We start from the raw sequence: 115,343 nt of genomic DNA on the forward strand, positions 1-115,343 counted from the left end.
GTCTCCTCGGCGGACACGCCCTGCCTCCCGCCCGGAGCAGCGGACTCCTCGGCGGACACGCCCTGCCTCCCGCCCGGAGCAGCGGACTCCTCGGCGGACACGCCCTGCCTCCCGCCCGGAGCAGCGGACTCCTCGGCGGGCACGCCCTGCCTCCCGCCCGAGGCAGCGGACTCCTCGGCGGGCACGCCCGGGGCCTGCGCCCCCTGCGGGGCGGAGGTACCCGCCTCGGCTTTCGTCTCTTCCGGCGCGCCGGACTCCGGGGCGGGTGTGGCCGGCGCATCGGCGGGGCGGTCCGTCACGGGCCTCGGCTTCCCGGCTTCCGCCGCTCCCGGTCCCAGGGGCTCTTCGGCCGGCTTTCCGGCAGGCGCGGCCGACGGGCCGACGGCCTCGCCGGCCGAGGGCCACGGCGTTTCGGGCGCGGCCGGCTCCGCCGGCTGCCCGACGGGCTCCTGCTTCCCGGCCCCCGCGGGCGTCGCCGCCTTCGGCGACACCGACTGCGCGGCGGGCCGGTCCGTCGGGGAGGCCGTCGCCCGGTCGGTGGCCTCAGGGGAGGCCGGTGTGCGCTCCGGGCGGTCGGACGATTCCGGGTTTTCGGGTGCGGCCGTCTCGGCGGGCTTCGCCGCCGACGGCTCGTCGAAGGCCGGGCGGGCGTGATGCCAGGGGGCGTCGGACGAGCGCGGAGCCGGACGGCGGGTGGGCGGGGTGGCCCGCGGGGTGCCCGCAGGCGTGCTCGCGGGGGCCGGGCCCGTACCCGAGTCCGTGCCCGCACCGGACTGGCTCACCGAGCCGTCGCCCGCCCCGCGCGTGCGCCGGGGCGCCGCGCCGGTGGTCTCCTGCCCACTCGCCGACCCGTCGGCCGCGTCTCGCGTACGGCGGGGAGCGGTGGGGCCGGCCTGGCTCGGGTCCTGGCTCGCCGAACCGTCCGCCGCGCTGCGGCTCCGCCGGGGAACGGCGGCATCCGCCTGGCTCTGGCTCTGGCTCGCGGAGCCCTCTGCCGCGCTGCGCGTACGACGCGGCGCCGGAGCAGCACCCTCCGAGTCCGCCGCCGGCTGGCTCACCGAACCGTCCGCCGCACTCCGCGACCGCCGGGGAGCGACGGCGTCGACCTCGCCCTGACTCGCCGAACCATCCGCCGCACTCCGCGTACGACGCGGCGCCGGAGCAGCACCCTCCGAGTCCGCCGCCGACTGGCTCGCCGACCCGTCCGCCGCACTCCGCGACCGCCGGGGAGCGGCGGCGTCGACCTCGCCCTGACTCGCCGAACCATCCGCCACGCTCCGCGTACGACGCGGCGCGGCAGGGCCGGTTGGGGTCTGGCTCGCGGAGCCCTCCGACGCGCTCCGCGCGCGGCGCGGCGGTGCCGGGTCCTGGCTTGCCGGGCCCTCGCCCGCGGTGCGCGCGCGCCGGACCGGGCGGTCGGCCGCGGCCGCCGCACCCGCCGCGCGGGCGCCGCGGGCCGGGCGGGCGGGGGCGGGCGGGAGCTGGCCCTTGAGGGGGCCCCACTCGTTGGGGTCGGGGACGCCGGGCGGGAGCATCTGCCGTCGCTTGGGGCCGCCGTGGTCGGATTCCCCCGGCTCCTTCGCGCCCGGCCACGCCTTGACGACCCGCGCCGCGAGGACGAAGTCCTTGCGCAGCGGGTGGCCTTCGAAGCCCTCGGGGAGCAGCAGGGGCGCCAGGTTCGGGTGGCCGGTGAAGTCGACGCCGAACATCTCGTGCGTCTCGCGCTCGTGCCAGCCCGCGCCGGCGTACACGCCGACCGCGGTCGGCAGCGCGGGCGCGTCGTGCGGCACGGTGGTGCGGACGACGAGGCGGCGGACGGACGGGTCGGCGGCGGTCGGCAGGGCGACGAGGTGTGCGCAGACGAGGAAGCCGGTGCCGGGCTCGTCGACGGCGCTCAGCCAGTCGAAGAAGGTGCAGTGGAGCGTGTCGCGGGCGGCGGTGAGGGCGGTGATCCAGGACGCGGCGGGCACGTCGACGGTGAGCAGGCCGTACGCCTCCTCGGCCGTGGCGTCCGCGCCGAAGACGTCGGTGACGGGTGCGGGCAGCCAGCCGGTCATCGGCCGTCCTCCCCCGGGCCGTTCACCGGGGCGGACCCGGAGCCGTTCACCGGGCCGGGCCCGGAGGCGCTCTCAGGGGCGGCCCCGGGACCGTCCCCCGAACCCTTCCCGGGACCGTCCCCCGGGCCCGCCGCCGGCGCCGGCGGCGCCACCGGCGCGCTGCGCAGCTCCGCGACGGACGCGGCCGGGACCGGAGCCGGGACCGAAGCCGGGGTCGGGACCGAGGCCGGCGCCGAGGCGCCGTACCGCTCCGCCGTCGACTCGGCCGCGATCTTCTCCTGAAGCTTGAGGATGCCCTGGAGCAGCGCCTCGGGCCGGGGCGGGCAGCCGGGGACGTAGACGTCCACGGGGATGATCTGGTCGACGCCCTTGGTGACGGAGTACGAGTCCCAGTAGGGGCCGCCGCAGTTGGAGCAGGCGCCGAACGAGATGACGTACTTCGGCTCGGGCATCTGCTCGTACAGCCGCTTCACGGCGGGCGCCATCTTGTCCGTCACCGTGCCGGAGACGATCATGAGGTCGGCCTGCCGGGGGCCGGGCGCGAACGGGATGACGCCGAGGCGGATGAAGTCGTGCCGGGCCATGGACGCGGCGATGAACTCGATCGCGCAGCAGGCGAGGCCGAAGTTGAACACCCAGAGGCTGTAGCGGCGCCCCCAGTTGAGGACCACCTTCATGGGCTCGGGGGCCAGCCGGGCCAGCGCGCCCAGGCGGCGGGGCTCGGGCAGGCCGACCGGCTCGGCGCGTGTCACGTCCACTCCAGGACGCCCTTCTTCCATGCGTACAACAGGCCAACGGCGAGGAAGCCGAGGAAGACGAACATCTCGACCAGGGTGGCGGCACCGTAGCCGGGCGCGGCGAAGACCGTCGCCCAGGGGAACAGGAAGACCGAGTCCACCGCGAAGATGACGTACAGGAAGGCGTAGACGTAGTAGCGCACCTGGGTGTGGGCCCAGCCCTCGCCGACGGGGTCGACGCCGCACTCGTACGTGAGCAGCTTCTCCGGCGTCGGCACGACGGGCCGCAGCAGCCGCCCGGCGCCGAACGCGACGGCGACGAAGAGCACGCCGAGGACGGCGAGCAGGGCCACCAGGCCGTAGCCGTCGAAGTAGGCGGCGGACTCCGCCGCGAGCCGGGCGTCGGCCGTCGCGATGCGCGCGGTTGCCTCCGGCACGTCCGGCCCCTCACTCCCTGTGTGCGGCTGTTCGTCCGCATTCGACGATCTGTACGCACAGGAGTCTAGGCGCTGCGGGCCCGGGACCGGGCAGCGCTGCCCGGCCGGTGGTGGGGTTCTCCCCACCGGGCCGGCTCCCGGGGCCCCCATGGCGGGGACCCGCCGGCTCCGGGCAGGCTTGGTCCGTGACCGCCCGTACCGTCTCCTCGCCGCCCGCCCGGCCCCGGACCGCCGCCCCCCACGGGGAGCCGTCCGGGGACGAGCCGCTGCCGCCCGCCCGGCTCGCCTTCGACTCGTGGACCTGGAAGGAGGTCCTGTACCTGCTGTGCAACCTGCTGACGGGACTCCTGGGGTTCACGTACGTCGCGCTGTGGCTGTTCGCGGGCGTGCTGCTGTCGTTCACCGTGGTGGGTCTGCCGCTGCTGGCGGCGGGCCTGGTGGGTGTGCGGTACGTGGGACGGATGGAGCGGGCCCGGGCGCGGGCGCTGCTCGGCGTCCGGATCGACGAACCGAGCCCGATGCCGCGCGGCGGGTCCCGCCGGGGAGCGGTCGGCTGGGTCTGGACGACCCTGAAGGACACGGTGGCCTGGCGCACCACGCTCTACGCGCTCGTCCGGCTGCCGTGGGGGGTGCTCACCTTCGCGGTGATCCTGTGCGCCCTCTTCGTCGCCTGGCCGGTGCTCGGTCATCTGGCGCGGGCCATGGCCGCGGTCGACCGGGCGATGGCGCGCGGACTGCTGTGCCCCTCCGACGAGCTGGAACGGCGCGTCGCGGAGCTGGAGCAGGACCGGGGGATCGTGGTGGACACGGCCGCCGCCGACCTGCGGCGCATCGAACGGGATCTGCACGACGGCGCGCAGGCCCGGCTCGTCGCCCTCGCCATGGGGCTGGGGCTGGCGAAGGAGAAGGTCCTGGAGGACCCGGAGGCCGCGGCGAAGATGGTGGGCGAGGCGCACGGCGAGGTGAAGCTCGCCCTCCAGGAGCTGCGCGACCTCGCCCGCGGCATCCATCCGGCGGTGCTGACGGACCGCGGCCTGGACGCCGCCCTGTCGTCGGTGGCCGGGCGCTGCACGGTGCCCGTCGCCGTCCATGTGGAGCTCGACGGCCGTCCGGCGCCCGCGATCGAGGGCATCGCCTACTTCACCGTCTCGGAGCTGCTGCAGAACGTCAGCAAGCACAGTCGGGCCCGGACCGCGGAGGTCGAGGTGTGGCGGACGGGCGACCGGCTGCTGCTCCAGGTGCGGGACGACGGGCGGGGCGGCGCGTCCACCGCGTCCGGCAGCGGGCTGGCCGGGCTCGCGGAACGGCTGGGGTCGGTGGACGGCCTGTTCGAGGTGGACTCGCCCGCCGGCGGGCCCACGGTGATCACGGCGGAACTGCCGTGGCGGTCCCGGAGCTGACGGAGCCGGAACGTTCCGCTTCCGTCCCCGCCCCCTTCCCCGTCCCCTGCCCGTACCCGCACCCCGCCCGTACCCCTGCCCCCCCCCGCGAAGCCCTGGGGGTAGGGAGAACCCCACCCCGAGGACACCCACCCGCCGCATGGTCCGGCCCTCCCCTGACGGGGGAACCTGGACTCATCCCGCACAGGGAAGCCCCGGAGGGGGCCCGCCCCCCAACGGATCCCATGGACCCCCCGGGTTCCGGCGGCTCCCGGCGGACGGACACAGAGGACAGAGGAACCCTGGAGATGGCCATCGACTACGGAGACCACGGATACCCGGCCGGCCCGGCGCACCGGCGCCACCGGCTGCCGGTCGCGCTGCGCGCGCCTCTGTCGGGACGCACCTGGCGCGCGTTCCTGTACCTCCAGCTCAGCCTGCCGATCTCGATCGCCGGTTTCACCTGGGCCGTCACCATGGTCTCGCTGGGCCTCGGCCTGATGATCACCTTCGTGGGCGTGCCCGTCCTCGCCCTCGGCCTCGCCGGGGCAAGGCTGCTGGGCGCGGTCGAACGGACCCGGGCCCGGGTGCTGCTGGACGCGGACGTCGAGGAGCCGCTGCCCGTCCAGGCGGAGAACCGCGACGGCGGGTTCATGGGCTGGGTGTGGGCCCTGCTGAAGAGCGGGGTGTCCTGGCGGCACATGGTCTACGCGGTGGTGCACATGCCGTGGGCGATCTGCGCGTTCACCGTGTCGTTGGTGCTCCAGCTCCTGGGCTGGTCCCTCTTCCTCTACCCGGCCTACCAGTGGATGTATCCGACGTGGTGGGGGCAGCCGGGCCTGCAGGTCTTCGGTGACGGCGACCGTCGCCTCTACCTCGACAACCCCTTCGAGGTCACCGCCACCTCGGCCGTCGGCCTGGCCGTCGTCCTGGTCACCCCGTGGCTGATCCACGGCATGGCCACCATGGACCGGATGCTGGTGAAGTCCCTGCTCGGCGCCTCCAGGCTGTCCGTCCGGGTCGCCGAGCTGGAGCAGGACCGGGGCGTCGTGGTGGACACGGCCGCCGCCGACCTGCGGCGCATCGAACGGGATCTGCACGACGGGGCACAGGCCCGGCTCGTCGCCCTCGCCATGGACCTCGGCCTGGCGAAGGAGAAGCTGACGGAGGACCCGGAGGCCGCGGCGAAGATGGTGGACGAGGCGCACGGCGAGGTGAAGCTCGCCCTCCAGGAGCTGCGCGACCTCGCCCGCGGCATCCACCCCGCCGTCCTCACCGACCGCGGCCTGGACGCCGCCCTGTCCTCCGTCGCCGGGCGCTGCACCGTCCCCGTCGAGGTGCACGTGGACCTCGACAGCCGCCCGGCGCCCGCGATCGAGGGCATCGCCTACTTCACCGTCTGCGAACTCCTCCAGAACGTCAGCAAGCACAGTCGGGCCCGGACCGCGCGGGTGGAGGTGTGGCGCTCCGGCAACCGCGTGATGCTCCAGGTGTGGGACGACGGGCGGGGCGGCGCGTCCACCACGTCCGGCAGCGGGCTCGCCGGGCTCGCGGAACGGCTGGGCTCGGTGGACGGTCTGCTGGTCGTCGACTCGCCCGCCGGCGGCCCCACCACCGTCACCGCGGAACTGCCCTGGCGCGACCGCTGACACCCCTCCGCCCCTCTCCGCGTGGTCTCCCCCGACCGTGTCACGGCCCCGGACCGCCCGTCCGGGGCCGTTCGTGCTGCCATGCTGTGGGGCGTCGTTGCTGCGATGCTGTGGGGCGTCGCAGTCATAGCGCGGACGTGAGCGTCCGCGGGGAAACCAGGGGGCCGGACGTCGTGGTCGAAAATGCCGCGGACAGGGTGCGGGTCGTCATCGCCGAGGATTCGGTGCTGCTCAGGGAGGGTCTGACCCGGCTGCTCACCGACCGCGGCCATGAGGTCGTGGCCGGGGTCGGGGACGCCGAGGCCCTGCTGAAGGCGGTACGGGAACTGGCCGACGAGGGGGCGCTGCCGGACGTGGTGGTGGCGGACGTCCGGATGCCGCCGACCCACACGGACGAGGGCGTCCGCGCCTCCGTCCAGCTCCGCCGGGACCACCCGGACCTGGGCGTCCTGGTCCTTTCGCAGTATGTCGAGGAGCAGTACGCGACCGAGCTGCTGGCCGGTAGCAGCCGCGGGGTCGGCTACCTGCTCAAGGACCGGGTGGCCGAGGTGCGGGAGTTCGTGGACGCCGTGGTCCGGGTCGCCCGGGGCGGCACCGCCCTGGACCCCGAGGTCGTCGCCCAGTTGCTGGGCCGCAGCCGCAAGCAGGACGTCCTGGCCGGGCTCACCCCGCGTGAGCGGGAAGTCCTGGGGCTGATGGCGGAGGGCCGGACGAACGGGGCGATCGCGCGGCAGCTCGTGGTGAGCGACGGGGCGGTGGAGAAGCACGTGAGCAACATCTTCATGAAGCTCGGTCTGTCGCCGAGCGACGGGGATCACCGGCGGGTGCTGGCGGTACTGACATACCTGCGGTCGTGAGGGTGCCCGGTCCCTCCCCCAGCGGGGGACCCCCACCTTCGCCGTCTCCTGGGGAAACGAGCCCCCGGACCCCCGGAAGCGGCTTCGCCGCCCGTCCTCACACGCCGGACGGGCCGGATGGTGCGCCTGATCTCTTGAACGTGTCCCGTCACCGCCCGGCGCCTCCGCTTCCGCCGCCTGACACCTCGCCGGCCTCATCAGGACAGTGAGCGGACGCCCGGCCTCCTCCTCCGGTCCTGGTCCCCGGGTCGCAGCCCCGCCCCCGGGGCCCCGGCGGAATCGAAGGCCACCCGAGGCGGACGTGCCAGGATGGGGGTGCTGCGGGGCCTCCCCATCCCCTGATCCGTCCCGGATGGCCGTGCCCCGCCCACGTACGATGGCGATGGGAACGCCGGTCGGCACCACCGTGTGCGGGGCCGCCGTCACGAGGGAGGTCCGAAGCAGTGACCAGCCAGGTCAGCAGCCCGGCCGAGCAGGCCGAACCAGCCGAACAGCAGCCAGGTTTCTCCCCGCCCGGGGACGGGGACGAGCCGTCGCGCCTCACCGGGCAGCGCGCCGTCGCACCGGACCCCGGCGGCAAGGAGGTCCGCCGCCTGGACCGGGTGATCATCCGGTTCGCCGGTGACTCCGGTGACGGCATGCAGCTCACGGGGGACCGTTTCACGTCCGAGACGGCCTCGTTCGGCAACGACCTGTCGACCCTGCCGAACTTCCCCGCCGAGATCCGGGCGCCCGCCGGCACCCTGCCGGGCGTCTCCTCGTTCCAGTTGCACTTCGCCGACCACGACATCCTCACCCCCGGCGACGCCCCGAACGTCCTGGTCGCGATGAACCCGGCCGCGCTCAAGGCCAACATCGCGGACGTGCCGCGCGGCGCCGAGATCATCGTCAACACCGACGAGTTCACCAAGCGCCCGATGGCCAAGGTCGGTTACGCGACCAACCCGCTGGAGGACGGCTCGCTGGACGCCTACCACGTCCACCCGGTGCCGCTCACCACGCTGACGCTGGAAGCGCTCAAGGAGTTCGGGCTCCCCCGCAAGGAGGCCGAGCGCAGCAAGAACATGTTCGCCCTCGGGCTGCTGTCGTGGATGTACCACCGGCCGACGGAGAACACCGAGCGGTTCCTGCGGAAGAAGTTCGCGAAGAAGCCGCAGATCGCCGAGGCGAACGTGGCCGCGTTCCGCGCCGGGTGGAACTTCGGGGAGACCACGGAGGACTTCGCGGTCTCCTACGAGGTCGCCCCGGCCGCCGCGGCCTTCCCGGCCGGCACCTACCGCAACATCTCCGGCAACCTCGCCCTCTCGTACGGGCTGATCGCCGCCTCCCGCCAGGCGGATCTGCCGCTCTACCTGGGCTCGTACCCGATCACCCCGGCCTCCGACATCCTGCACGAGCTGTCGAAGCACAAGAACTTCGGTGTGCGCACCTTCCAGGCCGAGGACGAGATCGCCGGCATCGGCGCCGCGCTGGGCGCCGCGTTCGGCGGGGCGCTGGCGGTGACGACGACGTCGGGGCCGGGGGTGGCGCTGAAGTCGGAGACGATCGGCCTGGCCGTCTCGCTCGAACTGCCGCTGCTGGTCGTGGACATCCAGCGCGGCGGGCCGTCGACAGGTCTGCCCACCAAGACCGAGCAGGCCGACCTGTTGCAGGCGATGTACGGGCGCAACGGCGAGGCGCCGGTGCCGATCGTCGCGCCGAAGACGCCGGCCGACTGCTTCGACGCGGCCCTGGACGCGGCGCGCATCGCGCTCACCTACCGCACGCCGGTCTTCCTGCTCTCCGACGGCTACCTGGCCAACGGCTCCGAGCCCTGGCGCATCCCGGAGCAGGACGAACTCCCCGACCTGCGCGTGCAGTTCACGACGACGCCCAACCACGAGCTGGCCGACGGCACCGAGGTCTTCTGGCCCTACAAGCGCGACCCGGAGACCCTGGCCCGCCCCTGGGCCGTACCCGGCACGCCGGGCCTGGAACACCGCATCGGCGGCATCGAGAAGCAGGACGGCACGGGCAACATCTCCTACGACCCGGCCAACCACGACTTCATGGTCCGCACCCGCCAGGCCAAGATCGACGGCATCACCGTCCCCGACATCGAGGTGGACGACCCCTCCGGGGAGGCCCGGACCCTGGTCCTGGGGTGGGGTTCCACCTACGGGCCGATCACGGCCGCGGTACGCCGCGTCCGGACCGGCGGCGCGCACGTCGCCCAGGCCCACCTGCGCCACCTCAACCCCTTCCCGCGCAACCTGGGCGAGGTGCTCAAGCGCTACGACACCGTCGTCGTGCCGGAGATGAACCTCGGCCAGCTCGCCACCCTGCTGCGCGCCCGGTACCTCGTGGACGTCCGCTCCCACACCCAGGTCAGCGGCATGCCGTTCAAGGCCGAGCAGCTCGCCACCGTGCTCAAGGAGGCCATCGATGTCTGAGGCGCTCAAGCTGGTGCCCAAGGCCGAAGCCAAGCAGTCCATGAAGGACTTCAAGTCCGACCAGGAAGTGCGCTGGTGTCCCGGCTGCGGCGACTACGCCATCCTCGCCGCCGTGCAGGGCTTCATGCCCGAACTCGGCGTCGCCCGCGAGAACATCGTCTTCGTCTCCGGCATCGGCTGCTCCTCCCGCTTCCCGTACTACATGAACACCTACGGGATGCACTCCATCCACGGCCGCGCCCCGGCCATCGCCACCGGCCTGGCCACCTCCCGCCGCGACCTGTCCGTGTGGGTCGTCACCGGTGACGGCGACGCCCTGTCCATCGGCGGCAACCACCTCATCCACGCGCTGCGGCGCAACGTCAACCTCAAGATCCTGCTGTTCAACAACCGGATCTACGGGCTGACCAAGGGCCAGTACAGCCCCACCTCCGAGGTCGGCAAGATCACCAAGTCGACGCCGATGGGCTCCCTGGACGCCCCCTTCAACCCCGTCTCCCTGGCGATCGGCGCCGAGGCGTCGTTCGTCGCCCGCACCATCGACTCCGACCGCAAGCACCTCACCGAGGTACTGCGCCAGGCCGCCGACCACCCGGGCACGGCGCTGGTGGAGATCTACCAGAACTGCAACATCTTCAACGACAACGCCTTCGAGGCGCTGAAGGACAAGGAGCAGGCGCAGGAGGCGGTCATCCGGCTGGAGCACGGGCAGCCGATCCGCTTCGGCGTGGACGGGGCCAAGGGTGTCGTGCGGAACCCGGCCACCGGTGACCTCGAAGTCGTCGAGGTGACACCCGAGAACGAGGCGCGGGTGCTCGTCCACGACGCCCACTCCGCGTCCCCGACGACGGCGTTCGCGCTGTCGCGGCTGGCCGACCCGGACACGCTGCACCACACGCCGATCGGCGTGCTGCGCAGTGTGGAACGGCCCGTGTACGACACGTTGATGGCCGATCAGCTCGAGACTGCTGTGGAGCAGCGGGGCAAGGGGGATCTCGCGGGGTTGCTCGCGGGGGGCGACACCTGGACGGTGGTCGGGTAAGGGGTCCCCGAGCCCGCCCTGTCACCGTTTTTCGCGGGGCACACCCCCGCACCCCCGAAACCGCGCTCCGCGCGGTTGTCCTCAAACGCCGGACGGGCTGATTCTTCAGCCCGTCCGGCGTTTGAGGATTTCGCGGCAAAGCCGCGATGCCGCAAGGGGGCCGGGGCACCACCAAACGAGTGCCCCCGCCGCGTCGGGCCCGCCCGCCCCCACGACGGCCCGCTCTCATAGGGACCATGGCCGACGCCGACGTCCCTCTCCCACCCGACCCCCTCCGCTACCGCGCGAAGCGCGCTCTCCTGGGCCCGCCCCTGGTCACGGAGCGTCTCGCACAGGAGAAGCTGTCGAACCCGACGGCACTGGGCGTCCTCGCCTCCGACTGCATCTCCTCCACCGCGTACGGCACGGAGGAGATACTCCGCATCCTCGTCCCGGTGGCCGGGATCGCCGCGTTCACGCTGCTCCTCCCGGTGACCGGGGCGATCCTCCTCGTCCTGCTGCTCGTGACGCTGGCCTACCGCGACGTCGTGTCCGTCTACACCCGGGCCGGCGGCTCGTACGTCGTCGCCCGCGAGAACCTCGGGCCGCGCGTCGCGCAGGTCGCGGCCGTGGCCCTGCTGGTCGACTACACGGTCACGGTCGCCGTGCAGACCGCCGCCGGCACGGACGCGCTGATCTCGCTCGCCCATCTGATCGGCCACGGTTACCACGGCATCGACCACCTCAAGCTGCCGCTCACCGTCGCGGTCGTGGTGCTGCTGATGTACGGGAATCTGCGCGGGATCCGTGAGGCGGGCCGGGCCTTCGCGCTGCCGGCGTACCTGTTCATCGCGGCGGTGGCACTGCTGCTGGCCACCGGGCTGGTCCGGGGCCTGGCCGGCGGCCTGCCGCACGCCGACACCACGGCGTCCGGCGCCGTCCCGCTGGGCGCCGGCGGGCACGGCGAGCTGTACGGCGCGTCGCTGTTCATCGTGTTGCGCGCGTTCGCGAACGGCGGTTCGTCGCTGACCGGCCTGGAGGCCATCTCCAACGGGGTGTCGGCCTTCCGGCCCCCGCAGGGCCGCAACGCGCGCCGCACGCTCACCGTGATGAGTGTGATCCTCGGGGTCATGGTGTTCGGCGTCTCGGCGCTGGCCCACTTCACCCACGCGATCCCCTACGAGGACGGCAATCCGACCGTCCTCGCCCAGGAGGCGCACCTGGTCTTCGGCGACGGCCGGGCGGGGACGGCGGGCCTGGTGTTCGTGCAGCTCGCCACCGCGCTGATCCTCTACACCGGTGCCAACACGCCCTTCACCGGCTTCCCCTTCCTCGCCAGCTTCGTCGCCGAGGATCGCTTCCTGCCCCGCCAGCTCACCCGGCGCGGCCACCGCCTCGCTTTCTCCAACGGCATCGTCTGCCTCACCGTCGTCTCACTCGCGCTGCTGCTCCTCACCAGCGGCAGTGTCGACAAACTGGTCGCGCTCTACGCGATCGGCGTCTTCACCGGCTTCACCATGGCCGCCGCCGGGATGACCGCCCACCACCTGCGCTCGCGCGGGCCCGGCCGCCGGGTGAAGGTCGCGGTGAACCTGGCCGCCGCCGTGGTCTCCGCACTGGTGGTGCTGATCTTCGCGATCACGAAGTTCACGGAGGGCGCGTGGCTGGTCGTGGTGGTGTTCCCGGTCGGGGTGTGGGCACTGATCCGCGTCAACCGCCACTACCGCGCGGAGGCGGCGGTGCTCGAGAACGTTCCCGCCTTCACCACCGGCCGCCCCCACTGGCGGCGGCACCTGGTGTACGTCCTGGTCGACACCCTCGACCTGGCCGCGGTCAAAGCCCTGCGGTACGCGCACGAGCTGCGGCCGGACGAGATCCGCGCCCTGCACTTCGTCATCGACGAGACCCGGGCGCGGCGGCTCGCCGCCCGCTGGGAGGCGACGCCCGGCACGAACGTCCCGCTGGAACTCGTCGACTGCCCGGACCGGCGGCTGCGGCACGCCGTCATCGCCCTCGCCGCCCGGACCACCGCCGACGGGTCGACCGCGCTCACCCTCCTCGTCCCCCGGCGGACGTACTCCACACCGCTGGGCCGGCTGGTGCACCGGGGCACGGGCGAGCAGATGGCACGGGCGCTGGAGCAGTTGCCTGACGTGGCCGTCACGATCCTGCCGTTCGACGTCTCACGGGTGGTGGAACGGCTGGCCTCTGCCCGGCCTCCGAACCCGTCATGACCGTCATGCGATACGGACATGACAGCCGCACCCGGGCGGCGTTACCTTCGCGAGGTCGTCGTCGCACCGCCGGGAGGGTTGATCCGTGAAGCCGGACACGCAGCAGAACGAGACGCGCACGGGGTTCCTGTGCGGGCTCGCCGCCTACGCGATCTGGGGGCTGTTCCCCCTGTACTGGCCACTCCTGGAGCCCTCCGGGGCGTTCGAGATCCTGGCGCACCGGATGGTGTGGTCCCTGGTGACCGTGGTGGCCGCGCTCGCCCTCACCCGGCGCTGGGCCTGGATACCCCCGCTGCTCCGGCAGCCGAAGCGGCTCGCGATGATCGCGCTGAGCGCCGCGACGATCTCGGTCAACTGGGGCATCTACATCTGGGCCGTCAACGCCGGCCACGTGGTCGAGACGTCGCTCGGCTACTTCATCAACCCGCTCGTCGTCATCGCCCTCGGCGTCCTCGTCCTGCGCGAACGGCTGCGGCCCGCGCAGTGGGCGGCCGTCGGCATCGGCGCGGCGGCCGTGATCGTCCTGGCGGTGGGCTACGGCAAACTGCCGTGGATCGCGCTGGGCATCTCGGCCTCGTTCGGCACCTACAGCCTCTTCAAGAAGCAGGTCGGACTGGGCGGCCTCGAGTCCATGGCCGCCGAGACGGCCATCCAGTTCCTGCCCGCGCTCGGCTTCCTGCTCTTCCTCGGCGCGGACGGCAAGAGCACGTTCGCGAGCGAGGGCACGGGCCATCTGCTGCTGCTCCTCGCCTCCGGCGCGATCACCGCGCTGCCGCTGGTGTCGTTCGGCATGGCGGCGGTCCGGCTGCCGCTGTCGGTGCTGGGCATGCTCCAGTACCTGGCCCCCGTCTTCCAGTTCGCCCTCGGCCTCGCCGTCTTCCACGAGTCGATGCCGCCCGAGCGGTGGGCGGGCTTCGCGCTGGTGTGGCTGGCGCTGGCGGTTCTGACGTGGGACGCGATGCGCTCGGCGCGGGCGACGCGGGTGAAACTGGCGGCGGCTCGCGAGCGGGCGGCGGCGGAGCCGCCGGGTTCCGACGGGCCGAGCGCCACGGCGGAGACGGCGCGGCCGGAGGCCGCCGTGGAGGCGGCGGCGGGTGTCGCGGGCGAGCCGGATGCGACGGCGGGGCGCGGCGGGGCGTGAACGGATGGGCGCGGGGCGGTGCCTGGCCCTACGATCTGGAGCCTGAGAACGCCGCCCATGCGCTCAACGCACAGCTCCGGAGGCCGGTTTGCTACCAAACAGCCCGAACGCCGGGATCTGCGAAAGTGAGTAAAAACCGGTCTTCCGCTCCTTAAACGCGCAGGTCACGCCCTGTGATCCCCGCGCACGCGGGGGTGGTCCCGCCTCGCACCCCGACGTCGTCGCCGCCCGGGCGTGATCCCCGCGCACGCGGGGGTGGTCCCGCGGCCACGCGCGATCGGACGACCGGGTCCTTGTGATCCCCGCGCACGCGGGGGTGGTCCCGGGGGAGAGGCGCGGGCCGGACCCCAGCGGGCGTGATCCCCGCGCACGCGGGGGTGGTCCTCAGGCGTCGGCTATGTACGAAGAGTGGGAGGAGTGATCCCCGCGCACGCGGGGGCCACGCCTTCCCGCCCGATATCCGGATACCGAACTCCCGTGTCCGAATTTCGCCCTTGACCGCGCTCCGAAAACCCCTTGAACATCATGGGCACGTCAAAAGGACGGGAGCCCCCCATGCTTGATGTCCAAGGTCCCACCCTGCCCACCAGCCCCCGAAGACGCCGCCGTTCCGCCACTCTGCTGGCGTGCACCGCGGTCGCGGCGGTGACGCTCATCGGCGCGTCTCCGTCCCTTGCGGGGGCGGCCTCGGCAGTGACAGTGACCACGCGGGCCGCCGACGCGCCCGAGATACCCGCCGCCAACGTCAAGGCGCACCTCAACCAGCTCCAGTCGATAGCCAACGCCAACGGTGGCAACCGGGCCCACGGTCGCGCGGGCTACAAAGCGTCGATCGACTACGTGAAGGGCAAGCTGGACGCGGCCGGTTACAAGACGACCGTGCAGCAGTTCAGCACCGGTGGCGCCACCGGCTACAACCTGGTCGCCGACTGGCCGGGCGGGGACGCGAACCACGTCGTGTTCGCCGGGTCGCACCTCGACTCTGTCAGCGCCGGTCCCGGCATCAACGACAACGGTTCCGGGTCCGCCGGCGTGCTGGAGGTCGCGCTCACCGTGGCCAGGTCCGGCTACAAGCCGGACAAGCACCTGCGGTTCGGCTGGTGGGGTGCGGAGGAGCTCGGAATGCGCGGCTCCTCGTACTACGTGAACCAGCTTCCCTCCACCGAGCGGTCGAAGATCGACGCGTACCTCAACTTCGACATGATCGGGTCGCCGAACCCCGGCTACTTCGTCTACGGGTACGACGCGTCGCTGAAGAGCCTCTTCGAGGACTGGTTCGCCGCCCGGCGGATCGCCACGGAGGTCGACACCGAGGGCGACGGGCGCTCGGACCACGCGCCGTTCCAGCAGGCCGGCATCCGCGTGGGCGGCCTGTTCAGCGGCGCGGACTACATCAAGACCGCCGCTCAGGCGCGTGACTGGGGCGGGACGGCGGGCAAGGCGTTCGACAGTTGCTACCACCGCTCCTGCGACACGATCTCGAACATCGACGACAAGGCGCTCGGCACCAACAGCACCGCCATCGCCGGCGCCGTCTGGAAGCTCAGCGGCGGCGGATCCACCCAGCCGCCCGGCGGCACCAGCTTCGAGAGCAAGGCGTCGGTCGCCATTCCCGACAACGGTCCCGCCGTCGAGTCCCCGATCACCGTCACGGGCCTCACCGGCAACGCCCCGGCCGCGCTCAAGGTGTCCGTGGACATCAAGCACAGCTACCGCGGCGACCTCACCGTCGACCTCGTCGGCCCGAGCGGCCGCTCCTACCGGCTGAAGGGGTCGAGCGCCGACGACTCGGCGTCCGACGTCGTCGCCACGTACACGGTCGACGCCTCGTCCGAGACGGCCGACGGCACCTGGAAGCTCCGCGTCCAGGACGTCGCCGCCCAGGACACCGGGACCGTCAACGGGTGGAAGATCACCTTCTGAGTCGAGTGACGAACGCGGGGCGGGTCGCGCGGCGGCCCGCCCCGCGCCGTCACGCCAGGACGTCCTTCGCCGTGAACCGCGCCCACGCCGCCGAGCCGAACACCGCCGCGTACAGCCCCTGGAGGCCCAGGTTCCGCCCGATCTGGTCCCAGTAGACGGGGTCCCGGAGCAGGTCGGAGAAGCTCAGCCAGTAGTGCGGGAACAGGTACGGCTGGATGGCGTGCAGTTGCGGGAACTGGTCCAGGATCTGCACCGTGATCAGCAGTCCCACCGTCGTCGCCATCGCCGCGATGCCGCTGCCGGTGAGCGTGGAGACGAAGAGGCCGAGGGCCGCGACGCCGATCAGGGACGCGGCCACCACCCCGGCGATGGCGACGCCGCGCAGCAGCCCCTCGCCGAAGGACACCGCCGTCCCACTGATCAGCGTGACGTCCCCCAGCGGGAAGAGGACCGCGCCCACCAGCAGCGCGGAACAGGCGACGACGAGGGTGGCCGCGACGCAGAACACGACCGTGCTGGTGAACTTGGCGAGCAGCAGCCGGGTGCGGCCGGCCGGGGCGACGAGCAGGTAGCGCAGGGTGCCGGCGCCCGCCTCGCCCGCGATCGAGTCCCCGGCGATCACGCCGATGGTCATGGGCAGGAAGAACGGCAGTGTCGCGGCGAGCGAGGCGAAGACGAGGAAGAGGCCGTTGTTGGTGACCTGGCTGACGAACGCCGGGCCCTCACCGCCGCTCCCGCCGCCGAACGAGCCGTCCCCGTCACTCGTCTCGATCTTGACCGCGATGCCGACCAGCACCGGCACGGCCGCGAGCACGCCGAGCAGCGCCAGCGTGCGCCAGCGCCGGAAGACGGTGGTGATCTCGTTGCGGAAGAGGGACAGCCGCCAGGCCGCGCGCGGCGGACGGGCGGCGACGGGCGCGGGGACCGCCCCGGGCTCAGCCCGCGACATCGAAGCCCTCCCCGGTGAGCGCGACGAACGCGTCCTCCAGCGAGACCCGTTCGGTGCCGAACGAGCGTACCCGGACGTCCGCCCGGACCAGGGCGGCGTTGAGGTCCGCGAGGTCGGGCGGCGGCGTGCCGGTGGGCAGTTCGCCGGTGACGCGGTCGTCGGCGACCGCCAGATCGTTCACGCCGTGCTCCTTGAGGATCCGGACCGCGTCCGCCGTGTCGGGGGTGGTGACGGCCAGCTTGCCGCGGGTGGACGAGGCCAGGTCGGCGACCGTGCCCTGGGTGAGCAGCCGGCCGCGCGCCATCACCGCGGCGTGCGAGCAGACCTGCTCGATCTCGTCGAGCAGGTGGGAGGAGAGGAAGACGGTGGTCCCCTCAGCGGCCAGCCCCCGCACCAGCGCCCGGATCTCGCGCATGCCCTGGGGGTCGAGCCCGTTGGTCGGCTCGTCCAGGACCAGCAGCTCGCGCGGCTGGAGCAGGGCGGCGGCCAGGCCGAGCCGCTGCTTCATGCCGAGCGAGTAGGCGCGGGCCTTCTTCCCGGCCGCGCCCGCGAGGCCGACGCGGTCCAGGGCGGACGCCACCCGGGCGGCCCGCGTCCGCGGGTCGGCCGTGGGGTCGGCGGCGTCGTACCGGACGAGGTTGTCGCGGCCGGAGAGGAACCCGTAGAGCGCCGGGCCCTCGATGAGCGCCCCCACCCGGGGCAGCACCCGGCCGCCGGCCCGGGGCATCGGCTCGCCGAGCACCCGGGCCTCCCCTGATGTGGGTTCGATCAGCCCCATGAGCATCCGGATCGTCGTCGTCTTGCCCGATCCGTTGGGGCCGAGGAAGCCGAACACGCTGCCGCGCGGCACGACGAGATCGAGGTCGGCCACCGCGAGCTGACCGCCGCGGTAGCGCTTGGTCAGTCCTCGCGTCTCGATGACCGGCTCCGGCCCGGGCACCGGCGTCGGCTCCCGCTCCCTACCCGCACTCGTACCCGTATCCGGCTCCGTCACAGGCCCCTTCCCTCTCCCCCGTACCGCTCGCCCCTCCCGTTCTACCGGGTGGCGGAGTCCGCGGCCTTCAGCAGCGCTTCCTTGGTGACCGCGCCCGCGTACACCTTGCCGTCGTCCGTCAGCAGCACGTTCACCAGACGGGTGCTGACGATCCGGCCCGAGCCGAACGAGCCCGTGACCTTGGAGCCGAAGCTGTCGAGCAGCTTCTCCATGCCCTTCGCGTCCCCCGCGCCCTTCGCGTGCGGGCCGCCCTTCGGGCCGACGCCCTTGCCGGCCCCCATGCCGCCCGCGCCCTTGCCGGCGTCGAGTTCGGCGACGGTCGCCCAGCCCGTGCCCGTCACCTTCGGTGCGGACGCGGTGTCCGTCCCGGGGGCGGCCGGGAGGCGGCCCTTGCCCATGCCGTGCCCGTCCTCACCCGGCCGCCCCTCGGTCACCTTCGCCCCCTTGGGCGGGGTGAACGCGAACGTGGAGGCGCTCGGCCGGTCGAAGGAGACCTTGGTGAAGGCCACGTCGACGGCCGCCTTCCCGCCGCCCTTCGGGGTGAGCGTGAACTTCAGCGGCACCCCGTTCTTCGCGTCCACGGCGATCCGGATCGAACCGACCGTCGACTCGCTCTGCTTGGGCGTGAGGGTCAGCCGGTAGGCGTCCCGGCCGGCCACCTTGGCCGTGCCGTCGACCGCCACGTCGGTGGTGCCCTCCGCCGCGGCGAGGACCTTCTTCGCCAACTCCTGCGGAGAGGCGTCGGCGAGCCCCTCGGGGACCTTGTGCTTCCGGTTCTCGCCCGCGGCGCCCTTGGGGGCGGTCGCGTGGTACGCCGCGTTGCTGCCGCTGTCGTACGCCCAGACCTGGTCGCCGTTGCGGACGAGGCTGTACTCAGCGGCGCGTTCGACGATGGAGACCCGCTGCTTGTCCGGACCGTCCGCCGCCACCCGCAGGGTGTGCGAGCCGGAGGCGAGCTCGGTCAGCTTGCCCGCGGGGTTCGCGTCGCCCCCCTTGCCCTTGCCTGCGCCGCCCATCGCACCGCCGAGCGAGACGCCCGACGGGAGGGAGGGCAGGCCCAGGTCCGTGGTGACGCGGACGGAGCCGGAAAGCCGCTGGACGTCCGAGGCGGCGACCTTGGCTATCAACTCCTGGGCGGTGATCTTCGGCAGATCGGGGTCGCCCGAGGTGGCGAGGGCCGAGCCGATGCCGATCGTGGCGGCGGCGACGCCGGCCACCGCGACGGGGACCGCGTAACGGACGGCCTTGCGGCGGCCGGCCCCCGAGGGCCCGGTGGCCCCGGACGGCTCCCCGCCGTCGGCGCCCGGTGTCGGTTGGATCCGTGCCATGTGCTCTACCTCCGTCGTCTGCGGCGGTCTCTCGCGTCGTGCACTCGCCCATCCCCAGGCTCATTGTGGCCCGACCGCTCGGTGGGGGCGTCGGAGTCGGGAGAATCGTCCTGAGTTCGCCTCAGGCCGCCCTCCCGCACGACTCCGTCCATTCCACCAAGGCGCGGCGCTGCGGTCATCAGCCGCCGGACTCAACTCACGGTACCTCTCGGGTATGACAACCCCTAGGGGACGAACCGCCGCGAGGATGAGTGGGGTTCCGCCCAGCCACGGGTGGGGTGATGCGGGTGGGAGTGCGGGGGCGGAACCGGACCGCCGGGGCCGTGGTCCCCAGCGGCGTTGCGGGACAGCCGAATTGGACGGACCGCACTCGTACCGGTCGGGCCCGGCCGGTACGCGCGCCCCGGGCCGGAGCCGCGCCTCGGCGCGGCCGGTTCGCGTGACCGGAAGGGACGTGGCCGGTTCGCGTGACCGGACGGATGTGGCCCGTTCGCGTGGCCGGACGGATGTGGCCGGTTCGTATAGCCGACAGGCGTGGCCGGTTCCCGCCGGTCGGGACCGCCGAATCAGCCTCGTTCACATCCGGACGCGTCACGCCCGGACTCGTTCATCCGGGCACTCGATTGCGGCAGGACTCGGTCACGGGCGCGCCGAGGGCCGCTCTCGCTCGCGGGGCCGCCCTTGATCACGGCCGGGGACGACGCTGCGGCGACCTGCGCGGCCCGGTCCGGTCCGGCGAGGTGCGAGTCCGACGCAGTCCGGTCCGACGCAGTCCCGGTCCGGCGCGAGTCCGACGCCTTCCGGGTCCCACGCGGCCGGCTCGCGGCCGTCCGCCCACCGCACGGAAACCACCGTTCCCGTCCTTGTTCCCGCCCTCATCCCGCCTTCACACCGCCCGTCCCGGCGGCGCGGAGACGGTCCGTGCCGGGACGGCCGCCTCCACCCCCGCCCCCGCGTGGGAGCGCCGGAGCCTCAGCCCGCGCGGTGCACGACCGCGTCGCAGAGCTCCTCCAGGGCGGCCCTGGCCGGGCCCACGGGCAGCGGCGCGAGCGTGGCGCGCGCCTCCTCCGCGTAACGGACGGTGTCGCGGCGGGCCTGCTCCAGGGCCGGGTGGGCGCGCAGCCGGCGCAGCACCTCGGCGAGCCGGTCGTCGTCGGCGAGGTCGCCGTCCAGCAGGGCGCACAGCTCCAAGTCGCCGGGGTCGCCGGTGGCCTCGGCGCGGGCCCGCAGGTGCAGGACGGGGAGGGTCGGGATGCCCTCGCGCAGGTCGGTGCCGGGGGTCTTGCCGGACTCGTGGGAGTCGCTGGCGATGTCGAGGACGTCGTCGGCGAGCTGGAAGGCGGTGCCGAGGCGCTCGCCGTAGTGGGTGAGGATCTCCACGACGCGCTCGTCCGCGCCGGACATCATGGCGCCGTACCGGCCGGCGACGGCGATCAGGGAGCCCGTCTTGCCGCCGATGACGTCGAGGTAGTGCTCGATCGGGTCGCGCCCGTCGCGCGGGCCCGCGGTCTCCAGGATCTGGCCGGTCACCAGGCGCTCGAACGCCTCGGCCTGGATCCGGACGGCCTCGGGGCCGAGGTCGGCGAGGACCCGGGAGGCGCGGGAGAAGAGGAAGTCGCCGGTGAGAACGGCCAGGGAGTTGCCCCAGCGGGCGTTGGCGCTGGGTGCGCCGCGGCGCATGTCCGCCTCGTCCATGACGTCGTCGTGGTAGAGGGTGGCGAGGTGGGTGAGCTCGACCACGACGGCCGAGGGCACGACGCCGGGCGCGTACGGGTCGCCGAACTGGGCGGCGAGCATCACCAGCAGCGGCCGGAAGCGCTTGCCGCCGGCGCGGACCAGGTGCTGCGCGGCTTCGGTGATGAAGGGCACACCGCTCTTGGTGGCCTCCAGGAGGCCCTCCTCGACAGCGGCCAACCCGGCCTGGACATCGGCTTCAAGAGCCTGGTCCCGCACGCTCAGCCCGAAGGGCCCGACGACGGTCACGAGGGGTACTCCTGTCTGCCTGCGATCACGGGGATTGTCGATGTGTCGCTGTCTTCACCAAAAGTCAGCGTATCCGGTCGGTTGTGGATCACCGTGGGCGGCTGCCCGAACAGCGGCCCGCCACCGACCCTCCCCGGGGCGTTTTGTCCCCTTCTTCGCGGCTTCCCCTCGACTGCTTCCCGGCCGTTTTCCCGCCCGCCTCCGCCCGGCCTCGGCGGCCCCCGCCCGTTGAATAGGGGCCGGACGGGCCGGAATCAGCCCGTCCGGCCACGGGACGGAGAGCGCGGGAGACGGCCGAACGCACACGGGGACCGACCAAAAACGGAAGAGTCGATTCCATCAATCCCGGCCCCGCAACCGGTCCCGGTCCCGATCCCCACCACCGTGGGAACGGTGTGCCGGGAAGCGCCCCCTGTGGGGGACACCGCCCGGCGGACACGGACCGTCAGAGCGCCGCCACCGCCCGTGCCAGCCGCGGCGACGCGTACGTCGTCCCGCAGACGAACCGCATCACCGGTCCGTAGCTCGCCGCCGCCGGCAGGCCGGTGAAGAACAGCCCGGGGACGGACGAGTGGTACCCCGCGCCGAGGCGGGGACCGCCGGCGCTCGCCACCAGGCGGGCGCGGACGCTGTCGCCGAGGAAGTCCAGGGCGGCCAGGTCCACGTGGTAGCCCGTGGCGGCGATCACGTGGTCGGCGGCGAGCTCGCTCTCCACCCCGTCGGCGGCCCCGGCGAGCGTGAGCACCGGGCGGCCCTCCACCAGCCGCGCCCGGACCACCCGCTTGCCCTCGGTGACCTGCACCCGGCCCACGAACCGCTCCCGCAGCCACCAGGCACCGAGCGGCCCGAGCACCCGGCGGACCAGGTACTCGCGGGAGCGCGGGGGCAGCCGGCGGAAGCCGTCCGCGTGGTACGAGAACGCGTACAGCGACCAGGCCCGCCCGAACGGCGTGTCCGGCTTGAGCGCCGACTGCCCGTCCGGCGCCGCCCCGAACCGGACCGCCCCGCGCCGCCGCGCCACGACCCGTACCGAGGCGGCACCGGCCTCCGCGAGCAGGACCGCCGTCTCCAGCGCCGACTGGCCGGCGCCGATCACGGCGACGTGCCGGCCGGCGAAGCCGCTCAGGTCGCGGTGGTGCGAGCTGTGCGAGAACGGGCCGCCCTCGGCCGGCCCGTCGGGCACCGCCGCGGTCAGCTCGGCGGGCACCCGCGCCAGCCCGCTCAGCCCGGTGGCCACCACGACCGCGCGGGCGGCGAACTGCTCGCCGGAGTCCAGCTTGAGCTCGAACCCGGGACCTCCCTGGCGCAGCTCCACGGACTTCACCCGCACCTGCTCCAGGCCCGGCACCAACCGCTGCTGGAACCACTGCCCGTACGCCGCGAAGGTCTCGACGGGGATGATGTCCCAGTCGGACTCGTAGCGCCGCTCCCCCGCCTCCAGGCAGTAGTCGAGCAGGGTGTGGCCGGGCTGCGGCGCGTCGATGTCCGAGGCCGAGGGCGTGGATTTCAACAGCATCCCGACGGGCATGTGCTCCCGCCAGCTCACCATCGGCGAGCCGAAGACGCGCGTCGGAACACCGCGCGCCTTCAGGTGGGCTGCGGTCGAGAGGCCGTAGGGCCCGGCCCCGATGACTGCTACCGGAAGTGTCACGTGTCCCCTCCCAGGGCGTTTCCCGGCCCGCGCCCGCGGGGCCGGTCTGCTGCGTCACCTCCGTGTACGCGGTGCGTACACGGGCCTTGCGGGGGTGGTGCGGAGCCGCGCCCGGGTGGGGCGGCGGCGGGCCCGGCGCGGCGGCGGAGCGTCCGGGCCGACGGGGAGCGGGCGGCGCGGGCCGGGCGGCCGGCGGCGGTCGGGTGAGGGCGGCCGGGCGAGCGGGGCGGTGGTGACGGACGTCCCGCCGGAAAACGGACGGGCCGCGCCTCCGCGCCGTCGGGCCGCTCGTGACACCCGCGGTGCGCCGGCTGCCCCGTACCGCCCGTGTACCGCCCGGGTCGGCGAGCCGCCGGCCCGGAGCACCGCCCGGTACGCCCGCTCCCCCTCCCCGCCCGCTCGTCCCACTCACCTGCCCGCCCCTGCCACCCGGGTTCCCCCTCGTCCCGGCGCCCCGCTCACTCCGTGCGCTCGGCCACCACGGCCGGAGCGGTCACGGCCCGGGCCGCGGCCGCGTGGGCGCGGCGCCGGGAGCGCCACATCTGCCACAGGTGTCTGGTGCCGGGCCGGACGAGCCGGGCGAGCATGGTCAGGAACGGCTTCATGTCGTCGCGCGCCGCCCACGCCAGCTCCGTGCCGTTGGCGCGGGCCGGTGCGTGCGGGGTGGTGTAGCCGCTGCGCCGGTAGGCGGCGAGGGCGGGCAGGTCGATGTTCTCGACGACGAACCGCCGTCCGGTCAGTTGCTCGCCCTCCGGCACCGGCCGCCCGGTGAGATCGAGGTGCTGCGCGCGGACGACGTCCACCCCGGCCTCGTTCTCGAAGAGCCGGAACTGGGCGCCCATCCGGGGGTTGAAGTCCAGCAGCTTGTACCGCCCGTCGCGGCGGTCGAACCGCCAGTCGAGGTCGACGATGCCGCAGAACCCGATCTGTTTGATGAACTGGGCGCTCATGGCGGCCAGTTCGGGGTTGTCGACGACGTAGGCGTTGGCGGTCATGCCGGCGTGCGGCGGCCAGGAGCGCACCTTGACCCCGGTGAACAGGGCGCGCGGTGCGCTGTCCGCGTCGAAGTAGGCGTGGACGATCCAGTCCTCGGCCTCCTCACGCGGCAGGTACTCCTGGAGGATCACGCCCGGGCTGGGCCCCCAGTCACGGGCCAGCTCCAGCAGCCGGCGGGCGTCGGCGATCCGCGTCGTCCCGGCCACGGCCGGCCGGCGGCGGCGCTCGAACGCCTCGCGGTTCTTGGCCACCAGCGGGAAGACGGCGGTCCCGGCGTACTTCTCGATCTCCTCGTAGGTGGCGGGGAACAGCGTCGCCGGGGCCGGGACCCCGTGCTCCACACACAGCTCGTACAGACCCTTCTTGCTCGCCAGCCGCCGCGGCAACTCCCGTTCCACGGGCGGGAAGAGGAAGGGCCCGGCCAGTCTGTCCGCGTGCTCGGCGATGAGCACGGCCGCCTCCTCGTCGGTGGGCAGCAGGACGGTCGGGCGGCCGATCCGCTCACCTATCCGGAGCAGGCCCGCCACCAGCTCCCCGGCCCGTTCGGTACCGGTCGTCGGCCAGACGAATCCGGCGCTCAGGTACCGCGAGACGGCCGCCGGAGTCCACCGGTCCTCGGTGATGGCGTACATCGGTACACCGAGTCTTCCGAGGCTGCGGATCGCACCGACACCGCCATGGTGCAGGGGATAGTCACCGAACTTCACGATCAACCCGGGCACTGACCGGTCCGCCGATACGGACGCGCTCCTGCTCGCCACCAGCTCCCCCCTCGGCCACCCCGCCTCAGCGGCCCCCCACTGTGTGTGACCCGACTTAGGACGCTACTTCGGAATCATCGGCTCCAGCAAGGAGTTACCGGACATTGCCCTACCTTTTCCCCGCTTTGGAACACCGTTTCATGGCACGGGAACACCCCTCGAACAGCTCTTGCCCGTCGGCCGTCAACCCGTAATGTGTGGCTCCCGTGCATCCGACGTGCATGGCGACGTGCATTCCGAGTGGAGAAGGCGAGGCCGCGAGACCCATGCCCCAGCACAGTGCCCACGAACTGCCCGAAGGAGACCCCTTCGGCGCGGAAGCACTCCCCTACGGCGTCTTCACCACCCCGGGCGCCCCCGACCACCCGCGGATCGGCGTGCGCTACGGCGCGTACGTACTCGACGCGGCCACCGCCGCCTCCGAGCGCGGGTCGGCGTACGCCGATCTGCTGGACCAGCCGGTGCTCAACCCCCTGATGGCCGCCGGCCGCCCGGTCTGGCAGGCGGTGCGCGCGGAGATCCGCGGCATGCTCGACGACGGCACCCTGCCCGGCGGCCACGCCCACCCGCTGGACGAGGTGACGCTGCACCTCCCGTTCGAGGTCGCGGACTACGTCGACTTCTACGCGAGCGAGCACCACGCCACCAACGCGGGCCGCATCTTCCGCCCCGACGGCCAGGCGCTGCCGGCCAACTGGAAGCACCTCCCGATCGGTTACCACGGGCGCGCGGGCACGGTCGTCGTCTCGGGCACGGACGTCGTACGGCCCCAGGGCCAGCGCAAAGCGCCCGACGAGGACCTGCCGTCGTTCGGCCCCTCCCGGCGGCTGGACATCGAGGCCGAGGTCGGCTTCGTGGTCGGCACCCCGGCGCCCGCCCGGACCCCCGTGCCGCTGGACGCCTTCCGCGACCACGTCTTCGGCGTCTGCCTCGTCAACGACTGGTCCGCGCGGGACATCCAGTCCTGGGAGTACGTGCCGCTCGGCCCGTTCCTCGGCAAGTCCTTCGCGACGTCGGTGTCCGCCTGGATCACCCCCCTGGAAGCCTTCGACGCGGCCCGCGTCTCGCCCCCGGCCCGGGACTTCCCGCTCCTGCCGTACCTCGACGACTCCTCGGCGCCCGAGCCCGGCGGCATCGACATCCGCCTGGAGGTCCGCGTCAACGGCGAGGTCGTCTCCCGGCCGCCCTTCTCCACCATGTACTGGACGGCGGCGCAGCAGCTCGCCCACATGACCGTGAACGGCGCGTCGCTGCGGACCGGCGACTTCTACGCGTCCGGGACGGTGAGCGGGCCGGAGCCGGATCAGCTCGGCTGTCTCTTGGAGATCACCAAGGGGAAGGGGCCGTTCCTCGCGGACGGGGACGAGGTCGTGATCACGGCTTGGGCGCCCGGGCGCGACGGGGCGCGCATCGGGCTGGGGGAGGTCGCGGGGCGCGTGCTTCCGGCCGGAGGCCGGTAGGAAGCCCCAGCCCCGCCCCTTCACCGTTTCTTGCGGGGCGGGCCCCCGCACCCCCGAAACCGCGCTCCGCGCGGTTGTCCTCAAACGCCGGACGGGCTGGCCTGCCCGCCCAGGCACTATCCAGCCCGTCCGGCGTTTGAGGACGAGCGGCGAAGCCGCGACAACGGGGTCCGGGGCGGAGCCCCGGGAAACGGCGAAGGGGCGGGACCGGGGCACCGCCCGCCGCAGGCGCCCCTACCGCACGAACACCCCCGCGTCCCCCGCCAGTTCCAGGAAGTACTGCGGCGCCACCCCCAGCACCAAGGTCACCGCGACCCCCACCCCGATCGTCACCGACGTCAGGGCACTCGGCACCGCCACCGTGGGCCCGTCCGCCCGCGGCTCGTTGAAGAACATCAACACGATCACCCGAATGTAGAAGAACGCGGCGATCGCCGACGACACCACACCCACGATCACCAGCGGAGCGCCCCCACTGGCGGCCGCCGCCTTGAAGACCGCGAACTTTCCGGCGAACCCACTGGTCAGCGGGATGCCCGCGAAGGCGAGCAGGAAGACCGCGAAGACGGCCGCGACGAGCGGTGAACGCCGCCCGAGTCCGGCCCACTTGGACAGTTGCGTCGCCTCGCCGCCGGCGTCCCGCACCAACGTCACGACGGCGAACGCCCCGAGCGTCACGAAGGAGTAGGCGGCGAGGTAGAAGAGGACGGAGGAGACGCCGTCGGGGCTGACGGCGATGACGCCGGCGAGGATGAAGCCGGCGTGGGCGATGGACGAGTAGGCGAGGAGCCGTTTCACGTCCGTCTGGGTGACGGCGACGATCGCGCCGACGAGCATGGTCAGGATGGCGACGCCCCACATGACCGGCCGCCAGTCCCAGCGCAGCCCGGGGAGGACGACGTAGAGCAGCCGCAGCAGGGCGCCGAAGGCGGCGACCTTGGTGGCGGCGGCCATGAAGCCGGTGACGGGCGTGGGGGCGCCCTGGTAGACGTCGGGCGTCCACATGTGGAACGGCGCCGCGCCGACCTTGAAGAGGAGGCCCATGAGGACCATCGCGCCGCCGATGAGGAGCAGCGCGTCGTTGCCCGTGGAGGAGGCGAGCGCCGGGGAGACGGTGCGGACGGTGCCGCTGATGACGTCGGCGATGCCGGAGTAGGTGACGGTACCGGCGTAGCCGTAGAGCAGGGCCACGCCGAACAGCAGGATCGCCGAGGAGAAGGCGCCGAGGAGGAAGTACTTGACGGCCGCCTCCTGGGAGAGCAGCCGCTTGCGGCGGGCCAGGGCGCACAGGATGTACAGCGGGAGGGAGAAGACCTCCAGCGCCACGAAGAGGGTCAGCAGGTCGTCGGCGGCGGGGAAGACGAGCATGCCGGCCACCGCGAACAGCAGCAGCGGGAAGACCTCGCTGGTGGTCCAGCCGGCCTTGACCGCTTCCTGTTCGGCGTCGCCGCCGGGGACGGCGGCGCCCTGGGCGGCGAAGGAGTCGACGGGGCGGCCGTGCGCGGCGGGGTCGAGCCGGCGCTCGGCGAAGCCGAGGGCGGCGACCAGGGCGACGAGGAGAATCGTCCCCTGGAGGAAGAGGGCCGGGCCGTCGACGGCGACCGCTCCCATCGCCGCCACGTGCGCCTTGCCGGTGGCGTAGCCCTTGGCGGCGAGCGCGACGACGGCGGCGAACGCGGCGGCGAGCCCGACGACGGTGATCGCGAGCTGGGCGAGGTGGCGGGACCGGCGCGGCAGGAACGCCTCGGCGAGGACGCCCGCCAGGGCGGCGCCGAGGACGATCAGCACCGGTGAGAGCTGGGCGTACTCGATGTGCGGGGCGGGGATCTTCCTGGGGGCGTCGGCGAGGACCGCCGACACGGACGATTCCGTCCACAGGCTGTGGACGGCGGCTGCTCGGCTCACTTCGCGCCCTCCGCGGTGCTCACCCGGACATCGGGCCGGGGGTCGGTCTCATGGACCTGGGACATGGTGTGTTCGACGGCGGGGTCGAGGATCCGCGTCACCGGCTTCGGGTAGACGCCCAGGACGAGGAGCAGGGCGATCAGCGGGGTGACGACGACCAGCTCCCGCGCCTTCAGGTCGGGCATGCCCCGGACCGGCTCCTTCACCGGGCCGGTCATGGTGCGCTGGTAGAGCACCAGGACGTAGAGGGCGGCGAGGACGATGCCGACGGTCGCGATGGCGCCCGCCACCGGGTAACGGGTGAACGTGCCGACCAGGACGAGGAATTCGGAGACGAACGGCGCCAGGCCGGGCAGCGACAGCGTGGCCAGACCGCCGACGAGGAAGGTGCCCGCGAGGACCGGGGCGACCTTCTGCACCCCGCCGTAGTCGGCGATGAGCCGGGAGCCGCGGCGGCTGATGAGGAAGCCGGCGACCAGCATCAGCGCGGCCGTGGAGATCCCGTGGTTGACCATGTAGAGCGTGGCGCCGCCCTGGCCCTGGGTGGTCATCGCGAAGACGCCCAGGATGATGAAGCCGAAGTGGGAGATCGACGCGTAGGCGATCAGCCGCTTGATGTCGCGCTGGGCGACGGCGAGCAGGGCGCCGTAGAGGATGCTGACCAGCGCCAGCCCGATGATCACGGGGGTGGCCCACTTCGACGCCCCAGGGAAGAGCTGGAGGCAGAAGCGCAGCATCGCGAAGGTGCCGACCTTGTCGACCACGGCGGTGATCAGGACGGCCACGGGCGCGGTGGCCTCGCTCATGGCGTTGGGCAGCCAGGTGTGCAGCGGCCAGAGCGGCGCCTTGACCGCGAAGGCGAAGAAGAAGCCCAGGAACAGGGCCCGTTCGGTGACGGTGGCGAACGTCAGGTCGCCGGCGGCGCGCGCCTGGACGATCTCCCGGAGCGAGAAGGTGCCGGTGCCGAGCTGGTCGGCGGTGACCGCGTACAGGCCGACCACCGCGGCCAGCATGACGAGCCCGCCGACGAGGTTGTAGAGGAGGAACTTCACGGCGGCCCGGGAGCGGCGGGCCGCCGCCTCGCCCGCGTCGGCGGACTCCCCGGTGCGGTCCCCGAAGCCGCCGATGAGGAAGTACATCGGGATGAGCATGGCTTCGAAGAAGACGTAGAAGAGGAAGACGTCGGTGGCCTCGAAGGAGATCACCACCATCGCCTCGACCATCAGCACCAGGGCGAACAGGCCCTGGGTGGGCCGCCAGCGCCGGTCGGCCGCCGCCGTCTCCAGCGGCGCGGCGTCATGCCAACCGGCCAGCAGGACGAACGGGACGAGCAGCGCCGTCAGGGCGACGAGGACCACGCCGATGCCGTCGACGCCCAGTTCGTAGCGGACCCCGAAGTCCGCGATCCAGGCGTGCGACTCGGTGAGCTGGAACGTCTTCCCGTCCGGGTCGAAGCGGACGAGCTGGATCGCGGCGAGGGCCAGGGTGGCCAGGGAGAAGAGGAGCGCGAGCCACTTGGCGGCCTCGCGCCGGGCGGCCGGGACGGCGGCGGTGAGGACCGCGCCCACGGCGGGGACCGCGGCCGTCGCGGTGAGCAGGGGAAATGACATGATCAAACCGCCCTCATCAGCAGGGTCGCGGCGATCAGCACCGCCGCGCCGCCGAACATCGAGACCGCGTACGACCGCGCGTAGCCGTTCTGCAGCCTGCGCATCCGGCCGGAGAGGCCGCCGACGGTGACGGCGGTCCCGTTGACGGCGCCGTCCACCACCGAGCGGTCGACGGCCGCCAGGCCACGGGTCAGTTGCTCGCCGCCGCGCACCAGGACGATGTGGTTGAAGTCGTCCTGGAGCAGGTCGCGGCGGGCCGCCCGGGTGAGCAGCGAGCCGCGCGGCGGGGTGACGGGGACGGGTTTGCGGCCGTACTGGAACCAGGCGAGCGCCACGCCGATCACCAGGACCACCATGGTCGCCCCGGTGACGGTCAGCGCGCCGACCGGGGAGTCGCCCTCCTCGTGCCCGGTGACGGGCTCCAGCCACTTCAGGAAGGAGTCGTTGAGGGTGAACAGACCGCCCGCGAAGACCGATCCGAAGGCCAGCAGGATCATGGGGATCGTCATCGACTTCGGCGACTCGTGCGGGTGCGGGAGGTCACCGGCGCCATGCGTCCCGTCGCCGTGCTTCTCGGCGGCGGGCTCCGCGCTGGGCGCGTCCGGCGAGGGGGCCGGGGCCCACCGCTTCTCCCCGAAGAAGGTCATGATCATCACGCGGGTCATGTAGTACGCGGTGATCGCCGCGCCGAGCAGGGCCGCGCCGCCGAGGATCCAGCCCTCGGTGCCGCCCTTGGCGAACGCCGCCTCGATGATCTTGTCCTTGGAGAAGAAGCCCGAGAGCCCGGGGAAGCCGATGATGGCGAGGTAGCCGAGGCCGAAGGTGACGAAGGTGACCGGCATGTACCGCCGGAGGCCGCCGTAACGGCGCATGTCCACCTCGTCGTTCATGCCGTGCATGACCGAGCCGGCGCCGAGGAAGAGCCCGGCCTTGAAGAAGCCGTGGGTCACCAGGTGCATGATCGCGAAGACGTAGCCGATCGGGCCGAGTCCGGCGGCGAGCACCATGTAGCCGATCTGCGACATCGTCGAACCGGCCAGCGCCTTCTTGATGTCGTCCTTCGCGCACCCGACGATCGCACCGAAGAGGAGGGTGACCGCCCCGACCGTGACCACGGCCAGTTGGGCGTCGGGCGCCCCCTCGAAGATCACGCCGGAGCGGGTGATCAGGTAGACGCCGGCGGTCACCATGGTGGCCGCGTGGATCAGCGCGGAGACCGGGGTCGGGCCCTCCATGGCGTCCCCGAGCCAGCTCTGCAGCGGCACCTGCGCCGACTTGCCGCACGCGGCGAGCAGCAGCATCAGGCCGATGGCGGTGAGCTTGCCCTCCCCCGCCCGGTCGGCCGCGGTGAACACCGGGTCGAAGGCGAAGGTGCCGAACGTGGTGAACATCAGCATGATCGCGATCGACAGGCCGACGTCGCCCACACGGTTGACGAGGAACGCCTTCTTGGCGGCGGTCGCCGCGCTCGGCTTGTGCTGCCAGAAGCCGATCAGCAGGTAGGACGCCAGGCCGACGCCCTCCCATCCGACGTACAGCAGCAGGTAGTTGTCGGCCACGACGAGCAGCAGCATCGCGGCGAGGAAGAGGTTCAGGTAGCCGAAGAAGCGACGGCGCCGCTCGTCGTGCTCCATGTACCCCACGGAGTAGAGGTGGATCAGCGTGCCCACGCCCGTGATCAGCAGGACGAAGGTCATGGACAACTGGTCGAGGTGGAAGCCGACGTCGGCGCGGAAACCGCCGACCGGCACCCACTGGAAGACGGTGACGTCGAGCGCGCGGTCCTCGGTGTCGCGGCCCAGCATGTCGGCGAAGAGCACCGCGCCCAGGCCGAAGGAGACGGCCGCGAACAGGGTGCCCAGCCAGTGTCCGGCCCGGTCCAGGGTCCGTCCGCCGCAGAGCAGGATCCCCGCCCCCAGCAGGGGCGCGAGGACGAGCAGTCCGATGAGGTTCTCCATTGGCGGCGTCCCCTTACAGCTTCAGCAGACTGGCGTCGTCGACCGAGGCCGAGTGGCGGGCGCGGTAGACCGACACGATGATCGCGAGACCGACGACGACCTCGGCCGCGGCCACGACCATCGTGAAGAAGGCGATGATCTGGCCGTCCAGGTTGCCGTGCATCCGGGAGAAGGTGACGAACGCCAGGTTGCAGGCGTTCAGCATCAGCTCGACGCACATGAAGACCACGATCGCGTTCCGCCGGATCAGGACCCCGACGCCCCCGATGGTGAGCAGCAGGGCGGAGAGGTAGAGATAGTTGACGGGGTTCATGTGACGGCTCCCTTCCGGTCCTCGCCGCCGTCGCGCTCCAGCCACTCGCGCGACCGCTGCTCCAGCGCCGCGAGGTCCGCGAGCGCCTCGCCGGAGACGTCCCGCACCTGGCCCCGGGCGCGCAGCGTGGGGCTGACGCTGAGGTCGGAGGGCGTGCCGTCCGGCAGCAGGGCGGGGATGTCGTTGGCGTTGTGGCGGGCGTAGGTGCCGGGGGCGGGCAGCGGCGCGAGGTGGGCGCCCTCGCGCACCCGCTGCCGCGACAGCTCCTTCTGGGTGGCGGCCCGGCGGATGCGCTCGCGGTGGGTGAGCACCATGGCGCCGACCGCGGCGGTGATCAGCAGGGCGCCGGTGATCTCGAAGGCGAAGACGTACTTGGTGAAGACCAGGGCGGCGAGCCCCTCGACGTTCCCGCCCGAGTTGGCCTGGCCGAGCCCGTCGAAGTGGTGCAGCGAGGCGTTGGCGATGCCGGCGACCAGCAGGACGCCGAAGCCCAGGCCGCACAGGGCGGCCAGCCACCGCTGGCCGCGGATGGTCTCGCGCAGCGAGTCGGCGGCGGTGACGCCGACGAGCATGACCACGAAGAGGAACAGCATCATGATCGCGCCGGTGTAGACGACGATCTGCACGATGCCGAGGAAGTAGGCGCCGTTGGCGAGGTAGAACACCGCCAGCACGATCATGGTCCCGGCGAGCGACAGTGCGCTGTGCACCGCCTTCCTCATCAGCACCGTGGCCAGCGCGCCGGCCGTGGCGACGACCGCGAGGATCCAGAACTGGACGGCCTCGCCGGTGGAGGTGACGGAGTCCGCGGCGAGATTCACGCCTCCACCCCCTCGGAGGCGGGCTTCTCGCCCTTGGTGAGGGCCACTTGGCGCTCGGTGCCGGGCGCCGCCTCGGTCACCAGCCCCCGGTAGTAGTCCTGTTCGGTCATACCGGGGAAGATCGCGTGCGGGGAGTCGACCATGCCGTCCTCCAGGCCGGCGAGCAGCTCCTCCTTGGTGTAGATGAGCGACTCCCGGCTCCTGTCGGCCAGTTCGTACTCGTTGGTCATGGTGAGTGCCCGGGTCGGGCACGCCTCGACGCAGAGCCCGCACAGGATGCAGCGCAGGTAGTTGATCTGGTAGACGCGCCCGTACCGCTCGCCCGGCGAGTAGCGCTCCTCGTCCGTGTTGTCCGCGCCCTCGACGTAGATGGCGTCGGCCGGGCAGGCCCAGGCGCACAGCTCGCAGCCGATGCACTTCTCCAGGCCGTCCGGGTGGCGGTTGAGCTGGTGGCGGCCGTGGAAGCGCGGCGCGGTGGGCTTCTTGTACTCGGGGTACTGCTCGGTCAGCCGCTTCTTGAAGACGTCCTTGAACGTCACCCCGAAGCCGGCCACGGGGTTCTTGCGGGGACGCGGGGCGTCCTCGCGGGGGGACTCAGGCACCGCCGCCCTCCTTTCCGTCACGAGATCCACCGGAGTCGTCACTCAGAGTATGCACCCCGCCACTGACAGAGACCTCGCTGAGCTCTCGTTGCTGCCGTGACCTGCGGCGCGGCACCGGCGGCAGCGTCTGGCCGGGCAGTGGCGGCACCGGGTAGCCGCCGGCCATGGGGTCGAACCCGCGGTCTCCGCCGGGGGCTTCCTCGTCCCGCTCGCCGCGTCCCCGGAAGAGGTCGGCGACGAAGGAGACCAGCAGGATCGCGACGACGGCGCCCGCGACGTAGAGGACGATCGACCGGAAGTCGTAGTCCTCGTTCCGCAGCGCCCGTACCGTCGCCACGAGCATCAGCCAGACCATCGACACCGGGATGAGGATCTTCCAGCCCAGCTTCATGAACTGGTCGTAGCGCAGCCGGGGCAGGGTCGCGCGGAGCCAGATGAAGAAGAACAGCAGGAGCTGGAGCTTGATGACGAACCACAGCATCGGCCACCAGCCGTGGTTCGCGCCCTCCCAGAACGCGGAGATCGGGTAGGGCGCCCGCCAGCCGCCCAGGAACAGCGTCACCGCGACCGACGAGACCGTCACCATGTTCACGTACTCGGCGAGCATGAACATCGCGAACTTGATGGACGAGTACTCGGTGTTGAAGCCGCCGACCAGGTCGCCCTCGGACTCCGGCAGGTCGAACGGCGCCCGGTTCGTCTCGCCGACCATGGCGACGATGTAGACGATGAACGAGACCGGCAGCAGCAGCACGTACCAGCGGTTCTGCTGCGCGTCCACGATCGCCGAGGTGGACATCGAGCCGGAGTAGAGGAAGACCGCGGCGAACGAGAGGCCCATCGCGATCTCGTAGGAGATCATCTGCGCGCAGGAGCGGAGGCCGCCGAGCAGCGGGTAGGTGGAGCCGGAGGACCAGCCGCCGAGCACGATCCCGTAGATGCCGACGGAGGCCGTGGCCAGGATGTAGAGGACGCCGATGGGCAGGTCGGTGAGCTGCATCGTGGTCCGGGTGCCGAAGACCGACACCTCGTCGCCGGCCGGGCCGAACGGGATCACCGCGATCGCCATGAAGGCCGGGATGGCCGCGACGATCGGCGCCAGGATGTACACCACCTTGTCGGCGCGCTTGACGACGATGTCTTCCTTGAGCATCAGCTTCACACCGTCGGCCAGGGATTGCAGCATTCCCCAGGGGCCATGCCGGTTGGGGCCGATGCGCCGCTGCATCCAGCCGATCAGCTTGCGTTCCATGACGATGGACAGCAGCACCGTCACCATCACGAACGCGAAGCAGAAGACCGCCTTGACGACCACCAGCCACCAGGGGTCGTGGCCGAACATCGACAGGTTGTCGACGGCCAGCGCGTGCGGGGAGCCGGGCTCCCCCGGCCGGGCCGCGTTCCAGTCGGGGATCACGACAGCACCTCCGGTCCCTCGGCGTCCGCGCCGGGCGCGATGCGCACGGCCTCCCCGGGGCGTGCCCCGATGTCGGAGGCGACGCCACCGCCCGCGGAGTTCAGCGGCAGCCAGACCACCCGGTCCGGCATGGGCGTGATCAGCAGCGGCAGCCGGACGGTGCCGGCCGGGCCGGTGACGGCCAGCGGCTCGCCGTCCACGACGCCCGTCTCGGCCGCCGTCGCCGGGGAGAGACGGGCGACGGCCGGGTGCCGGGTGGCGGCGAGGGCGTCGTCGCCGTCCTGGAGCCTGCCCTGGTCGAGCAGCAGCCGGTGGCCGGCCAGCACGGCCTCGCCCGGGCCTGCGGCGGGTGCCGGACGGGCGGGTTCGGCGGGATCGGCGGGGCGGGCGCCGGTCCAGCGGCCCAGGCGGGCCAGCTCGGTGCGGGCCGCCCGGACGTCGGGCAGCCGCAGCGGCAGCGGGCCGTGCGGTCCGACGGCCTCCGCGGCCATGGCGTCGGCGAGCATGTGCAGCACGCGCAGGTCCGGCAGGACGTGCCGGCGGACCATCTGGTCCGGCTTGAGCGCGGCCTCGAACGGACGCGCCCGGCCCTCCCAGTCGACGAAGGTGCCGGACCGCTCGACGACGGCCGAGACGGGGAAGACCACGTCCGCCCGGTCCGTCACCTCGCTCGGCCGCTGCTCCAGCGCGACCAGGAAGCCGACCGCGTCCAGCGCCTGCCGCGCCCGCGCCGGGTCCGGGAGGTCGGCGGGCTCCACCCCGGCGACGACCAGCGCGCCCAACGCGCCGTCGGCGGCGGCCTCGACGATCTGTCCGGTGTCCCGGCCCGCGCCGCGTGGCAGCTCGGGCAGGCCCCACACGGCGGCCGTCTCCTCGCGGGCGCGCGGGTCGGTGGCGGGCCGGCCGCCGGGCAGCAGCCCGGGCAGGGCGCCCGCCTCGACCGCGCCGCGCTCCCCGGCCCGGCGCGGGATCCACACCAGTTCCGCGCCGGTCGCGGCGGCCGTCGCCACGGCCGCGGTGAGCAGCCCCGGCACCCCGGCCGCCCGCTCACCGACGATGATCACGGCGCCCTCCGCGCGGAGCGCCTCGGCCGCCGCGCGCGCGTCCTGTGCGGTGCCGTCGGCGAGGGCGCGCAGCCACTCGGGCTCGGTGCCGGGGGCGGCGGGCAGCAGCGTCCCGCCCGCCTTCTCCAGCCCGCGGGTGGCGAACGGCGCGACGGAGAAGACCCGTTGGCCGTGCTTGCGCCACGCCTTGCGCAGCCGCAGGAAGACGCTCGGAGCCTCCTCCTCCGCCTCGAAGCCGACGAGCAGCACGGCCGGCGCCCGCTCCAGCGAGCGGTACGTCACCCCCTCGCCGTCGAGGTCCCGGCCGCGGCCGGCCACCCGGGCGGCCAGGAAGTCGGCCTCCTCGCCGCTGTGCACGCGGGCGCGGAAGTCGACGTCGTGCGTGCCGAGGGCGACGCGCGCGAACTTGGCGTACGCGTAGGCGTCCTCCAGCGTCAGCCGGCCGCCGGTCAGCACTCCGGCCCGGCCGTGCGCGGCGGTCAGCCCGCGGGCCGCCGCCTCCAGCGCCTCCGGCCAGCTCGCCGGCTCCAGGACGCCCTCGGCGGTACGGACCAGCGGCGTCTCCAGCCGCTCGGGGCGCTGCGCGTAGCGGAACGCGAAGCGTCCCTTGTCGCACAGCCACTCCTCGTTGACCTCGGGGTCCTCCTGCGCGAGCCGGCGCATCACCTTGCCGCGCCGGTGGTCGGTGCGGGTCGCGCAGCCGCCCGCGCAGTGCTCGCAGACGGTCGGCGACGACACCAGGTCGAACGGCCGGGCGCGGAACCGGTACGCCACCGAGGTCAGCGCGCCGACGGGACAGATCTGGATGGTGTTGCCCGAGTGGTACGAGAGGAACGGGTCGCCCTCGCCGGTGCCGACCTGCTCCAGCGCCCCGCGCTCCAGCAGCTCGATCATCGGGTCGCCGGCGATCTCGTCGGAGAACCGCGTGCAGCGGGCGCAGAGCACACACCGCTCACGGTCCAGCAGGATCTGCGGCGAGACCGGCACCGGCTTCTCGTAGGTGCGCTTGCGCCCCTCGAACCGGGTGTCGGCGCGGCCCGCGGTCATCGCCTGGTTCTGCAGCGGGCACTCGCCGCCCTTGTCGCACACCGGGCAGTCCAGCGGGTGGTTGATGAGCAGCAGCTCCATCACCCCGGTCTGCGCCTTCCCGGCGACCGGGGAGGTGAGCTGGGTCTTCACCACCATCCCGTCGGTGCACGTGATGGTGCAGGACGCCATGGGCTTGCGCTGGCCCTCGACCTCCACGATGCACTGCCGGCAGGCGCCCACCGGGTCGAGCAGCGGGTGGTCGCAGAACCGGGGGATCTCGATGCCCACCATTTCGGCGGCCCGGATGACGAGGGTGCCCTTGGGGACGGAGACCGGGATGCCGTCGATGGTGACGGACACCAGGTCGTCGGGGGGTACGGCCGCGTTCCCCCCGCCGGAGGGCGCGGACGTGGTGACGGTCATACGTGCACCTCCGGGTGCGACTGGTCGGCCCACACCGTGGACTTCGCCGGGTCGAAGGGGCAGCCACGGCCCTTGACGTGCTGCTCGTACTCGGCCCGGAAGTACTTCAGCGAGGAGAAGATCGGGCTCGCCGCGCCGTCGCCGAGGGCGCAGAACGACTTGCCGTTGATGTTGTCGGCGATGTCGTTGATCTTGTCGAGGTCGGTGAGCCGGCCGCGGCCCGCCTCGATGTCGCGCAGCAACTGCACGAGCCAGTACGTGCCTTCGCGGCAGGGTGTGCACTTGCCGCAGGACTCGTGGGCGTAGAACTCGGTCCACCGGGTGACCGCCCGGACGACGCAGGTGGTCTCGTCGAAGCACTGGAGCGCCTTGGTGCCCAGCATCGAACCGGCGGCGCCCACCGCCTCGTAGTCCAGCGGCACGTCCAGGTGCTCGTCGGTGAGCAGCGGCGTCGAGGAACCACCGGGCGTCCAGAACTTGAGCCGGTGGCCGGGGCGCATCCCGCCGCTCATGTCGAGCAGTTGGCGGAGGGTGATCCCGAGCGGCGCCTCGTACTGGCCCGGGCGGGCCACGTGGCCGCTCAGCGAGTACAGCGTGAAGCCCGGGGACTTCTCGCTGCCCATCGAACGGAACCATTCCTTGCCCCGGTTGAGGATCGCGGGAACCGAGGCGATGGACTCGACGTTGTTCACCACAGTGGGGCAGGCGTAGAGGCCCGCCACCGCGGGGAAGGGGGGCCGGAGCCGGGGCTGGCCGCGGCGTCCTTCGAGCGAGTCGAGGAGGGCCGTCTCCTCGCCGCAGATGTACGCGCCCGCGCCCGCGTGCACGGTGATGTCGAGGTGCACTCCGCTGCCGAGGATGTCCCGGCCGAGGTAGCCGGCCGCGTACGCCTCGCGCACCGCCTCGTGCAGCCGCCGCAGCACGGGGACGGTCTCCCCGCGCAGGTAGACGAAGGCGCGCTCGGAGCGGATCGCGTAGCAGGCGATGATCATTCCCTCGATGAGGGAGTGCGGGTTGGCGAAGAGGAGGGGGATGTCCTTGCAGGTGCCCGGCTCGGACTCGTCCGCGTTGACGACGAGGTAGTGCGGCTTGCCGTCGTTCTGCGGGATGAACTGCCACTTCATCCCGGTGGGGAAGCCCGCGCCGCCGCGGCCGCGCAGTCCGGAGTCCTTCACGTAGGCGATCACGTCGTCCGGTGGCATCGCCAGGGCCTTGCGCAGCCCCTGGTAGCCGTCGTGCCGGAGGTAGGTCTCCAGCGTCCAGGAGCGGGGCTCGTCCCAGAAGGCGCTGAGTACGGGCGCGAGCAGCTTCTCGGGGCCGTCGCCGCCCCCGGCGTCCGGCCGCGGGGTCGTTCCGCCGTAGTCGGTGGACACGGTCATTCCTCCCCCTCCTCGGTGGTCCCGGTGGCGGGTCCGTTCCCGGTGACCGGCCCGCTGGGGTGTGTGGGATCCGAGGCGGACGTGGGCTGGGGCGCGTCGTGAGAGCTCGGATGCTCCGGGGGGCGCTCGCCCAACGGCGGTGCGCCGCGCGGCGGACCGACGCGCGCCGGGCCGGTCTCGCCCTTCGCCAGCCGCAGCCCGGCCAGCGAGGCGTGCCCGGCGCCGCCACCTGCCTCCACCGCGCCCGGCCGCTCGTCCGGGAAGCCGGCCAGGATGCGAGCGGTCTCGCGGTACGTGCAGAGCGGCGCCCCGCGCGTGGGCTCCACCGTGCGCCCGGCGCGGAGGTCGTCCACCAGGCGCTTGGCGCTCTCGACGGTCTGGTTGTCGAAGAACTCCCAGTTGACCATCACCACGGGCGCGAAGTCACAGGCCGCGTTGCACTCGATGTGCTCCAGGGTGACCTTGCCGTCGCCGGTGGTCTCCCCGTTCTCCACGCCCAAGTGGGACTTGAGCGCGTCGAAGATGGCGTCGCCGCCGAGCACCGCGCACAGGGTGTTGGTGCACACCCCCACCTGGTAATCACCGCTCGGCTCGCGGCGGTACATGGTGTAGAACGTCGCGACCGCCGTCACCTCGGCGGTGGTCAGCCCCAGTTGCCCGGCACAGAAGCGGATGCCGGTGCGGGTGACGTACCCCTCCTCGGCCTGCACCAGGTGCAGCAGCGGCAGCAGCGCGCTGCGACTGTCGGGATACCGGCCGATCACCTCCCGCGCATCGGCCTCCAGCCGGGCGCGTACGTCGGCGGGGTAGTCGGGTGCGGGGAGCTGCGGCATCCCCAGATGCGTCTCCGTCGTCACCACGCCTCCTCGTTCGCTTCTCCGCCCGCGCGGCGCAGAGGCGCGGCCATCACGGTCGTCTGCGGCCCGGCGGCCGCGCGTGCGACGCTCACCGGTCGACGCCTCCCATCACGGGGTCGATGGACGCCACCGCGACGATGACGTCGGCGACCTGGCCGCCCTCGCACATCGCCGCCATGGACTGGAGGTTGTGGAAGGAGGGGTCGCGGAAGTGGACCCGGTACGGGCGGGTTCCGCCGTCGCTGACGACGTGGGCGCCGAGCTCGCCGCGCGGCGACTCCAGGGACGCGTACGCCTGCCCCGGCGGCACCCGGAACCCCTCCGTCACCAGCTTGAAGTGGTGGATCAGGGCCTCCATCGAAGTCCCCATGATCTTCTTGATGTGGTCGAGGGAGTTGCCGAGACCGTCCGGCCCCAGGGCGAGCTGCGCGGGCCAGGCGATCTTCCTGTCCGCGACCATGACCGGTCCCGGCTCCAGCCGGTCCAGACACTGCTCGATGATCCGCAGCGACTGCCGCATCTCCTCCAGCCGGACCAGGAAGCGGCCGTACGCGTCGCAGGTGTCCACCGTCGGTACGTCGAAGTCGTACGTCTCGTAGCCGCAGTACGGCTCGGACTTGCGCAGGTCGTGCGGGAGTCCGGCGGCGCGCAGCACCGGGCCCGTGACGCCCAGGGCCATGCAGCCGGTGAGGTCGAGGTACCCGACGTTCTGCAGGCGGGCCTTGTAGGCGGGGCTGCCGACCGCGAGCTTGTCGTACTCGGTCAGGTTCTTGCGCATCTTCTTCACGAACTCGCGCACCTGGTCCACCGCGCCGGGCGGCAGGTCCTGGGCGAGGCCGCCGGGGCGGACGTACGCGTGGTTCATCCGCAGGCCGGTGATGAGCTCGAAGATGTCGAGGATCATCTCCCGGTCCCGGAAGCCGAAGATGGCGACCGTGGTGGCACCGAGCTCCATGCCGCCGGTGGCCACGAACACCAGGTGCGAGGAGATGCGGTTGAGTTCCATGAGCAGCACGCGCAGCGTCGTCGCCCGCTCCGGGATCTGGTCCTCGATGCCGAGCAGCCGCTCCACGCCCAGGCAGTACACCGTCTCGTTGAACAGCGGCATGAGGTAGTCCATGCGCGTGACGAAGGTGGTGGCCTGGGTCCAGTTGCGGTACTCGAGGTTCTTCTCGATGCCGGTGTGGAGGTAGCCGATGCCCGCGCGGGCCTCGGTGACCGTCTCGCCGTCGATCTCCAGGATCAGGCGGAGCACGCCGTGGGTGGAGGGGTGCTGGGGGCCCATGTTGACGACGATGCGCTCGTCGTCGGTCTTCCGGGCCGCGGCGACGACTTCGTCCCAGTCCCCGCCGGTGACGGTGTAGACGGGCCCCTCGGTGGTCTCGCGGGGGCCTTCGGTGCTTCTGGGACCTCGGGCGCCCTGGGTGCCCTGGGGCTCCCCGGGATCCGCCGCCGTGCCGTTCGCGTTCGCGGAACCGTGCGGGCTCGTGGGGGATTCGCTGGTGGACATCAGGTGTACGACCTCCGCTGGTCCGGAGACGGGATCTGAGCGCCCTTGTACTCGACGGGGATGCCGCCGAGCGGGTAGTCCTTGCGCTGCGGGAAGCCCTGCCAGTCGTCCGGCATCATGATCCGGGTGAGCGCCGGATGGCCGTCGAAGACCAGGCCGAAGAAGTCGTAGACCTCGCGCTCGTGCCAGTTGTTGGCCGGGTAGACGTCGACGACGGACGGCACGTGCGGATCGGCGTCCGGGGCGGTGACCTCCAGCCGGATCAGCCGGGCGTGCGTCACCGAGCGCAGGTGGTAGACGGCGTGCAGCTCGCGGCCCTTGTCGCCGGGGTAGTGGACGCCGCTGACGCCGACGCAGAGTTCGAAGCGGAGCGCCGGGTCGTCGCGGAGCGTCCGGGCGACGCGCGGCAGGTGCTCGCGGGCGATGTGGAAGGTGATCTGCCCGCGGTCGACGACGGTCTTCTCGATGGCGTGCGACGGGACGACGCCCTGCTCCTCCAGCGCCCCCTCCAGCTCGTCGGCCACCTCGTCGAACCAGCCGCCGTAGGGCCGGGCGGTCTCGCCGGGCAGCCGGACGGTGCGCACCAGGCGGCCGTAGCCGGTGGTGTCACCGCCGTTGTTCGCGCCGAACATGCCCCTGCGGACGCCGATGACCTCGCCGGTGTCACCACGCTGGACGGGGACCCGCTCGTCCGGACGGTCCTGCTCGCTCACGGCAGCAGTCCCTTCATCTCGATGAGGGGCAGGGACTTCAGCGCCGCCCGCTCGGCCTCGCGGTCGGCCTCGGCCCGGTGCGGGCCGAGCTTCTCGCCCTGGATCTTCTTGTGCAGCTTGAGGATCGAGTCCATGAGCATCTCGGGGCGCGGCGGGCAGCCGGGCAGGTAGATGTCGACGGGGACGATGTGGTCGACGCCCTGGACGATCGCGTAGTTGTTGAACATGCCGCCGCTGGAGGCGCAGACGCCCATGGCGATGACCCACTTGGGGTTGGGCATCTGGTCGTAGACCTGGCGCAGCACCGGCGCCATCTTCTGGCTGACCCGGCCCGCCACGATCATCAGGTCGGCCTGGCGGGGGGAGCCGCGGAAGACTTCCATGCCGAAGCGGGCGAGGTCGTAGCGGCCGGCGCCGGTGGTCATCATCTCGATGGCGCAGCAGGCGAGGCCGAAGGTGGCGGGGAAGACCGACGCCTTGCGGACCCAGCCGGCGGCCTGTTCGACGGTGGTCAGCAGAAAGCCGCTGGGCAGCTTCTCCTCAAGACCCATGTGCGGTGGCCCCCTAGTCCCATTCCAGGCCGCCGCGCCGCCAGACGTAGGCGTAGGCGACGAAGACGGTGAGTACGAAGAGCAGCATTTCGACGAGGCCGAACAGCCCGAGGGAGTCGAAGGCGACGGCCCAGGGGTAGAGGAAGACGATCTCGATGTCGAAGACGATGAAGAGCATCGCCGTCAGGTAGTACTTGATCGGGAAGCGGCCGCCCCCGGAGGGCTGCGGCGTCGGCTCGATGCCGCATTCGTAGGCCTCGAGCTTGGCGCGGTTGTACCTCTTCGGCCCGATGAGCGATGCCATGACCACGGAGAAGATCGCGAAGCCGGCACCGAGGGCTCCCAGTACGAGGATGGGCGCGTAGGCGTTCACCGCTCCTCGCTCCTTCCAGTCGACGCTGACTGCTGGCTGACCGGACCTCCGCGCGGACCGCTCACCGGCGAACACCGCGGAAGGTTCTGCGAAGATCGCGGATATGTGAGGCAGTTCACAAGCCCGGGTCGAGGGCATCTTATGCCTGGTGGTCTGTGATCTGCGACACGGCGTACAGCACGGCGTTTGTGATCTCCACCACCTGACGAACGATCATCAAGTCGGATGAGCGGTGATCTTTTCACCTGAAGCATGCGAGTGATCACCAGTGGTCACATTCCGGCGGTTTTCCGCTGGTCGGAGCGGTCCACGGCGGATGAGGCACTATCAAGCCACGCGGCCATCACGCAAATTGGCATCTGCCAACGTCAACTGATATAGGAGCGCCACCCACTGGAGCCACCGTCCGACGGCCCACCGTCCGGTCCCCCCGGGGGTCCGCTGATCGTCGGTTCGTGCTTTCCTTCACCAGCCGCCGGCGATCGCGACCCGGCACCGCGACGGGAGCGGGCGCACGTGAAGTCCGCCACGTGAGCGCTCGCTTGGTGTCCGATTTGCCCGGCGATCTTCGACGGCCGATACCGGAACGTGATATGCCGGGCCGTCAAGCGCCCCTGGTGCCCAAATGCCATGCTTAACCGCATGATCACGATTGCGGGACCGGGCAGCGGAAAGCCCGCTTCCAGCGTGCCTGCCCCGAATTCGGGACCCTCGAACGCCGGTTGTGGTCCACGTCACTTATATTGAACTCCACCTACGGCGCCTGATAAGCCCTTGTCCCATGTCCCCCAACGCGCACATAACCAGCCACCGGAAGCCCCGTCGCCCCGCGACGCAGTCGTGGGCCATCCGCTCGGGTGTTGCCGGTGGCGTCCTCAGCACCCTGGCCGTCACGGGCGCCGCGCAGGCGACCGCCGCCGAGAAGCCCGCCGAGGCGACGATCGAGATGCCGGCCCTCAACGCCGCGCTCTCCGCCTCGGTCGCCGAGAGCGCCGCGGCCACGCAGCAGACCGCGAACGACTACCAGGTCCGTGCGCAGGTGGACAAGGCCGTCGACCACGCCCGCGTCGCCGCCAAGAAGGCCAAGCAGGAGGCCGACCGCAAGGCCGAGGCCGAGCGCAAGGCCGCCGAGGCCAAGGAGAAGCGCGAGGCCGAGCAGGCCCGCGCCTCCCGTGACGCCCAGCGCACCGCCCTCGGCACCAAGGCCACCGCCTCCTCCGACAGCGACGACGAGGGCACCGGCGCGCAGGGCTCCGGCTCCGGCACGAGCACCACGACGACCTCCACGAAGAGCACGGGTGCGACCGGCAACGCCGCCACCCTCATCGCCTTCCTCCGCGCGCAGGTCGGCAAGGCCTACGTGATGGGCTCCACCGGCCCGTCCTCCTACGACTGCTCCGGCCTCGTCATGGCCGCCTACCAGCAGATCGGCATCAGCCTCCCCCGCGTCTCCCAGGACCAGTCGACCGCCGGCACCCAGGTCTCCCTCTCCAACCTGCAGCCGGGCGACATCGTCTACTGGGGCGCCGCGGGCAGCGCCTACCACGTCGGCGTCTACATCGGCGGCGGCAAGTTCATCGGCGCCCAGAACCCCAGCACGGGCATCGTCGAGCGCGACATGAGCTACTCCCCGCCCACCGGCGCGGTCCGCGTCATGTGACGCGCTTTCGGACACGGCGAAGGGCCGCCACCTCGGACAGAGGTGGCGGCCCTTCGCCGTACCCCGACGACCGGAAACGCCTGCGCCGCCGGCACGCCGTCACTACGATCGGCTCATGGCCGAGTCGGAGACGACCTTCCGTTCGCTGGACGGAACCGCCCTCGCGGGCACCCTGACCGCACCGGAGGGACCGGCGAACGGCCTGGTGGTCCTGGTGCACGGGGCCGGAGTGACGCGCGAGGAGGGCGGCTTCTTCACCCGCCTCGCCGACTGCCTGGACGAGTAGTCCGTCCGGCCGGCCGGTGGCGTGGTGGAGGCGGAGCCCTCAGCCGTTGCTGACCTTGATGGACCCGCTGGAGGTCGTCAGGGTCAGGTGGTGGGGGGCCGAGGGGGCCTGGGGGATGGATATGTTCTTGGTGCCGCTGTCGGTGTCGGTGGTGACGCGGTAAGGGCCGTCGGGGGCGGTGACGGTGAGGGCGCCGCTGGTCGCCTTGGCCTCGACGTCCTGCGGGGACGCGAGGGCGAGGTCGAGGGTGCCGCTGGAGACATTCGCCTTGACGGGGCCGTTGAGGCCCCGGGCCTTCACGGCGCCGCTGGTCGCCCGGACGTCGACCGGGCCGGCGATGTCGGACAGGTGGACGGCGCCCGAGGTCGCCTTGACCTGGACCGCGCCGACGTCGGTGAGGTCGACGGAGCCGCTGGTGACCTTGCCGCTGACGGGGATTCCGGCGGGCACGGTGACCTCGTAACCGACGGAGCAGTCGTCCCCGCAGTCGCCGAGTACGAGGACGCCGTCCTCGACGCGGTGGGTGGGGCCGTCCGGGCGGTCGCCGCGGTACCGGACGGTCCGGTGGAGGTCCGTCCTGGTGATGCCGGACTTGCCGTGGAGGGTGACGGATCCGGAGTCGCCGTCGAAGCGGACCGCGGTGATCTTCTGCGAGACCGAGGCGTCGTCCTCGAACTTGTCCATCGGCCCCAGGTCGCACGCGCTGAGGGCGCCGATGGCGGCCGCGGCTGTCAGAAGGGCCGCGGTGATCGGACGAAGACGGGGGCGCATGGGAGATTCACGTTCCTCACGGATAAAAAAAAGTCGCCGGCCGACTGGCCGTGTGACGAGGTTATGCCCGCCCCGATCACGCTCGGTATGGGGAAAACCCCCGGTTCTCCCCGGGTGTCTCCGCCACCCGGTGTCAGGGTCGTCCCCGTCCCGGAGGCCCGGGGACTCGTTCGCGGACCTCCGGTCACCGGACCTCCGGTGGACGACATCAGGACGTTCTTCCGCGATCCGCGCGCCCCGGCCCCCCAAGGGCCACCCGGACGGACGGGCGGCCGGCCCGGCGGCGGCAGGCGCGAGGGGGCCGACCGGTTCCGGCCGCACTCCCGGGCGGCGGGCTTCCCCGTCCCGCTACGGTCTCCGGATGACCGAGACCGAGACCACCCTCCCCGCCACCCGCGAGGCCTACGACGCCGTCGCCGCCACCTACGCGCAGCTCTTCCGGGACCATCTGCGCGAACGCCCCCTGGAGCGCGCCCTGCTGAGTGCCTTCGCCGAGCTGGTGCGGGCCGAGGGCGACGGCGGGGTCGCGGACCTCGGCTGCGGGCCCGGGCACATCACGGCCCACCTCCGCGAACTCGGCCTGGACGCCTTCGGTGTCGACGCCTCCCCCGCGATGATCGAGCTCGCCTGCGAGGCCGGGCCCGGGCTGCGGTTCGAGGTCGGCTCGATGGCCGCGCTGGACATCGCGGACGGCACGCTCGGCGGAGTGCTCTCGCGGTGGTCCGTCATCCACACCCCGCCGCGGGAACTGCCCGCCATCCTGGCGGAGATCGCCCGGGTCCTGGCCCCCGGCGGACACCTGCTGATCGCCTTCCCCGCCACGGACGGCCCCCACGACGAGCCGCAGCCCTACGACCACACCGTGGCGACGGCCTACCGCTGGTCCCCCGACCGCCTCGCCGGGCTCCTCCGCGACCACGGGCTGACGGAGTCGGCCCGCCTGGTGATCGAGCCGGAGCCCACCGACCGGCGGCAGTTCCGGGAGGTTCAACTGCTCGCGCGGAAGGCGTAGGGACAACGCCGCCTCTCCCCTCGGCGGCGTTCCGGGGCGGCACCGTCATGGTGAGCCGGGAGGACGCCGGTGACCCGGTCCCTCTCCTGGCCCACAACACCCTGTTCGACAGGCCTGAGGTCACCGACTGGCACGCCTCGCCGCAGGGCGCCGTTCCCGGCGCCGGCGGCCGGTGGTCACCCCCTCGGAACCCTTAGGGGATCCGCCCCAGCGCCCGGTCCACCAGTTCCCCCGCGCTCCCCGTGTACCGCGCCGGATCGCACAGCTCCGCGCACTCCTCCGGCGTGAGGACGCCGCGGAGGCGGGGGTCGGTGGCCAGCATCTCGGCCAGGGGGCGGCCCGTACGGGTCGCCTCGCCGGTGAGTTCGGTCAGCAGCCGCTTGGCCGCCGCCTTCCCCAGGCGGGGGGCGAGGACGGCGGAGACGCGTTCCGACACCATCCGGCCGCCCGTCAACGCCAGGTTGAGCCCCATCCGTTCCGGCCGGACCTCCAGCCCCTCCGCGAGCTCGACGGCCGTATGGGCGGCGCCGCCCGTCAGCCGCAGGCACTCGCGCAACGGCAGCCACTCGGCGTGCCAGGCGCCTCCCGAGCGTTCGTCCTCGGCGAGGAGCTGCTGGGTGAGGACGGTCGCGAAGGCCGGCACCTGGAGGGCGGCGGTGCGGATCATCGTGGCGAGGACCGGATTCCGTTTGTGCGGCATCGCCGACGACGAACCGCGCCCGGCCGCCGCCGGTTCGGCCACCTCCCCGACCTCCGTGCGCGTCAGGTTCTGCACGTCCACGGCGAACGTGCCGAGCGCCCCCGCCGCCATCCCCAGGACCGCCCCCAGGTCGGCCATCGGGGTCCGCAGCGCGTGCCAGGGCAGCGCCGGCCGGCCCAGCCCGGTCTCCTCCGCGAACAGCGCCCCCAGCCGGCCGGCGTACGAGTCCGGGTCGGACTCCCCCGCCAGGCGCGCGTACTCGAGGTACCCCGCCGGCGTGCCCGCCGCGCCGCCCAGCGCGACGGGCAGGCCGCCGTCCAGCAGCCGGGCGATCCGCTCGGCGGCGTCCAGCACGAGTTGCCGCCACCCGGCCGCGCGCAGGCCGAAGGTGGTGGGGACGGCCTGGAGGGCGAGGGTCCGGGCGGCGGCCGGTGTGTCGCGGTGGGCGGCGGCCGGCCGGCCGAGCGCGTCGGCAGTCCGCAGCAGGTCCGCGTGGATCAGCCGCAGCGCCCGGGCCACGACCAGCAACGCGCCCGTGTCGAAGACGTCCTGGCTGGTGGACCCCCGGTGCACGTACTCGGCCGCCGCCGGGTCCCGTTCCGCGACCACCGCGGTGAACGCGGCGACCAGCCCCACCACCGGATTGGCCGTCTCGCGCGCCGCGAGGGCCAGCGCGCGGATGTCCATCCGCGCCGCGCCGGCGGCCTCGGTGATGGTCCGGGCCGCTTCCCGCGGCACGGTCCCCAGTTGGGCCTGCGCCCGGGCCGGCGCCGCCTCGGCGTCGAGCATGGCCCGCACCCAGGCCGCGTCGCCGGTGGCCTCCTCCACGGGGGTGCCGGCCCGTACGGGGGAGAGCAGGCCGGTGTCCTGGAGGGCGTCCCGGGCGTGGGCGGTTATCGGTACGCCTTGCGCGAGGGGTGGGGGCATGTGCCGGAACAAGCGAATCCGCCGACGGCCGGGGGACGTTCCGGCCGCTCCCCCACAGCCCGACGGCGGAGGTCACCGGCCCCCGTCGGAGCCGGGCCGGTGACCTCCGCCGCGCAACCCACCCGTCAGACGGGTACCCCGGCGAGCGCCGCCGACTCCTCCGGCACCGCGTGCACCGGTGTGAGGCCGAGCACTGCGCGGGCGACGGCGTCCGAGTCGGCGAGCGTCACCGAGTCGACGCCCGGCCGGATGCCGGCGGCCGTTACCCAGTGGACGGCCTCCGGCGGGACGCCGTAGGCGAAGCGGCGCGGGTGCGCGGTGCCGTCGGCGGCGACGACGCGGTACGGGCGGGCGGTGACGGCGAGTCCGCCCGTCTCGTACGCCGTTCCGTCCGCCGACGGGATGCGGTACGGCGCGCACTGGCCGGTGTCGAGCAGGTGCCGCGGCAGCGGGTCCCCGGTGCGCCGCAGGTCGGGTTCGGGCAGCCGGGCCTCGATCAGCGTCCGGGCCCGTACGGGCGGCCCCGGCACCCGCGGCGAGGAGCGGTGAAGGCACCGGCCGCCGGGTCGAGGCGTACGTCGGTGCCGGGTCCGGTCACCTCCAGCACCCCGGCCTCGACGAGCGCGGCCATCTCCTCGATGCGGGAGGCGGGCGGGCCGATGGACAGGAACGCGTTGAGCGGCGTGTACCAGCGCTCCAGTTCGTCGCGGTGGGAGGCGCCGTCGAGCCCGGCGTGGTCGACGGCGAGCCGGATCTCGTTGCGGAGGTCGCGCAGGACGTCCAGGGCGGCCTTGAGCGGGCCGTCCACGTTCCCCTCGCGGGCCGCGCGCACGTCGGCCCGCAGCCGGTCGAGCAGCCAGTGGCGGTACGCGGCGCGGTCGGTGAAGTCGCGGCCCTTGTGCGGCGTGGCGATCCGTTCCCGGTTCGCGCGCGCGTGCCGCCGGGCGCGGCGGCTCGCGTGGGCGCGCCCGGCGCGGTGGCCCGTCGGTCCGGTGGGGTTCCGCCGGTCGGGCGTCAGGCGGGGACCGCGAGAAGCTGGGCCCAGCTCTGGGTGTAATGCAGCCTGCCGTCGAGCGTGACGGCGCGCATCCCGGACACCGGGCCGCCGGCGAGCTCGTCGGTCAGTTCACGCTCGATGCGCGCCGCGGTCTCCGCCGGTGTGCGCGCCTGCTCCAGCCAGGGCGCCAACGGTCGCTGTACGTCGATGACCTCACTGGCGCGGACGTCCGCTCCGGCGGCGGTGAGCAGCTCGGTGATGCGGTCGGCCGTGAGCATCGTGCCGTGGGAGGGGTCGCGCAGCCGCTCGACCCGGTCGGGGTCGCCGCCCAGCTCGGGACGGCGGACCATGTCGGCGACGACGATGCGTCCGCCGGGCCGGCAGACCCGGACCAGCTCCCGGACGACGGCCTCCGGGGAGGCCACGTGGTGGAGCGAGAACCGGGTGACGACCAGGGAGAATGAGTCGTCCAGGAAGGGCAGCGCCGCGGCGTCGCCCCGCTGGTAGACGATCCGGTACAGCCCCTCGGCGTCGGCCTCCCGCTTGCCCGTGGCGAGCATCTCGGGCGTCGCGTCCAGGGCCGTGACGTGCCGGACGTGCCCGGCGAGCGCCCTCGACACGAGCCCCGTGCCGCAGGCGACCTCCAGACAGACGTCCTCGGGCCCGGGGCCGGCGAACTCGACGAGCTCCCGCAGCCTCATGGTGAACGCGGTGTTCAGCCGCGCGTCCTCGAACGTACTCGCCTGACGCGCGAACTCCTGCCGGTTCCGCGCCAACTGGTCCTCGCCACCGCTCCGGAGCGACATGAAGTCGAGCCTTTCCCTGTACGGAGAGCCACAACTGTTTCACCAAGCACGTATGAACCTACTGGTCCGTAGCGCGCAATTGCCAATACCTGTAGGGGAATAGCCGCATCCAGCGGGTTAACACCAAAGGAACGCGGCGTCCCGGACCCCGGCGCACAAAGCGCCCAAGGTCCGGAACGCCGCGCTCCGGAAGGGTGGTTCGCCGGGTCAGGCCTTGGGGGCGATCCGGCTCAGGCCGTTGATGACCCGGTCCATGGCGTCACCGTGCGTCGGATCCGTCAGGTTCGCCAGCAGCTTGAGTGTGAACTTCATCAACATCGGGTGCGTCAGGCCGCGTTCGGTCGCCAGCTTCATGATCTTCGGGTTGCCGATGAGCTTCACGAAGGCGCGTCCGAGCGTGTAGTAGCCGCCGTAGGTGTCCTTCAGCACCTTCGGGTAGCGGCGCAGGGCGAGTTCGCGCTGCTCGGGGGTGGCCCGGCCGAGTGCCTGGACGATGACCTCGGCGGCGATCTGGCCGGATTCCATCGCATAGGCGATGCCCTCGCCATTGAACGGGTTCACCAGCCCGCCCGCGTCGCCCACCAGCAGCAGGCCGCGCGTGTAGTGCGGCTGCCGGTTGAACGCCATGGGGAGCGCGGCGCCGCGGATCGGGCCGGTCATGTTCTCCGGCGTGTAGCCCCACTCCTCGGGCATGGAGGCGCACCACGCCTTGAGCACCTCACGCCAGTCCAGCTCCTTGAAGGACGAGGACGTGTTGAGGACGCCGAGGCCGACGTTGCTGGTGCCGTCGCCCATGCCGAAGATCCAGCCGTAGCCGGGCAGCAGCCGGTCCTCGGCGCCACGCCGGTCCCACAGCTCCAGCCACGACTCCAGGTAGTCGTCGTCGTGGCGCGGGGAGGTGAAGTACGTGCGGACGGCGACACCCATCGGACGGTCGTCGCGGCGGTGCAGGCCGAGCGCGACGGAGAGCCGCGTCGAGTTGCCGTCGGCGGCGACGACGAGCGGGGCGTGGAAGGTGACCGGCGCCTTCTCCTCGCCCAGCTTCGCCTCCACACCGATGACTCGGCCGGTGCGCTCGTCGAGGACCGGGGCGCCGACGTTGCACCGCTCGTACAGCCGGGCGCCCGCCTTGACCGCCTGCCGGGCCAACTGCTCGTCGAAGTCGTCGCGCTTGCGGACCAGCCCGTAGTCGGGGAACGAGGCGAGCTCCGGCCAGTCGAGCTGGAGCCGGTTGCCGCCCGCGATGATGCGCAGGCCCTTGTTGCGCAGCCAGCCGGCCTCTTCCGAGATGTCGATGCCCATGGCGATGAGCTGCTTGGTGGCGCGCGGGGTGAGGCCGTCGCCGCAGACCTTCTCGCGCGGGAAGGCCGTCTTCTCCAGGAGGAGGACGTCGAGGCCGGTCCTGGCCAGGTGGTACGCCGTGGCGGAGCCGGCGGGACCGGCCCCGACCACGATCACATCGGCGGTGTGTTCGGCAGGGGCGTCGGTCACGTCGGCTCTCCCGTTCGGGTGCGTGGAGGGGACTGCTCGGTCTGCGACGAGTCTATGAGCCGGACCCGGCCGGGTGGCCGGTGGGCCGGGCCCGGGGCGGGGGCGGACATCGGAGCGGGGCCGGGGGCGCGGCGGGCCCGAACGCGCGCCGGGGCGTGGGGACGGCCACCGTCCCCACGCCCCGGGATGCCCCTACGGGGGCCGCCTGCGCGGATCCGCCCAGGAGAACCGCTCAGTCCATACCGACCGTCCAGTGGTCGAGCGCGGTGTCGAACGTCCGGTGCCAGTCCTCTGGGCTGCCCATGCCCTCGCGGCCCTGGTAGAGGATGGCGTACTCGGTGCCGGTCGCGTCCACGTACGCCTGGTTGACGGCGTGCATGGTGCGGCCGTGGTCGTTCCAGGTCCACTCCCACAGGGCGCCGGGCCGGCCCTTGAAGGTGTTGCGGGTCAACTGGAGGCGCCGGTAGCCGTCCTCCTTGGCGACGGTCCGCTCCAGCTCGCCGAAGTGCTCGTACGCCGGCTGCTCCGCCTTCTTCACGATGCCGACGCGCAGGTGCTCCGGCCCGGTGGGACCGTGCCAGTCGATCTGCCCGCTGCCCTTGTCCTCGCGGCGCCAGCCCTCGGGGACGGCGAGCGCGAAGCCCTCGGGAGCGGCGGTCAGCTCATAGGACTTCGGCGCGTCACGGCTCGGGTCCGTCACGTGCTCGTGCGCGTCCGGGGCGGCGGTCCGGATCCCGGCGGGCCCGTCGGAGGCGTCGGGACCGGCCGACGGGGTGTTGCCCGTGGCCGGTCCGCCGGCCGACGGGGACGCCGGGCCGGCGGACGGGGAGTCCGCCGGCGCGGGCGACGCGGAGGCCGCGGCGCCGCCCGAGGCGACGGGCGCGGGCGCGGGGGCGTCCGGGCGGTGGTCGCGGCTCGTGGACGGCCGGGACGCCCGGTCGTCCTTCCCGCCGTCCTTGTTCACCAGCAGCACACCGGCCGCGGCCACCCCGCCGACCACGAACGCCGCGGCACCCACGGCGGCCCAGCGGAGGGCACGGCCGCGGGAGGACGCGGGGGCGGGCGCGGGGGCGAAACCGGGTGTCGCTCCGGGCGTGGCTCCGAGCACGGCTCCCGAGGCGTAGGGCGCTGCGCCGCCGGCGAGGGCCGGGGGCGGGGTGGCGTCGACGGCGGTGGGCGGCTCGGTCGCGGCGGGCGGGCCGGTCACGGTGGACGGGCCGGTCACGGTGGGGAGCTCGGGGGCGGTGGCCCCTTCCCCCGCCGGGGCCGCTTCCCCCGCCAGGGCCGGTTCCGCCGCCAGGGGCGACTTTCCGAGCGTGACCGACTCCGCGACCGCCTGCTGCGCCGGAGGCGCGGGCGGCCCGGCCGGAGGCGCGGGCGGCGCCGCCGGGGGCGCGCCGGGCGCCGGGGTCGGCGGCACGCCCGGCGTCGGGGGCGCGGGAGGCGTCACGGGGGCGCCCATCGGCGGAGCGTACGGCGCGTGGAACGGCGCCGGAGGCCCGGGCGGGGGCCCGTACGGACCCGCGAACGTCCCGCCGCCCTTCTGCCCGTGCGAGAGGAGCACCGCGAGCAGCACCGCCCCGGCCGTCCACAGCATCCCGAAGAGGAAGAGCTCGCCGCCGTTCACCCCGAGTTCGGTGTTGGCGAAGCCGCCGATGATGTCTCCGCCGGAATGCCCCTTCATCTCGGTCGAGATCCCCGCGGCAAGCCCCAGCGACCACAGGGCCAGCAGGAAGAAAGCGCCCGACAGCGCCTGCTCCTTGCGCCCCTCCCGTGCACGGCGCACCAGCATCAGCGTCAAGGAGAGGGCGCAGAGCACGCCCACGGCCACGATGCCGGCCTCGGCCCAGCCGCCCCAGACGTCACCGGCGTCGGAGAGGCCGAACTCGTGGCTACGGCCGAAGGAACCGGAGCGGGGTATGCGCTCGGAGCCCCCGAACCACACGTCGTCGTCGCCTCCGTAGCGGCCACCGGCCCCGAACCGGGCGGTCAGGTCGGCCCCCCAGGAGCCGCCGACGCACACGAGCGCCGCGTTGACCAGCAGGGCCAGAATGCCCACCAGCGCCCAACCGTTGAGCTCGTCGGCCTTGTCGAACTGATACAGGAGGACGACGAACAGGACGGCGGACCACAGGCCCACGGCCAGAGCGAGGGCGCGCAGGGCGGTGCCGAGGGCACGCAGGACCATCCGCGCGCCGGGGCCGAGCCGGGTGAGAACGGCGTCACGGGAGAGCACGGCACCGCTGAGCAGCGTGGTGAGCGCGAAGGTGAACAGCGCGGCGAGCACCGGCGTGGTCGAAACCTCGGTGTCGAGCGACTCCGGCTGCCCGTACAGGCCGAACACCAGCACCACCACACCGGCCACCAGCCCGACGCGCGGCGCGGCGTCGATGCCCGCACCGGCCGGCCGGGCCCGGCGCAGCCATCGGGCGCCGAGGATGACGGCGACCGCCCACAGGACCGTCATCGTCAGCAGCCAGAACGATATGGACCCGCTGACCCGCGACGACTCGTACGACGCCCCGTTCTTGAGGTCGGCGGTACCGCCGAGCCCCTGGATCAGGACGGCGATCACCACTTGGAACCGCTGGTTCCAGGGCACCCCGTCGTCACCCGAGTCGCCGGAACCGGAACCGGGCCAGCCGGACGAGTCCGAGGAGCCCGAGGAGTCGGAGCCCCAGGACGGCGCGGCGAAGCCGATCGCGAGGATCAGGAACAGGGCCACCGGCCACAGCGCCGCCAGCGACGAGCCCGCCCAGTCGCCGGTGAACACCCGGCGCAGGAACACGGCGGCGGGTCCCGGCGGGGCCGGCACACCCGGCGGGGCGGCCGGCGGCGGACCGTACGCCCCGGCGGACGCGGCGTACGGCGGCGCGGCCGGCGGGGGCGGTCCGAACGGCGGGGGCGCGGCGCCGGGCGGGGCCGGTGCGGCGGGTGGTGCGTGGGGTGGCGGCGGCGCGGCGGGCCGGGCCGGTGGCGGGGTGGCGTCCGCCGCCCCGCCACCGGCCGCCTGCGTCGCGGGCCGCTCCTTGCCGCACGTCATGCAGAAACGGGCGCCGGCCGTGAAGGCGGTCCCACAAGACGGGCAGAACGACGTCATAAACGCTCCGGTGACTCGGTGTCTCCCGGCCTGTACAGGAAAGCCGAGGCCGGAACCTTACCGAACGTCAGCCGACCGGAGAGGCCGCTTTCCTGCCTCGGTGCAGAGCGACGATCCCGCCCGCCAGGTTGCGCCACGCCACGTCCGTCCAGCCGGCCTCCAGCAGCCGTCCGGCGAGCGCCGGCTGGTCCGGCCAGGCGGGGATCGACTCGGCGAGGTAGACGTACGCGTCCGGGCTGCTGCTCACCGCGCGCGCGACCGTCGGCAGGGCCCGCATCAGGTATTCGGTGTAGACGGTGCGGAACGGCTTCCAGGTCGGGTGGCTGAACTCGCAGATCACCACCCGGCCCCCGGGCTTGGTCACCCGCAGCATCTCGCGCAGCGCGGCGTCCGTGTCCTGCACGTTGCGAAGCCCGTAGGAGATGGTGACGGCGTCGAACACCCCGTCCGCGAACGGCAGTCGGGTCGCGTCACCGGCGGTCAGCGGCATCCACGGGTGCCGCTTCTTGCCCTCGCGCAGCATGCCCAGCGAGAAGTCGCAGGGGACGACGTACGCGCCGTCGGCGCTGAACGGGATCGACGAGGTGCCCGTGCCGGCCGCGAGGTCCAGCACCTTCTCCCCCGGGCGCCCCGCGACGGCGGCCGCCACGTGCTTGCGCCACCGCCGGGCCTGGCCCAGCGAGATCACGTCGTTGGTCAGGTCGTACTTGGCCGCCACGTCGTCGAACATCGCGGCGACTTCGTGCGGCTGCTTGTCCAGGGAGGCTCGGGTCACGTCCCCCATTGTTCACCTCTGTCCCCCGCCTCCGGACACAGGGGCCTCTGGTCGGCCCGGCCGCTCCGCGACGACGTCACCTCCACGGCACGGTGAGCGCCCCTCCTGCGAGCCCCCGCGCCCCCAGGCCCACCGGCACATCCCCCGGAACCGACCACCGCTCGTCGACGGCCGCCGTCCCGCACCGATGGCACACGCTCTCACGGCCCGCCGCACACGGCAGGGCCCTCCATTCCGCACCGCGGACGACCGGAGCGGCCGGCCCGCGTCGATCACTCTGCCGAAGAAAGCGGAAGGGATGGTTCTCCTTGACGGACTGCTGACGCTTCCGCCGCCGCCCGCTACGCATCCTTGACGGCGGCGCCGCCCTCAGAGCTCGACCAGGCTCGCCAGGTCGATGACGACGGGGAACGGCCGGTCGGTCTCCAGCTTGCCGGTGTGCACCGGCCGATCGGGCGCGGAGACGTACTGCCCGGTCTCCTTGTGCAGCCAGAACTCGTGCACCTCCGGCATCCCGTCCTCGCCGCGCTCGACGCGCCAGTAGTTCTTCACCCCGGCGGAGGCGTAGAGGGCGGGTTTGCGAACGCGGTCGTCCTGGCGGGAGCCGGGGGAGACCACCTCGACGACGAGGACCGCCTTTTCCGCCGGCAGGTGCTTCGACTGAAAGACGTCCCACCCTCTCCTGTCGAACACGACTACGTCGGGAACCGGAGGGTTCTGCTCATCGATCAGGACACATTGCTCGTCCAAGGCCGCGTAGTGCCCGGTCACGCACCCTTTCAATTGCTGCTTGATGTTGGAACGAACCACGTTGTGCCATGCCGAGGGCCTCCCCCTGACCACGATCACTCCGTCCACGAGCTCCCAGTCGAACGGCAGCTCCAGGTCCTCCACCTGGTCCACCGTCCATCCGTTCTCCGGCGGGAACATCCAGTTCTCAGGAGTGGCCTTGTCCGGCTCGGCGGCCTGCTCCAGCCGTTCTGCGATCATCACTGCTCCCATGAACGCGAGTGTGGACGCGCGTGCGGACCGCGGTCCTGAATACGACGGTACCGTCACCCGATGTGATGAGCGGGGCGCACCGCGCCGCCCTCAGGCGCCCCGGTAGACCAGCCGGCCGCCCAGCACCGTCGCCACACACGTACCCGCCCCTGCCGCCACGAGACCCGCCTCGTCCGGGACGTCGAACGCGGCCAGGTCGGCGCGGCCGCCGACGGTCAGGGGGCCGGGGATCACCTCGGCCAGTGCGGACGCGGTGCGGAACGGGTCGAGGTCCGGCGGCGCGGCGGTGATGCCGGGGGCCAGGTTCGACGGGACCTCCCGCAGGCCGGAGCGGGCCACGGCCGTGCGGACCACCGTGTCGCGGAAGGGGCCGCCGACCGCCGTCGTGCCGTAGCGCAGCATGCGCTGGAGGCCCCGCCGGACACTGCCCGACCTGCGGGACTCCGGCATGTCCAGGGCCGTGAGGCGGTCGCCGGTCAGCGGGCGGTCGCCGAGTTCGTCGTACTCGCGCGGGTCCGGGTGGTAGGCGCGGGTCAGCAGCCACAGGCCGTGCCACTGCCGGAGGCCGGGCGTCAGGACGCCCGGCCAGCGGCGTACGCGCGCGCCCGGGTACGCCGCCGTCACCTCGTCGAGCGGGCCGAGGGCCGCGACGGCCCCGCCGTCGACGAGGACCGCGCCGCCGGGCACGGGCGCCGCCCCGGGGGCGCCGGTCAGCAGCAGCCCGGCCGCGTGGATCGTCAGCACCGGAAGGCCCCGCCTCAGTCGGCGGCGACGAGCTTGAGCTCCGGGTGGGCCGTGCCGCCCTCGATCGCCGTGGAGGAGAGGTGGGAGACGACGCGGTCGTCGACGGGGTCGTTCGCCGGGTCGTCGTGGACCACGATGTGCTCGTACGTCGTCGTCCGCTGCGCGGGGACGCGGCCCGCCTTGCGGATCAGGTCGATGATCTCCTGCCGGTTCGAGCGGTGCTTGGCGCCCGCCGACGAGACGACGTTCTCCTCCAGCATGATCGAGCCCAGGTCGTCCGCGCCGTAGTGCAGCGACAACTGGCCGACCTCCTTGCCCGTCGTCAGCCAGGAGCCCTGGATGTGGGCGACGTTGTCGAGGAACAGCCGCGCGATGGCGATCATGCGCAGGTACTCGAAGATCGTCGCCTGCGTCCGGCCCTTCAGGTGGTTGTTCTCGGGCTGGTAGGTGTACGGGATGAACGCGCGGAAGCCGCCCGTGCGGTCCTGCACGTCACGGATCATCCGCAGGTGCTCGATCCGCTCGGCGTTGGTCTCGCCGGTGCCCATCAGCATGGTGGAGGTCGACTCGACGCCCAGGTTGTGGGCGATCTCCATGATCTCCAGCCAGCGCTCGCCCGACTCCTTCAGCGGCGCGATGGCCTTCCGCGGCCGCTCGGGCAGCAGCTCGGCACCGGCGCCCGCGAACGAGTCCAGGCCGGCGGCGTGGATGCGGCGGATCGCCTCCTCGGCGGAGACGCCCGAGATCCGCGCCATGTGGTCGACCTCGGACGCGCCCAGCGAGTGGATGACGAGCTGCGGGAACGCCTTCTTGATCGCGGAGAAGTGCTCCTCGTAGTACTCCACCCCGTACTCCGGGTGGTGCCCGCCCTGGAACATGATCTGCGTGCCACCCAGTTCCACGGTCTCCGCGCAGCGGCGCAGGATGTCGTCGAGGGGCCGCGTCCAGACCTTGTCGCTCTTCGGCGGGGCGTAGAAGGCGCAGAACTTGCACGCGGTGACGCACGAGTTCGTGTAGTTGATGTTGCGCTCGATGATGTACGTCGCGATGTGCTCCGTACCCGCGTACCGACGGCGGCGCACGGCGTCGGCGGCAGCGCCCAGCGCGTGCAGCGGAGCGGACCGGTAGAGGACGAGCGCCTCCTCCGGAGTGATCCGGCCGCCGGCGGCGGCGCGGTCGAGGACGGCTGCGATCTCAGAGGGCGAGAGGTCGGCGTGCTCTGTCACCGTGCGTCCCTTCGGAGGGGGTTCATCAAGACCGAACCAGCCTACGCCAGGGGTCCGACAGGCCCGGGGGCGGCCGGGCTCACCCACCGGAGCGGGTGAGGGTGGCGGTGGGCGAGCCGCCCCTCGCGTCGTCGGAGGCGTAGGTGAGTTTGCCGTCCGGAGTGAGGGTGTAGACGAGGACCGTCCCCTTGGTCTTGGTGCACAGACCGCCGTTGACCCCGTCGTCCTCCTCCACGAGCGTGATCCTCGTGGCGCTGACGGACCTGAGTTTCGCCTTCCCGTGGCACTGCGCCAGTCCCACCAGGTCGTACGTGTTCCGGACCACGTAGTCGCCCTCGCCGCCCTGGCTGATGACGCTGACCAGCGAGCCGTTGGGGAATCCGTTGCTCTGCACGATCCCCCCGGTCCAGGTCCCCACGAACCCCCCGGGCACCAGCCCGTTCTTCCCGGACGCCGCGTGACCGTTTCCCTTCGCCCCGCCGCTGTGGGCCCGGTCCTTCCCGCCGTCCCCGTCGAACGGCCACGCGCCGAGCCCCAGCAGCACGGCGAGGACGATCACCACCGCCCCGACCGCCGGCAGCCCGAACAGCAGGGCCCGGCGCCGGGCGCTCCGCTTCGCCGGTGCCGCCTTCCCGCCCGGCGCGGCCCCCCGGTCCCCGTAGGGGCCCCGGTCGCTGTACGGGCCCGCGCCCGGCCCGCCGTAGGTCTTCGCCCCGGAGGGGTCGTACGGGACGGAGGCGTCGTACGGGCCGCCGCCGGGGCCGTACGCGCCCGGCCCCGCCCCGGTCCCCGTCGCCGGGCCCTCGCGGAAGCCGTAGGCCGTGCCCGGCCCGTTGCCGTCCCGTACGGGGATCGGGCCGCCGGGCCACTCCTCGTAGGAGCCGGGCCCGGACCCCGAGGAGGACGCGCCGGAGGGCCCGGCGAGGGGTCCGCCGGACGGGCCGGAGGACGGGCCGGACGGCGGGTCGGAGGCGCGGCCCCTGCCGCCCGAACCGTGTCCGTTCCCCGCCGGCGTCGCACCGCCGTCCCACTCCGTCGGCGCGTAGCCGAGCGCGGGCCCGAAGGCGCCGGTCGGAACGGACCCACCGGAGCCTCCCGCCCCACCGGATCCACTGGACGCACCGGAGCCACCTGACGAACCGGACCCACTGGACCCACCGGGTGCACCGAAACCACCGGGCTCCCCATCACCCCCAGCCGCCCGTGCCGCCCCCGCTTCCCCCTCCCACCCCTCCAGCCCCAACAGCTCCACCGCCTGCCGGCTCACCTGCTCCACCAGTGGTGCGGGCAGCCAGCCCGGCCCGACGAGGGCGCCCGCCGGGCGGCCGCCGGTGAGCCGGCGCAGGAGGTCCCCGGGGGCGGGACGGTCGCCCGGGTCCTTGGCGAGGCAGGCCGAGACCAGCTCGCGGAGCTCGCCGGCCGGCACCGCGGCGAGTTCCGGATCACCGTGGACCACCCGGTAGTTGATCGACGCGTGGTGCTCGCCGGGGAACGGCGGACCGCCCCCGGCGGCGAAGGCCAGGACCGCGCCGAGCGAGAAGACGTCGGCCGCCCCGGTCAGCGGCCGGCCCAGCACCTGCTCGGGCGCCATGTAACCGGACGAGCCGATCACGACACCGGTGGCGGTGAGCGAGGTCGTGCCGTCCATGGCCCGGGCGATGCCGAAGTCGATCAGCCGCGGACCGTCGAGCGGCAGCAGCACGTTGGAGGGTTTGACGTCCCGGTGGACGAGACCCAGCGCGTGCACGGCGGCCAGCGCCTCGGCCAGCCCGGCGCCCACCGCGCGGACGGCCGGTTCGGGCAGCGGCCCGACGTCGGCGACCGCCTGGGCCAGCGAGGGCCCGGCCACGTACCCGGTCACCACCCAGGGCACCGGCGCGTCCGGGTCCGCGTCCAGGACCGGCGCGGTCCAGGCGCCGCCGACCCGCCGCGCCGTCTCCACCTCGCGGCGGAACCGCGAGCGGAATTCCTCGTCGAGGGCGAGCCGCGGGTGTACGACCTTCACCGCCACCGTCCGCCCGCCGGCGGTGCGGCCCACGTAGACGCGGCCCATGCCGCCGGCGCCGAGCACCCCCAGCAGCCGGTACGGACCGACGACGCGCGGATCTTCCTCCAGCAACGGCCGCATCGGGACCTTCGCCTCCCCCCAGGAGGGGCCGTCCGCCCCTGATTTTCAGCCTATGACTCAATTCATGGCCTGTCCCAGGAACCCGCCTCCCGGGTTTGCCCATCCACTAGGTCGGAACAAACCGTCATGTCCTTCGGGGCAGCAGAATCGTCCGGAGCGACGCGATGACGCACTCGAACGGGCCCTACCGGGGCCAGAGCCGCCGGCGGGCCTCCGGCCGGAAACGCTGGATCATAGTGGTGGCTTCCATAGCCGTCCTCGGCCTGATAACCACCGGTGTCCTGAAATACATGGAGATCGGCCCCTTCTCCCGGAAGGGCGAGCCGGTCAGCTTCGGTCAGGACGTTCCGGGGGACGGCGGTCAGGCCGGGGGGAACGGCGGCGGGAAGCCCGCGGCCCAGCCGGCCGACTCCAAGGTCTCGATGGCGACGGGCCCGAAGGCCCCGTTCAAGAACGCCAACACCCTGAGCGACGGCACCGAGATCGGCGTGGTGACGTACCACGGCAAGAAGTCCGACTTCACCGGCAAGGTCTGGGTCTGGGCGCCGAAGCAGTACTTCGACAAGAAGTACAAGACCAGCGGCTTCCCGGTGCTGATCGCCCTCCCCGGCGGCCCCGGCTTCCCCATGAACTACTGGATGGGCACCGACCTCGGCCTGGAGTCGAGCGTCGCCAAGTGGTCCGCGGAGGGCACGGGCAAGCCCTTCATCATCGCGATGCCCGTCCTCAACCCCCGGAACGCCGACCCGCTCTACTGGGACGGCAGTGACATCCCCGGCCAGCCGAAGATGGGCACCTGGCTCACCGAGGACGTCCCGCAGTTGATCAAGGAGAACTTCCGGACGATCAAGTCCCGCGACGGCTGGGCGTTCATGGGCTCGTCCACCGGCGGTTTCGCGGGCCTGAAGGCCGTGCTGAAGCACCCGGACAAGTTCAAGGCCGTCATCGCGTCGGGCCCTGACATCGTCCCCGACTCGCAGCTCTGGAACGGCCACCAGAAGGAGAAGGACGCGAACAACCCCGAGCTCCTCTCCAAGAAGCTGATCGCCAAGGGCGGCCCGGACGTCTACCTCGCCTTCCAGTACGGCACCCTGGAAGGGACCGTGAAGGCGAAGGTCGACAAGTACATCGCCACCTACGGCAACAAGGGCCCCATCCACACCCGTCTCCAGGTCATCCAGGGCGGTTCCCACAACGCCAAGTCCTATGTGAAGGGGATGGACGAGGGCAGCATGAAGTGGATCAGCGAACACATCTCGGGACCGGTCGGGGCGACCTCCTGATCCACGCCGCGGGGCCCCCGGGCCCCGCGGCCACGCCGCGCCCGGCCCGTACGGAACAGACCGCCATGTCCTTCGGGACAGCAGAAACGTCCAGAGGGACCAGAGGGACAGGATGAGCAACTCAGCCAACGGCGCCTACCAGTCGCGGGGTCACCGCAGGGCCACGCGGGCGAAGCGCTGGTTCCTGGTCGCGGTGTGCATAGCCGTGCTCGGCGCGATCGCCTATCCGGTGCTCGACTACTTCGACGTCTTCTCCGACAAGGGCGACCCGATCTCCTTCGACGACGGGTCCGGAGGGAAGAACGGCGGGGGGAAGCCCGGCTCGAAGGCGCTGATGCCGACCGGCCCCAAGGCCGACTTCACGATCTCCGGCACCGTGCAGGACGGCAGCAAGATCGCCGTCACCACGTACCACGGGAAGAAGTCCGGGTTCACGGGCAAGGTCTGGGTCTGGGCACCCGAGGAGTACAAGGACCCGAAGTACCTGCACAGCGGCTTCCCGGTGCTGATCGCGCTGCCGGGCGGCGCGGGGTTCCCCAACAACTACTGGATGGGCGCCGACCTCAAGCTGGAGGACTCCGTTCAGAAGTGGGCGAAGGAGGGCAAGAGCCTGCCCTTCATCATCGCCATGCCGGTCCTCAACCCCGAGAACCACGACAAGCCCGGGGACAAGACGCCCGGCCGCTACTGGGACGGCAGTGACATCCCCGGCCAGCCGAAGATGGGCACCTGGCTCACCGAGGACGTCCCACAGTTGATCAAGGAGAACTTCCGGACGATCAAGTCCCGCGACGGCTGGGCGTTCATGGGCTCCTCCACCGGCGGCACCGCCGGCCTGAAGGCCGTCCTCCAGAAGCCGGACAAGTTCAAGGCCGTCATCGCGTCGGGACCGGACATCGTGCCCGACTCCCTCCTGTGGCGGGGCCACGAGAAGGAGCGCGCGGACAACAACTCCAAGGTCCTCGCCCAGCGGCTGATCGCCAAGGGCGGCCCGGACGTCTACCTGGGCCTCCAGGTCGGCGGGAACGAGCCGGTCAAGCCGCCGATCGACGCCTTCGTCGCCAAGTACGGCAACAAGGGGCCGGTGAAGACGAAGTACCACGTCATCCAGGGCGGCGAGCACAACGCCAAGACGTATGTGCCGAACATGGAGTCCGGCGGCCTGATCCAGTGGATCAGCGAGCACATGCAGGGACCCGTGGCCTGAGGGGCCGGGGCCGTACGGATCGAGGCCGTACGGATCGGGGGCCCGGCCGGGAGCGCGGCCGGGCCCCGGCTACGGCCCGCCGCCCCCCGAGAGCATGGAGCCCCGGACCCCTCCCCCAAGGGGTCAGGGCTCCAGCAGTTCCACCCGGACGTCGGCGGGGAAGCCGGTGGTCGGCCCGGTGCGGCGGGCGAACTCCGTGACGCCTTCCAGTTGCCGGGGGCCGAACCGGAAGTCGAGCGTGGTGAAGTAGCGTTCCAGCAGCTCCGCGTCGAACGCCTCCCAGCGCGCCGCCTGCTCCGCGACCTTGCCCACCTCCTCCAGGGACAGGTCCCGGGAGGCCAGGAACGCCCGGTGCACGTCGCGGACGGTCTCCGGCTCACGGGCCAGGTAGTCGCGGCGCACGGCCCACACCGCGAAGACGAACGGCAGGCCCGTCCACTCCTTCCACATCTGCCCCAGGTCGTGGACCTCCAGGCCCAGCTTGGGCGCGTAGTGCAGCGAGGCGCGCAGCGCGGGGTCGCCGATGAGCACGGCGGCGTCCGCCTCGCGCATCATCAGACTCAGGTCGGGCGGGCAGGTGAAGTACTCCGGCCGCACCCCGACCTGCTCGGCGAGCAGAAGCTGCGCGAGGCGCACGGAGGTGCGGGAGGTGGAGCCGAGGGCGACGCGCGCCCCGTCGAGCTCCTTCAGCGGCACCTGCGAGACGAGCATGCAGGACATCACCGGGCCGTCGCAGCCGACCGCTATCTCCGGCATCGCGACCAGCTCGTCCGCGTGGCGCAGGAACTCGACGAGGGTCACCGGGCCGATGTCGAGGTCCCCCCGGATGATCGCCTCGCTGAGCCGTTCGGGGGTGTCCTTGGTCAGGTCCAGGTCGAGCAGCGCCCCGGTCCGGGCGAGTCCCCAGTAGAGGGGCAGACAGTTCAGGAACTGGATGTGGCCGACGCGGGGGCGGACGCGCCGCTTCGGGACGGAGCAGGCGTCATCCGGAGGACAGGACTCCGGAGACCGCGGTTCCGGGGCTTCCGCTGCGGGTGCGCCGGCTGCCGGTGCGGGCGCGGCCGAGGCGTCGGGGGCTGGTGCGTCGGATGCTGAATTGTCCACATCCGGAGGCTAGCCCCGCGGCCTCCGGGCCACCCGCCCGGGGGTGCCGACGAGGTCGCGCCCGACGGACGAGCTTTTCCTCCTTTGGCGGACCGAAAACCCACCTTGAGCGTGATCTACAACTCTTCCGCGACAAGAAGGCTCCGTGCTACGCTCACCGCAAGTTGCAGTTTGGTTTCCCTTGCAGTACAGAGCCTGCGGAGCATGTAACCCGCAGGCTTTCGTCGTTTTAGGACTTCTCGCAGGTTCTGGAGCAGGGCAACCCTTTGGGCCCAAGGAGGGCTTTATGGCTACCGGAACCGTGAAGTGGTTCAACGCTGAAAAGGGCTTTGGCTTCATCGCCCAGGACGGCGGGGGCCCCGATGTCTTCGTCCACTACTCCGCGATCAACGCCTCCGGCTTCCGCTCCCTCGAGGAGAACCAGGCGGTGACCTTCGACGTCACCCAGGGCCCGAAGGGCCCGCAGGCCGAGAACGTCACCCCCGCGTAACACGGGGCCGGCCTCCGGGCCGGCGCGCGGTGACCGACCGGTCGCGGTCGATACACAGCACCACCAAGGAACCCTGCCCCGCCGTTTCGACGGCGGGGCGGGGTTCCTGCCTTTGCGCCCCCGCGCCGCACTTCACTCCCGGACCATGCGTCACCCGGGCCGCTCCCGCCCCGGGTGACGCCCGGTGATCGGGATTTCCGCATTTCCCCCGCCCGACGCGTCCGTCCCGCCACAAATCACCCTGGCGCCTCCCCCGGACGTCACCCATGGTGTTTGTTTAACGCTTTCTTAACTTCGTACATTCACACAGGCCTCGTACAGCGCGTCGATTTCACCGGCGTGCCGTTCGAGGATTACCGAACGGCGCAGTTTGAGGGTCGGCGTCAGCTCCCCGCTCTCCACCCCGAAATCGCCCGGCAGGATCGCGAACGCCCGGATCCTGGCGGGTCCGGCCGAGCGGGCGTTCACCGCGTCCACCGCCTCCTGGCACAGCCGCCGCACGGCCGGGTGCCGCTCCGGCCCGTCGGGGCCCAGGTCGACGCCCTCCCGGGCCGCCCAGCCCGCGATCTCGGCGGCGTCCAGGGTGAGCAGCGCGACGGGGTACGGGCGGCGGTCGCCGACCAGCACCGCGTGGGAGATCCAGCGGGACTCCCGCAGGGCGGCCTCGGGGAGGGCGGGCGTGATGTTCTTGCCGCTCGACGTGATGACGAGGTCCTTTTTCCGGCCGGTGACCGTGAGGAACCCGTCGGCGTCCAGCGCCCCGAGGTCCCCGGTGTGCAGCCGGCCGTCGGCGTCCAGCACCGCGGCGGTCGCGGCCGGGTCGCGGTGATAGCCGGCGAAGACCCCCGGCCCCCGGACGAGGATCTCGCCGTCCGGCGCGATCCTCACCTCACACCCGGGGACCGGCCGGCCGACCGAGCCCGGCCGGTACGCCCCCGGCCTGTTCAGCGAGACCACCCCGGCCGTCTCGGTCATCCCGTACCCCTCGTGCACCAGGACTCCGCAGGCGCGCAGGAAGTCCAGGGCGTCCGGGGCGATGGGCGCGGCACCGGTCAGCGCCCAGCGCAGTCGCCCGCCGAAGACCTCCCGCACCGGGGCGAACACCCGCTCCTCCGCGGCCTCCCAGGCGGCGCGCAGCGGCCCGCCCGGCTCTTCCCCGCGCTCGCGCAGGGCGGCGACCGCGAGGCCCGTCCGCACGGCCGCCGCGAGCCGCTCCCGCCCGTCGGGCCCCTCGGCGTCGGCGAGGCCCAGCGCCATGCCGTGCACCTTCTCGAACAGGCGCGGCACCGACGGCAGGTGCGTCGGCCGCGTCGCGGCCAGCCCGGCGACGATGTCCTCGTTCCGGCCGCCGTGGTAGCAGAGCGTCGCGCCCCGCAACAGCGTGCCGAACTGCACGAGCTGCGCCAGCAGGTGCGCCAGGGGGAGGTAGAGGAACGTGCTGTCGCCGGGCTCGTACACGATCATTTCGGCGGTCGCGTCGTGGGCCGCGACGAGGTTGCCGTGGGTGAGCCGGCAGCCCTTCGGGAGGCCGGTGGTGCCGGAGGTGTAGATGATGCCGCAGAGGTCGGAGGTGGTCACCCGTTCGGCACGGGTGAGCAGCTCGGCGACGGAAACGGTGGTGGCGGCGGCCGCGAGCCCGCCCAGCGAAACCCCGTCCCCCTCACTTGCCTCGCCGTCCTCCATGACGACGACGTGCCGCAACCCGGGCAGCCGCCCCCGGAGCGCGGCGATCCGGGCCGCCTGCGCCGCGTCCTCGGCGACGGCCACGCTCGCCCCGGAGTCGGACAGCACCCAGGTGAGCTCCTCGTCCCCGGCCGTCGGATAGACGGGCACCACCACGGCCCCTGCGGCGAGCGCCGCGAGCTGGACGTACGTCCACTCGGGCCGGGTACGGGCGAGGACGGCCACCCGGTCGCCGGGCCGTACGCCGAGGGCGAGCAGGGCGCACCCGACGGTCCGCACGGTCCCGCGCAGTTGCTCGTAGCCGACCTCCGTCCAGGCGCCGCCGTCCGGCGCGGCGAAGCGGAGGGCGGGGCGGCCGGCGTAGCGGTCCGCCGTCCACTCGGCGAACCGGGCCAGGGTGCTCGGTCGGTCGGGCATGGCACCTCCGCTGGTCGGGCTGGTGCTCGGACGACCGGGGAGCGGGCCGGGACGCCTCCCCGGCGCTCGTACGCCCGGTCGCTCCCCCACGCGCCGCCCGCACGCCCGGCGCTCGGGAACCCTACGCACGCCGGGACGCCCGGGGATTGACCGGAACGCTCGGCACCCCAGGCCGTACCGCTCGGCGCACCATGCCCTCATGCGTGAACTCCCGCCCCACACCACCCCGTTCCTCACTCCGTCGCTTCTCGCACCCCCTCCCCCGGCCGAGGCGCGGATCGTCGGCACGCACTTCGTCCGGGCCGCCCTCGGCGGCGCGGTCCGCCTCGGCCACGACCCCGTCCCGCTGCTCCAGGCCGCCCGCATCCCGCCGCTGCTGCCGGGCGACGACCGGGCCCGGGTGACGCCCGAGCAGTTCACTCAACTGGTCCGGGCGGTACGGCGGGCGACCCGGGACGAGTTCCTGGCCCTGGCGGCGGCGCCCAGCCGGCCCGGCACGTTCGCGATGATGTGCCACGCGTGCGTCGGCTGCCCCGACCTCGGCGCGGCCGTCGACCGGGCCGTCCGCTTCTACGGCCTCTTCCCCGCCGGCCCCGACCTGGCACTCGAACGGGGGACGGACGAAGCCGTGTTCACCCTCCGGGACGACGTCCGCCGTCTGCCGGAAGGGCACTTTCTCGCCGAATGCGCGCTGGTGATCTGGCACCGGCTGGCGAGCTGGCTCATCGGTCGGCGCATCGTCCTGCGGTGGGCGGAATTCGCCTATCCGGCGCCGCCGTACGCGGCGGAGTACGAGCGGATGTTCGGCTGCCCGGTGCGGTTCGGCGCCCGCGGCACCGGCGCCGGCTTCGCCCGGCACTGGCTGTCCGCGCCGGTCCTGCGCGACGAGGCCGCCCTGACCGGCCTCCTCCGCCGCGCCCCCGCCGACCTGCTGCTCCGCCGCGACTACGGCACGACCGTCGCCGAACAGGTCCGCCGCACCCTGACCGCGGCGCTCCGCGGCGGCCACCGCCGGCCCCGGCTCCCCGAGGCCTCCGAAACGGCGGCCCGCCTGGCGGTCAGCCCCGCCACCCTGCGCCGCCGCCTCGCCGCCGAGGGCACCTCGTACCGCCGGCTCAAGGACCAGGTACGCCGCGACGCGGCCCTGACCGCCCTCGCCACCGGCCACGAACCGGCCACGGAACTGGCGTCCCGCCTGGGCTTCTCCGAGGACACCGCCTTCCACCGCGCCTTCCGCCGCTGGACGGGCACGACACCGGGGGCGTACCGCAGGGGCACCTCTCCTCCCGATCACCACCCGCCACCCGGCCCGTCCGGCGTTTGAGGACGCGCGCCACAGGCGCGCTCGGGGGTGCGGGGGCGCGCCCGCCCAGGAAGGGGTGAAAGGGAGGGGGCAGGGGCAATCACCGCCGGCGAAGCCGGCACAAGCCCCCGCACGTCCGACCGCCACCAAAGGCCGGGAAACAGCCGCCGCCAGGCGGCCCGAGCACCCAAGCCCGCAAACCTGAGCACTCCGATCAGCCCCGTACTTACCAGTCGGTCACTACCGTGCGCCCAACCACCGCACACCACACGGCAGTTGGGAGCCCACTGTGCACCGCATACGCCACACACAACACCCACGCCACGTACGCCGACGCGCCCTGACCGCCCTCACCGCGGCAGCGGCCCTCACCGCGACCCTCACCCTCACAGGCCCGCCCGCCCAAGCCACACCCCCCACGCCCCCCACACCTCTCACGCAGACCGCACTCACCCAATCCGCCCCGGGCGACATCCTCACCTCCACCCCCACCACCTTCCACCCCCTCCCCGCCCAGCCGACCCCCACCCGCGCCTGGCGCATCACCTACCGCTCGACCACGGCCAAGGGCACCCCGAACACCGTCTCCGGCACGGTGATCGTCCCCCGTGACGGCAGAACCGGCCCCCGCCCCCTGATCACCTACGCGGTGGGCACCGTCGGCCTGGGCGACCAGTGCGCCCCCTCCGCCGGTTTCCCGCGCGGGACGACGGTCGAGGCCAACCTCATCCAGTTGCTGACCGCCCGCGGCTGGGCCGTCGCGGTGACCGACTACGAGGGCCTGGGCACCGAGGGCGACCACACCTACGTCGTCGGCCGCTCCGCGGGCCACGCCGTCCTCGACGCGGCACGCGCGGCCCTGCGCCTGCCCGAGGCGGGTCTGTCCGCGAACGCGCCCGTCGGCATCATGGGGTACTCACAGGGCGGCCAGGCCACGTCCTGGGCCGCGGAACTGCGCGCCGCCTACGCGCCCGAGCTGAACGTGAAGGGCACGGCCACCGGCGGCGTCCCCTCCGACCTCCTGCGGACGGCGGACTACAACAACGGCGGCATAGGCGCCGGCCTGATCCTCATGGCGGCGGCCGGCCAGAACGCCGCCTACCCCGAACTGCGCCTGGACGACTACCTCAACGACCGCGGCCGCGGCTACCTGCGCTTCCTCAAGGAGAACTGCGTCGCCGCGAACGTGGTCGCCGGCCTCTTCAAGAAGATCTCCGACGTCACCGTCCGCAACCCGCTCTACGAAGCGGACTGGCAGCGCGCCCTCCGCTCCTCCGACCTCGGCACGCGCGCCCCCGACCGCCCCGTGTACCTCTACCACGGGGCGATCGACGAGCTGATCCCCTACGACCTGGGACAGCGCCTGCGCGCCGACTGGTGCGCCCGCGGCGCCGACGTCCGCTGGACGTCCCTGCCCCTGACGGAACACGTCGGCGGCGCGGTCGTCCAGGCGATCCCGGCGGCGAACTGGCTGGCGGAACGTTTCGCCGACCACCCGGACCGGGGCAACTGCGCCTGACGCGACAGCATCAGACGGACGTCACCACCTCACCGACGCCCACCGCCCGCCACCGCCGCCCACTCACCAGGTTCTCCAGCCCCACCCACGCCACGTTCATGAGCGTCTCCGCCGCCTCCTTGGCCGAGGGGGCGGCGCCTGCGGGCCCGTTGGCCCACCCGGCGAGCGACTCGGCGGCGCCGACCAGGGCGTGCGCGAGACCGGTGACCTCCCGCCCGTTCAGCACCGCCCGGCCCGCCCCCGCCCCCGCGGCCTCCTCGGCAGCCCCCTCGGCGGCCTCCTCGATCAGCCGCGCGACGACCTCCACGATCTCCTCGCGCAACTCGGCCACCACCCGGTCGAACGGCTCCCCGTGCGTACGTGCCCGGCAACTGAGCACCGACCACCCCTCCGGGTGCGCGGCGGTGTGCGCGAAGAAGGCGCGCAGCCCGTCCCAGAGCCGGCGGTCCGCCGGGGTGTGCGGCACGACGGCGGACCGCACGGCACCGAGCAGCGCCTCCGCCTCACGCCGGATACAGGTCCCGAACAGCTCCTCCTTCGAGTTGAGGTACAGGTACACCAACGGCTTGGACGCACCGGCGAGTTCGGCGATCTCGTCCATCGACGCGGCGCTGTAGCCGCAGCGGGCGAACACCCGCACCGCGGCGTCGATCATCTGCCGCTCCCGCACCTCCCGGGGCATCCGCCGAACCCTCGGCTTCTCCCGCCGGCCCGCCCCGGGCGCCCGCGCGGCGGCCCGGCTCCTGGCAGCGTCAGCCTGTGCGGTGGTCGCACCGGTCGCACTGGTCGCAGTGGTCACATCAAGCATCCCTCCGCCTCCGTTACCGTACCGGCAGGTAATATCACGCGCCCGCACCCGTCAAGGGAGACCATCAGGCCGCACCGCCCACTCCCCCGCCCCACCCCGGCGCAACCCCGACACCTCCCGCCCCACCCGTGCGGACACCCTCCGCGCCCGCGCCACCGCGTCCAACTGCCGAAACATCCGACGGTGCGTCACGTTTCGCTCCCACCCGATCAGGCCCGCGCCCGTTCCGGCGCCAGGTCAAAGCGGCAGAACACGGTCTTCCCTCCCCCCTCCCGGGGCGTCCACCAGAGCGCGTCCGTCAGCCGTTGGACGATCAGCAACCCCCGTCCGCCGTCCGGAACCTCCGCTTCCGACAAGCCCTGAGCCCCGACCGTCGGGAAGACGTCCCCCACCGGAAGGAACGGCGGACTCGAGTCCCCGTCGCTGACGCCGACAAGCAGCCACCCCGGCCAGGCGAAGCAGGCGAGGCGCGCCCGCCGAGAGGCTCCGGACCGCGCGGAAGGCCCGTCCGGCGCCGCATGGTTCACCACGTTGCCGACCAGCTCGGACACGACCAGCGCCGCGTCGTCCGCCCAAGCCTCCAAGCCCCAGTCGGCCAGCGTGGCGGCCGTGATGACGCGGGCGGTCCGCACCGCGCCCGGAACGTCGACGTCGAGGGACACCTCTCGGAAGCGTTTGTCGGGTGCGACCGCGATCTCGCCGAGGTACGCGCGCTCTCGCGCGCCGTTCACCCCATGCCCTGCCCGCGTGTGTCCCATCGCTGACCTCCGACGTCACCGGCTTACGAGGCAGCGACGTTAGAGGGCGGTACGAAGGACGACCCGGAAGATAATTCCGAACCGGGGGGCGGCTTCGCGTCGGCCTGCGACCGCTAGCGCGCCACCCCCAACCGGACGGCCAGTTCCAGCGCGTCGCGCCGTCGCGTCCGTTTGCGCAACCGCCGTGCCAGGTCGCGGGCGAACTCGTGCACCCGCATCTGCTCCGGCGCGGTGCGGTAGGCGCGCTTGAGGTGGTCGACCGCCTCGTCGGTCCGGCCCGCCTCACCGTACGCACGCGCCACATCGAGGCGCATGCGTGCCCGCCGCTCGACCGGCAGTCCGAACGCCCGCACCTTGGGGGCCATCTCCAGTGCCGAGGAGACGTCCTGGAATTCCAAGGCCGTCGCCAGACGGTGGATGCCGACGTTGGCGGGCCCGAACGAGGTCCACATCTCGTTCCGGTCCCCGCCCAGCAGATCAGCGGCTTCCTGGGCCTTCGCCAGCATCTCGTCCGTGAGCGCGCGGTTCCGCATACGCGCCGCGGCCACGCCACCGTTCAGAAACAGCGTCCCGTAGACGGAAAGGGCCACCGGTGTGCCGCGCCACCAGCCGGGGTCGAGGTCCGCGGCGGCATCGAGCGTGACGCGCGCCGCCTCCTCGACAAGCCCGGCTCCCAACTGAACGTGGGCAACGCCCCGGCGCAGAGCGAGGACCACCGAAGGATCGTCCGTGCTGCTCGCAGCCACATCCCCCTGATCGACCGCGGTCCAGGCGAGATTGGTCTCGCCCAGTTTCCGCAGGTACACGGCTGCCACGTGGCACGCCAAGGCGAAGCCCCGCCGCGCCACCTCGCTCTCCCGCCCGGCCGGGCAGGCGTGCACGCCCAGTCGGGCATCGGCCAACAGACCCGGGAGAACGGCTCCCAGCCGGGCGTACTCCGACGCCTGGTACAGCTCCCAGGCGCGCGCCACCTCGGCCGCCACCCGTTCCGCGCGCGGGGGCTCGCGGTCGTCGAAGAGCGAGCCGGACAGCCGCCGCGACCGCATCAGGGCGGCCCGGATGGCCGGGACGCTCCCCCGGTGCCCGTCCCTGTCGTCCAGGAGGGCCGGCGAGCCGCCCAGGTCCTCCAGGTGGACGCGCAGCGCCTCGGCGAGATCCATCAACATCCTGACGTTGTTCACCGGGATGCGTCCGGACTCCACCCGGTAGACCCAGTCCTCGGACCGGCTGAGCAGTGCCCCCAACTCCCGCTGGGTGAGACGGCGTCGCTCGCGGTAGAAGCGCACCCGCGCGCCGAACGCCCTGTGATCCGTCATGCCCCGCATCGCCACCCCTCCCGGTGAGGCGCCCCCGGTCTCGGGCGCCTCCCTGTGCAACGACAGAGCACGGCGTACGGCGCGGGAGCCGGCCTGAGTAGTCTCGGCCGCATGCCCGAGCCGGAGAACGAGCACGAGAAGCGCATGGCGCACCCACGGATGGCCGCGGGAGCGCTCTTCTTCGACGACGAGGGCCGGGTGTTGCTGGTCCGCCCCTCGTACAAGCCCAAGTGGGAGATCCCGGGCGGCTACGTCGAGACCGGCGAGTCGCCCCTCGCCGCCTGCCGGCGCGAAGTGGCCGAGGAGTTGGGCATCGCCCCGCCCATCGGCCCTCTCCTCGTCGTGGACTGGGCTCCCGGCCCCGCGGAGGGCGACAAGGTGCTGTTCGTCTTCGACGGCGGGCTGCTGGACCGCCACCTGCGCGAGGCCGTCCGGCCCGCGTCCGGTGAGCTCCTGGAGGCCCGCTTCCAGCCGCGCGACGCGATCGACGGCCTGCTGATCCCGCGCCTGGCCCGCCGCGTCCGCCAGGCCGTCGCCGCGCACGATGAGGCGGAGTTCCGGTACCTGGAGCACGGAGCGACGCCGCCCGCGTCGTAGGGATCCGCGCCCCGGTCCGCCGGAGGCGGGCCTCCGTGCCTCGCCGTGCCTCGGCGTGCCTCGCCTCGGCCGGCAGCGCGCAAGCCCCCCGGTGGGCGCCGTACTCCCGGGAGGAGCGCCCCCGGACGCACCGGTGCCCCGGACCCCACGGGGGGTCCGGGGCACCACCGGAACGGTACGGGCGGAACGGTCGGGGTCAGGCCGCGGCCGGCACCGCCGTCAGCTCGCGCTCCGGCTCGTCCTCCAGCCTGGAGCCATCGGCCGTGGCGTAGGCCTCGCGGTCGAGGATGCCCTCGCGGGAGGCGACGATGATCGGGACGACGGACTGGCCGGCGACGTTGGTCGCGGTGCGGATCATGTCGACGATCGGGTCGATCGCGAGGAGCAGGCCCACGCCCGCCATCGGCAGGCCCAGCGTCGACAGGGTCAGGGTGAGCATCACCGTCGCACCGGTGAGACCGGCGGTCGCGGCCGAGCCGATGACCGAGACGAAGGCGATCAGCAGGTAGTCACGCACCTCCAGCGGCACGTCGAAAACCTGGGCCACGAAGATGGCGGCGATGGCCGGGTAGATGGAGGCGCAGCCGTCCATCTTCGTCGTGGAGCCGAACGGCACGGCGAACGACGTGTACTCCTTCGGCACGCCCAGCCGCTCGGTGACCCGCTGGGTGAGCGGCATGGTGCCGACCGAGGAGCGGGAGACGAAGGCGAGCTGGATCGCGGGCCAGGCGCCCTTGAAGAACTGCAGCGGGTTGACCTTGGCGACCGTGGCGAGCAGCAGCGGGTAGACGCCGAAGAGGACGATGGCGCAGCCGACGTAGATGTCCGCGGTGAAGGTCGCGTACTTGCCGATCAGGTCCCAGCCGTACTTGTAGACGGCCTTGCCGACGAGGCCGAGGCTGCCGAGCGGGGCGAGCCGGATGACCCACCACAGCACCTTCTGGAGGAGCTCCAGGACGGACTCGCTCAGGGTGAGCAGCGGCCGGGCCTTCTCGCCGACCTGGAGGACGGCGATACCGGCGACGGCGGCCATGAAGACGATCTGGAGCACGTTCAGTTGGGTGAACGGCGTGACGACGTCGGTGGGGACGATCCCGGTGAGGAAGTCGAGCCAGGAGCCCTTCTTCTTCGGGTCGCCGCCGTCGGCGGCCGTGAGGCCGGTGCCGGAGCCGGGGTCCGTGAGCAGGCCGATCGCCAGGCCGATGGAGACGGCGATCAGCGAGGTGATCATGAACCAGAGGAGGGTCCGGGTCGCCAGTCGCGCGGCGTTGGAGACGTTCCGCAGGTTGGTGATCGAGACCAGGATGGCGAAGAAGACCAGCGGGGCCACCACGACCATGAGCAACTGGACGAAGATGTCACCGATCTTGTCGAGCGTGGTCTGGAGCCAGCCGATGTCGCCGCTGCGGGCCGCCCAGCCGAGCAGGGCGCCGAGGGCGAGGCCGAGCAGGATCTGCGCCCAGAAGGGCACCTTGGGTATGCGGCCGCGGGCGGCGCGGACCCCGGTGGGCGGGGTCGCGGGGGACGGCGCGGACGAAGGGGGCGTCGATGACAACGGAAACTCCGGGGTCAGGCGGGGGTTGAGAAAAGGGCGCGAGGCGCCGGGAGGTCCGTACGTACGGGATCTCCGGCCGCGTCGGGTGATCAGCGTGCGGTGGTCGGCGTGACGGTGATCAGCGGCGGCGACAGGCCGCGGACAGACAGCGGCAAAGATCGACGTGCAGGCGCGCCACGAGCCGGGGGCCCGTGGGGATTCGGTGCGCTGCTGCTGTCTTCATGTCGACACGTTAACACTGGAACTTTGAGGAACCCAAAGGGAATCTTTGAGTTCTTGGTGCGGCAGGGTCCGGCGAGGCCCGGAGAGAGGCATGAAAAAGCGCCGCGCGTCCGGCGGCCGGGCGGTTGCCCGGCGGCGGAACGGCGGCGCCGTGTGACGAAAGCTACCTTTGGCGGTGGTAACCGCCCTTCACGTGGGTTGCCCGGATTACGCCCGGTCCTCCTGGCCCGCGTTGGCCTGCAGCCGCTCCCGCGTCCGCTCGACGCGCTCGGCCACCTGCACCGCCATGGCGTCCCGCTGCTTGCGCAGCAGCACCCAGCTCAGCGGCGCGGACAGGACGAGGGCCACCAGAACCATCCAGATGAAGTTGGAGCCCTTCACCACGATCGGGACGGCGTGGAAGTAACAGAGCACCCACACGACGGCGAAGCAGCCGACGAGCAGGCCGAATCGCAGCGCGGTGTAACGGAGCGAAGCGTACTTCTGGCTACTCACGGACGGACCTTCTTCTCATCGGCAGCCGAAAGGGTCCCTACCAGTCAAGCACGAGCGCGAGTGGATCAACCCAGAGGGAGCCACATCAGCCCACCACCAGCCCAACGCGCCACATGAGTCCGACGCCGAGCGCACCGGCACCGGCCACACCGGCCCGGTGTCGACACCGCGCTCACCCGGCACCCGGCGTCGACGCCGCACTACCCGGCAACGGCCGCGTCAGTCCAGCGCGATCCACATCAGGATGTCGTCGCGGTAGTCGTCGGCGGACAGCCGCAGACCGCCCGGCACCCGGCCGACCTCCTTGAACCCGAGCCGTCCGTAGAAGCCCTCCAGCCCCATGCCGCCGCGCACCTCCAGCCGCAGCGCTTCCAGGCCGGCGTCCCGGGCCATGTCGATCGTCTCCCGCATCAGCCGGAGCCCGTGCCCGCCGCGCTGCAGGCCGGGGTCGATCATGACCCCGAGGACCATGGACCAGTGCCGCATCTTGAAGTCGGTGTGGAGCCGCAGGAACGTGGTGCCGGACAGCCGCCCCTCGGCGTCGTACGCGCCGAGCATCCGGTACTCGCCGCTCGTCACCCGCCCGAGCTGCCGCTCGGTCGCCGCGCGCACCTCCTCCTCGGTCACGGAGGGCACGAAACCGACCGAGCCGCCGGCCCGCGAGACGTCGTACCAGAGCCGGGCGAGCTCCTCGTGCAGCTCGGGGGTCACCTGCGGATCGCGAACGAAGGTAAGAGACATGCTTGCGATGCAACCATTACCAAGTCGCCCGTGCAAGAGAAAAAGTCCTGGTGAGGCAGCCGCCTCACCAGGACTTTCGGAGCTTTCGGAGACCGGGAAAGGGGTCAGACCCGCATCGGCTGCGGCTCCTCGCGCCGCGCCGGGTCCGGACCGTCGTACTCCCGGATGACCTCGTACCGCGTGTTCCGCTCCGCCGGGCGGAAGCCCGCGTCGCGGATCAGCTCCAGCAGGTCGTCACGGGTCAGCTTGTTCGGCGTGCCGTAGTTGTCCGCGTCGTGCGTGATCTTGTACTCGACGACCGAGCCGTCCATGTCGTCGGCGCCGTGCTGGAGGGCGAGCTGCGCGGTCTGGAGACCGTGCATCACCCAGAAGACCTTCACGTGCGGGACGTTGTCGAAGAGCAGCCGGGAGACCGCGAAGGTCTTCAGCGCCTCGGCGCCGGTGGCCATGGAGGTCCGCGCCTGGAGCCGGTTGCGGATCTTGCCGTCCTTCATGTCCACGAAGTCGTGCTGGTAGCGCAGCGGGATGAAGACCTGGAAGCCGCCGGTCTCGTCCTGGAGCTCACGCAGCCGCAGCACGTGGTCCACGCGGTGGCGCGGCTCCTCGATGTGCCCGTAGAGCATCGTGCTCGGGCCCTTGAGGCCCTTCTCGTGCGCGAGCCGGTGGATGCGCGACCAGTCCTCCCAGTGGGTCTCGTGGTCGACGATGTGCTGCCGGACCTCCCAGTCGAAGATCTCCGCGCCGCCGCCGGTCAGCGACTCCAGACCGGCGTCGATCAGCTCGTCGAGGATCTCCGAGGCGGGCATGCCGGAGATCTTCTCGAAGTGGTGGATCTCGGTGGCGGTGAACGCCTTCAGGGAGACCTGCGGCAGCGCCTCCTTGAGCGCCTTCAGCGACCGCGGGTAGTACCGCCACGGGAGGGTGGGGTGCAGGCCGTTGACGATGTGCAGCTCGGTGAGGTGGTCGTTCTCCATCGCCTTGGCGAGGCGGACGGCCTCCTCGATGCGCATGGTGTACGCGTCCTTCTCGCCCGGCTTGCGCTGGAACGAGCAGTAGGCGCACGAGGCTGTGCACACGTTCGTCATGTTGAGGTGGCGGTTGACGTTGAAGAGGACCGTGTCGCCGTTCTTCCGCGTCCGCACCTCGTGGGCCAGGCCGCCGAGCCAGGCGAGGTCGTCGGACTCGTAGAGGGCGATGCCGTCCTCGCGGGTCAGCCGCTCACCGGCGCGCACCTTCTGCTCCAGCTCGCGCTTGAGTCCCGCGTCCATGCGATCGCCTCTCTGGTATGTCCGGAGTCGCGTCCGGTCTCCTCCGACTGGCCCGGTCGAGCCTACTCCCCCACCCGGGAAGGCCGTCAGACGGCCTCGGACCCCCGGTCGGCCTCGCCCCCCGGACGGCCATGAGGCCCCGGACGGCCATGGGACCCGGACGCCCTCGGACCCTCAGATGCCCTCGGGCAGTTCGCCCACCCGGTTCTCCCACTTGGTGGAGAGCACGATCGTGGTGCGGGTGCGGCTCACGCCCTTGGTCCCGGACAGCCGGCGGATGGTGCGCTCCAGGCCGTCCACGTCGCCGACACGCACCTTGAGCATGTACGAGTCGTCGCCGGCGATGAACCAGCAGTCCTCGATCTCCTCCAGGTCGCGCAGCCGCTGCGCCACGTCCTCGTGGTCGGCGGCGTCCGACAACTGGATGCCGATCAGCGCCGTGACGCCCAGGCCCAGGGACGCGGCGTTGACGGTCGCGCGGTAGCCGGTGATCACGCCGGCCGCCTCCAGGCGGTTGATGCGGTCCGTGACGCTCGGCCCGGACAGGCCGACGAGCCGGCCCAGTTCCGCGTACGAGGCCCGCCCGTTCTCCCGGAGGGCCTGGATGAGCTGCCTGTCCACCGCGTCCATGGCTGGAACCTTTCAATAATCAGCGAACTTGCCGTCTTGCATGTAGAATCTAAGGCATTGAAGGGCTGACGCCCCGAAAATCTTTCACCGAACGCTCACGGCACCAACGATCCTTCAGGAGAGAACGCGTGTACACGATCGAGATGGCCTACGCCCGCATGCGCGAGCTGCAGGACCTGGCCAACCGCTCGCGTGCCCATCAGTCCGTCGCCGCCGCCCGTCGCGCCGACGCCGCCGGGGCCCGCCCGGCGCGTGCCGGGAAGAAGCGCTAACCCCCTTCCGGGGCGCGGCCTCCGCCGAGCTCCCCCGTCCATCTGCGGTAGTACCGGTGCGGCACCCCCGCCGCGTCCAGTACCCGCCCGGCGACGAAGTCCACCAGATCCTGGATGTGCGTCGCCCCCGCGTAGAACGCCGGAGAGGCGGGCAGCACGATCGCGCCCGCCTCGTCGAGCGCCACCAACTGCCGCAGCGTCTGGCCGCTCAGCGGCGTCTCCCGCACCGCGACCACCAACGGCCGCCGCTCCTTGAGCGTCACGCTCGCGACCCGTTGCAGCAGGTCCTTCGACAGCCCCAGCGCCACACCCGCCACACAGGCCGTGCTCGCCGGGACGATCAGCATCCCCTTCACCGGGTACGAACCCGACGACGGCCCCGCCGCCAGGTCACCGGCCGGCCAGTGCCGCACCCGCGCCAGCTCCGCGTCGCCCACGGCGTACGCGTCCGGCTTCCCGTCGGCCCCGCGCGCCAGCCACTCGCGCAGGTCGTCCCGCCAGCGCGCGTCCCGGAAGGCGATTCCGGTCTCGTCCAGCAGCGTCAGCCGCGAGGCCCGGCTGACCACCAAGTCGACATCCTCCCCGGCGGCCAGCAGCCCGCGCACCACGGCCGCCGCGTACGGCGTCCCGGACGCACCGGAGACGCCGACCACCCAGGGCCGGCGCTCGTCTCGTAGCGTTGCGTGTTCGTACGGCTCCACGCCCCCGAGCCTAGTCGGCCGGAGGCCGGGGGCTCCGGCGGGCGGGGGTCAGCCGCCGAGGTCCACCGGAAGCCCGGAGGTATCGAAGCTCAGGGGGCCGACGGACGACTCGACCGTGACCGTCTTGCCATAAGAAACGGTGTCCCGGCCCAGGTAGCCATCCGGGCCGGGGTTCCAGAAGGTGACGCAGTGCCCCTGGTACGGGTCGAAGACGAGGTAGTCGGCGATACCCGCCCTGGCGTAGGCACGGTCCTTGACCCGGTAGCCGTTGCGAACGCTGGACGGGGAGACGACGTCGACGGCCAGTTCGATCAGATCCGCAGGGTAGGAACCGAGGTTCCGCGTCTCCTCCACCGCAGGGATGACTGCCAGGTCCGGGCAGAACTCATCGTCCTCCGAGAAGACGAAGGCGACATCCTCGACGACTTCCCATTCCGCCGCCAATTGGGACTCCAGCATGGGACCAAGGCGACGCATGGTCTTGCCGTGGATCGGCTTGACCGGGCCCATCATGATGGCGCCCCCGACAATCTCAGCCTTGTAGCCCTCCGTCTGGCTCTCCAGCTTGGCGAGCTTCGAGTGCAGGCGGTCGAGCTCCGAGCTGGCCACGGCTGTCTCCCTTCCCTGCACCGATAGCAGGAGGAACCGTAACTACACCCCCAGCCCCCGCACCGCCAGGTCCAGCAGCGCGCACACGAACAGGGCAATCCCGATGAAGCCGTTGACCGTGAAGAAGGCGCGGTTCAGGCGGGACAGGTCGTGCGGGCGGACGATCGAGTGCTCGTAGAGGAACGCGGCGATCACGATCAGCAGGCCGGTCCAGAAGAAGGCGCCCGCGTGGGTGGCCACGCCGTACCAGGCCAGCAGGGCCGTGGTGATCACGTGGCAGGCGCGGGCGCCGTACAGCGCGGCCGGGATGCCGAAGCGGGCAGGGGTCGATTTCACGCCATGTGCGCGGTCGGCGGCGACGTCCTGGCAGGCGAAGATCAGGTCGAAACCGCCGATCCAGACGCCGACCGCGAGACCGAGTATCACCGCGTCCCACGACCACTCACCGGTCACCGCCAGCCAGGCGCCGACCGGGCCCATGGCCTGGGCGAGGCCGAGGATCGCGTGCGGGAAGTCGGTGAACCGTTTCCCGTACGGGTAGACCACCATCGGGATGACCGCGATCGGGGCCAGCGCCAGGCACAGCATGTTCAGCAGGCCCGCCGCGCCCAGGAAGACGGCCACGGCCACCAGCGCACCCGTCCACGCCGAGCGGACGGAGACCGCGCCGGTGACGAGTTCGCGGTTGGCGGTCCGCGGGTTCCGGGCGTCGATCTCGCGGTCGATGATCCGGTTGCAGGCCATCGCGAAGGTGCGCAGCCCGACCATCGCCACGGTGACGAGGAAGAGCTTCCACCAGTGGACGCGCCCGTCCTCCTGGAACATCGCCGTGAACGAGGCGATGTACGCGAAGGGCAGCGCGAACACCGAGTGCTCTATCAGCACCAGACGCAGGAACGCCTTGGTGCGCCCCGGCTGCGGGACGGCGGCGGCGGAGGCACTCACAGCCCGTACTCCTTCCAGCGCTTCGTCACCCGGGCGGCGGTCTCCGGGTCCGACTCCACCATCGACGGCCAGCCGCCGTCCCGCGTGTAGCCCTCCTCGGGCCACTTCGCGGTGGCGTCGATGCCCGCCTTGCCGCCCCAGAACTGCTGGTACGAGGCGTGGTCCAGGTGGTCGACCGGGCCCTCGACGACGGTGAGGTCGCGCGCGTAGTCGACGTTGCCGAACGCGCGCCAGGACACCTCGTGCAGGTCGTGGACGTCACAGTCCTTGTCCACGACCACGATCAGCTTGGTCAGCGACATCATGTGCGCGCCCCAGACGGCGTGCATGACCTTCTGCGCGTGCTTCGGGTACTTCTTGTCGATCGAGACGATCGCGCAGTTGTGGAACCCGCCGGACTCCGGCAGGTGGTAGTCGACGATGTCCGGGATGATGATCTTGAGCAGGGGCAGGAAGAAACGCTCCGTCGCCCGCCCCAGCGGCCCGTCCTCCGTCGGCGGCCGGCCGACGACGATCGACTGGAGCAGCGGGCGCCGCCGCATGGTGACGCAGTCGATGGTCAGCGCGGGGAACGGCTCCTGCGGCGTGTAGAAGCCGGTGTGATCGCCGAACGGCCCCTCCGGGAGCATCTTCCCCGGCTCCAGCCAGCCCTCCAGCACCACCTCGGCCGCGGCCGGCACCTGGAGCGGGACGGTCTTGCAGTCGACCATGTCGATCCGCTTGCCCTGCACGAAGCCCGCGAACAGGTACTCGTCGATGTCCGCCGGCAACGGCGCGGTCGACGCGTACGTCACGGCGGGCGGGCAGCCGAAGGCGATGGCCACCGGCAGCCGCTCGCCGCGCCGGGCGGCGACCTGGTAGTGGTTCCGGCTGTCCTTGTGGATCTGCCAGTGCATCCCGATGGTGCGCTTGTCGTGGCGCTGGAGGCGGTAGAGGCCGAGGTTGCGGACGCCGGTCTCGGGGTCCTTGGTGTGGGTGAGCCCCAGGTTGAAGAAGGAGCCGCCGTCCTCGGGCCAGGTGAACAGCGCGGGGAGCGCGTCCAGGTCGACGTCGTCCCCGGTGAGCACCACTTCCTGGACCGGCGCGTCACCGGGCTTCACCTTGCGCGGCGGCACGTGCGCCATCGCGCCCAGCTTGCCGAACGCCTCCCGGATCCCGACGAAGCCCTGCGGCAGCTCGGGCTTGAGCAGCCCGCCGATCTTCTCGCCGATCTCGTCGTAGGACTTCAGGCCGAGCGACTTCAGCAGCCGCCGGTCAGTGCCGAAGACGTTCATCGCCAGGGGCATCGCCGAGCCCTTGACGTTCTCGAAGAGGAGGGCCGGGCCGCCGGCCTTGTTCACCCGGTCGACGATCTCCCCGACTTCCAGATGGGGGTCGACTTCGGCCTTGACGCGCTTGAGGTCGCCATCGCGTTCAAGCGCTCTGAGGAACGAGCGGAGATCGTCATAAGCCATGCGTTCCAGTATCGAGCACGGACTACCCTGGGCTTGTCACGGGGCCGCGGGACGGCCCCACCGCCACGTCCCGGGGGGCCTTCGGCCAATGCTCAGGTATCTGCCGTTCCTGCTGGTCCTGGCGCTGTGGATCTACACGTTCATCGACTGTCTGAACACGCCGGAAGAAGAGGTCCGCAAGCTGCCGAAGACCGCATGGGTGATCATCATCCTGCTCTTCGGCGAGGTGCTGCTGGGACCGATCGCCTGGCTGGCCGTGGGCCGGCCACGCGCGACGGCGGGCCCGGCCGGCCGGCGCGGCGGCGCGGGCGCCGGCGGACGCTGGGTGGCGCCGGACGACAACCCCGAGTTCCTCCGGTCCCTGGACGAGGACCGCCGGCCGCGCGGGGAGGGCGACGAGCGGGGCTGAGCGGCGAGCGGGGCTGAGCGGCACGGCCACGCCGGGATGGCCGGCGGCAGGCGCGCGGCCGGGACGGCAGGCGGCAGGCACACTGCGGGGACGGCAGGCGCGTGGCCGGGACGGCAGACGGCAGGCACCAAGCGCAAGGCCGGGGCGGCAGGCCCAAGCACACGGTGGGGACGGCAGGCGGCAGGCGCGTGGCCGGGGCGGCCGGGCCTTGGCGTGCGGTCATGGCCGGCGCCCGGGCCGAGCCCGCGCCGATCGCCCGCCGCGGACCCTCCCGGTCCGCTCACCCGCCCGCTCACCCGCCCGTTCGCCGCCCGTTCGGCGGGCGCCGCGTCCGCCCATCGGCCCAGCCCCCGATCCCCCGATCGGGTAATACGATCACCATCCCACTCCCCCCGCCACCCTCAACTCCCTCTCCTTTACGCCCAATTGCCGAGCATTTCACCCGCACTCCCCTATCCCCCCGCACTCCCGGGCCGGGAGAGTCGCAGCGGCCACACTGTGGCCTGACGCGACCTCAGGGAGGGTGCAATGCCCGGGATCATGAGCAGACGAAGACTCCTCGGCTCGGCCGCCGCCGGAGCCGGCGCCGCCGCGCTCGCGCTGCTGCCGCCGAGCGTGCAGCGCGCGGTGGCGGCCGGCCCGGCCCGGCGCGGCTCGCTGGACGACGTCGAGCACGTGGTCATGCTGATGCAGGAGAATCGTTCCTTCGACCACTACTTCGGCACCCTCAAGGGCGTCCGCGGCTTCGCCGACCCCAAGGCCCTGCGGCTCTCCACCGGCCGCAGCGTCTTCCACCAGCCGGACGCCGAGAACCCCAAGGGCTACCTGCTCCCCTTCCGGCTCGACACTCACAAGACCAGCGCCCAGGCCATCCCGTCCACCAGTCACGCCTGGTCCGTGCAGCACGACGCGTGGAACGGCGGCAAGATGGACCGCTGGCTGCCCGCGCACCGCAAGGCGGACGGCAAGAACGGCCCCTACGTGATGGGGTATCACACCCGCGAGGACATCCCGTTCCAGTTCGCCCTCGCCGAGTCGTTCACCATCTGCGACAACTACTTCTGCTCGGTCCTCGGCCCCACCTGGCCCAACCGCCTCTACTGGATGACGGGCACCATCGACCCCGGCGGCACCAAGGGCGGCCCGGTCATCAGCAACACCATGCCGTCCCCCTACCGCTGGACCACCTACGCCGAGCGCCTCCAGGCGGCCGGCGTGAGCTGGCGGGTCTACCAGCAGCAGGACAACTACGGCTGCAACATGCTGGAGTGGTTCCAGCGGTTCCGTGACGCGAAGCCCGGCGACCCGCTGTACGAGCGCGGGATGCGCCGGCAGCCCGAGGGGACGTTCGAGGAGGACGCGCGCAACGACCGGCTGCCGGCCGTGTCGTGGATCATCCCCACCGGCCCCCAGTCCGAGCACCCTCGCTTCATGCCGGCCGCCGGCGCCGACTTCGTCGCGAAGAAGATCGAGGCGATCGCGGACAATCCCAAGGTCTGGGCGAAGACCGTCTTCATCCTCAACTACGACGAGAACGACGGCCTGTTCGACCACGTGCCGCCGCCGGTGCCACCGAAGGGCACGAAGGACGAGTTCGTCAAGGGACTGCCCATCGGGGGCGGCTTCCGCGTGCCCTGCCTGATCGTCTCGCCGTGGACGGTGGGCGGCTGGGCGGCGGGCGAGGCGTTCGACCACACCTCGGCGCTCCGCTTCCTGGAGCGCTTCACCGGCGTCCGGGAACCCAACATCAGCGCTTGGCGCCGGAGCACGTTCGGCGACCTGACCTCGGCGTTCGGCTTCGACTCCCCCGCCTCGCGGGCCCCCCGGCTGCCGAGGGACACGGCGAAGGAGCTGGAGAAGGCGGAGTGGGAGGTCGCCCACCTGCCGAAGCCGACCCTGCCCGGGGCGACGCAGCAGGTCCCGACGCAGGAGAAGGGGACGCGTCCGCGCCGGTGAGAACGGCGGAACGCGCGGGGGCCGCATGACGGGGTCGACCGTGGTGCCGCTCGACGGGCGGCGGCACCACGTCGTCACGCCACCGGACCTGGACGCACGCCCGCGTCCACGCCACGCCGCGCCGTGCCCGCTAGGGAAGCTCCCGCTTCCCCTTCTCGTACTCGCCCCGCAGCTCCCGCCACCGGTCGAGCCGCCAGGCCGACCAGTCCGCCGGGTGTCCGGCGAGCGCTTGCAGCAGGAACTCGAAGTGGTGGTGCCACCCGGCCAGACAGTCCAGCCGCATGTCGTCCGTGCCGGGCATCTCGTTGGTGAAGTGCAGCAGCGTCCCGCCGACGCTCGCCGGTGCCTTCTCCAGCTCGAACCGGATCCGCCCGTGGATCTCGACGGTGTACTCGGCGAGGCTCTCCGGCTCCCAGGCGGTCACCCGGCCGGGCGCGACGGTGGCGTTGCCCTCCTGGTCGGTGTTCTGCCACCGGAGGGTGATCGCCCCGCCCTCCCGCCGCTCGAACGGCTCGGCGGCGGCCAGCCAGGTCGGCAGCCCCTCCGGCGTCGCGACGGCCTCCCACACCCGCTCCCGGGGGTACGGGAGCGACAGCTCGTAGCAGAGGGTGTGCACGTCACCGTGGGTCTCCGAGGCCCCGTAGGGGGACGGTATCTCCATACCTCCAGCACACCACAGCCGTGCCCAACCCGCGCGTCAGTCGCGCGGCCAGGCAGAGGTGTCGATCACGATGCCGGAGCCGGGGAGGGCGAACTTCTCACCGAAGGTGTGGCTCGTCTCGTCGGTGTACACGCCGTCGCGCGGCGAGTGGAAGACGTGGGCGACGCCCGTCTTCGGGTCGGCGATGAGGTACGTCGGAATGCCGGCCGCGGCGTAGACCTTCAGCTTGGCGTCGTAGTCGTCGCGCCGACTGCCCTTGGAGACGACCTCGGCGACGAACTCGATGTCGCGGTAGTCGTGGAGCCCGTTGTCGTCCTCCTCAGCACCGTCCTTCACCAAGGCGATGTCGGGGGCGTAGCCGTTGAGGGTCCCCGGAAAGTCGATGCGGACGTCCCAAAGGACGTTGGCATCCACTCCGAGAGCGGCTTCCAAGGCCCGGTTCACCCCTCGGATGATCGCTGCGTGCACCTTGCGCTGCGGATTCAGCACGATCTCCCCCTCGATGATCTCCGCCCGATACCCCGCAGGCACATTCATGGCCTCGATGAGGGCGAACATCTCATCCAGCTCGGCTGAGTCCTCAACGGTCACCATCGGCACCTCCCCGTCTGCATCCGAAGTCTAGGAACGCACTCCTCCCTCACCCTCGCACATGGGCCCGCTCCCCCCGAAAGGAGGAACGGGCCCATGTGGGTGACGCGTGACCGGGGTGCCGGTCAGACGCCCGAGTACGAGTGCTTGCCGCCGAAGAGGAAGTTCACTCCGTAGTAGTTGAAGATGTAGCAGGCGAACGCGGCCAGGCCCAGGTAGGCGGCCTTGCGGCCCTTCCAGCCGGCCGTGGCGCGGGCGTGCAGGTAGGACGCGTAGGCGACCCAGGTGATGAAGGACCAGACCTCCTTGGGGTCCCAGCCCCAGTAGCGGCCCCAGGCGGCCTCGGCCCAGATCGCGCCCGCGATGATCGTGAACGTCCACAGCGGGAAGACGGTGGCGTTGATCCGGTAGCCGAACTTGTCGAGCGTCGCCGCGGACGGCATGCGGCTCAGCATGTTGTCCCAGGCCATGTGGAGGCGGACGCCCAGGCGGAGGCTCAGGCCGGCGTCCTTCGGCAGGCCCTTGAGCTTCTTCTCCAGGACGCCCGGGCCCGTCTTGCCCGCCGCCAGGCGGAGCTCGTAGCCGTCGCGGAAGCGGTAGAAGAGGGTGGAGACGGCGCCGACGTACAGCGAGGCACCGGAGATGATCGCGCAGGAGACGTGGATCCACAGCCAGGGCGAGCGCAGCGCGGGCACCAACTGGGCGCTGGAGGTGTAGAGCACGCTGATGGCCAGACCCAGGTCGAGCAGGATCGTGGTGACCAGCGGCAGGCCCAGCCAGCGGATGTTCTTCTTGGCGAGGAGCAGCCCCAGGTAGACGGCGACGGCGACCATGCCGAAGGTCGTGGAGAACTCGTACATGTTGCCCCACGGCGCCCGCCGCACCGACAGGGCGCGGGTGAGCACCCCGCCCGCGTGCAGCGCGAACGCGAGCACGGTCAGCGAGATCGCGATGCGGCCGTACAGGTCGCCCTTCTCGCTGGTGCCTGCCGCGCCCGGGCCGTCGGGCACGTCGTCGCGGGTGCCGGGGGCCGACCGGGTGACGACCTTGGGCCGCTCCAGCACCGCCGTGCCGCCCGCCTTGCGGACGGTCACCGCGACGGCCGGACGGGCCTCGGCCGTGATCGCGGCGGCGGTACGGCCGACGGCGCTGCGGCTGCCGAAGACCCACTCGGTGATGTGGGCGAGGAAGGCGAGGGTGTAGACGGCCATCGCCGAGTAGATCAGCACATTGCTGGTATGGGCCATGTTCTCGTTGGCCGCGGCAGCGATGTTCACGCGCGCGCTCCTTCGGAGGAATCGCTGGGTTCAGCGGATCGGGTGGGGTCTTCGGCGGCCGTGTCGGCGTTCGCTCCGGCGGGCTTCTCCACGGCCCTGTCCCGGGCTGACGCCACCGCCTTGTCGCCGACCTCTCCATCGGCTGTCGCGCCGATCTCTCCGTCGGCCTGTGCGTCGGTCTTTCCGTCGGTCTTTCCGTCGGTCTTCTCTGAAGCGGTCTTGTCGGAGGCGGTCTTCTCCGCAGCGGCCTTCTCGGACGCGGCCTTGTCACCGGCGCCCGCCTCACCCTCGGCGGGCTCCGACCCGCCGACGGGCTCCGACTCGCCGGCGGACTCCTCCGCCACCGGCGGCGCCTCGCCCTGCAACGCGACCGCCAGTTCGTACAGCTCCTCCGGCACCTTGGCCGACTCGCTGCGGCCGAGGCCGGCCAGCTCCACGACAGTACGCCCGTCCGCCCCGCGCACGGCCCGCACCCACACCCGGCGGCGCTGGATGAACAGCGACCCGGCCACGCCGACGATCGCCGCGACGGCCCCGGCCAGCGCCGGCATGTCGCCGGGCTTGTGCGAGATCTGGAAGGTCGCCCAGGTGCTGATGCCGTCGAACTTCAGCGAGCCCGCGCCGTCGGGCAGCGTCATGGTGTCGCCGGGCTTGAGCGCCCGCGCGAAGTTCCGGCCGCCCTTCTCCTTGAACTGCTTCATGTTCCGCGTGTCGAGCTTGTAGACGCTCTGCGGCAGGCCCGAGTTGATACCCAGGTCACCGCGGTAGGCCGTCAGGACGAGGACCGGGTTGTCCAGCGCGGGGAACACGGACGCCATGCTGCCCGTGCGCAGGTCGAGCGTGGGGACGAAGTTGCCCCGGAAGCCGATCTGGTTCTTCTCACCGTTCTTGTCCCAGTAGTCGGGGACCTTGATGACGGTGGTCTCGGTGATGTTGTTGTCCAGCGGCAGCGAGGCCACCGCGCCGTGGTAGACCACGGTGCCCTGGCCGTCGCGGACGGTGACCTTGGGCGCGTAGCCGTGGCCTTGCAGGTACACCTTGGAACCGCCGACCTCCAGCGGTTCGTTCACCTTGATCGTGGTGTCGCGCGGCTCGCCGTCCGCGCCCTCCCAGTACCTGATGTGCGCCCGGTAGTCGCGGGGGGTGCCCTTCTGCGGGCCGGTGCGCTCGTAGGTGCCGGTGAAGCCCTTGAGCTCGAAGCCGAAGGCGGGCAGGTCGTCGGTCCGGAACAGCGCGCCGGACTTGAAGTCGTCGTACTGCGTGAGCGTGTTGGAGAACTTGTCACCCTCGACGACGAGCTTGCCGCCCTCGTACTTCCAGAGCTGCGCGGACGCGAACGCCACCAGCATCACGATCAGCGAGACGTGGAAGAGGAGGTTGCCCGCCTCGCGCAGGTAGCCCTTCTCGGAGGCCACCGAGTCGTCGAAGGCGACCGTGCGGAAGCGCTTGCGGCGCAGCGCTCGCCGGGCCGCCGCCAGCACCTCGTCCGGGTCGGCCTCGGTGCGCCAGGTGGCGTAGGCGGGCAGCCGGGTGAGGTGGCGCGGCGCCTTCGGCGGCCGGCCGCGCAACTGGCCGACGAACTGCCAGGTGCGCGGGACGATGCAGCCGATCAGCGAGACGAACAGCAGGATGTAGATCGCGGAGAACCACACCGAGCTGTAGACGTTGAACAACTGGAGCTTCTCGTAGAGCGGCGTCAGCGTCTTGTGGGCCTGCTTCCAGGTGTCGGTCTTCACCGAGTCGACACTGGTCTGCGGGATCAGCGAGCCGGGGATGGTCGCGAGGGAGAGCAGGAGCAGCAGGAGCAGCGCGACCCGCATGGAGGTCAGTTGCCGCCAGAACCAGCGCAGCCAGCCGATGATCTCCCGCCCGGTCCAGGCGAGCGCGCCGAGCACACCCGGCCGCCGGGATCCGCCGAACGAGCCGGGCACGGCCTGGCCCCGGTCCTCGGCCGGGGCCGTGGTCAGCCGGGCGCCCGCGGCGTCGTCCTCCTGCGCCTCGGTGGTGGGCGTGCTATCGGTCTTGGCCATGGTTCAGATCCCGGGTTGGTACTTGTTCGACCACGTCTGCAGGTCCTGGATGAGGTAGTCCCACACTCCCGTCACCAGGAGGACGCCGACCAGGACGAGCATGCCGCCGCCGATCCGCATGACCCATGCGTAGTGCTTCTTGATCCAGCCGAAGGCGCCGAGCGCCCGTCGGAAGGCGAGGGCGGTGAGTATGAACGGCAGGCCGAGCCCGACGCAGTAGGCGACGGTCAGCAGGGTGCCCCGGCCGGGGCTGGCCTCCTTGAACGCCAGGCTCTGGACGGCGGCCAGCGTGGGGCCGATGCAGGGGGTCCAGCCGACGCCGAATCCGATGCCCAGCAGCGGCGCCCCCAGCAGGCCCATCGTGGGCTTCATGTGGAAGCGGAACTCACGCTGACCGAATCGGTTCAGCAGGCCTGTGAAGAGCAGCCCGAGGACGATCATGACGACGCCCAGGACCTTCGAGATCGTGTCCTCGTACTCCTTCAGGGTGTTGCCGAAGAAGCCGAAGGCCGCCCCCATGGAGACGAGGACGGCGCTGAAGCCCAGGACGAAGAGCGAGGAGCCGGCCAGCATCCGGCCCCGGCGCGTCTCCGCGAGGTCCGCGCCGCCGACACCCGTGACATACGACAGGTAGCCCGGCACCAGCGGCAGCACGCAGGGCGAGAAGAACGACACCAGGCCGCCGAGCAGCGCCACGGGCAGGGCCAGCAGCAGCGCTCCGGAGAGGACGGTGTGGTTGACGTCGCCGGGGGCGGCGAGAACGAGGGAGGCGGCGCTCACGGCGTCACTTCTCCGCGACCATCTGGTCGAGCGTGTCGCGCAGTTCGGTCTCGGTCAGCGGCTTGATCGCGCGACCGGCGATCTTCCCGTTCCGGTCGATGAAGACGGTGGAGGGGATGGCCTGGGGGTTGAGGTTGCCCTTGGGGAAGCGCAGGATCAGCTTCCCGCCCGAGTCGTGGATGCTCGGGTACGGGACGTCGAAGGTCCTCTCGAAGGCGCGGGCGTTGGCCGGGTCGACGTCGCGGACGTTGAGGCCCACGAACTCGACACCCTTGCCCTTGTAGTCCCGGGCGGCCTTGACCAGATTCTTCGCCTCGGCCCGGCAGGGAGCGCACCACGAGCCCCAGACGTTAAAGACAATGATCTTGCCCTTGAACTTCTCGGAGGCGTTGAGCTCCTCGTTCTGCAGGGTCTTGCCCGACAGCTCCGGCGCGTCCTTCCGGGCGTCCTTGTCCTTGACGACGTCGACGCCGCCCGCGCCCTGGACGAACTGCGTCTCACCGCCCCCGCCGGACACCCCCCCGGACCCGCAGGCGCTCAGCGCCAGCGCCGCGAGGACGGCGCCGGCGGCCGAGACGGCGGTACGACGGCGGAACGGACGGAACCGGATGCGTCGATCGGCGCGGCAGGCACTCATGTGAAAAGTTTCGCATGGCGATTTACGGGATCTTCCGCGCCCCCCTTGCCCCACCCGGCCCAGGCGTCCGGCCCCTCCGGCCCTGGCGCCCGCCGGCCCGTGCCGCGCACGAACGGGCGGCGATCCGGATCCGGGAAAAGCAGCTCGAAAGAGTGACCAGGAAAGGGGCCAACCATGACGGAAGGCCCCAAACTCCCCGCGTGTCCCCGGCGTCCTCAGGCCCCGAACGCCTTGCCGCCGCCCTTGACCGGCTTGGCGCCCGCCCGCAGATGGGCCGGGACCAGGTCGCGGGCCGGCTCGCTGTAGCCCACCGAAACGATTTTGTCGCCGCGGTAGGTGAACGTCGTCAGGCTGGCCAGCGTGCACTGCCGCTTGCGCGGGTCGTGCCACAGCCGGCGCCGCTCCACGAAGCTGCGCACGATCCAGATCGGCAACTGGTGGCTGACGCACACCGCCTCGTGCCCCCGGGCCGCGTCCCGCGCCGCGTTCAGCGCGCCCATCATCCGCACCACCTGGTCCACGTAGGGCTCGCCCCACGACGGACGGAACGGGTTGGTCAGGTGCTTCCAGTTGCCCGGCTTGCGCAGCGCGCCGTCGCCGACGCCGAAGGTCTTGCCCTCGAAGACGTTCTCGGCCTCGATCAGCCGCCCGTCCGTCGCCAGGTCCAGGCCGTGCGCCTTGGCGATCGGCGTCGCCGTCTCCTGCGCCCGCTCCAGCGGCGAGGCCACCACGTACGTGACGTCCCGGTCCGCCAGGTGCTCGGCCACCCGGTCCGCCATCCGCCGGCCCAGGTCCGACAGGTGATAGCCCGGTCTGCGGCCGTACAGCACGCCGTCCGGGTTGTGCACCTCGCCGTGCCGCATCAGGTGCACGACGGTGATGTCGTTGCCGGCCTCGCTCACTTCTGCTCCTCCGTCGCCTCGGCCGCCGCCCGCGCCGCCGCGGGCAGGGCCGCCGCGATCCGCTCGATCGCGGCACTGTCGTGGGCCGTCGACACGAACCAGGACTCGAACGCCGACGGCGGCAGGTAGACGCCCTGCGCCAGCATCGAGTGAAAGAAGGCGGTGTAGCGGAACGCCTGCTGCCGCTTGGCCAGCTCGTAGTCCGTGACCTCCCGGTCCGTGAAGAAGACCGAGAACATGTTGCCCGCCGTCTGCAGCCGGTGCGCGACCCCCTCCTTCGTCAGCGCCGCCGTCACCAGCCCGCTCACCTCGGCCGAGACCGCGTCCACCCGCTCGTACGCCGCGTCGTCCAGCAGCCGCAACTGCGCCAGGCCCGCCGCCGTCGCCACCGGGTTCCCGGACAGGGTGCCCGCCTGGTAGACCGGGCCGGCCGGCGCCAGGTGCGCCATCACGTCGGCCCGGCCGCCGAAGGCCGCCGCCGGGAAGCCGCCGCCCATGACCTTGCCGAAGGTCATCAGGTCCGGCTTGACGCCGTCGATCCCGTACCAGCCGGCCTTCGAGACCCGGAAGCCGGTCATGACCTCGTCGGAGATGAACAGGGCACCGTTCTTGGCGCACGCCTGCTTCAGGCCCTCGTTGAAGCCCGGCCGCGGCGGTACCACGCCCATGTTGCCCGGCGACGCCTCGGTGATCACACAGGCGATCTCGCCGGGGTGGGCGTGGAACGCCTCGTGCACGGCCTCCAGGTCGTTGTACGGCAGCACGATCGTGTCGCCCGCCTGGGCACCCGTGACGCCCGGCGTGTCCGGCAGGCCGAACGTCGCCACACCCGAGCCGGCCGCGGCCAGCAGGGCGTCCACATGGCCGTGGTAGCAGCCCGCGAACTTGATGACCTTGGCCCGGCCGGTGAACCCGCGCGCCAGCCGGATCGCCGACATCGTCGCCTCGGTCCCGGACGACACCAGGCGCACCTGCTCCACCGGCTCCACCCGCGCCACGATCTCCTCGGCGAGGGCCACCTCGCCCTCGCCGGGCGTGCCGAACGACGTACCGCGGGCCACCGCGGCCTGCACCGGCGCGATCACCTCGGGATGCGCGTGGCCGAGAATCATCGGCCCCCACGAGCAGACCAGATCCACGTACTCCCGGCCGTCCGCGTCGGTGAGGTACGGACCGGTCGCGGACACCATGAACCGGGGCGTACCACCCACGGCACGGAACGCGCGCACCGGAGAGTTCACGCCACCGGGCGTCACGACCGCCGCGCGCTCGAAGAGCGTCTGGGACACTGGGGCTTCATATGAATAAGGCACTCTGTTCCTGCCTGCGACAGACGTAGGGAGGGACGGCGACGGCCGCCGCACGCCCCGGCTTGTGGGCCCTGCTGGGGTTCACTCGGGTTCGCTGGGTTTTCTCCCGCTTCCGACCGGGTGTCAGCCCCCGCGCATCTGGGACACTGGGGCCGGAGAGGGGTAGCTCACGCTAGCCATGGTCTCAGAGCCCCGTGGGCACGTGTGTCCGGGCGTTTCGCACGCTCTCGACGGGGGAGCGTGTCTGAGACGATGATCGGGTTGCGCGGCGGGGGCTGTGCTGCGTAAAAAAGCGATCGGGTGGAGATATGCATCGCGGTGGCGGACTGGGTGAGGGCACCGACGACCTGGGGCCCGAGCGAGCCCGGCCGCCCCGCAGGGGCCGGCACCGGCGGGACGACCGCTTCAGGGCCGGCGGGCCGGACGGCATCGGCGCGCCCGGCGGAACGGGCGGAGCCGGCGGGACCGACGACAACGACGGGGTCGACGGAGGACACAGCGCGATCAGGAGCGGCCGAGTGGGGGTGACCTACAAGTACTTCGGCGCACCCAACGGGGCCACCGCCGCGCGTGTGCCCATTTCCATGCGCCCCGAGGAGCTCGGCGGTGACGAGCTGGGCATGGGCGGCATGTTCACCCGGATCAAGCCGGAGACCGTCGCCGCCATGGTGCTCACCGGCATCCAGGGCATACCCCTGCACAAGGTCCCCCCGCTGGAACTGGTCGTGCTCCACCCCGACTACGCGGTCGTCAAGCTGCCCATGACGGTCGTCGACCCGCTGCGCGGCATCGGCGAGGAATCCGTGGGCGCCGCCGCCTTCATCTGGTCCACCGTCCCCGACCGGGGCGGCCCCCGCGACGCCTTCACCGTCTACCGGCTGCTCCACGAGTGGCAGGACTTCTCACACCGCCTCCACGAGGCCGGCCACCAGCCGTACTGCCTGGTCTGGCCCTGACGGCCCCGGGCGTCTCCGCGCCCGGCCCCTCCGGCCGGACCCGCGTCACGGCTCCCGTGACGGCCTCCGCCCCGGCCCGCGCGGCACCCGCAGGAGGCCCGCGCCGCGGTGCGCGTCACGGCCCGCGCCGCCGCCTTGAAACGGAACCACCCCCTCCTCCGGCCCCCCGCGATCATCACCGGCCCACCGTCATATCCTCGGCACCACTGCGCCCGTCCCTCACGCACGCCACCGCCCGAGGAGGCCCCATGACCACCCCCACCGCCGTGATCACCGGAGCGAGCAGCGGGATCGGCGCCGCCACGGCCCGCGCCCTGGCCGCCGCCGGCTACCGCGTCGTCCTCACCGCCCGCCGCAAGGACCGCATCGACGCCCTCGCCGCCGAGCTGACCGAGGCCGGCCACCAGGCCGTCTCCTACCAGCTCGACGTGACCGACCGGGACGCGGTCACCGTCTTCTCCGTCTTCCTCGACGACTTCGCCCCGGTCGAGGTCCTGGTCAACAACGCGGGCGGCGCCATCGGCACCGAGACCGTGGCCACCGCCGACCCCGCCGACTGGCGCACCATGTACGAGGTCAACGTCCTCGGCACGCTCCAGACCACCCAGGCCCTGCTGCCCCTGTGGAAGAACTCCCCCGGCACGGTCGTCGTCGTCTCCTCCACCGCCGGCCTCGCCACCTACGAGGGCGGCGGCGGCTACGTCGCCGCCAAGCACGGCGCCCACGTCATCGCCGAGACGCTCCGCCTGGAGCTCAACGGCCTGCCCGTCCGCGTCATCGAGATCGCCCCCGGCATGGTCCGCACCGAGGAGTTCGCCCTCAACCGCTACCGGGGCGACGAGGGCAAGGCGGACGCCGTCTACGACGGCGTCAGCGAACCGTTGACAGCCGAGGACGTGGCGGAGACGATCACCTGGGCGGTCACCCGGCCGCACCACGTGAACGTCGACCTGCTCGTGCTGCGCCCCCGCGCCCAGGCGTCCAACTACAAGGTGCACCGCGAGCCCCAGGAGAACTGACCATGCGCGTCACCGGCTTCGACCACCTCGTCCTCAACGTCACCGACGTCGAGCGCTCCCTGGCCTTCTACACCGGCCCGCTCGGTCTGGAGCCGGTCCGCGTGGACGAGTGGCGCGCCGGAGAGGTCCCCTTCCCGTCCGTGCGCGTCTCCTCCGGCACCATCATCGACCTGTTCCAGCGCGACCGCGGCGAGACCAACGTCGACCACTTCTGCCTGGTCGTCGAGCCCCTCGACTGGCAGCAGGTCATCGACGCCGGCACCTTCGACGTCGTCAGCGGCCCCTCGAACAACTTCGGCGCCCGCGGCCAGGCGGAGTCCCTCTACGTCCGCGACCCGGACGGCAACACGGTGGAACTCCGCTGGTACCCGCAGGACGCCGCCTGACGGATCCGGGTACGCACCCCCCGGCCCCGGCCCGCGCGCGGCGCGGCCGGGGGTCAGCCCTTGACGCAGACGATCTGCTTGAGCTTGGCCACCACCTCGACGAGGTCCCGCTGCTGGTCCATGACCTGCTCGATCGGCTTGTAGGCCGCCGGGATCTCGTCCACCACACCACGGTCCTTGCGGCACTCCACGCCCCGGGTCTGCTCCGCCAGATCCCGCTCGGTGAACCGCTTTTTCGCCTGGTTGCGGCTCATCCGGCGGCCGGCGCCGTGGGAGGCCGAGTTGAAGGAGGCCGCGTTGCCCAGGCCGCGCACGATGTACGAGCCCGTGCCCATCGAGCCGGGGATGATGCCGTACTCGCCGCCGCCCGCGCGGATCGCGCCCTTGCGGGTGACGAGCAGGTCCATGCCCTCGTAGGTCTCCTCCGCCACGTAGTTGTGGTGGCAGGAGATGACCGGCTCGAAGGCGACCTTGGCCTTCTTGAACTCCTTGCGGACGACGTCCTGGAGGAGGCCCATCATGATCTCGCGGTTGTGGCGCGCGTACTCCTGGGCCCAGAAGAGGTCGTTCCGGTAGGCCGCCATCTGGGGGGTGTCCGCGACGAAGACCGCGAGGTCGCGATCGACCAGGCCCTGGTTGTGCGGCAGCTTCCGGGCCTCGCCGATGTGGTACTCGGCGAGCTCCTTGCCGATGTTCCGGGAGCCGGAGTGGAGCATCAGCCAGACGGAACCGCTCTCGTCCAGACAGACTTCGACAAAGTGGTTTCCTCCGCCGAGCGAACCCATCTGCTTCAACGCCCGGTCCCGACGGAATTTGACCGCCTCCGCGATCCCGTCGAACCGCCGCCAGAAGTCCTCCCACGGCGCCGTCGGGAAGCCGTGCAGCCGCCGCGGGTCCACCGCCTCGTCGTGCATCGCGAAGCCCACCGGAATCGCCCGTTCGATGCGGGAGCGCAGGTGGGAGAGGTCGCCGGGGAGGTCGTTCGCCGTCAGGGACGTCTTCACGGCGGACATGCCGCAGCCGATGTCCACGCCCACGGCGGCCGGGCAGACGGCGCCGCGCATGGCGATCACGGAGCCGACGGTCGCGCCCTTGCCGTAGTGGACGTCCGGCATCACGGCCAGGCCCTCGATCCACGGCAGGGTGGCGACGTTCCGGAGCTGCTGCATGGCGCCGTCCTCGACCGTGGCCGGGTCCGCCCACATGCGGATCGGCACCCGGGCGCCGGGCAGCTCGGTGTACGGCATGTTTTCCTCATTCCCCCATGAACGGTAGATAACGCAAAAGCCGGATGAATCCGTGGATTCGCGACAGCGGACCAGCGGTGCGGCGGCGCGTGCGGTAGACATTGTGTCCAGCGGCCACCCAGCCGCGACAACCGGTTTTCGGCCCCCGCGCGGGCCGGGAGCGCGTGGACGAGCGGGCGAAGGGAGCCACGGACAGTGCAGCGAAAGGCGCACCGGCTGGTAGCTGCACCGGTGGCCGGGCTGGCCGCCGCCGTGCTCGCGGCCGGGCTGACCGGATGCAGCGGCGGCTCGGGCGGCATGGGCGGGGACGACGATCCCAAGCCCGGACCGGGCGAGTCCGCGGCGCCCGCGGGCGAACCGGGCAAGTACCACAGCCTCCCCGAGCCGTGCGGCTATGTGAGCCGTGACACGCTCCGTCGGATGCTGCCCGGCGGCGGCGAGGACGGCGACCAGGACGCCGAGAAGCTCTACCGGGGGCAGCCCACCCTCACCTACGACGCGGACCGCCGCGTCGGCTGCCGGTGGAACCAGGAGACCCCGGACGGCACCCGCCGGCTGTCGGTCGACTTCGAGCGGGTGGTGTCGTACCAGGCCGGGGTCAGCGACGAGGAACGGGCACGGCAGTTGTACGACAAGCTGGCCGACGCCGCGCACATCCCCGCGGCGTCCTCGGGCGCCACCCCGTCGGCCCCCTCGAAGGCACCGGTCACACCGTCCGGCAAGGCCACCCCGAAGACCGACAAGGACGCCAAGGCCAAGGGCGCGAAGAACCAGCCGAAGACCACCGACGCCTCCTCCCGCCCCGCCGCCACGACCACGCCCACGGCCCCGCCGGCCGGCGACGAGCCGGAGCTGGGGTCGAGGGCGCTGGACGACGTGGGCGACGACGCGTTCGTCAGCGACCGGCTGACGGCCGGCGGCGCCGACGTGCACCGGGACGTGACGGTGGTCTTCCGCGCCGCGAACATCCTGGTGACGATCGTCTACCACCAGCAGCCCACCGACCGGACCCGCGTCCCGGGCAGCCAGGATCTCCAGGGCAAGGCACACGGCCTGGCCCGTGAGATCGAGGCCGGGCACTTCAGCAACTAGCCCGGCGAGTACCCCTCCATTTCGGCCGCCGCCGCGGCCGGGCCGCGTACCGTGCCAGTAGCCCTGTCCGGCCCCGTACCGATTGAGCGAAGGACCCATGCACCGATCGACAGCCCCGCGACTCGCCCGACTCCTCGCCTGCGCCGCAGTACCGGTGATGCTCGTCGCCGGCTGCTCGGACTCGGACGGCGGTGAGAAGAAGAGCTCCGCCACCCCCTCGGCCTCCGCCCCGGCCAAGCCCAGCGCCACGCCGACGGTCAGCGCCGGGAAGTACGCCAAGATCCCCGACCTGTGCAAGGCCCTGTCGGCCAAGACGGTCGAGAAGCTGGTGCCGAAGGCGAAGAACAAGTCGGGCGAGCTGCTGACCGGCAGTTGCTTCTGGAACGGCCTGGACAGCGAGGACACCGAAGACCAGCAGTTCCGGTCGGTGAACCTGCACATCATGGCCCTGAGCGGTGACCCGAACCTGGGCTCCGCGGACAAGCGGGCCCAGGCCTACGCGGACCAGCAGGTCAAGAAGGCCGCCACCGAGGACGACCCGAAGGACGTCAAGACCACCAAGACCGACGGCATCGGCGACTGGGCGACGACGGTCACCACCAAGACCAAGAAGACCGTCGACTTCTCCAACGTCACGGTGGTCACCCGGACGGCCAACGTGGTCGTCGCGCTGAAGTACAGCGGCGCCGGTTACGAGGGCGCGAAGGCCCCCGACGCGGCCGACCTGACGAAGGACGCGCAGGCCGCCGCGAAGGAGGCGGTGGCCTCGGTGGCCGCCGCCAACAAGAAGTAGCGGGACGACGGCGAAGGGCCCGCCTCCCCGAGGGGAGGCGGGCCCTTCCGTGTGCGCGGGTCAGACGGCCAGCAGCTTGCGCACCCGGTCCGCGCCCACGGCGAGGAGCAGGGTGGGCAGTCGCGGCCCGGTGTCCCGGCCGACGAGCAACTGGTAGAGCAGCGCGAAGAAGGAGCGCTGGGCGACCTTCAGCTCGGGGGTCGGCTTGGCGTCCGGCTCCAGGCCCGCCTGGATCTTCGGCACGCCGTAGACCAGGGTGGTGAGCCCGTCGAGCGACCAGTGCTCGTCCAGCCCGGCGAGGAGCAGCCGCAGCGACTCGCGGCCCTGCTCGTCGAGGGCGGCGAGGGTCTCGGTGTCGGGCTCGTCGCGCACGACGGTCCGCTGGTCGGCCGGGACCTGGGTGTTGATCCAGTACTCGGCGCGGTCCAGCCGGGGCCGGGTCTCGTCGAGCGAGGTGACCGGGTTCTCCGGGTCGAGGTCGCTGAGGATGCGCAGCGTCTGCTCGTCGTGGCCGGCGGTGATGTCGACGACCGAGGCGAGCGTGCGGTACGGCAGCGGGCGCGGGGTGCGCGGCAGCTCACCGGCGGCGGTGCGGGCGGCGCGGCTGTACGCGGCGGCGTCGGCGGGCAGCACGGAGCCGTCGGCGACCTTGGCCTCCAGCTTGTCCCACTCGTCGTAGAGCCGCTGGATCTCCTGGTCGAAGGCGATCTTGAAGGACTGGTTGGGCTTGCGGCGGGCGTAGAGCCAGCGCAGCAGCGGCGCCTCCATGATCTTCAGCGCGTCGCCCGGGGTCGGGACCCCGCCCTTCGACGACGACATCTTGGCCATGCCGCTGATGCCGACGAAGGCGTACATCGGGCCGATCGGCTGCTCGCCGCCGAAGACCTTGCGGACGATCTGGCCGCCGACGACGAAGGAGGAGCCGGGCGAGGAGTGGTCGACGCCGGAGGGCTCGAAGATCACGCCCTCGAACGCCCAGCGCATCGGCCAGTCGACCTTCCAGACCAGCTTGCCGCGGTTGAACTCGCCGAGCAGGACGGTCTCCGAGTGGCCGCAGACGCAGGTGTAGGCGAGCTCGGTGGTCTCGTCGTCGTACGCGGTGACGGTGGTGAGGTCGCGCTCGCAGGCGCCGCAGTACGGCTTGTACGGGAAGTAGCCCGCGCCGCCGCCGCTGCCGTCGTCCTCGCTCGCCGCGCCGGAGCCCTCGGCGGCCTCCAGCTCGGCCTCCTCGACCTTCTTCTGCTGCTGCTTCGGCTTGCCGGTCGCCTTGTCCTTCGTCCGGTACTGGTCGAGGATCGCGTCGATGTCGGCGCGGTGCTTCATCGCGTGCAGGATCTGCTCGCGGTAGACACCGGAGGTGTACTGCTCGGTCTGGCTGATCGGGTCGTACTCGACGCCCAGCTCGGCCAGGGCCTCGACCATGGCGGCCTTGAAGTGCTCGGCCCAGTTCGGGTACGCCGAGCCGGCGGGGGCCGGGACCGAGGTCAGCGGCTTGCCGATGTGCTCGGCCCAGGACTCGTCGATGCCGGGGACACCGGCCGGGACCTTGCGGTAACGGTCGTAGTCGTCCCAGGACAGGACGTGGCGGACCTCGTGGCCGCGGCGGCGGATCTCGTCGGCGACCAGGTGCGGGGTCATGACCTCGCGCAGGTTGCCCAGGTGGATCGGGCCGGAGGGGCTGAGGCCGGACGCGACGACGATCGGTTTGCCGGGCGCGCGGCGCTCGCCCTCGGCGATGACCTCGTCGGCGAAACGGGAGACCCAGTCGGCCTCGGTGCTCTGAGCCTGAGCCACGGCACTTCCTTCCTTACGGTCTGGCATGACCATTGTCCCAGACGGCGCCGGGGGTCCGCCGGTTGCCCGGGGAGACGGGAAAAAGCACGCGGGGCCTGTGATATCGGCATGGGATACTCGGTGTGACGGCGCCGCTCTCCACACACGGCGCCTTCGGCACGCACGCCCCCTACACGGAATGGGCCCGCTTCCCATGGCTTTGGTTCCCTCCCTCGCTTCCACGCTCGACCGGCGCATCGCGGACGCGCTCTCGGCGGCCCTGCCGGAGGCCGGCACCGCCGACCCCTTGCTGCGACGGAGCGACCGGGCGGACTTCCAGGCCAACGGCATGCTGGCGCTGGCCAAGAAGCTCAAGGGGAACCCGCGCGAGCTGGCCGGCAAGGTCGTCGCGAACCTGTCGGCGGACGAGCTGATCGCGGACGTCGAGGTGTCGGGCCCGGGCTTCCTCAACGTCACCCTCACCGACGGCGCGATCCTGCGGACGCTGGCCGCGCGGTACGCGGACGACCGCCTGGGCGTGCCCTTCAAGGAGCACCCGGGCACCACGGTCATCGACTGGGCGCAGCCGAACGTGGCCAAGGAGATGCACGTCGGCCACCTGCGGAACTCGATGATCGGCAACTCGGTCGTCAAGACCCTGGAGTTCGTCGGCGAGAAGGTCGTCAGCCGCCACCACATCGGCGACTGGGGCACCCAGTTCGGCATGCTCATCCAGTACCTGATCGAGCACCCGCACGAGCTGGACCACGAGGGCGAGATCTCCGGCGAGGAGGCGATGTCCAACCTCAACCGGCTCTACAAGGCGTCCCGCACCCTGTTCGACTCCGACGACGCGTTCAAGGCCCGCGCCCGGCGCCGGGTGGTGGACCTCCAGGCGGGCGACGAGGAGACCCTCGCCCTCTGGCAGCGGTTCGTCGACGAGTCGAAGATCTACTTCTACTCGGTCTTCGACAAGCTGGACGTGGCGATCCGCGACGAGGACATCGTCGGCGAGTCCGGCTACAACGACATGCTCGCCGAGACCTGCCGCCTCCTGGAGGAGTCCGGCGTCGCGGTCCGCTCGGAGGGCGCGCTGTGCGTCTTCTTCGACGACGTGAAGGGCCCGGAGGGCAAGCCGGTCCCGCTGATCGTCCAGAAGTCCGACGGCGGCTTCGGCTACGCGGCGACGGACCTGTCGGCGATCCGCGACCGGGTGTTCAACCTCAAGGCCGACACCCTGCTGTACGTGGTGGACAGCCGCCAGTCGCTGCACTTCAAGATGGTCTTCGAGACGGCGCGCCGGGCGGGCTGGCTGACCGGCGACACCCAGGCCGTGATGCTCGGCTTCGGCACGGTGCTGGGCAAGGACGGCAAGCCGTTCAAGACCCGTGAGGGCGAGACGGTCCGGCTGGTGGACCTGCTGGACGAGGCGATCGACCGGGCCACGGCCGTGGTGCGCGACAAGGCCGAGAAGGTCGGTCTGTCGGAGCGGGAGATCGTGGAGAACGGCCGGCACGTGGGCATCGGCGCGGTGAAGTACGCCGACCTGTCCACCTCCGTCTCCCGTGACTACAAGTTCGACCTGGACCAGATGGTGTCGCTCAACGGCGACACCTCCGTCTACCTCCAGTACGCCTACGCGCGGATCCGCTCGATCCTCCGCAAGGCGGGCGAGGTCGCCCCGGCCGCCCACCCGGAGCTGCCGCTGGCCCCCGCCGAGCGGGCGCTGGGCCTGCACCTGGACCAGTTCGGCGAGATCGTCACCGAGGTCGCCACGTCGTACGAGCCGCACAAGCTGGCCGGCTACCTGTACCAGCTCGCCTCGCTGCTGACGACGTTCTACGACCAGTGCCAGGTGCTCAGCGACGAGAACGCGCGGGAGGTCGTGGAGAACCGCCTGTTCCTCGTCGACCTGACCGCCCGCACGCTGCGGCAGGGCATGGCGCTGCTGGGCATCCACACGCCCGAGCGCCTCTGACGGCTCACCTCCCGGGGGCCCCGAGCTCGAACCAGATCAACTTGCCGACCAGCCCCTGGGGTTGGTCCCGGAGCGCGAACCCGCCCCAACTGTCGGCACACCGCCGGACGATGCCGAGCCCCCGGCCCTGCTCGGCCTCGGCCCCGGCCGCGTCGGCGGCCCCGACGGCGTCCAGGGCGGGCATCCGCGGATTGGTGTCCCAGACGGCGACCCGCACCCGGTCGCCGTCCCGCCGCACCCGCACGGACGCGGGCCCGTCGGAGTACCGGTAGGCGTTGGTGACCAGCTCGGACGTCAGCAGCTCGGCGGTGTCGGCGAGTTCGAGAAAACCGTGCTCCTCCAAGATGGTGCGGAGGGTGCGGCGGGCGATGCATGGTGCCATCGGGTCGGAAGGGACCTGGAGCGTGTATTCCCAGTCGTCGGCGAGATCCGGCTCATGACTCATGCACGCCTCCACAGAGTGAGCGACCTGACACGCAGAGTAGTCATGTTCGGTTTGCGGACGCCAGGGGTGTCCGGATTCGCGGAGAGATGACCTGTGTGGGTGACACGGGAGGTTTGAAGCGGTGTCCCAAACACCGCAGGCGCGCTCGGGGGTGCGGGGGCTCGCCCCCCCCCCCGCAAGAAACGGTGAAAGGGCGGGGCCAGGGCACCCCCAAGGCGTCAGCCGAGCCGCCGAGCGACCTCCGTCGCCCAATACGTCAGGATCATGTCGGCACCCGCCCGCTTGATCCCGGTGAGCGTCTCCAGAATGGCCCGCTCCCGGTCGATCCACCCATTGGCGGCCGCCGCCTCGACCATCGCGTACTCCCCGGAGATCTGGTACGCCGCGACGGGGACGTCCACCGCCTCCGCGACCTTGGCGAGCACGTCGAGGTAGGGCATGGCCGGCTTGACCATGACCATGTCGGCGCCCTCGTCGAGGTCGAGCGCGAGCTCGCGCATCGACTCCCGCAGGTTCGCCGGATCCTGCTGGTACGTCTTCCGGTCCCCCTGCAACGAGGACCCGACGGCCTCCCGGAACGGCCCGTAGAACGCGGACGCGTACTTGGCGGTGTAGGCCAGGATGGACACGTCCTCGTGCCCGGTCTGGTCGAGCGCGTCCCGGATGACCCCGACCTGACCGTCCATCATCCCGCTGGGCCCGACCACGTGAACGCCCGCGTCGGCCTGCACCTGCGCCATCTCGGCGTACCGCTCGAGAGTGGCGTCGTTGTCGACCCGCCCGTCGGAGTCGAGCACACCGCAGTGCCCGTGATCCGTGAACTCGTCCAGACACAGGTCGGACATGATGACGAGCTCGTCACCGACCTCGGCCTTCACATCGCGGACGGCGACCTGGAGGATGCCGTCCGGATCGGTACCCGCGGTACCGACGGCGTCCTTCTTCTCCTCCTCGGGCACACCGAAGAGCATGATCCCGGAGACCCCCGCGGCCACCGCCTCGACGGCGGCCCGGCGGAGCGTGTCGCGGCTGTGCTGCACGACCCCGGGCATGGCCGAGATCGGCACCGGCTCGGTGACGCCCTCCCGCACGAAGGCGGGAAGGATCAGGTCGGACGGGTGCAGGCGGTACTCGGCGACCATCCGGCGCATGGCCGGGGTGGTGCGGAGCCGCCGGGGCCGGGCCCCCGGGAACGTGCCGTACGTGGTGCTCAACTCCGTGCCCTCCTACGCGATCCGGGCCGCCGCTCGCTCGGGCGCGTGACCGGGTCCCCGGCCTCGATCGCGGCGTCGCGCCGCGCGGCCCCGAACTCCGCGAGCGCCTCGGCGAGCTTGTGCACCGAGGGCTCGGGCGACAGCACGTCCACCCGCAGCCCGTGCTCCTCCGCGGTCTTCGCGGTGGCGGGGCCGATGCAGGCGATGACGGTGACATTGTGCGGCTTGCCGGCGATGCCGACCAGGTTCCGCACGGTGGACGAGGAGGTGAAGAGCACGGCGTCGAAGCCGCCGCCCTTGATCGCCTCGCGGGTCTCGGCCGGCGGCGGCGAGGCGCGCACCGTCCGGTAGGCGGTGACGTCGTCCACCTCCCAGCCGAGCTCGATCAGACCGGCCACCAGGGTCTCGGTGGCGATGTCGGCGCGCGGCAGGAAGACGCGGTCGATCGGGTCGAAGACCGGGTCGTAGGGCGGCCAGTCCTCCAGCAGCCCGGCGGCCGACTGCTCGCCGCTCGGCACCAGGTCCGGCTTGACGCCGAACTCGATCAGCGACTTCGCGGTCTGCTCGCCCACGGCGGCGACCTTGATGCCGGCGAAGGCACGGGCGTCGAGCCCGTACTCCTCGAACTTCTCGCGGACGGCCTTGACCGCGTTCACGGAGGTGAAGGCGATCCACTCGTAGCGGCCGGTGACCAGGCCCTTGACCGCGCGCTCCATCTGCTGCGGGGTGCGCGGCGGTTCCACGGCGATGGTCGGCACCTCGTGCGGCACGGCGCCGTACGAGCGGAGCTGGTCGGAGAGCGACGCGGCCTGCTCCTTGGTGCGCGGCACCAGGACGTTCCAGCCGAACAGCGGCTTGGACTCGAACCAGGACAGCGGCTCGCGCCGCTCGGCCGCGCTGCGCTCGCCGACCACGGCTATCACCGGCTGGCCGCCGTCGGGCGACGGCAGCACCTTGGCGGCCTTGAGCACCTGGGCGATGGTGCCCAGGGTGGCCGTCCAGGTGCGCTGGCGGGTGGTGGTGCCAGCGACGGTGACGCTCAGCGGGGTGTCCGGCTTGCGGCCGGCCGCGACCAGCTCCCCGGCCGCCGCGGTGACGGCGTCCAGGGTGGTGGTCACCACGACGGTGGCCTCGCTCGCGCCCACCTCGGACCAGCAGGTCTCGGAGGCGGTCCGGGCGTCGACGAACCGCACGTCGCCGCCCTTCGGGTCGCGCAGCGGGACGCCCGCGTAGGCGGGCACGCCGACGGCGGTGGCGATGCCGGGGACCACCTCGAAGGTGATGCCCTCGGTGGCGCAGGCGAGCATCTCGTCGGCGGCGTTCCCGTCGAGGCCCGGGTCGCCGAGCACCGCACGGACGACCCGCTTGCCGCCGCGCGCGGCCGTCATGACAAGATTGGCGGTGTCCCTGAGGACAGGGATGTCGGCGGCCTTTGACACCTCGTCAGGGACCGGCTGCGCGGGCATGTCCACATGCGCGCGCGCATGTGCGCGCACCACCTCCAGCACCTGTGGGTCGGCGATCAGGACGTCCGCGGACGCGAGCGCCTCGACGGCGCGGAGCGTCAGCAGTCCCGGGTCTCCGGGGCCCGCACCGAGGAAGGTGACGTGCCCGTGCGCGGGGTGGTTCGGGGCGGTGGGGTTCAATGTGCTCGCTCCCCCATAAGACCGGCCGCACCCTTGTCCAGCATGTCGGACGCGAGCTCGCGTCCGAGGGCCAGGGCGTCGCGGTGCGACGCGGGAACGGGACCGGTGGTGGACATCTGCACCAGCGTCGAGCCGTCGGTGGTGCCGACGACGCCGCGCAGGCGCATTTCGGGTACGTTCTGCTCGTCTCCGTTGGGGTATCCCCTGCTCGAGCGAAGTCGAGAGCTTGGGGAAAGGTCGGCCAGCGCACCGACAGGTGCGGAGCAGCCGGCCTCCAGGGCGGCGAGCAGGGAACGCTCGGCGGTCACGGCGGCCCGGGTGTACGGGTCGTCGAGCTCGGCGAGCACGGCGGCGAGCGGCGCGGCGGTGGCGGCGCACTCGATCGCCAGGGCCCCCTGGCCGGGGGCGGGCAAAACGGTGTCGGGCGACAGGAACTCGGTCGCCACGTCGATCCGGCCGAGGCGGGTCAGCCCGGCGGCGGCCAGCACGACCGCGTCGAGTTCCCCGCCGGTGACGAAGCCCAGCCGGGTGTCGACGTTGCCGCGGACCGGCACGGTCTCGATCTCCTTGCCGAGCGTCCGGGCCCAGGCGTTGAGCTGGGCCATGCGGCGCGGCGAGCCGGTGCCGATCCGGGCGCCGGCCGGCAGTTCCTCGAAGGACAGGCCGTCGCGGGCGATCAGTACGTCGCGCGGGTCCTCGCGGCGCGGTACGGCGGCCAGGACCAGGTCGTCGGGCTGCGCGGTCGGCAGGTCCTTGAGCGAGTGGACGGCGAAGTCCACCTCGCCCGCGAGCAGCGCGTCGCGCAGCGCGGAGACGAACACGCCGGTGCCGCCGATCTGCGCCAGGTGCTCGCGCGAGACGTCCCCGTAGGTGGTGATCTCGACCAGCTCGACCGGGCGGCCGGTCAGCCGTCGCACCGCCTCGGCGACCTGCCCCGACTGGGCCATCGCCAGCTTGCTGCGCCGGGTCCCCAGGCGCAGCGGGGCGGTGGTTGTGCCGTTCATGCCGACTCCCGTGCGTTGTTCTTGGTGTCGAGCCGCGCGTCGGCCCGGCTGACGGCGGCGACCGCCTGCGGGTCGAGGTCGAAGAGCTCCCGCAGGGCGTCGGCGTAGCCGGCGCCGCCGGGGGTCGCGGCCAGCTCCTTGACCCGCACGGTCGGTGCGTGCAGCAGCTTGTCGACGACGCGGCGGACGGTCTGGGTGATCTCGGCGCGCTGCTTGTCGTCCAGCCCGGGCAGCCGCCCGTCGAGCCGGGCGATCTCACCGGCGACCACGTCCGCGGCCATGGTGCGCAGGGCGACCACGGTCGGGGTGATGTGGGCTGCGCGCTGGGCGGCGCCGAACGCGGCGACCTCGTCGGAGACGATGGTCCGCACCCGGTCGACGTCGGCGGCCATCGGCGCGTCGACCGAGGCCTCGGCCAGCGCCTCGATGTCGACGAACCGCACACCGTCGATGCCGTGCGCGGCGGCGTCGATGTCGCGCGGCATGGCGAGGTCGAGCAGGGCGAGGCGGGTGCCGCCGGCGCAGTCGGCGTCGACCGCGCAGCCCGGCCGGCCGGCGAGCGCGGCGGTGACCGCGTCGGCCGTGAGGACCAGGCCGGTGGCACCGGTGCAGGAGACGACGATGTCGGCGAGCGCCAGCTCCTCCGGCAGGACGCTCATCTCCACGGCGCTCGCGGTGACCTTCCCGCCGGTACCGGGCTCGGTCAGGATCTCCGCCAGCCGCCGCGCCCGCTCCAGGGTCCGGTTGGCGACGGCCACGTGGGCCACGCCCGCGCGGGCCAGGGTGGCGGCGGCGAGGGAGGACATCGAGCCGGCGCCGATGACCAAGGCGCGCTTGCCCGCGGCCCACTCCTCGACGGACGGACCGTCGTGGAGCTGCTCCAGGCCGAAGGTGACGAGCGACTGCCCGGCCCGGTCGATGCCGGTCTCGCTGTGGGCGCGCTTGCCGACCCGCAGGGCCTGCTGGAACAGGTCGTTGAGCAGCCGGCCGGCGCTGTGCAGCTCCTGGGCCAGGGCGAGGGCGTCCTTGATCTGGCCGAGGATCTGGCCCTCGCCGACGACCATCGAGTCCAGGCCGCAGGCCACCGAGAAGAGGTGGTGGACGGCCCGGTCCTCGTAGTGGACGTAGAGGTGCGGGGTGAGCTCGTCCAGCGCCACGCCCGTGTGGCGGGCGAGCAGGGTGGACAGCTCGGCGACACCGGCGTGGAACTTGTCCACGTCGGCGTAGAGCTCGATGCGGTTGCAGGTGGCGAGGACGGCCGCCTCGGTGGCCGGCTCGGCCGCGAGGGTGTCGTGCACCAGCGCGGCCCGGGCCCCGGGGGTCAGGGAGGCCCGCTCCAGCACGCTCACCGGCGAGCTGCGGTGGCTGAGACCCACGACGAGCAGGCTCATGCCGGCATCACGGCGGGGACGTCCCCGTCCGGACCCTTCCTGCCGTCACGGGCCGCCGTGGCGGCGGCCGGACGGGTGCTTCCCGGTCGCGAAGGACCGGCCTTGGCGACCGGGCCGGGCCGGCTGTCGTCCTCGCCGGCCTTGCGCTGTTCGTGGAAGGCCAGGATCTGGAGTTCGATCGACAGGTCGACCTTGCGGACGTCGACGCCCTCCGGCACCGCGAGCACGGTCGGCGCGAAGTTGAGGATCGAGGTGACCCCGGCGGCCACCAGGCGGTCGCAGACCTGCTGGGCGGCGCCGGCCGGGGTGGCGATGACGCCGATGGAGACGCCGTTGTCGCTGATGATCGACTCGAGTTCGTCGGTGTGCCGCACGGGCAGGCCGGCCACCGGCTTGCCCGCCATCGCGGGGTCGGCGTCGATCAGGGCCGCGACGCGGAAGCCGCGGGAGGCGAAGCCGCCGTAGTTGGCGAGCGCGGCGCCGAGGTTGCCGATGCCGACGATGACGACCGGCCAGTCCTGGGTGAGGCCGAGCTCGCGGGAGATCTGGTAGACGAGGTACTCGACGTCGTAGCCCACGCCGCGGGTGCCGTACGAGCCGAGGTAGCTGAAGTCCTTGCGCAGCTTGGCGGAGTTGACTCCCGCAGCCGTCGCGAGCTCCTCCGAGGAGACCGTGGGGACCGAGCGCTCGGAGAGCGCGGTCAGCGCGCGCAGGTACAGCGGAAGCCGGGCGACGGTGGCCTCGGGAATCCCTCGGCTTCGGGTCGCCGGTCGGTGAGTTCGGCCAGTTGCCACGGTGCTCCTGCGGGTAGAGCGGGGCTGCGGGCGGCGCCCTGTCCCAGGACCGCCCCGTCGTATGCAGGCTATGTCTTTGTGAACGCGTGCACAAAGATGGTGTCCGCTTTGTCCGTGCAAAGTGACAGGCGTCACGCGGTCTTTCGGCCCGTTCGGGGAACCATTGACGGGATGGCGTCGACAACCACGCACGTCACGCCCGCACCAGGGGTCGGCTGACGGGGACACGGGCGATCACTCCTCACCGCTATACCCCCGGACACCTACAAATCGCCCATGATGGTAGTCGACTCAGGCACCCAATCGCCCCGCGCGGAAGCCGCCCGGAGCGACCGCCCGGCCCTCGCGTCCAGGGCCCGCCCGGCCCCCTCCCCGCCCGAACGGCCCCCTCCGGCCCCGGCACAATGACGTCATGAGTCTGCTGCGCCGCCGCAAGAACCCCGCGGACCACGTCGTCACCCTCGTCGGCAAGCCCGGCTGCCACCTCTGCGACGCCGCCGAGGCCGTGATCGCCGAGGTCTGCGACGCGCTGGGGACCCGCTGGGAGAAGAAGGACATCACTCAGGACGAGGAGCTGCACCGCAGGTACTGGGAGCAGATCCCGGTCGTCCTGATCGACGGCGAGCAGCACGACTTCTGGCGCGTGAACCCGGACCGGCTGCGCAAGGCCCTGGGCGGCTGAGCTCGGCCACGCGCGCGTGACTGTGTGACGCTACCGACACGTATCGTTCACGCCAGGGCTCCCGGGCCGTCCTGATCACTCCGAACAAACTGGCTATGCTCGCGGCATGGCCCACCCGTCGCCCGACCGCCGTCCCGGCAGGAGCCCCTTCGCCGGGCGCCTCGAGTTCCGCTGGCTGTCCTGGCTCACGTGGCTCTCGCCGCGCCGCTACGCCACCGCGCGCAGCGTCCGGGCGGGTGAGGCGGCGGCCGAGGCCGCCCGCAAGACGGTCCAGGAGCAGGAGGCCCGGGAGGCGGCCCCGGCCGGCGTCGAGGAGACGCCCGCCGCGACCGGCGAGACCCGCGCCACGACCGGGAAGAAGGGCGCGCGGGCCGCGGAGCCGGAGTTCCCCGTCGCGGGCGACGCCAAGGCCGCGGCCTTCTTCGACCTCGACAACACGGTGATGCAGGGCGCCGCCCTGTTCCACTTCGGCCGCGGCCTCTACAAGCGGCACTTCTTCCGCAAGCGCGAACTCGCCCGGTTCGCCTGGCAGCAGGCCTGGTTCCGGCTGGCCGGCAACGAGGACCCCGCCCACATCCAGGACGCGCGCGACAGCGCCCTGTCGATCGTCAAGGGCCACCGGGTCTCCGAGCTCATGGCCGTCGGCGAGGAGATCTACGACGAGTACATGGCCGAGCGCATCTGGCCCGGCACCCGCGCCCTCGCCCAGGCCCACCTGGACGCGGGCCAGAAGGTCTGGCTGGTGACGGCGGCCCCCGTGGAGACCGCGACGATCATCGCCCGCCGGCTCGGCCTGACCGGCGCCCTCGGCACCGTCGCCGAGTCCGTCGGCGGCGTCTACACCGGCAAGCTCGTCGGCGAGATGCTGCACGGCCCGGCCAAGGCGGAGGCCGTCCGCGCCCTGGTGGCGGCCGAGGGCCTGGACCTCTCCCGGTGCGCCGCGTACAGCGATTCCGCCAACGACATCCCGATGCTCTCGCTGGTCGGCCACCCCTGCGCGGTCAACCCGGACGCCCGGCTGCGGCGCCACGCCCGGGAGCACAACTGGAAGTTGCGCGATTACCGCACCGGCCGCAAGGCGGCCCGGATCGGCATCCCGGCCGCCGTCGGCCTGGGCGCCCTGGCGGGCGGCACCGCCGCGGCCGTCGCCCTGCACCGCCGCCGCCGCTGACGCGCCCCGGCCGTCTCCACGGATCCCCCGGCTCCCGAAGGCCCGCCGCCGTTTCCGGACCGTTCCGGCGCCTGTTTCCCCGAGCCGCCCGGACCCGGCCGTCCGGGCCGCCGTCACCGGATCGAGCGATCACCCAGGCGAGCCGCAGACGTCCCACGCGCCACGCTGCGTAACCGGCGTTCCCCCACAGGCAATCCGGTTGTCATACCCCCACACAGCCCCCGACAGTCCTGCCGTGTCCGGATTGCCACAACACGCTGCCCAATCGACCACACGCACAGCAAATACGGTCAACTTCCGCTGTCAGTTCGATATTTGAACGTGCAGCAATAGGTGGAAGTGCGAACGGAAACGATGATTTGAGCAACTCGGTGTAGTGCTGCCTGTACGAAGGGTTATTCTCCTCAGACGCAATCCGGTACCTCGCTTGTCCCTACGTCGAGTGAACGCACCGGCACTGCACGTGATGGAAGCTCTGCCTCTGGGAGTCCCGTGTACCCACACGTCGGGGTTGACGCCTCGGGCCTGGCTACGCTGCGCGCAGCGGTCGTCGACCGCCTGCGCGGCTTCGTCCCCACCGCGTACGCCGTCCCCGCCTTCGCCACACCCGTCCCCGCGGTAGCCGTTGGCGCTGCCGGGCAAAGGAGCCCCTGCTACGCCCTCGCCGAGGCCGGCGCCGCCGTCGGCAGACGCACCCGCCGCGGCGCCGCGGCCACCACGGCCACCACCACTACGACGCGCCGCCCCAGCGCCGACAGCGACAGCGCCCGCATGCTGGACCTCGTCGAGCGCGCCCAGGCCGGCGAGGCCGAGGCCTTCGGCCGGCTCTACGACCAGTACGCGGACACCGTCTACCGCTACATCTACTACCGCGTCGGCGGCCGGGCCACGGCCGAGGACCTGACCAGCGAGACGTTCCTGCGCGCCCTGCGCCGCATCGGCACCTTCACCTGGCAGGGCCGCGACTTCGGCGCCTGGCTGGTCACCATCGCCCGCAACCTGGTCGCCGACCACTTCAAGTCCTCCCGGTTCCGCCTGGAGGTCACCACCGGCGAGATGCTCGACGCCAACGAGGTCGAGCGCAGCCCCGAGGACTCCGTCCTCGAATCCCTGTCCAACGCCGCCCTGTTGGAGGCGGTGCGCAAGCTCAACCCCCAGCAGCAGGAGTGCGTCACCCTGCGCTTCCTCCAGGGCCTGTCGGTCGCCGAGACCGCCCGGGTCATGGGCAAGAACGAAGGCGCGATCAAGACCCTGCAGTACCGGGCCGTCCGCACCCTCGCCCGGCTCCTCCCCGACGACGCCCGCTGAGACGCCGCCGACTCCCGGTGAGACGCCGCCGGGACCCGCCGGCCGGCCGCCCCGACGGCCCGCCCGCGACGGCGGCGCGTAACCCGACTGCCACGCCGCTCGTTGTGCGGGATGCAGACTTCCCGCTGTCGCGCCATGCCCGCACACACTCACTCGTTCGAGTGGATGCACTCAAGGCGTGCAACCTCCAGGTGTCCGGGGGAGTCGATTCGTCATGACGAGAGGAGGTGCCGCCTGTGATCGCGAACGTTTCGGCGCACCGGCGGGCGAACGCCTTCGCCCAAGCCCTGGAGGAGCAGGAACTCCAGGGCGAGGCGGCCGTACGGACCGACCCACCGGTGGGCGAGGCCGAGCGGGAACGGCTGCTGAGCCTGGCGGGCGGACTCGCCGCGCTGCCCGCTCCGGAGCTCGATCCGGAGGTACGGACCGTGCAACGGGCGCAGTTGATCGCCGCCATGGAGGCCCAGTTCGCCGGGGGCACCGCGACGGTGCCGGAGCCCCGGAAGGCCTCGGCGGCGGCCGGGACCACCGGCCGGGGAGCCCACCGGGCCGGCCCGCTCGGCCGGCTCAAGCCGCGCTCCCGCTGGTCCAAGGGGCTGGCGGCCGGCGGGCTCACGGTGGGCGTCGCGGCCGGAGCGCTCGGCGGAGTCGCCGCCGCCAGCTCCAACGCCCTTCCGGGCGACACCCTTTACGGGCTCAAGCGCGGCATGGAGGACCTCAAGCTCGGCATGGCCGACAGCGACTCCGAGCGCGGCGGCATCCTCCTCGACCAGGCGTCCACCCGCCTCCAGGAGGCCCGCCGGCTGATGGAGCGGGACCGCTCCGGCCACCTCGACCACGAGGAGCTGAGCGAGATCCGCAGGACCCTCACGGGCATGCGCCAGGACGTCTCCGAGGGCCACCGCCTGCTCCGGGCCGCGTACGAGCACGACGGCTCCCTGGGCCCGCTGCGGCGGCTCTCCTCGTTCACCGCCTCGCACCGCGAGGGCTGGAGCCAGCTCCGCGACCGGCTGCCGCTCCCGCTCACCGACGTCCGGGACGACGTCAGCTCGGTCTTCAGAGCCATAGACGACGAGATCGAGCCGCTGCAGTCGCTGATCCACGACAAGGACCGGCACGAGAACGGCGGACGGCACGCCACCGCCACCCCGCACACCGACCACCGGGGCACCCCGGGCCACAGCGCCCCCGCGCCCCACACGTCGGCGAGCGGCGGCGGCAAGCACGCCTCACACCGCCCGGCGGCGCCCTCCCAGAGCGCCCAGGACGAGCAGGAAGGGCTGCTCGGTGGCACGGGCCTGCTCCACCCGCCCGCTCCGTCGGCGGAGAGCCCGACCGGTACCGCGCCGCACGGCAGGGACGGCAAGCCGTCCAAGCAGCCGGACGTCACCCTCCCGCCGCTGCTGCCGGACATCCTTCCCGGGCTCGGCATCCACGGCGAGGAGCAGAAGTAGCGGTCAGGGCCTGACGTGACGCGGCGGCCGGTGTTCCACGGGGAACACCGGCCGCCGTTCTCGTGCCCGTACGAGCGGGCCCGGTTCCCCGGGCGGGCGCGATCCCCGGGTGGGCGCGGGCAAGGGCAGGCCGCCGCGGACGGGGTCGGGAAGAACGCGGACGGGGTTCAGAAGAACACGGACCGCCGCTGCACCAGCAGCTTGTAGAGGGTGTGCTGGATCGTCTCCCGCACCTGATCGGTCAGGTTGAACATCAGCATCGGATCGTCCGCCGCCTCCGGCGGATACCCCTCGGTGGGCACCGGCTCCCCGAACTGGATCGTCCACTTCGTCGGCAGCGGCACCGCGCCCAGCGGCCCGAGCCAGGGGAACGTCGGCGTCAGCGGGAAGTACGGCAGCCCCAGCAGCCGCGCCAGCGTCTTGGCATTGCCGATCATCGGGTAGATCTCCTCGGCCCCGACGATCGAGCACGGGACGATCGGCGCGCCGGCCCGCAGCGCCGTCGAGACGAAGCCGCCCCGGCCGAAGCGCTGCAACCGGTACCGCTCCGAGAACGGCTTCCCGATCCCCTTGAAGCCCTCCGGCATCACGCCCACCACCTCGCCGCGCTCCAGCAGCCGCTGCGCGTCCTCGGCGCAGGCGAGGGTGTGACCGAGCTTGCGGGAGATCTCGTTGACCACCGGCAGCTTGAAGACCAGGTCCGCGGCGAGCATCCGGACGTGCCGCGCCGCCGGGTGGTGATCGTGCACGGCGACCTGGAGCATCAGCCCGTCGATCGGAAGCGTCCCGGAGTGGTTGGCGACGACCAGTGCCGCGCCCTTCTCCGGAATGTTCTCGATGCCCCGCACCTCCACCCGGAAGTACTTCTCGGCGAACGGGCGCAGGGCGGAGAGCACGACCTGGTCGGTGAGTTCTCGGTCGAAGCCGAACTCGTCCACCTCGTAGTCGCCGGTGATCCGGCGGCGCAGGAAGTTCAGCCCGTGGGCGAGCTTCCGCTCCCAGCCGTCCGCGGCCTCCCGTGCGGCTCCGGAGGCCTCCGGAGCGGCGTCCGCCGCGGCCGGCTCCTCCGGCTCCTCGCGCGGCGGCGGGACGGGCGCGAGGGGCGCCGCGGCGGCCCGCGGGGTACGGCCGCCCGTGGCGCCGCGCCGCGACCGCCGCCGGGACCGCGGCTCCTCGCCGAACGGGATGACCTTCGCGTCCGCCATGGTGCGTGCGCTCCTCACTTCAGGCCGCGGCCGGCAGGCACCGCGGCGGCGATCCGGTCGACGGTACGGGCGAGGGTGTGGGGCGGCAGCAGACCGGTGCCACGGCTCCGGGTGAAGTCGGCGAAGGCCCCCGCCGAGGTGTACCGGGGGTGGAAGCCGAGCGTCTCCCGCATCTGGGTGGTGTCCACGACACGGCCGTGGGTGAGGAGCCGGATCTGCTCCGGTGAGAAGTCCAGCATCCCGACGGCCCGCAGCGCGGAGCCGGCCCACGTGACGCTGGGGAGGAAGAACGGCAGGGTGGGGCGCCCGAGGCGTCTGGCGGCCTGTGAGAGCAGGACGACGCCGTCGCCCGCGATGTTGAACGTCCCGCTGTTGAGCGTGCCCCTGGCGGGCTCCGAGGCGGCGATCCGCAGCACCTCGACGGCGTCGTCCTCGTGCACGAACTGCAGCCGGGGATCGAAGCCGAACACCGTGGGCAGCACGGGCAGCGAGAAGTACTCGGCGAGCGGCGAGTCGGCGCGAGGGCCGAGCAGGTTGGCGAAGCGCAGCACGCACACCGCCACGTCGGGCCGCCGGCGGGCGAACCCGCGGACGTACCCCTCGACCTCGACGGCGTCCTTCGCGAAGCCGCCGCCGGGCAGCGACTTGGGCGGCGTCGCCTCGGTGAAGACCGCCGGGTCACGGGGCGCCGAGCCGTAGACGCTCGTGGTGGACTTCACGACCAGCCGCCGCACGGAGGGGGTCTTCTGGCAGGCACCCAGCAACTGCATGGTGCCGATGACGTTGGTCTCCTTGACCGTGCCCCGACTCCCCCGGCCACTGCCGCGCTTGCCGAGCGGGGTGCCGCTGACGTCCATGTGGACCACGGTGTCGACCGCGTACTCGGTCAGCACCCGGGCGATGGCGGGCTGCCGGATGTCGGCCCGGACGAACTCGGCCCCGCCCAGCCCGTGCTCGGGCGGCACCGCGTCCACCGCCACGACCCTCTCGACGCCGGGCTCCCGCAGGATCCGGCGGACGAACCGGCCGCCCAGCCGGCGTGCGACTCCGGTGACGAGCACCACCCTGCCCAAGGTCAGCGCCTTCCCTTCCGTGGGGATGTCTCCCACCCGCTCACGGGTGCCCCAGGTCCGGCCCCGGGCGCCCTGTGGCGGCCACCGTAGCGGCTCGCCGTCGCGCTGTGACGTGCGCTCGTCGCGGGGAGCGACATTTCCAGCCGCGTGGACCGCCGTACGCGGCGTGGGAGGCCCCGCCCGGCCCGACGGGCCCCATGGGCCCCGCGAGCCTCTCGGGGCGCCGTACACGCCGTACCCGCCATACGCCGTGCCGCGCCTCCCGGGACCGGATGCACCGCGGCCGGGTGAACTCTGCCCGGATGACCTGCGGCCGGGTGCACCGCAGCCCTCCCACCGCCGAGGCGGTGGGAGGGCTGCGGGACGAACACAGCGATGCTGCTTACTTCTTGTTGCGGCGCTGAACGCGAGTGCGCTTGAGCAGCTTGCGGTGCTTCTTCTTGGCCATCCGCTTGCGCCGCTTCTTGATAACAGAGCCCACGACTACCCTCGCTTACATCGATTCACTCGGTGCGGGGCGTCCGAGCCCACACGACCTACATCGGGCCAGCCTACCCGGCACCGGGCGAACAGCGTAATCCGAGGTCCTCGTCAGGCGGTTTCCACCCCCACAAATGACTCACGGAGGTACTCGTGCACCGCC

At 72.2% G+C, this 115,343-nt stretch carries 98 protein-coding genes, 1 pseudogene and 1 CRISPR repeat array (1 of these 100 only partly in view); of the genes and pseudogenes, 31 read left to right on the top strand and 68 right to left on the bottom strand.

The genetic code is table 11. The features are described 5' to 3' along the window. The 3 genes from ACZ6X9_RS21330 to ACZ6X9_RS21340 form a co-directional block, all read right to left on the bottom strand. On the bottom strand, positions 1–2,057 hold a 2,057-nt coding region (locus ACZ6X9_RS21330), incomplete at its 3' end, for an NADH-quinone oxidoreductase subunit C (RefSeq protein ID WP_469779537.1). Then, entirely contained in the window at positions 2,054–2,836 is a 783-nt protein-coding gene (locus tag ACZ6X9_RS21335; RefSeq protein ID WP_469779538.1) for an NADH-quinone oxidoreductase subunit B, read from the bottom strand. The genes ACZ6X9_RS21330 and ACZ6X9_RS21335, both read right to left, overlap by 4 nt. Beyond that, a complete protein-coding gene (locus ACZ6X9_RS21340; RefSeq protein WP_436784280.1) occupies positions 2,806–3,231 on the bottom strand; it encodes an NADH-quinone oxidoreductase subunit A in 426 nt (141 codons plus the stop codon). The genes ACZ6X9_RS21335 and ACZ6X9_RS21340 overlap by 31 nt, the downstream gene beginning before the upstream one ends. A 185-nt stretch (positions 3,232–3,416) precedes the next feature. Between ACZ6X9_RS21340 and ACZ6X9_RS21345 the strand changes: the two genes are divergently transcribed. The 8 genes from ACZ6X9_RS21345 to ACZ6X9_RS21380 all read left to right on the top strand — a co-directional run bounded on the left by ACZ6X9_RS21345 (position 3,417) and on the right by ACZ6X9_RS21380 (position 15,867). Next, positions 3,417–4,631, top strand: coding sequence for a sensor histidine kinase (locus tag ACZ6X9_RS21345; protein ID WP_469779539.1), 1,215 nt, complete (start codon positions 3,417–3,419; stop codon positions 4,629–4,631). Between the two features lie 287 nt (positions 4,632–4,918). Further along, the gene (locus tag ACZ6X9_RS21350) at positions 4,919–6,259 is read left to right on the top strand and encodes a sensor histidine kinase (RefSeq protein ID WP_469779540.1); all 1,341 of its coding nucleotides are present in this window, start codon (positions 4,919–4,921) and stop codon (positions 6,257–6,259) included. Between the two features lie 197 nt (positions 6,260–6,456). Next, complete coding sequence (locus ACZ6X9_RS21355) at positions 6,457–7,116, top strand: response regulator transcription factor (protein ID WP_469779640.1); 660 nt, start codon at positions 6,457–6,459, stop codon at positions 7,114–7,116. Between the two features lie 443 nt (positions 7,117–7,559). Continuing rightward, on the top strand, positions 7,560–9,548 hold the full coding sequence (locus ACZ6X9_RS21360) for a 2-oxoacid:acceptor oxidoreductase subunit alpha (RefSeq protein ID WP_469779541.1): 1,989 nt from the start codon (positions 7,560–7,562) through the stop codon (positions 9,546–9,548). Then, positions 9,541–10,590 carry a 2-oxoacid:ferredoxin oxidoreductase subunit beta gene (locus ACZ6X9_RS21365; RefSeq protein ID WP_469779542.1) on the top strand — a complete coding sequence of 350 codons (1,050 nt, stop codon included), beginning with the start codon at positions 9,541–9,543 and terminating at the stop codon, positions 10,588–10,590. The genes ACZ6X9_RS21360 and ACZ6X9_RS21365 overlap by 8 nt, the downstream gene beginning before the upstream one ends. A gap of 236 nt (positions 10,591–10,826) precedes the next feature. Then, positions 10,827–12,803, top strand: a complete 1,977-nt coding sequence (locus ACZ6X9_RS21370; RefSeq protein WP_469779543.1) for an APC family permease — start codon at positions 10,827–10,829, stop codon at positions 12,801–12,803. Between the two features lie 85 nt (positions 12,804–12,888). Then, positions 12,889–13,944 carry an EamA family transporter RarD gene (gene rarD / locus ACZ6X9_RS21375; protein ID WP_469779544.1) on the top strand — a complete coding sequence of 352 codons (1,056 nt, stop codon included), beginning with the start codon at positions 12,889–12,891 and terminating at the stop codon, positions 13,942–13,944. Between the two features lie 173 nt (positions 13,945–14,117). Continuing rightward, positions 14,118–14,389: direct repeats of the CRISPR family, unit length 28 nt; unit sequence GTGATCCCCGCGCACGCGGGGGTGGTCC. 110 nt (positions 14,390–14,499) lie between these two features. After that, positions 14,500–15,867, top strand: a complete 1,368-nt coding sequence (locus tag ACZ6X9_RS21380) for a M28 family metallopeptidase (RefSeq protein WP_469779545.1) — start codon at positions 14,500–14,502, stop codon at positions 15,865–15,867. A gap of 49 nt (positions 15,868–15,916) precedes the next feature. Here ACZ6X9_RS21380 and ACZ6X9_RS21385 read toward each other — a convergent pair whose 3' ends face one another. The 6 genes from ACZ6X9_RS21385 to ACZ6X9_RS21410 all read right to left on the bottom strand — a co-directional run bounded on the left by ACZ6X9_RS21385 (position 15,917) and on the right by ACZ6X9_RS21410 (position 24,529). After that, positions 15,917–16,816, bottom strand: a complete 900-nt coding sequence (locus ACZ6X9_RS21385; RefSeq protein WP_469779546.1) for an ABC transporter permease — start codon at positions 16,814–16,816, stop codon at positions 15,917–15,919. Next, positions 16,803–17,756: an ABC transporter ATP-binding protein gene (locus ACZ6X9_RS21390; protein WP_469779641.1), complete on the bottom strand. Its 954-nt coding sequence runs from the start codon at positions 17,754–17,756 to the stop codon at positions 16,803–16,805. Before ACZ6X9_RS21390 ends, ACZ6X9_RS21385 begins: the two co-directional genes overlap by 14 nt. 95 nt (positions 17,757–17,851) lie before the next feature. Beyond that, positions 17,852–19,138, bottom strand: a complete 1,287-nt coding sequence (locus ACZ6X9_RS21395; RefSeq protein ID WP_469779547.1) for a LolA family protein — start codon at positions 19,136–19,138, stop codon at positions 17,852–17,854. A 972-nt stretch (positions 19,139–20,110) separates the two neighbouring features. Then, entirely contained in the window at positions 20,111–21,121 is a 1,011-nt protein-coding gene (locus ACZ6X9_RS21400) for a polyprenyl synthetase family protein (protein ID WP_469779548.1), read from the bottom strand. Positions 21,122–21,566: 445 nt separating this feature from the next. Beyond that, positions 21,567–22,772: an FAD-dependent oxidoreductase gene (locus tag ACZ6X9_RS21405; protein ID WP_469779549.1), complete on the bottom strand. Its 1,206-nt coding sequence runs from the start codon at positions 22,770–22,772 to the stop codon at positions 21,567–21,569. Positions 22,773–23,230: 458 nt separating this feature from the next. Next, positions 23,231–24,529, bottom strand: a complete 1,299-nt coding sequence (locus tag ACZ6X9_RS21410; protein WP_469779550.1) for a carboxylate--amine ligase — start codon at positions 24,527–24,529, stop codon at positions 23,231–23,233. Positions 24,530–24,795: 266 nt separating this feature from the next. Between ACZ6X9_RS21410 and fahA the strand changes: the two genes are divergently transcribed. Then, positions 24,796–25,989, top strand: coding sequence for a fumarylacetoacetase (fahA, locus tag ACZ6X9_RS21415; RefSeq protein ID WP_469779551.1), 1,194 nt, complete (start codon positions 24,796–24,798; stop codon positions 25,987–25,989). A 234-nt stretch (positions 25,990–26,223) separates the two neighbouring features. Here fahA and nuoN read toward each other — a convergent pair whose 3' ends face one another. The 14 genes from nuoN to ACZ6X9_RS21485 all read right to left on the bottom strand — a co-directional run bounded on the left by nuoN (position 26,224) and on the right by ACZ6X9_RS21485 (position 42,514). After that, positions 26,224–27,894, bottom strand: a complete 1,671-nt coding sequence (gene nuoN, locus ACZ6X9_RS21420) for an NADH-quinone oxidoreductase subunit NuoN (protein WP_469779552.1) — start codon at positions 27,892–27,894, stop codon at positions 26,224–26,226. Continuing rightward, positions 27,891–29,504 (bottom strand): NADH-quinone oxidoreductase subunit M, encoded by a 1,614-nt coding sequence (locus tag ACZ6X9_RS21425; RefSeq protein WP_469779553.1) that lies wholly within the window; start codon positions 29,502–29,504, stop codon positions 27,891–27,893. Before ACZ6X9_RS21425 ends, nuoN begins: the two co-directional genes overlap by 4 nt. A 2-nt stretch (positions 29,505–29,506) precedes the next feature. Continuing rightward, on the bottom strand, positions 29,507–31,462 hold the full coding sequence (gene nuoL / locus ACZ6X9_RS21430) for an NADH-quinone oxidoreductase subunit L (RefSeq protein WP_469779554.1): 1,956 nt from the start codon (positions 31,460–31,462) through the stop codon (positions 29,507–29,509). A gap of 13 nt (positions 31,463–31,475) precedes the next feature. Then, the gene (gene nuoK / locus ACZ6X9_RS21435; RefSeq protein WP_469779555.1) at positions 31,476–31,775 is read right to left on the bottom strand and encodes an NADH-quinone oxidoreductase subunit NuoK; all 300 of its coding nucleotides are present in this window, start codon (positions 31,773–31,775) and stop codon (positions 31,476–31,478) included. Then, entirely contained in the window at positions 31,772–32,596 is an 825-nt protein-coding gene (locus ACZ6X9_RS21440; protein WP_469779556.1) for an NADH-quinone oxidoreductase subunit J, read from the bottom strand. The genes nuoK and ACZ6X9_RS21440 overlap by 4 nt, the downstream gene beginning before the upstream one ends. Beyond that, the gene (gene nuoI / locus ACZ6X9_RS21445) at positions 32,593–33,198 is read right to left on the bottom strand and encodes an NADH-quinone oxidoreductase subunit NuoI (RefSeq protein WP_469779557.1); all 606 of its coding nucleotides are present in this window, start codon (positions 33,196–33,198) and stop codon (positions 32,593–32,595) included. The genes ACZ6X9_RS21440 and nuoI overlap by 4 nt, the downstream gene beginning before the upstream one ends. After that, positions 33,191–34,540 (bottom strand): NADH-quinone oxidoreductase subunit NuoH, encoded by a 1,350-nt coding sequence (gene nuoH / locus ACZ6X9_RS21450; protein ID WP_469779642.1) that lies wholly within the window; start codon positions 34,538–34,540, stop codon positions 33,191–33,193. Before nuoH ends, nuoI begins: the two co-directional genes overlap by 8 nt. Positions 34,541–34,611: 71 nt before the next feature. Next, positions 34,612–37,131 carry an NADH-quinone oxidoreductase subunit G gene (locus tag ACZ6X9_RS21455; RefSeq protein WP_469779558.1) on the bottom strand — a complete coding sequence of 840 codons (2,520 nt, stop codon included), beginning with the start codon at positions 37,129–37,131 and terminating at the stop codon, positions 34,612–34,614. Beyond that, positions 37,128–38,510, bottom strand: a complete 1,383-nt coding sequence (gene nuoF / locus ACZ6X9_RS21460) for an NADH-quinone oxidoreductase subunit NuoF (protein ID WP_469779559.1) — start codon at positions 38,508–38,510, stop codon at positions 37,128–37,130. Before nuoF ends, ACZ6X9_RS21455 begins: the two co-directional genes overlap by 4 nt. After that, the gene (gene nuoE / locus ACZ6X9_RS21465; protein ID WP_469779643.1) at positions 38,507–39,343 is read right to left on the bottom strand and encodes an NADH-quinone oxidoreductase subunit NuoE; all 837 of its coding nucleotides are present in this window, start codon (positions 39,341–39,343) and stop codon (positions 38,507–38,509) included. Before nuoE ends, nuoF begins: the two co-directional genes overlap by 4 nt. A gap of 112 nt (positions 39,344–39,455) precedes the next feature. Beyond that, positions 39,456–40,877 carry an NADH-quinone oxidoreductase subunit D gene (locus tag ACZ6X9_RS21470; protein ID WP_469779560.1) on the bottom strand — a complete coding sequence of 474 codons (1,422 nt, stop codon included), beginning with the start codon at positions 40,875–40,877 and terminating at the stop codon, positions 39,456–39,458. Further along, positions 40,877–41,590, bottom strand: coding sequence for an NADH-quinone oxidoreductase subunit C (locus ACZ6X9_RS21475; RefSeq protein WP_469779561.1), 714 nt, complete (start codon positions 41,588–41,590; stop codon positions 40,877–40,879). The genes ACZ6X9_RS21470 and ACZ6X9_RS21475 overlap by 1 nt, the downstream gene beginning before the upstream one ends. Then, positions 41,587–42,141 carry a NuoB/complex I 20 kDa subunit family protein gene (locus ACZ6X9_RS21480; RefSeq protein WP_185943878.1) on the bottom strand — a complete coding sequence of 185 codons (555 nt, stop codon included), beginning with the start codon at positions 42,139–42,141 and terminating at the stop codon, positions 41,587–41,589. Before ACZ6X9_RS21480 ends, ACZ6X9_RS21475 begins: the two co-directional genes overlap by 4 nt. A gap of 13 nt (positions 42,142–42,154) precedes the next feature. Then, the gene (locus ACZ6X9_RS21485) at positions 42,155–42,514 is read right to left on the bottom strand and encodes an NADH-quinone oxidoreductase subunit A (RefSeq protein WP_004941767.1); all 360 of its coding nucleotides are present in this window, start codon (positions 42,512–42,514) and stop codon (positions 42,155–42,157) included. Between the two features lie 781 nt (positions 42,515–43,295). Here ACZ6X9_RS21485 and ACZ6X9_RS21490 point away from each other — a divergent pair. Then, positions 43,296–44,174, top strand: coding sequence for a C40 family peptidase (locus ACZ6X9_RS21490; protein WP_469779562.1), 879 nt, complete (start codon positions 43,296–43,298; stop codon positions 44,172–44,174). A gap of 115 nt (positions 44,175–44,289) precedes the next feature. Next, positions 44,290–44,460, top strand: coding sequence for a hypothetical protein (locus tag ACZ6X9_RS21495; RefSeq protein ID WP_469779563.1), 171 nt, complete (start codon positions 44,290–44,292; stop codon positions 44,458–44,460). 39 nt (positions 44,461–44,499) lie between these two features. Here ACZ6X9_RS21495 and ACZ6X9_RS21500 read toward each other — a convergent pair whose 3' ends face one another. Next, positions 44,500–45,231, bottom strand: a complete 732-nt coding sequence (locus tag ACZ6X9_RS21500) for a DUF4097 family beta strand repeat-containing protein (protein ID WP_469779564.1) — start codon at positions 45,229–45,231, stop codon at positions 44,500–44,502. A 361-nt stretch (positions 45,232–45,592) separates the two neighbouring features. On the opposite strand from ACZ6X9_RS21500, the gene ACZ6X9_RS21505 reads away from it, so the two are divergent. Further along, the gene (locus ACZ6X9_RS21505) at positions 45,593–46,243 is read left to right on the top strand and encodes a class I SAM-dependent DNA methyltransferase (protein ID WP_469779565.1); all 651 of its coding nucleotides are present in this window, start codon (positions 45,593–45,595) and stop codon (positions 46,241–46,243) included. A gap of 193 nt (positions 46,244–46,436) precedes the next feature. Here the strand turns inward: ACZ6X9_RS21505 and ACZ6X9_RS21510 are convergent, their stop codons facing one another. The 10 genes and pseudogenes from ACZ6X9_RS21510 to ACZ6X9_RS21555 all read right to left on the bottom strand — a co-directional run bounded on the left by ACZ6X9_RS21510 (position 46,437) and on the right by ACZ6X9_RS21555 (position 60,139). Then, the gene (locus ACZ6X9_RS21510) at positions 46,437–47,870 is read right to left on the bottom strand and encodes a nitrosuccinate lyase (protein WP_469779566.1); all 1,434 of its coding nucleotides are present in this window, start codon (positions 47,868–47,870) and stop codon (positions 46,437–46,439) included. Positions 47,871–47,995: 125 nt separating this feature from the next. After that, positions 47,996–48,789: pseudogene (locus ACZ6X9_RS21515) on the bottom strand (FAD/NAD(P)-binding protein); the annotation flags it as partial. 95 nt (positions 48,790–48,884) lie between these two features. After that, positions 48,885–49,673, bottom strand: a complete 789-nt coding sequence (locus tag ACZ6X9_RS21520) for a class I SAM-dependent methyltransferase (RefSeq protein WP_469779567.1) — start codon at positions 49,671–49,673, stop codon at positions 48,885–48,887. 207 nt (positions 49,674–49,880) lie between these two features. After that, on the bottom strand, positions 49,881–51,164 hold the full coding sequence (locus ACZ6X9_RS21525) for a geranylgeranyl reductase family protein (RefSeq protein WP_469779568.1): 1,284 nt from the start codon (positions 51,162–51,164) through the stop codon (positions 49,881–49,883). Positions 51,165–51,396: 232 nt separating this feature from the next. Beyond that, positions 51,397–54,207 (bottom strand): hypothetical protein, encoded by a 2,811-nt coding sequence (locus ACZ6X9_RS21530; RefSeq protein ID WP_469779569.1) that lies wholly within the window; start codon positions 54,205–54,207, stop codon positions 51,397–51,399. Positions 54,208–54,331: 124 nt separating this feature from the next. Beyond that, complete coding sequence (locus ACZ6X9_RS21535) at positions 54,332–55,039, bottom strand: demethylmenaquinone methyltransferase (RefSeq protein ID WP_469779570.1); 708 nt, start codon at positions 55,037–55,039, stop codon at positions 54,332–54,334. A gap of 369 nt (positions 55,040–55,408) precedes the next feature. Beyond that, positions 55,409–56,041: a Uma2 family endonuclease gene (locus tag ACZ6X9_RS21540; RefSeq protein WP_469779571.1), complete on the bottom strand. Its 633-nt coding sequence runs from the start codon at positions 56,039–56,041 to the stop codon at positions 55,409–55,411. 90 nt (positions 56,042–56,131) lie between these two features. Further along, positions 56,132–56,785, bottom strand: a complete 654-nt coding sequence (locus tag ACZ6X9_RS21545; protein ID WP_469779572.1) for an amidohydrolase family protein — start codon at positions 56,783–56,785, stop codon at positions 56,132–56,134. A 14-nt stretch (positions 56,786–56,799) separates the two neighbouring features. After that, complete coding sequence (mqnC, locus tag ACZ6X9_RS21550) at positions 56,800–58,011, bottom strand: cyclic dehypoxanthinyl futalosine synthase (protein ID WP_469779573.1); 1,212 nt, start codon at positions 58,009–58,011, stop codon at positions 56,800–56,802. Between the two features lie 79 nt (positions 58,012–58,090). Further along, positions 58,091–60,139: a serine/threonine-protein kinase gene (locus ACZ6X9_RS21555; protein WP_469779574.1), complete on the bottom strand. Its 2,049-nt coding sequence runs from the start codon at positions 60,137–60,139 to the stop codon at positions 58,091–58,093. Between the two features lie 290 nt (positions 60,140–60,429). Here ACZ6X9_RS21555 and ACZ6X9_RS21560 point away from each other — a divergent pair, with 290 nt between their 5' ends. Together ACZ6X9_RS21560 and ACZ6X9_RS21565 are read left to right on the top strand one after the other, a co-directional pair. Continuing rightward, positions 60,430–61,422 carry an alpha/beta hydrolase gene (locus ACZ6X9_RS21560; protein ID WP_469779644.1) on the top strand — a complete coding sequence of 331 codons (993 nt, stop codon included), beginning with the start codon at positions 60,430–60,432 and terminating at the stop codon, positions 61,420–61,422. Between the two features lie 112 nt (positions 61,423–61,534). Beyond that, positions 61,535–62,629 (top strand): alpha/beta hydrolase, encoded by a 1,095-nt coding sequence (locus ACZ6X9_RS21565; RefSeq protein ID WP_469779575.1) that lies wholly within the window; start codon positions 61,535–61,537, stop codon positions 62,627–62,629. A gap of 123 nt (positions 62,630–62,752) precedes the next feature. Here ACZ6X9_RS21565 and ACZ6X9_RS21570 read toward each other — a convergent pair whose 3' ends face one another. After that, positions 62,753–63,565, bottom strand: a complete 813-nt coding sequence (locus ACZ6X9_RS21570) for a menaquinone biosynthetic enzyme MqnA/MqnD family protein (protein ID WP_469779645.1) — start codon at positions 63,563–63,565, stop codon at positions 62,753–62,755. Positions 63,566–64,019: 454 nt separating this feature from the next. On the opposite strand from ACZ6X9_RS21570, the gene ACZ6X9_RS21575 reads away from it, so the two are divergent. Then, entirely contained in the window at positions 64,020–64,223 is a 204-nt protein-coding gene (locus tag ACZ6X9_RS21575) for a cold-shock protein (RefSeq protein ID WP_004943697.1), read from the top strand. Between the two features lie 288 nt (positions 64,224–64,511). Here the strand turns inward: ACZ6X9_RS21575 and ACZ6X9_RS21580 are convergent, their stop codons facing one another. Continuing rightward, complete coding sequence (locus tag ACZ6X9_RS21580; RefSeq protein ID WP_469779576.1) at positions 64,512–66,323, bottom strand: AMP-dependent synthetase/ligase; 1,812 nt, start codon at positions 66,321–66,323, stop codon at positions 64,512–64,514. A gap of 199 nt (positions 66,324–66,522) precedes the next feature. Here ACZ6X9_RS21580 and ACZ6X9_RS21585 point away from each other — a divergent pair, with 199 nt between their 5' ends. Continuing rightward, a complete protein-coding gene (locus ACZ6X9_RS21585) occupies positions 66,523–67,647 on the top strand; it encodes an AraC family transcriptional regulator (protein WP_469779577.1) in 1,125 nt (374 codons plus the stop codon). Between the two features lie 277 nt (positions 67,648–67,924). Then, entirely contained in the window at positions 67,925–69,145 is a 1,221-nt protein-coding gene (locus ACZ6X9_RS21590; RefSeq protein WP_469779646.1) for a lipase family protein, read from the top strand. 10 nt (positions 69,146–69,155) lie between these two features. Here ACZ6X9_RS21590 and ACZ6X9_RS21595 read toward each other — a convergent pair whose 3' ends face one another. From ACZ6X9_RS21595 to ACZ6X9_RS21605, 3 genes are all read right to left on the bottom strand, one after another. Then, positions 69,156–69,827, bottom strand: coding sequence for a TetR/AcrR family transcriptional regulator (locus ACZ6X9_RS21595; RefSeq protein WP_469779578.1), 672 nt, complete (start codon positions 69,825–69,827; stop codon positions 69,156–69,158). Positions 69,828–70,162: 335 nt separating this feature from the next. Next, on the bottom strand, positions 70,163–70,684 hold the full coding sequence (locus ACZ6X9_RS21600) for an ATP-binding protein (protein ID WP_469779579.1): 522 nt from the start codon (positions 70,682–70,684) through the stop codon (positions 70,163–70,165). Between the two features lie 140 nt (positions 70,685–70,824). Next, positions 70,825–72,027: a helix-turn-helix domain-containing protein gene (locus tag ACZ6X9_RS21605; RefSeq protein WP_469779580.1), complete on the bottom strand. Its 1,203-nt coding sequence runs from the start codon at positions 72,025–72,027 to the stop codon at positions 70,825–70,827. 111 nt (positions 72,028–72,138) lie between these two features. On the opposite strand from ACZ6X9_RS21605, the gene ACZ6X9_RS21610 reads away from it, so the two are divergent. Next, positions 72,139–72,624, top strand: a complete 486-nt coding sequence (locus tag ACZ6X9_RS21610; protein ID WP_469779581.1) for an NUDIX domain-containing protein — start codon at positions 72,139–72,141, stop codon at positions 72,622–72,624. A gap of 196 nt (positions 72,625–72,820) precedes the next feature. Here the strand turns inward: ACZ6X9_RS21610 and ACZ6X9_RS21615 are convergent, their stop codons facing one another. From ACZ6X9_RS21615 to ACZ6X9_RS21635, 5 genes are all read right to left on the bottom strand, one after another. Then, complete coding sequence (locus tag ACZ6X9_RS21615; RefSeq protein ID WP_469779647.1) at positions 72,821–74,095, bottom strand: dicarboxylate/amino acid:cation symporter; 1,275 nt, start codon at positions 74,093–74,095, stop codon at positions 72,821–72,823. Positions 74,096–74,608: 513 nt separating this feature from the next. Then, positions 74,609–74,896, bottom strand: coding sequence for a DUF4229 domain-containing protein (locus ACZ6X9_RS21620; protein ID WP_469779582.1), 288 nt, complete (start codon positions 74,894–74,896; stop codon positions 74,609–74,611). Positions 74,897–75,115: 219 nt separating this feature from the next. After that, positions 75,116–75,637, bottom strand: coding sequence for a GNAT family N-acetyltransferase (locus ACZ6X9_RS21625; RefSeq protein WP_469779583.1), 522 nt, complete (start codon positions 75,635–75,637; stop codon positions 75,116–75,118). 104 nt (positions 75,638–75,741) lie between these two features. After that, positions 75,742–76,905 (bottom strand): aminofutalosine synthase MqnE, encoded by a 1,164-nt coding sequence (mqnE, locus tag ACZ6X9_RS21630; protein WP_469779584.1) that lies wholly within the window; start codon positions 76,903–76,905, stop codon positions 75,742–75,744. 174 nt (positions 76,906–77,079) lie between these two features. Beyond that, positions 77,080–77,535, bottom strand: a complete 456-nt coding sequence (locus ACZ6X9_RS21635; protein ID WP_171169923.1) for an Lrp/AsnC family transcriptional regulator — start codon at positions 77,533–77,535, stop codon at positions 77,080–77,082. Between the two features lie 128 nt (positions 77,536–77,663). Between ACZ6X9_RS21635 and ACZ6X9_RS21640 the strand changes: the two genes are divergently transcribed. Further along, entirely contained in the window at positions 77,664–77,807 is a 144-nt protein-coding gene (locus ACZ6X9_RS21640) for a hypothetical protein (RefSeq protein ID WP_469779652.1), read from the top strand. Here the strand turns inward: ACZ6X9_RS21640 and ACZ6X9_RS21645 are convergent. Genes ACZ6X9_RS21645 through ACZ6X9_RS21660 form a run of 4 tightly spaced genes read right to left on the bottom strand, consistent with a single transcriptional unit; the run spans position 77,804 to position 81,516 of the window. Further along, positions 77,804–78,508, bottom strand: a complete 705-nt coding sequence (locus ACZ6X9_RS21645; protein WP_469779585.1) for a UbiX family flavin prenyltransferase — start codon at positions 78,506–78,508, stop codon at positions 77,804–77,806. The two genes, ACZ6X9_RS21640 and ACZ6X9_RS21645, sit on opposite strands and share 4 nt — an antisense overlap. Before the next feature lie 48 nt (positions 78,509–78,556). Continuing rightward, positions 78,557–79,117: a Uma2 family endonuclease gene (locus ACZ6X9_RS21650; protein ID WP_469779586.1), complete on the bottom strand. Its 561-nt coding sequence runs from the start codon at positions 79,115–79,117 to the stop codon at positions 78,557–78,559. Between the two features lie 42 nt (positions 79,118–79,159). Further along, positions 79,160–80,062: a menaquinone biosynthesis prenyltransferase MqnP gene (gene mqnP, locus ACZ6X9_RS21655; RefSeq protein WP_469779587.1), complete on the bottom strand. Its 903-nt coding sequence runs from the start codon at positions 80,060–80,062 to the stop codon at positions 79,160–79,162. Then, positions 80,059–81,516 carry a menaquinone biosynthesis decarboxylase gene (locus tag ACZ6X9_RS21660; protein ID WP_004943649.1) on the bottom strand — a complete coding sequence of 486 codons (1,458 nt, stop codon included), beginning with the start codon at positions 81,514–81,516 and terminating at the stop codon, positions 80,059–80,061. The genes mqnP and ACZ6X9_RS21660 overlap by 4 nt, the downstream gene beginning before the upstream one ends. A gap of 88 nt (positions 81,517–81,604) precedes the next feature. Here ACZ6X9_RS21660 and ACZ6X9_RS21665 point away from each other — a divergent pair, with 88 nt between their 5' ends. Continuing rightward, the gene (locus tag ACZ6X9_RS21665) at positions 81,605–81,925 is read left to right on the top strand and encodes a PLD nuclease N-terminal domain-containing protein (protein WP_469779588.1); all 321 of its coding nucleotides are present in this window, start codon (positions 81,605–81,607) and stop codon (positions 81,923–81,925) included. 540 nt (positions 81,926–82,465) lie between these two features. Continuing rightward, positions 82,466–83,881, top strand: coding sequence for a phosphocholine-specific phospholipase C (locus tag ACZ6X9_RS21670; protein ID WP_469779589.1), 1,416 nt, complete (start codon positions 82,466–82,468; stop codon positions 83,879–83,881). Positions 83,882–84,011: 130 nt separating this feature from the next. On the opposite strand, the gene ACZ6X9_RS21675 is transcribed toward ACZ6X9_RS21670, so the two are convergent. From ACZ6X9_RS21675 to hemL, 8 genes are all read right to left on the bottom strand, one after another. Continuing rightward, a complete protein-coding gene (locus ACZ6X9_RS21675; protein ID WP_469779590.1) occupies positions 84,012–84,542 on the bottom strand; it encodes an SRPBCC domain-containing protein in 531 nt (176 codons plus the stop codon). 36 nt (positions 84,543–84,578) lie between these two features. Next, positions 84,579–85,136, bottom strand: a complete 558-nt coding sequence (locus ACZ6X9_RS21680) for a Uma2 family endonuclease (RefSeq protein WP_469779591.1) — start codon at positions 85,134–85,136, stop codon at positions 84,579–84,581. Between the two features lie 122 nt (positions 85,137–85,258). Continuing rightward, positions 85,259–86,410, bottom strand: coding sequence for a c-type cytochrome biogenesis protein CcsB (gene ccsB / locus ACZ6X9_RS21685; RefSeq protein ID WP_469779592.1), 1,152 nt, complete (start codon positions 86,408–86,410; stop codon positions 85,259–85,261). Continuing rightward, positions 86,407–88,440, bottom strand: a complete 2,034-nt coding sequence (resB, locus tag ACZ6X9_RS21690) for a cytochrome c biogenesis protein ResB (RefSeq protein WP_469779593.1) — start codon at positions 88,438–88,440, stop codon at positions 86,407–86,409. The genes ccsB and resB overlap by 4 nt, the downstream gene beginning before the upstream one ends. A gap of 3 nt (positions 88,441–88,443) precedes the next feature. Next, a complete protein-coding gene (locus ACZ6X9_RS21695; RefSeq protein WP_469779594.1) occupies positions 88,444–89,220 on the bottom strand; it encodes a cytochrome c biogenesis CcdA family protein in 777 nt (258 codons plus the stop codon). Between the two features lie 4 nt (positions 89,221–89,224). Continuing rightward, on the bottom strand, positions 89,225–89,857 hold the full coding sequence (locus ACZ6X9_RS21700; RefSeq protein ID WP_469779595.1) for a TlpA family protein disulfide reductase: 633 nt from the start codon (positions 89,855–89,857) through the stop codon (positions 89,225–89,227). A gap of 215 nt (positions 89,858–90,072) precedes the next feature. Beyond that, positions 90,073–90,720, bottom strand: coding sequence for a histidine phosphatase family protein (locus tag ACZ6X9_RS21705; protein WP_469779648.1), 648 nt, complete (start codon positions 90,718–90,720; stop codon positions 90,073–90,075). 35 nt (positions 90,721–90,755) lie between these two features. Next, positions 90,756–92,072, bottom strand: a complete 1,317-nt coding sequence (gene hemL, locus ACZ6X9_RS21710) for a glutamate-1-semialdehyde 2,1-aminomutase (RefSeq protein ID WP_469779596.1) — start codon at positions 92,070–92,072, stop codon at positions 90,756–90,758. 305 nt (positions 92,073–92,377) lie between these two features. On the opposite strand from hemL, the gene ACZ6X9_RS21715 reads away from it, so the two are divergent. The 3 genes from ACZ6X9_RS21715 to ACZ6X9_RS21725 all read left to right on the top strand — a co-directional run bounded on the left by ACZ6X9_RS21715 (position 92,378) and on the right by ACZ6X9_RS21725 (position 94,430). Continuing rightward, on the top strand, positions 92,378–93,025 hold the full coding sequence (locus tag ACZ6X9_RS21715; protein WP_469779597.1) for a hypothetical protein: 648 nt from the start codon (positions 92,378–92,380) through the stop codon (positions 93,023–93,025). 248 nt (positions 93,026–93,273) lie between these two features. Continuing rightward, positions 93,274–94,044 (top strand): SDR family oxidoreductase, encoded by a 771-nt coding sequence (locus ACZ6X9_RS21720; RefSeq protein ID WP_469779598.1) that lies wholly within the window; start codon positions 93,274–93,276, stop codon positions 94,042–94,044. A 2-nt stretch (positions 94,045–94,046) separates the two neighbouring features. Next, positions 94,047–94,430 carry a VOC family protein gene (locus ACZ6X9_RS21725; protein WP_469779599.1) on the top strand — a complete coding sequence of 128 codons (384 nt, stop codon included), beginning with the start codon at positions 94,047–94,049 and terminating at the stop codon, positions 94,428–94,430. A gap of 53 nt (positions 94,431–94,483) precedes the next feature. On the opposite strand, the gene ACZ6X9_RS21730 is transcribed toward ACZ6X9_RS21725, so the two are convergent. Continuing rightward, positions 94,484–95,677: an RtcB family protein gene (locus ACZ6X9_RS21730; RefSeq protein WP_469779600.1), complete on the bottom strand. Its 1,194-nt coding sequence runs from the start codon at positions 95,675–95,677 to the stop codon at positions 94,484–94,486. A gap of 195 nt (positions 95,678–95,872) precedes the next feature. On the opposite strand from ACZ6X9_RS21730, the gene ACZ6X9_RS21735 reads away from it, so the two are divergent. After that, a complete protein-coding gene (locus ACZ6X9_RS21735; protein ID WP_469779601.1) occupies positions 95,873–96,769 on the top strand; it encodes a hypothetical protein in 897 nt (298 codons plus the stop codon). Positions 96,770–96,866: 97 nt separating this feature from the next. Then, complete coding sequence (locus ACZ6X9_RS21740) at positions 96,867–97,562, top strand: DUF3558 domain-containing protein (protein ID WP_469779602.1); 696 nt, start codon at positions 96,867–96,869, stop codon at positions 97,560–97,562. Between the two features lie 60 nt (positions 97,563–97,622). Here ACZ6X9_RS21740 and lysS read toward each other — a convergent pair whose 3' ends face one another. After that, positions 97,623–99,383, bottom strand: a complete 1,761-nt coding sequence (gene lysS / locus ACZ6X9_RS21745; protein ID WP_469779603.1) for a lysine--tRNA ligase — start codon at positions 99,381–99,383, stop codon at positions 97,623–97,625. A gap of 166 nt (positions 99,384–99,549) precedes the next feature. Between lysS and argS the strand changes: the two genes are divergently transcribed. Next, positions 99,550–101,313, top strand: a complete 1,764-nt coding sequence (gene argS / locus ACZ6X9_RS21750; RefSeq protein ID WP_469779604.1) for an arginine--tRNA ligase — start codon at positions 99,550–99,552, stop codon at positions 101,311–101,313. 4 nt (positions 101,314–101,317) lie between these two features. On the opposite strand, the gene ACZ6X9_RS21755 is transcribed toward argS, so the two are convergent. From ACZ6X9_RS21755 to ACZ6X9_RS21780, 6 genes are all read right to left on the bottom strand, one after another. Beyond that, positions 101,318–101,758, bottom strand: a complete 441-nt coding sequence (locus tag ACZ6X9_RS21755) for an ATP-binding protein (RefSeq protein WP_469779605.1) — start codon at positions 101,756–101,758, stop codon at positions 101,318–101,320. A gap of 218 nt (positions 101,759–101,976) precedes the next feature. Next, complete coding sequence (hemB, locus tag ACZ6X9_RS21760; RefSeq protein ID WP_469779606.1) at positions 101,977–102,972, bottom strand: porphobilinogen synthase; 996 nt, start codon at positions 102,970–102,972, stop codon at positions 101,977–101,979. Beyond that, entirely contained in the window at positions 102,969–104,618 is a 1,650-nt protein-coding gene (locus ACZ6X9_RS21765; RefSeq protein WP_469779607.1) for a bifunctional uroporphyrinogen-III C-methyltransferase/uroporphyrinogen-III synthase, read from the bottom strand. Before ACZ6X9_RS21765 ends, hemB begins: the two co-directional genes overlap by 4 nt. Next, on the bottom strand, positions 104,615–105,622 hold the full coding sequence (hemC, locus tag ACZ6X9_RS21770; protein ID WP_469779608.1) for a hydroxymethylbilane synthase: 1,008 nt from the start codon (positions 105,620–105,622) through the stop codon (positions 104,615–104,617). Before hemC ends, ACZ6X9_RS21765 begins: the two co-directional genes overlap by 4 nt. Next, positions 105,619–107,013 (bottom strand): glutamyl-tRNA reductase, encoded by a 1,395-nt coding sequence (locus tag ACZ6X9_RS21775; protein ID WP_469779609.1) that lies wholly within the window; start codon positions 107,011–107,013, stop codon positions 105,619–105,621. The genes hemC and ACZ6X9_RS21775 overlap by 4 nt, the downstream gene beginning before the upstream one ends. Further along, complete coding sequence (locus ACZ6X9_RS21780) at positions 107,010–107,807, bottom strand: redox-sensing transcriptional repressor Rex (RefSeq protein WP_469779610.1); 798 nt, start codon at positions 107,805–107,807, stop codon at positions 107,010–107,012. The genes ACZ6X9_RS21775 and ACZ6X9_RS21780 overlap by 4 nt, the downstream gene beginning before the upstream one ends. Before the next feature lie 412 nt (positions 107,808–108,219). Here ACZ6X9_RS21780 and ACZ6X9_RS21785 point away from each other — a divergent pair, with 412 nt between their 5' ends. From ACZ6X9_RS21785 to ACZ6X9_RS21800, 4 genes are all read left to right on the top strand, one after another. Beyond that, positions 108,220–108,489 carry a glutaredoxin family protein gene (locus ACZ6X9_RS21785; protein WP_469779611.1) on the top strand — a complete coding sequence of 90 codons (270 nt, stop codon included), beginning with the start codon at positions 108,220–108,222 and terminating at the stop codon, positions 108,487–108,489. A gap of 175 nt (positions 108,490–108,664) precedes the next feature. After that, positions 108,665–109,660, top strand: coding sequence for an HAD family hydrolase (locus ACZ6X9_RS21790; protein WP_469779649.1), 996 nt, complete (start codon positions 108,665–108,667; stop codon positions 109,658–109,660). 492 nt (positions 109,661–110,152) lie between these two features. Continuing rightward, positions 110,153–110,968, top strand: a complete 816-nt coding sequence (locus ACZ6X9_RS21795; RefSeq protein WP_469779612.1) for an ECF subfamily RNA polymerase sigma factor, BldN family — start codon at positions 110,153–110,155, stop codon at positions 110,966–110,968. A 236-nt stretch (positions 110,969–111,204) separates the two neighbouring features. Further along, positions 111,205–112,422: a DUF5667 domain-containing protein gene (locus tag ACZ6X9_RS21800; protein WP_469779613.1), complete on the top strand. Its 1,218-nt coding sequence runs from the start codon at positions 111,205–111,207 to the stop codon at positions 112,420–112,422. A 167-nt stretch (positions 112,423–112,589) separates the two neighbouring features. Here ACZ6X9_RS21800 and ACZ6X9_RS21805 read toward each other — a convergent pair whose 3' ends face one another. The 4 genes from ACZ6X9_RS21805 to ACZ6X9_RS21820 all read right to left on the bottom strand — a co-directional run. Further along, positions 112,590–113,627: a lysophospholipid acyltransferase family protein gene (locus ACZ6X9_RS21805; protein WP_469779614.1), complete on the bottom strand. Its 1,038-nt coding sequence runs from the start codon at positions 113,625–113,627 to the stop codon at positions 112,590–112,592. 14 nt (positions 113,628–113,641) lie between these two features. Next, a complete protein-coding gene (locus ACZ6X9_RS21810; RefSeq protein ID WP_469779650.1) occupies positions 113,642–114,700 on the bottom strand; it encodes an NAD-dependent epimerase/dehydratase family protein in 1,059 nt (352 codons plus the stop codon). A 382-nt stretch (positions 114,701–115,082) separates the two neighbouring features. After that, positions 115,083–115,181 carry a 30S ribosomal protein bS22 gene (locus ACZ6X9_RS21815; protein WP_003948845.1) on the bottom strand — a complete coding sequence of 33 codons (99 nt, stop codon included), beginning with the start codon at positions 115,179–115,181 and terminating at the stop codon, positions 115,083–115,085. A gap of 110 nt (positions 115,182–115,291) precedes the next feature. After that, positions 115,292–115,343, bottom strand: the 3' portion of a protein-coding gene (locus tag ACZ6X9_RS21820; RefSeq protein WP_154080489.1) for a helix-turn-helix domain-containing protein. 158 nt of this gene lie beyond the right edge of the window; 52 of the gene's 210 nt are visible here — the last part of the coding sequence; its start codon lies off the right edge, out of view; its stop codon occupies positions 115,292–115,294.

Source organism: Streptomyces sp. NPDC052910, assembly GCF_055585605.1.

Bases quoted from the DNA above. Each gene is read 5' to 3' on its own strand.
- ACZ6X9_RS21335 (WP_469779538.1), bottom strand. From the start codon at position 2,836: ATGGAAGAAGGGCGTCCTGGAGTGGACGTGACACGCGCCGAGCCGGTC.
- ACZ6X9_RS21350 (WP_469779540.1), top strand. From the start codon at position 4,919: ATGGCCATCGACTACGGAGACCACGGATACCCGGCCGGCCCGGCGCAC.
- ACZ6X9_RS21365 (WP_469779542.1), top strand. From the start codon at position 9,541: ATGTCTGAGGCGCTCAAGCTGGTGCCCAAGGCCGAAGCCAAGCAGTCC.
- ACZ6X9_RS21370 (WP_469779543.1), top strand. From the start codon at position 10,827: ATGGCCGACGCCGACGTCCCTCTCCCACCCGACCCCCTCCGCTACCGC.
- ACZ6X9_RS21380 (WP_469779545.1), top strand. From the start codon at position 14,500: ATGCTTGATGTCCAAGGTCCCACCCTGCCCACCAGCCCCCGAAGACGC.
- ACZ6X9_RS21385 (WP_469779546.1), bottom strand. From the start codon at position 16,816: ATGTCGCGGGCTGAGCCCGGGGCGGTCCCCGCGCCCGTCGCCGCCCGT.
- ACZ6X9_RS21395 (WP_469779547.1), bottom strand. From the start codon at position 19,138: ATGGCACGGATCCAACCGACACCGGGCGCCGACGGCGGGGAGCCGTCC.
- fahA (WP_469779551.1), top strand. From the start codon at position 24,796: ATGCCCCAGCACAGTGCCCACGAACTGCCCGAAGGAGACCCCTTCGGC.
- ACZ6X9_RS21425 (WP_469779553.1), bottom strand. From the start codon at position 29,504: ATGTCATTTCCCCTGCTCACCGCGACGGCCGCGGTCCCCGCCGTGGGC.
- nuoL (WP_469779554.1), bottom strand. From the start codon at position 31,462: ATGGAGAACCTCATCGGACTGCTCGTCCTCGCGCCCCTGCTGGGGGCG.
- nuoK (WP_469779555.1), bottom strand. From the start codon at position 31,775: ATGAACCCCGTCAACTATCTCTACCTCTCCGCCCTGCTGCTCACCATC.
- nuoH (WP_469779642.1), bottom strand. From the start codon at position 34,540: ATGTTCGGCCACGACCCCTGGTGGCTGGTGGTCGTCAAGGCGGTCTTC.
- ACZ6X9_RS21455 (WP_469779558.1), bottom strand. From the start codon at position 37,131: ATGACCGTCACCACGTCCGCGCCCTCCGGCGGGGGGAACGCGGCCGTA.
- nuoF (WP_469779559.1), bottom strand. From the start codon at position 38,510: ATGACCGTGTCCACCGACTACGGCGGAACGACCCCGCGGCCGGACGCC.
- nuoE (WP_469779643.1), bottom strand. From the start codon at position 39,343: ATGCCGCAGCTCCCCGCACCCGACTACCCCGCCGACGTACGCGCCCGG.
- ACZ6X9_RS21470 (WP_469779560.1), bottom strand. From the start codon at position 40,877: ATGTCCACCAGCGAATCCCCCACGAGCCCGCACGGTTCCGCGAACGCG.
- ACZ6X9_RS21480 (WP_185943878.1), bottom strand. From the start codon at position 42,141: ATGGGTCTTGAGGAGAAGCTGCCCAGCGGCTTTCTGCTGACCACCGTC.
- ACZ6X9_RS21490 (WP_469779562.1), top strand. From the start codon at position 43,296: ATGTCCCCCAACGCGCACATAACCAGCCACCGGAAGCCCCGTCGCCCC.
- ACZ6X9_RS21495 (WP_469779563.1), top strand. From the start codon at position 44,290: ATGGCCGAGTCGGAGACGACCTTCCGTTCGCTGGACGGAACCGCCCTC.
- ACZ6X9_RS21500 (WP_469779564.1), bottom strand. From the start codon at position 45,231: ATGCGCCCCCGTCTTCGTCCGATCACCGCGGCCCTTCTGACAGCCGCG.
- ACZ6X9_RS21505 (WP_469779565.1), top strand. From the start codon at position 45,593: ATGACCGAGACCGAGACCACCCTCCCCGCCACCCGCGAGGCCTACGAC.
- ACZ6X9_RS21510 (WP_469779566.1), bottom strand. From the start codon at position 47,870: ATGCCCCCACCCCTCGCGCAAGGCGTACCGATAACCGCCCACGCCCGG.
- ACZ6X9_RS21520 (WP_469779567.1), bottom strand. From the start codon at position 49,673: ATGTCGCTCCGGAGCGGTGGCGAGGACCAGTTGGCGCGGAACCGGCAG.
- ACZ6X9_RS21530 (WP_469779569.1), bottom strand. From the start codon at position 54,207: ATGACGTGCGGCAAGGAGCGGCCCGCGACGCAGGCGGCCGGTGGCGGG.
- ACZ6X9_RS21540 (WP_469779571.1), bottom strand. From the start codon at position 56,041: ATGGGAGCAGTGATGATCGCAGAACGGCTGGAGCAGGCCGCCGAGCCG.
- ACZ6X9_RS21555 (WP_469779574.1), bottom strand. From the start codon at position 60,139: ATGCGGCCGTTGCTGGAGGAAGATCCGCGCGTCGTCGGTCCGTACCGG.
- ACZ6X9_RS21560 (WP_469779644.1), top strand. From the start codon at position 60,430: ATGGAGATCGGCCCCTTCTCCCGGAAGGGCGAGCCGGTCAGCTTCGGT.
- ACZ6X9_RS21565 (WP_469779575.1), top strand. From the start codon at position 61,535: ATGAGCAACTCAGCCAACGGCGCCTACCAGTCGCGGGGTCACCGCAGG.
- ACZ6X9_RS21575 (WP_004943697.1), top strand. From the start codon at position 64,020: ATGGCTACCGGAACCGTGAAGTGGTTCAACGCTGAAAAGGGCTTTGGC.
- ACZ6X9_RS21580 (WP_469779576.1), bottom strand. From the start codon at position 66,323: ATGCCCGACCGACCGAGCACCCTGGCCCGGTTCGCCGAGTGGACGGCG.
- ACZ6X9_RS21585 (WP_469779577.1), top strand. From the start codon at position 66,523: ATGCGTGAACTCCCGCCCCACACCACCCCGTTCCTCACTCCGTCGCTT.
- ACZ6X9_RS21595 (WP_469779578.1), bottom strand. From the start codon at position 69,827: ATGCCCCGGGAGGTGCGGGAGCGGCAGATGATCGACGCCGCGGTGCGG.
- ACZ6X9_RS21605 (WP_469779580.1), bottom strand. From the start codon at position 72,027: ATGACGGATCACAGGGCGTTCGGCGCGCGGGTGCGCTTCTACCGCGAG.
- ACZ6X9_RS21610 (WP_469779581.1), top strand. From the start codon at position 72,139: ATGCCCGAGCCGGAGAACGAGCACGAGAAGCGCATGGCGCACCCACGG.
- ACZ6X9_RS21625 (WP_469779583.1), bottom strand. From the start codon at position 75,637: ATGTCTCTTACCTTCGTTCGCGATCCGCAGGTGACCCCCGAGCTGCAC.
- mqnE (WP_469779584.1), bottom strand. From the start codon at position 76,905: ATGGACGCGGGACTCAAGCGCGAGCTGGAGCAGAAGGTGCGCGCCGGT.
- ACZ6X9_RS21635 (WP_171169923.1), bottom strand. From the start codon at position 77,535: ATGGACGCGGTGGACAGGCAGCTCATCCAGGCCCTCCGGGAGAACGGG.
- ACZ6X9_RS21660 (WP_004943649.1), bottom strand. From the start codon at position 81,516: ATGGCTTATGACGATCTCCGCTCGTTCCTCAGAGCGCTTGAACGCGAT.
- ACZ6X9_RS21665 (WP_469779588.1), top strand. From the start codon at position 81,605: ATGCTCAGGTATCTGCCGTTCCTGCTGGTCCTGGCGCTGTGGATCTAC.
- ACZ6X9_RS21670 (WP_469779589.1), top strand. From the start codon at position 82,466: ATGAGCAGACGAAGACTCCTCGGCTCGGCCGCCGCCGGAGCCGGCGCC.
- ACZ6X9_RS21675 (WP_469779590.1), bottom strand. From the start codon at position 84,542: ATGGAGATACCGTCCCCCTACGGGGCCTCGGAGACCCACGGTGACGTG.
- ACZ6X9_RS21680 (WP_469779591.1), bottom strand. From the start codon at position 85,136: ATGGTGACCGTTGAGGACTCAGCCGAGCTGGATGAGATGTTCGCCCTC.
- resB (WP_469779593.1), bottom strand. From the start codon at position 88,440: ATGGCCAAGACCGATAGCACGCCCACCACCGAGGCGCAGGAGGACGAC.
- ACZ6X9_RS21700 (WP_469779595.1), bottom strand. From the start codon at position 89,857: ATGAGTGCCTGCCGCGCCGATCGACGCATCCGGTTCCGTCCGTTCCGC.
- ACZ6X9_RS21705 (WP_469779648.1), bottom strand. From the start codon at position 90,720: ATGCGGCACGGCGAGGTGCACAACCCGGACGGCGTGCTGTACGGCCGC.
- ACZ6X9_RS21715 (WP_469779597.1), top strand. From the start codon at position 92,378: ATGCATCGCGGTGGCGGACTGGGTGAGGGCACCGACGACCTGGGGCCC.
- ACZ6X9_RS21720 (WP_469779598.1), top strand. From the start codon at position 93,274: ATGACCACCCCCACCGCCGTGATCACCGGAGCGAGCAGCGGGATCGGC.
- ACZ6X9_RS21725 (WP_469779599.1), top strand. From the start codon at position 94,047: ATGCGCGTCACCGGCTTCGACCACCTCGTCCTCAACGTCACCGACGTC.
- ACZ6X9_RS21730 (WP_469779600.1), bottom strand. From the start codon at position 95,677: ATGCCGTACACCGAGCTGCCCGGCGCCCGGGTGCCGATCCGCATGTGG.
- ACZ6X9_RS21740 (WP_469779602.1), top strand. From the start codon at position 96,867: ATGCACCGATCGACAGCCCCGCGACTCGCCCGACTCCTCGCCTGCGCC.
- lysS (WP_469779603.1), bottom strand. From the start codon at position 99,383: ATGCCAGACCGTAAGGAAGGAAGTGCCGTGGCTCAGGCTCAGAGCACC.
- argS (WP_469779604.1), top strand. From the start codon at position 99,550: ATGGCTTTGGTTCCCTCCCTCGCTTCCACGCTCGACCGGCGCATCGCG.
- ACZ6X9_RS21755 (WP_469779605.1), bottom strand. From the start codon at position 101,758: ATGAGTCATGAGCCGGATCTCGCCGACGACTGGGAATACACGCTCCAG.
- hemC (WP_469779608.1), bottom strand. From the start codon at position 105,622: ATGAACGGCACAACCACCGCCCCGCTGCGCCTGGGGACCCGGCGCAGC.
- ACZ6X9_RS21775 (WP_469779609.1), bottom strand. From the start codon at position 107,013: ATGAGCCTGCTCGTCGTGGGTCTCAGCCACCGCAGCTCGCCGGTGAGC.
- ACZ6X9_RS21785 (WP_469779611.1), top strand. From the start codon at position 108,220: ATGAGTCTGCTGCGCCGCCGCAAGAACCCCGCGGACCACGTCGTCACC.
- ACZ6X9_RS21805 (WP_469779614.1), bottom strand. From the start codon at position 113,627: ATGGCGGACGCGAAGGTCATCCCGTTCGGCGAGGAGCCGCGGTCCCGG.